This window comes from Sandarakinorhabdus sp., assembly GCF_051860625.1.
GTDB lineage: Bacteria > Pseudomonadota > Alphaproteobacteria > Sphingomonadales > Sphingomonadaceae > Sandarakinorhabdus.
Genome location: NZ_JBHYDQ010000001.1, coordinates 222354 through 333796, shown reverse-complemented (window position 1 = coordinate 333796; position 111443 = coordinate 222354). Strand labels below are relative to the sequence as shown.

The window sequence follows — 111443 nt, the reverse complement described above, 5'->3', positions numbered from 1 at the left end:
CGCCCTTCGCCACTGTGGCGGCAAAGGGATAGAGATTGATCACCGCCAGATCGATGGCACCAATGCCATGCGCCTGCATCGCCGCGAGATGCGCCGGATCATCGCGCAGCGCCAGCAGCCCGCCGTGGACGCGTGGGTGCAGCGTCTTCACGCGGCCGTCCATCATTTCGGGGCTGCCGGTCACCTCCGCCACATCCAGCACCTGGTGGCCCAGCGCGCGCAGCGCCGTGGCGGTGCCGCCGGTGGACACCAATTCCACGCCGCGCGCCGTCAAGGCAGCCGCAAGCGGCGCCAGCCCGGCCTTGTCGGACACGGAAAGCAGGGCACGGCGGATGGGGACGAGATCAGTCATGGCGGCAGCCGGTAACGATTCGCGCGTCGCTTGTCAGCTATTTCCCGGCGCGCTTGAAATTCCAGTGCAGATCGGCCGCCAATTTGCTGGTGCGGCCGGATATCACCAGTTGCTGCGTGCGGTGCACGGCGCCGTCGGCGTCCACCCAGATCGACGCTTCGATACCCAGCGCCGCTGTGCCATCCTCGCGTCGCGCCTTGAACGCCCAGATGCGGCCCGCCGGCGTTTTCAGCAGCGCGCCCATGCCATCGGCGGTGGGTGTCGCCGACACGCCCGGCCCCAGATGGAAACGCAGATCGAAATCCCGGTCGCCCCGCCGCCGCAGCAGGCGCGCTGGCCCGGCCTCGATCAGATCCTCGCCGGCCAGTTCGGCGCCATCCACCGTCAGCAGCAAGCGCCGCCGCACGATCATGCCGAAGCGCCGGGCATAGCCATCATGGCTGGCATCCAGATATTGGCCACCTTCGGCCGTGCGCAGCGCCAGCGTCACTTCGTCCACGCCGGCGCCCAGCGTGCCATCCTCGCGGATACGCGTGCTGTTGGTGTCGGCGATCACCAGCGTCGAATGGGCGGCCGTGGTGCACAGGCCCGATACCAATGCCGGGGCCAGTGGCGGTGCGGTGGCCCGGCCCAGGCCGTTCGCGCCGCCGCAATTGGTGATCAACCGCTCGGCGCCATCGCTCATTTCAAAGGCCAGCGTGCCGGCATGGCCGTGATTGGACAGGCGCGCGGCTGGCGGCGGCCCGGCATCAACCACTACCACCGATCGCCCGGCCGACAGCCGGTAATAGCCGCTCCAGCGCCCGCCGCGCCTGAGTTCAGTGCCGGTGGCGGTGCGCCGCGCCATCCGGTCCAGCGCGTCGCCGCCGATCACTGCGCCGCCATGCCAGGCGCCGATCTCGCCGTCGCCCAGCATCAGCCCGCGCAGCGCCGGCACCAGCCGTGCCAGCGTGTCGGCAAAGATCGGCGGCGCGCGGTTGCCCACCGCTTCGGGGGCGGCGGCGGTGAACAGCAGGAGATCGGCCAGTGCCAGCGCGTCAACGGGCGTGCGGCTGGCGATACCGCCATCGGGCAACACCAGCGCCGGCAGCAATGCCTGCAGGCCGGACAGTGCCAGTTCGGCGCGCAACTGCCCACCGGGGATCAACGTGCCAGCCGCATAGAGCCCGCACAGGGCCTGTGCCCGGCCCAGCCCTTCCGGCAGGCGTCGCGCCGCACGATCGAGATGCCGCGCCCAGGTTGCAATCGCCGACAGCAACGACGACCGATAGACCTGGTTGGACGACGACAGGATCAGCGGTGCATGGCCCAGCGCCAGCAGCAGCCGCGTGCCGGTCAGATCGGCGCGCCAGGCGGTGGCATCGAATTCGGCAAATTCATTCAGCCAGCGCTGCACCAGCGCCTCGGCGGCCTGCGCGGCAAGCTTCTGGTCGGGCATGATCGCCAGATCGCGCAGCCATTGCCAGCCGTGCGCCCAATCCCGCCACGCCGCCGGTGGGCCTGGCGCGGCAAAGCTGAGATCACGGATCATCGCGGTGTGGCCGGCGTGGATCAGCCGCCCGGCCAATATACGCTCGCCAATCTGCGGGTCACCCGGTACCGGATCGACCGGCACACCCAGCAATTTCAACGGGAAACGCCCGCGCAACCGCAGCCGGTGCAGTGGTGTCGCATAAAGCCGGCTGGCCACCTCGGCCGCCATCCGCTCGGTCAGCGACAGCCCGCGTTCTCCGCCGGTACGGCGCAGACTGCCGTCCTCGTCTTCCTGTGGCGGGGGAGGCACCGGGGCCTTGGCCATCAGGCGCCGCAACCTTTCAGCGCCGCGATATTGGCGGCGTAATGCGCTGCGCCGCCCTTGAAGCTGGCGGTGCCGGCGACCAGCACATCGGCGCCGGCGGCAATCACCGTGGCGGCATTGGCGGCGTCCACCCCGCCATCGACTTCCAGATGGATCGCACGCCCGCTGTCATCGATCATCCGGCGCAGGCGCTCGATCTTCTTGAGCTGGCTGGTGATGAAGCTCTGGCCGCCAAAACCGGGATTGACGCTCATCACCAGGATCAGATCGATATCGCCGAGCACATCCTCCACCAGGCTCACCGGGCTGGCCGGGTTCAGCGACACGCCGGCCAATTTGCCCAGCGACTTGATGCGCTGCACGGTGCGATGCAGATGCGGGCCGGCCTCGGGGTGAACGGTCAATATATCGGCGCCAGCCTCGGCAAAGGCCTCCAGATAAGGGTCGGCCGGGCTGATCATCAGATGCACGTCGAACGGCAGGGCCGAGTGCGGGCGCAGCGCCTTCACCACCATCGGGCCTATGGTCAAGTTGGGCACGAAATGCCCATCCATCACATCGACATGAATCCAGTCCGCGCCGGCGGCACTGATCGCGCGCACCTCCTCGCCCAGCCGCGCGAAATCTGCCGACAGGATCGACGGCGCAATGCGAACAGGGGAAGCGGTTTCAGCCATATCCAATCGTTAGCAGGGCCGGCGCAGGCGCGGTAGGGGGCGGACCCGCTGGCGGTGCGCCAGGCTGTGGATGGTTCGGGCTTAACTGCGCGCCTTGAGCAACCGCGTCACGGTTTCATCAAACTCGCGCTTGGCTTCGGCATGCAGCGCCCCCGTCGCGGGCCCGGCCCAGCCGACATGCACTTCCTTCACCAGCCCGTCGCGGCCGATGAAGATCGTCGTCGGCCACACCTTCACCGGCGCCAGCGCACCGAGCACCTTCTTGGTGTCCTCGGCATTGGGCTGGCCGGCATAGACCATCGGGTACGGCAATTTGTAGCGGCTGCGGAAGCTGGTGATCTGGCGCATCGCGCGGGCCTGATCGCCGCCATATTCGAATTGCATGCCGATCATTTCCAGGCCCTCCTTCTGCCGGCGCGCGGCATAGGGGCCAAGATATTGGGCTTCGTCATGGCAATTGGGGCACCAGGCGCCGCCGATCGAGATCACCACCACCTTCCCCTTGTAGCGGGCATCGTTCAGGCTGATCATCTGGCCTTCTGGCGTCGGCAGTTTGAAACTCAGCCGCTCCCCGCCGGGCTTTTCCACCGCCACCGCATTCATCGTGGCGCCGCGCTCCAGCTGGGCGCTCCAGGGATTGCCGGTCGGCCGGCTGGTCGCCGCGAACGAAGCGCCGGTCAACGTGCTGCCCTGCAACGTGCCGGCCCACAGGCTGGTGAAACTGCCGTCAAAGGTGGAAAGCTTGAGCTGATTCCCGTTCAACTCGCCCGACAGATAGCGCATGTCACCCGAAGGCAGTTGCACCGTGCCCGACACCTGCGCGCCGGTCTGTTTCAGGATCAGCAATCCCTTGGCCTTGTTGTCGCCCGCCGTCAGGTTCCAGCGGCCGGTCACATTGCCGGCCGGCTTGACCGCCGTGGGTGTGAACCGCCAGGCGCCGCGTTCGGCGCGCGCGGCCAGATTGACGGTGCCCGTCGCTCGCAACACGGTGGCGCTGCCAGCCAGTTTGCCATTGCCGGCGGCCTTCAGCTCCAGCCGGCTGTTGTAACTGGGGAATATCAGCGTGATGGCATCGCCGGTCACTTGCACCTGCTCAACCTTCAACCGCTCCGGCGGGTTGACGATCCACGCCTGCGGCCCGGTCTTGCCCTCGCGCACATCGAGCGTGAACGGCAGCGGCCCGCCGGGGTGAGCATCGAAGCTGACCCGCCATTGGCCATAAAGCCCGTCAGCAAGCGCGGGGGAGGCAAGCAGGCCAGCAATCACGCCGGCGGCGAACAGGGTGCGAGCTTTGGTCATCATCTTCCCCCTCTGGCCCCATCGCCGCCGCTGTGACAATCGCGGCGTTTCTTGGGGGTATCAAAGCCTGGCTTCAGCGTTCCGTCGCCGCCTGCCTTGCAGCATCAGCGGCCTGCAGCACCGACCACGCGGCCTGCACGGCCCGAAACCGTTCGGCCGCATCGGCGCCCGCACCCGCAACATCGGGGTGGCTGGACTTGGCCGCGGCCCGCCACGCCGATTTGATGGCTTCCATATCGGCATCGCTGTCCAGCCCCAGCAGCTTGAGCGCATCCAGTTCGGCGCGGCTGCGGCTGCCATCGCCTTCATTGCCCCATTCCCAGTGGCTGGCGCGGCGATAACGGCGTTCCCCGGATTCGGCCTTGGCGCGCGCTTCGGCTTCTTCGGCGGACAGACCACGGAAATAATCCCAGCCGGCATTATATTCGGCGGCATGTTCCTGGCAGAACCACCAGCGCTCCGGGCTGTTCGGTGCCTTGGGGGCTGGCCGGTCGCCGGGATTGCTGCAGCCGTCGCGATCGCACAGGCGCACGTTGGTGGCGGCGCGTTCGCTGCCATAATCCCGCCAACGCGGGAAACCCCAATCATCGTTGCGCCGCTGGCGTGCCACGTCGGCTGATCCTCCTGTTGAAACGGTTCTACGCCATTGCCCGGCTGCATGCGAGTCTGGACGGGCGCTGCAGTTGCGGGCATGGCCAATGCCAGATGCTACAGCTTCTGGCCACGCGGCGCTTTGGCCCTCTGTTCACCGTCCAGATGCTGGGCGCCTTCAACGACAATCTGTTTCGCACCGCGCTGATCTTCATTGTCGCCTATGATCTTGCCGCCGCCGATCCGGCGCGTGCCGCCATGTTGGCGTCGGCTGCGGCCGGCCTGTTCATCCTGCCTTATTTCCTGTTTTCGGGCACGGCCGGATCGATCGCCGACCGGCGCGACAAGGCCGATATTGCCCGATTGGTGAAGTTGCTGGAAATCGCCTTCATGGCGCTGGGTTGGGCGGCGCTGGCAATCGGATCGCTGGAATTGGCCTTGGCGGTGGTGTTCCTGATGGGCTGCCATTCCACGCTGTTCGGCCCGGTGAAATATGCGATCCTGCCGCAGCATCTGCGCAGCCATGAACTGGTCGCCGGCACGGGCCTGGTTGAAGCGGCGACGTTCGTGGCCATCCTGCTCGGCCAGATTGCCGGTGGACTGCTGGCGAGCGCCGCGGTCGGCCCGGTGGCGCTGACACTGGCTGTCGTGGGCTGGCTGGCGGCGCGCGCCATTCCGCCGGCGCCACCGGAAGGCACAGGCCCGATCGTCTGGAACCCCTATCTCAGCGCCCGCGCCGCGCTGGCCGGTGCCTTTGCCAATGCCGCGTTGTGGCGGGCGACGCTGGCGATATCCTGGTTCTGGGCACTGGGCGCCATCTACACCAGCCAGTTCGTCCCGCTGGCGCGGAACAACATGGGCGGCACCGAACCCGTGGCGACGCTGTTTCTTGCCGCCTTTTCGGTCGGCATCGCGGCGGGATCGATCCTGGTCAGCCGTCTGCTCAGGGGTCGCATTTCCACCCGCCTGTGCATCCCGGCCGGGCTGGTGATGGCGCTGGCCGGCGTCGATCTGTGGTTTGCGGTCGCCGCCATCGACACGGTGCCAAAGGATGTAGCGGCGTTTTTCGCGCTGGCTGCCGGCTGGCGCGTGCTTGCGGATCTGCTGGTGATGGCGGTGGCCGGCGGGGTATTTTCGGTCCCGCTTTATGCCGTGCTGCAAACCGCCGGCGCTGCCGGCAGCCGGGCGAGCAGCATCGCTGCCAACAATATCCTGAACAGCCTGTTCCAGGTGGCGGCCGTGCTGGGCGCCGGTGCCGCGGTCGGCGCCGGGCTGGGCGTGCCGCTGGTGCTGATGCTGGCCGGCATCACCGTGCTGCCGTTGTTGCCGGCGCTGTATCAGCTGGATCGGACATAGCCGCGATCCACTGTCGGATCAGCGCGATGCCTTCATCATGCGCAATGCTGCGCCCGAACTGTGGCATCATCACGCCCGGTTCGGATGATTGCATGCGGTGCAGCAGGATCGATTGATCGGGCCGGCCGGGCACCACCGAAAACTCGCGCCCGCCCGATCCGCGCCCGGCTGCAACCGGGCGTTTCCAGATGCCGAGATGTGCCGGCGTCGTCTCGTCGGGATTGAGATACAACCCGGAGTTGGACGCAAAGCCGGCGCGATCATGGCAGTGGCCGCAATTCACCGCCAGATAGGCACGCGCCCGCAACGCAAGGGGTTCGGACGCATCATCCCAGCGCGCCAGCTTCGGCAGGCCGGCCGCCGGCAAGCCCGCCAGCCGGCCCGTCCCGGCCCAGGTCACCAACTGGTTGGGGCCATCACCATGCAGCCCGCCGTTCAGATTGCCCGCCGTCGGCCCGATTGGCGTGATCGCCGCGCCCGCCTGGTGGCATTGCTTGCACTGATTCTGGTTGGGTACGGCGTAATCGATGGTCTGTGGCTGTCCGGCGGCGTTGATGATGATGACGGGGATACGCTTGCCGGCACGTTTCAGCACGGCTTCGCTGCCCTCCTGCACATAGCTCAGTGCCACCCACCCGGCCGGGCGATGGATCAGCAGCCGCGTCTCCACGGTGCGCAGATCCTGCGTGGGTGCGCGCGCATCGGCGGCAAAGGCAAAGCGTTTGATCAGCACCGTGCCCACCGGAAACACCAATGCGCCGCTGGCGCGATAGTCGGCCCTGGCGCCCGCCGGCATCCACACATACCGGAACTTTTCCGCGCCATCCGAAAACAGCGGCGTGTTCAACGTGTAGGGCTGCACGCCCGCCGCCGGCTGACCACTGGCATCGAACAGGCCATAGTCGGCCAGCGTCGCTGCATCCTGAGTCAACAGCAGATCGGCCTGCACCACGGGTGCCGGCGCAGCCCCCAGCAACAGCAACGCAGCTGCGATCCGCCTCATCGGCTGCGCGCCTCCAGTTCGGCCGGCAGCACGATCGCTGGCCGCGTGCTTGTTGCCGCCACAATCGGCAGCGGCGCCGGCTGCGCCTGGGTGGCTGGTGTGCCTTGCAGGCCCAGGCCCAGCGTGATGCCCGGGGCGTCGCTGCTGATGCCGCCTTGCGCTGTGCGCTCGCCGCCACCGCCCGGCACCATATAGCGGGTCACGCCATCCCACATCACCGGCGGCACTGTACCGCCCAGCGCGGCGGCAATTTCCTTGCCGCCCTTGAACGCCGGCGCGCTGCCATTGCCGCTGAACCGGTTGCCGGTCACGAACACGCCGCGCGGCAACGGGTTATACGCCTTGTCGGTGAACGCCTGCGTGTAGGCGACAATCATCACGCCATTGCCCTGGTTGTCGCTGATCTCGTTGCCGGTCACCATCACGCGATCATTGGCCATCACCATGATGCCGGTGCCCGGCGGCACCCCCGCCACGATATTGCCCGGCGCTGCAAAATTCGCATGATTGTTGGCGATCACCTTGTTGTTCATCAGCCGCACGTTGCGCCCACCCTGCTGCGGCAGATCGGGCAGATCGAACACCAGGATGCCGCCGGCATTGTTGGTGGCGACATTGTCCTTCACATCGGCGTCGTAGCTGTTCTCGATCTCGATGCCGGCCACATTCATTTCGGCGCGGCTGTTGCGCACGATGATGTTGATCGATTGGCCGACATAAATCCCGGCGTCCGATGCGCCCTTCACCACCGCGCGGTCGATCAGCACATTCTTGCTGCTCACCGGATACAGGCCATAGGCGCCATTGGTGGATTTGGGTCCGCCAGTCCATTCCACCCGCAGATTGACCAGAGCAATGCCATCGCTGCCTTTGGATTTCACACCATTGCCGGCCGCATTCTCGATGCCCAGATCACGCACCACCACATTGTCGGAGGTGATCAGCAGGCCCTCGCCCTCACCCTTCTGCGTCGTGAAGTCCAAAATCGTCGCGCCGGGCCCGTCGCCCTTCACCGTCACGCCATCGACATCCAGCGAAAGCCCGCCCGACAGCGCATAGCGGCCCGCCGCGATATGCACGGTGTCGCCCGCTGCCGCCTCGATCAGTGCGGTCTGCAATTTTTCATGCGCGTCGCCGCCCGGCCCGACATGGATGGTCTTGGCGCCAGCAGCAGAGGCCAGCAAGGCCGCAAGGACAAGAGCAGTGCGCATTGGTCATGATCCTAAGTCGCCAGAGAGTATCCAGTGTCTGCGCGAAAACGTCGCGGCTCAAGCCCCCAAAAACGCGCTGCCCGTAAACGCGCACTTGGTCTGGTTAACGCGCATTCATCGCCATTGCCGATCGGCTTTGATAGTTTGGGGAATATGCATGCCCTCATTCCCGCTTTGCAGATTCGCGGCCTGACCAAGGCCTTTGGTGGCCACACGGCCGTCGATGGCCTCGATCTCACCGTGCCGGCCGGGCAAATCTATGCGCTGCTGGGCCATAATGGCGCCGGCAAGACGACGACGCTGCGCATGGTCACCGGTCTTGCAAGGCCTGATGCCGGTGAGATCAGCCTGTTCGGCATCGATGTGCTGGCCGAGCCGATTGCCGCCAAGCAGATCACCGCCTGGCTGCCCGACGAGCCCCTGTTGTACGACAAGCTGACTCCGGCCGAATATCTCGCCTTCATCGCCGGCCTGTGGCGGGTGCCGCCAGACGATGCCCAACCGCGCGCCGCGGCGCTGCTCCGGCAACTCGGCCTGTGGGACAAGCGCGACATCCGCTGCGAAGGCTTTTCGCGCGGCATGAAGCAGAAGCTGGCGCTGGCCGGCGCGTTGATTCATGAACCGCGCCTGCTCATCCTCGATGAACCGCTCACCGGGCTCGATGCTGCTGCGGCGCGCCTGGTCAAGGATCTGCTGCTCGATCGTGTCGCCGGCGGTGCCACCGTCATCATGACCACGCACATCCTGGAAGTTGCCGAGCGCATGGCGCAGCGCATCGGCATCATCCGCGCCGGGCGGCTGGTCGCCGAAGGCTCGATGGCCGAACTGGCCGTGGGGCGCGCGGCGGGCACCACGTTGGAAGACGTGTTTCTGGAGCTTGCCGCGGCATGAAGGCGCTCGTCGCGCCGGCCAGTCTCCCCTGGCTGATCTGGAACGACATCCGCATCAAGGCGCGCGGACGCGAAGGCCGCTGGGGCCGCATCATCGCCATTGGCGTGCTGGCGCTGCTGCCCGTGCTGGGCGGCATCGCGGCGGCCTGGCATGTGCGCGCCGCGCCGATGATTCCCGAACCGGCGCTCGGCAAATTGTCGGCCGCCATGGCCGGCTTGCTGTTGGTGATGATCAGCTCGGCCTTCGCGCATGTGCTGCGCATGGGCCGGGACCGCGGCGAACTGGAACTGCTGCTCAGCGCACCGATCCCGGCCGCACGCGTGATCGCCGCGCGCATTTCCGGGGTTCAGGCGGTGGTGGCGCTGCCGTTCCTGCTGCTCACCTTGCCGTTTTTCCTCGCTTCGGCGTTGTTCGGTCACGGTGCCTGGCTGGCCGGGCCGTTCGTGGTTGCCGCCGTTGCCGTCACGGCCACCGCCATCGCCCTGTTGCTCGCCACCGGGCTGGAACGCTTGTTCGGGGTGGCGCGGGCGCGGGTGGCGGCGCAACTGGCGGGCGTGCTGCTGGCCGGCGGCGTGTTCGCGCTGGGGCAGACTCCGAATTTCGCGCCGGTCTGGTTCGAAGCCCGGATGCGCGCGCTCGATGCTGCGCCAGCATCGCCGCTCGATTGGCCGGCACGTGCCTTGCTGGGTGATCCGCTGCCATTGCTGGCCGTGCTGGCGCTGGCTGCTGGTGCGGCCATGGTGTCCGCCCGCTTCGCCGCCGCCCGCATCGAGGCTGCGCCGGCCGGCCCGGCGGTGGAGAAACCTACACGCGCAGCTTACTTTGGCGGCAGTCCGTTCACCGTGATGTTCGGCAAGGAAATGAAGCTGTTGGGGCGTGATCCCGAACTGATTTCGCAGATCGGCCAGCAACTGGTGTTCATGGTGCCGGTGCTGGCGCTGATCTTCACCGATGGCAATATCACGCCGCAGCGCATGGCCGCGGCCGGCGTGTTCCTAGGCGGTGCGCTGGCCTCTTCGCTGGCCTGGCTGGTGATTTCGGCCGAAGACGCGCCCGATCTGATCGCCGCCGCACCGGTGCCGGCGGGGCAGGTGCTGCGCGCCAAGCTGGCTGCCGCGCTGTCGCCGCCGATGCTTCTCGTGCTGGCGCTGGCCTGTGCCGTCTCTACACGCGACGGCCTGGCGGCGTGGCTGATGCTGCCGATGGCCGCGCTGGCTGGCGTGTCGGCGGCCGCGATGCAACTCTGGACGCGCGCGCCGGCCAAGCGCAGCGCCTTTCGCCAGCGCTACAAATCCTCACTGCTGACGGCGCTCGGCGAATTTCTGCTGTTGGGCTGCTTTGCGGGAACCACCCGGCTGCTGCTGGTACCGAGCTGGTGGGCGTTGGCGCCGCTGGGTGTCGCGGCGCTGCTCATGGGCGGCGTCTGGCTGTTCAGGCCCCGTCCTCAGCCTTAACGCCCGCAGCTTTGATTGCGGCAGACTTCAACCCCGCCGCCGCCCGCGCTCTCGCCTCGATCGCTGCCCAGTCCGTCTCGCCGCGCCCTGCCAGCCAACTGCCGCCCACGCACGCCACCGCCGCTTCCGCCAGCCAGTCCGGCGCCGTCGCCGCGGTGATGCCGCCGGTCGGGCAGAAGCGCACATGGCCGAATACCGCCGCCAGCGCGCGCAGCACCGGCAGGCCACCCATCGGCACCGCCGGGAAGAATTTCAGCCGCGTAAAGCCCATGTCCAGCGCGCGCATCACGTCACCGGCGTTGGCAATGCCCGGCAGGAAGGGCAGGCCGGCGGCATGGGCCGCATCGCCCAGCGTGGTGGTCAGCCCCGGCGCGACGATGAAGCGGGCGCCGGCGGATTTTGCGGCATCCAACTGGCTGCGATTGAGCACGGTGCCGGCGCCGACGATCGCGCCGGGCACCTTCGTCATCTCGGCAATCACGTCCAGCGCCGCCGGCGTGCGCAGCGTTACCTCCAGCACGGGCAACCCGCCGGCCACCAAGGCCTCGGCAAGCGGCCTGGCATGGGCGACATCATCGACCACCAGCACCGGGATCACCGGTGCCTTGTTCATCAGCGCATCGAGTTCGGTCATGGTTGGCTCCGGGCAGATGCACGCGCAAACGCGGCCGCAGCGCCGAACAGGCCGGGCTGCGGATGGGTGATCAACTTCACTGGCAGGCTGCGCATCTGCGCCTCAAAGCGACCCTTGGCGACAAAACGCGCGGCAAAGCCGGATTCGGGCAGATGGTCCGCCAGCCGCGCGCCAAGCCCGCCAGCGATCACCACCGCGCCCGCGCCGTGCGCCAGCGCGATATTGCCGGCAAAGCTGCCGAGCGCGCTGCAGAAACATGCCAGCGCGGCGCTTGCCCATGCATCCTGCCCGCCCAGCGCAGATTGCCACAGCGCGGCATCGGCCATCGGCGGCGCCTCGCCTGCCAACGCCGCATAGATGTCGGCAAGGCCAGGCCCGGACACCACACGCTCCGTGGATACCCGGCCAAACCGGTTGCGGAAATGCGCGAGGATCGCATCATCTGTGGCATCGACCGGCGCAAAATCACCGTGGCTGGCTTCGCTCGGCAACACGTCGGCACGGTCTGGCAAAAGCATCGCCACGCCCAGCCCGGTGCCGGGGCCGATCACCGAAATCACCCCCGTCGCGGGCAGCGGCACATCCGGCCCGCACAGGTGGCGGAATTGGCCCGGCCCGCAGCTTGCCACCGCATGTGCCACCGCCTCGAAATCATTGATCAGCACATGGCGATCAAGGCCCAGGGTGGCGTTCAGTTCGGATGCGCGGATCACCCAGGGATTGTTGGTCAGCTTCAACGTGTCACCGCTTACGGGGCAGGCGACGGCAATGGCAGCGGCGCGCGGCAGTGGCCGGGCCAGCGCGGCGCCAAACGCCGCCCAGGCCTCGGCCAGGCTGGCATGGTCGGCGCAGCGCAGCACGACGGGTTCGTCCAGCACGACCTGCCCATCTTCGATCCGCGCCAGTGCAAAGCGCGCGTGCGTACCGCCGATATCGGCAGCGATTAGCTCAGTCATGCCACGACACGCCATCGCGCTCGGTCAACGCAATCGCCGCCGATGGCCCCCAGGTGCCGGCGGCATAAGGCCTGGCCGCCATGCCGGTGCTCGCCCAGCCGGCGCGGATCGCGTCGATCCATTGCCACTGCGCCTCCACCTCGTCGCGGCGCACAAACAATGTTTGCCGGCCCTCCACCAGATCGAGCAGCAACCGTTCATAGGCGATGCGGCGGCGCACATCGGCAAAGGCGCCGGGCAGACCAATATCCAGCGGCACCGCCCGCAGTTTCAGCCCGTCGCGGTCCAGCCCCGGCAATTTCGCCATCATCATCAGGCCGACATTCTCGTCCGGTTGGATGGAGATGATCAACTTGTTGGCCTGCATCGCGGCGCCGCCGAACATCGAATGCGGCACAGGGCGGAACTGCACGATGATCTCGCTGACGCGTTCCGGCATGCGCTTGCCGGTGCGCAGATAGAATGGCACGCCCTTCCAGCGCCAATTGTCGACATGCGCCTTCAGCGCCACGAACGTCTCGGTGTCGGATGCGCGGCCCAGTTCCTCCAGATAGCCGGGCATCGGTTGGCCATGGATGGCCCCGGCCGCATATTGCCCGCGCACACTGTGCGTCGCCACGTCCGCCGCCGTGATCGGCCTGAGTGACCGCAGCACCTTGACCTTTTCGTCGCGCACATCGGTGGGATCCAGCCTGGCCGGCGGCTCCATGGCGACCAGCGCCAGCAATTGCAGCATGTGATTCTGCACCATGTCGCGCAGCGCCCCCATGCCGTCATAATAGTCGCCGCGCTTCTCCAGCCCGACGGTTTCGCCGACGCTGATCTGCACCGAAGAAATGCCGGTGGCATTCCACAGCGGCTCGAACAGGATGTTGCCAAAGCGCAGCGCCAGCAGATTCTGCACGGTTTCCTTGCCGAGATAATGGTCGATGCGGAAAATCCGGTGCTCCGGATAGGCGCTGGCCACCGCATCATTGATCGCGCAGCTGCTGGCGAGATCATGGCCGAGCGGCTTTTCCAGCGCCAGCCGCGCGCCTTCGGTGGCAAGGCCCGCACCCGAAAGCCCCGCAATCGTCGGCCCGAACAGGCTGGGCGCCGTCGACAGGAAAATCGCCAGCCGCGCCGGATCGCCGACCTCGGCCGCCAGTGCCGAAAAGCCTGCGGGCTGGGTGGCATCGAGCGAAACATAGGTCAGCCGGTCCAGAAACGCCGCCACCGCGGCGGCCGGGCGGCGATCCGCCTCGATGGCGGATTCCAGCGCCGCGGCGGCCATCGCGCGAAATTCCGCCACATCCAGCGCCGACCGCGCCGTGCCGATGATGCGCAGATCGGGATGCAGCAAGCCGTCATGGGCCAGGCCAAACAGCGACGGGATCAGCATCCGCCGCGACAGATCGCCGGTCGCACCGAACAGCAGCAGGGAAGTGGCAATCGCGCTCATGCCGAACCTTTCAACCCGAAAGCCGCGGCCGGGGCAAGCCGCGTTCAGGCGGCCCGCGGCTGGGCCAGTGGCACCAATGGCCGCCGGGCCAGCCAGGCAAAGCGCCCCCACAGCAGCACCGCCGACAAGGTGCTGGCAATCACGATCGCCCAGATCAGCCCATCCACGCCGCCGCCCTGCCGCACGCCCAGCCACCAGGCCAACGGCATCATCACCACGACATAGGAAAACAAATGGGTCGCGGTCGGCGCCACGATGTCCGATCGCGCCCGCAGCGATTGCGCCGCCACCACCTGCAGGCCATCGGCCACGAAAAACAGGCTCGAAAGGATCATGGCGCTGGCAATGCCGGCGATCACCACCGCATCACGGCTGTACGCGGCGGCAATTCCTTCGGGAAACAGCCACACGCCCACCGAAACCGCCAGCAGCACTGCCGTGGTGAACGCAAAGCCCTGGCCAGCCGATTGCAGCATCCCCACCTGATCCCGCGCGCCATAGGCCCGGCCCACCAGCACGCTGGTCGCCACGCTCAGCCCCAGCGGCACCATGAACACCACGGCCGCGACATTGATCACTACCGCCCACACCGCCACGGCCGTGATGCTGATCCAGCCAGCAAAGATCGCCATCGCCGAAAACGCCAGGCTTTCGATGAAATAGCTTGCCGCCGCGCCATAGCCGACCCGGCGCATTGCCTGCGCCGCGTGGGGCGCACGCGGCGCCGGGGTCAACACACCCAGTTCGCGCGCCCGCCGCCACGACAGGATGATCCACGCCAGCAGCACGAGCAGGAACAGCCGGCTGGCAAAGGTCGCCCAGCCGCTGGCCACCGCGCCATCCACACCCAGGAAATTGCCGCCCGGCACCAGCCACAGATTGACGATCAGATTGACCACGTTTGCCGCCCACATCGCCAGCATGCCCGGCACGGCGCGGCCATGCGCCTCCAGCCAGAACAGGCCGGCGTCCGCCACGATGATCGGGATCAGCGACACCGCCTGCACCTGCAGCACCGGTGTCGCGCCGTCGGCCAGCCCCGCCGACAGCCCAAAGGCGTGCAGCATGGGCCCGCCGGTCACCGCCAGAAACAGCGCCGCCGCCAGCGCGATCCAGCCGGCATAGACCAACCCGCGCCGCAATATCGCGCCGGTATCGGCTTCGCGGCCTTCGCCGATCGCTTGGCTGGTCATCACCTGCACGCCCGACAGCAGACCCAGCCCCGTCGTCAGCACCACGCCGGTCACTGCCCAGGCCAGCGCGTGATAGCCGAGCTCGGCCGACGAATATCGGCCGACCACCACCGTATCGACCAGCCCCATCGCCATGATGCCCAGACGCGACGCCACGACCGGCGTCGCCAGCCTCAGCAGCGCGCGCGCGCCGCTGCCCTCACGAAGATCGTCGCTGGCGGGGGTCGCCGGCATGCTGGTGTTGTCCTGATCGCCAAAAGCCCGCCGCCAATACAGGGGCCGGCGCAGCGGCGCAAACTACCGTTTGTCGGCCTCGGGCTTGGGCGTCGGCAGCAGCGTCAGCCGGCACCCGCGGGTTTTCATGATCCCCTTGATATAGCTGCGCCGCAACTGCCCGGCCAACCGCGCCGCCGCCACCTTGCGGGCCACCTTGTTGGCGCCGGTCAACTGGCGGATGATGCCCTGGCCTGGCACCAGACTGCCGGTGATGCCCTCGGCACTGTCCATCAGAAACACCACCGGGTCACCGCCCTTGCGATTCTTCAGCGACGGATCATCGACATCCGGGCCGACCAGCGACGTCATGCGGTTCACTTCGCCATTCAGCCCCTTGCAGGTCTTCAGCCCGACCATGTCATAGGGATCGGCCATGATCGCCTCCAGCTCGGCCTCCAGCTTGGGCTTCATGATGTTGAGATCGCGCAGCGGGCGTGTCGCAGCGCGCTCCAGCCGATCCTCGTTGTCGCCCTTGTCGGGATTGACCACCGATTCGGCGCCGGTGGGCGGCGGAGCGGGCTGGCTCTGGGCCGAGGCCTGACTCGCCAACGCAAACACCAGAACCGGGGAAATAATGTAAATCATCATTCGCCAAGCGTGCGCCTTCGCCCGTGCCAGTGCAAGCCCGCTCTGGTCCGTTCAGCCTTTCCCCATCAGCCGCAGCACTTCGGCGCGGCTGCGTTCGTCCTCGCGGAACACGCCCATCATCCGGCTGGTGGTCATGATCACGCCCGGCGTCATCACGCCGCGCGCCGACATGCAGGCGTGTGTCGCCTCGATCACCACGGCGACGCCCACCGGATCGAGATGCTGCTGGATGCAATCGGCCACCTCGGCGGTCAGCCGCTCCTGTACCTGCAGGCGCCGGGCATAGCCGTGCAGCACCCGCGCCAGTTTCGAAATGCCCACCACCCGGCTGCGCGGCAGATAGGCGATGTGGGCCTTGCCGATGATCGGCGCCATATGATGTTCGCAGTGCGACTGGAACGGGATGTCGCGCAGGATGACGATTTCGTCATAGCCGCCGACTTCGGCAAAGGTCCGCGACAGGTGGGACCCCGGATCTTCGGCATAGCCCTTGGTATATTCGCGCCAGGCCCGCGTCACCCGCGCCGGCGTATCGAGCAGGCCTTCGCGATCGGGATCATCGCCCGTCCAGCGAATCAGCGTGCGGATGGCGGCATGGGCTTCTTCGGCGGGGATCGTGACAAAGCTGTTGGGCGCCGGCGAATCGAGCGGTGCTTCATCATCATGGATGGCGTTGGACATGGACATTTCTTCTCCAGCTTGACGCGCCAGCCTCGCCCGCTGCGGCCTTTTGGGGGATCAACTTGCCAACCCACGGCAAGGGCTGCGTCGCCTAATGGCTTGGTGGCATTGGCGGCAGCCGGCCCATTGTCGCAGCGACAGCCCGCACAATGCAACCCCTGCGCGACCCCTGCCGAAAACGCCTTGTGCGGCGCTGGGGCAGCGGGGCCAAGACACCATCGCGCCTCGGCCCCGGCCGTTGTTCACATATGCACTATCGTTCGGCTGTCACCATCGGTGTCGCGCTGGTGTCAGCCGGCCTGCCGCGCCCGCGATGCGCGCTTGCGCTCGTTGGGGTCGAGGTGGATCTTGCGCAGGCGGATATGGTTGGGCGTCACCTCCACCAGCTCATCCTCGTCAATATAGGCGATGGCCTGTTCCAGCGTCAGCTTCTTGGGCGGGCTGAGCACGATGGCATCATCCTTGCCGCTGGCGCGGAAGTTGGTCAGCGCCTTGGATTTCAGCGGGTTGACCTCCAGATCGTCATCGCGGGCATTCTCGCCGATCACCATGCCCTGATAGACGGATTCGCCCGGCGCGATCATCAACGTACCGCGTGGCTGCAGATAGCCCAGCGCATAGGCCACGGCATCGCCGGATTCGGTGGAGATCAGCACGCCATTGGCGCGGCCGCTGATCGGGCCCTTGTGCGGGCCATATTTCTCGAACAGCCGGTTCATGATGCCGGTGCCGCGCGTGTCGGACAGGAATTCGCCGTGATAGCCGATCAGGCCGCGTGACGGCGCCGAAAAAGTGAGGCGGGTCTTGCCGCCCCCTGATGGGCGCATGTCGGTCATCTCGGCCTTGCGGCCGTTCATCTTCTCGACGACGGTGCCGGAATATTGCTCATCCACGTCGATCACGACGGTTTCATAGGGCTCGGTGCGCTTGCCATTCTCGTCCACGCCGAAAATCACCCGCGGGCGGCTGATCGACAGTTCGAAGCCTTCGCGGCGCATGGTTTCAATCAGCACGCCCAATTGCAATTCGCCGCGCCCCGCCACTTCGAACGCGTCCTTGGAAGCGCTTTCGGTGATCTTGATGGCGACATTGCCTTCGGCTTCGCGATTGAGCCGGTCGGCGATCATGCGGCTCGTCACCTTGCTGCCGTCGCGGCCGGCATAAGGCGAATCATTGACGCTGAAGGTCATCGACAGGGTCGGCGGATCGATCGGCTGGGCATGCAGCGGCTCGGACACGCTGACATCGGCGATGGTGTCGGCCACGGTAGCCTTGGTCAGGCCGGCCAGCGCGATGATGTCGCCGGCCTTGGCCTCTTCCACCGGCACGCGCTCCAGGCCCTGGAAGGCGAAGATCTTCGACGCACGGCCGGCTTCGACGATCGTGCCGTTCGGGTTCAGCGCATGGATCGGTGTGTTGACCTTGAGCGTGCCGGAAATCACCCGGCCGGTGAGGATACGGCCCACAAACGAATCGCGATCTAGCAGCGACACCAGCATCTTGAATTCGCCATCCGGATCGCCGGCTGGCGGCGGCACATGATCGACGATCTTCTGGAACAGCGGCTTCAGATCGCCCGAGCGCACATGTTCATCCAGGCCGGCATAGCCGTTGCGGCCCGAGGCATAGAGGGTGGGGAAATCGAGCTGCTCGTCGCTGGCTTCCAGCGTGACGAACAGATCGAACACTTCGTTCAGCACTTCGTCAGCGCGCGCATCGGGGCGGTCGATCTTGTTGACCACCACGATCGGTTTCAGGCCCAGCGCCAGCGCCTTGCCGCACACGAACTTGGTCTGCGGCATCGGGCCTTCGGCAGCATCGACCAGCAGGATCACGCCATCGACCATCGACAGGATACGCTCCACCTCGCCGCCGAAATCGGCGTGACCGGGGGTGTCGACGATGTTGATATGATAGGTTTCGCCCGACGGGCTGGGCCATTCGATGCTGGTGCACTTGGCCAGGATGGTGATCCCGCGTTCCTTCTCCAGATCATTCGAATCCATCGCGCGTTCGGCCACACGCTGATTGTCCCGGAACGTGCCCGATTGGCGGAACAACTGGTCGACCAGGGTGGTCTTGCCATGGTCGACGTGCGCGATGATCGCGATGTTGCGGATGGACATGCGGGGGGTTCCGAGGGGCAGCAGGACAGGAAAGGCCAAGTCGGACGGTGCCGACAAGACAGGCGCGCCATAGGGCACAGGCGGGCTTTCGGCAAGTCGTGAGCGCACCCTGACTGCTGCGCTGCAGTATCCAGCGAGCGTGATGGCCTGCTTGTGCCCCCAGCTGCGGTTGACTCGCAGGTGAATGGTGGGCCAAGACGATGACAGCGCGGGAGGGTCGCCCGGATGTCGGATTCCGATAAGATTATCAGCATTTCGCCAGTTGGAGCGGCGGATACGGTGCCGACCCAGGATGGTCCGGCGTCGCCGCTGTCCGTTGGCGCCCTGCTGGCGGAAACCCGCGCTGCCACTGGCAAGGATCTGGCCGATATCGCCCGCGAAACCCGCGTGCCGCTGCGCCACCTGATGGCCATCGAAGCCGATGACCATGGGCGACTGCCGGCGCTGCCCTATGCGATCGGCTTCGTCAAAAGCTATGCCCGCGCGGTGGGGCTGGATGCGGAAAACGTGACCGCGCAATTTCGCGCCGAAACCAGCATCATGCCGCATGTGCCGACCGCGCTGAACACGGAGCCGCTGGCCGAAGCCAGGTTGCCGTCGCCCGGGCTGGCCTGGGGCAGCGTGGCGCTGCTGGTGGTGCTGATCGGGGCGCTCGGCGCCTATGGGGCCGGCATGTTCGATCCGGCGCCGACGGCAGAGACGGAGTCGCAATTGGCCGAGGCGCCGCCAGTGGCCAGCCCGACTGATCCAGCCGCCAGCCCAGCCACTGATCCAACCGCCTCACCACCACCAGCCGCAGTCGCCGATCCGGGGGAGCAGCCCGACATCTCTGCGCCAGCAGCGCCGGCGGTGGCCGTGCCCGGCGCGCGCATTCCGAGCACCGGGCCTGTCGTGCTGGTCGCGCAGGAAGATGTCTGGGTGAAAATATATGATCGCGCCACCGGCCGCCGCGCCTTCATGGGCGTGCTCAGCGCCGGGCAGCGGTTCGAGGTGCCAGCCGATGGTCCGCCGCTCACCCTGCGCGCCGGCCGCGCTGGCGTGGTGCAGGTGCAGGTGGCCGGCGTCGTGCTGCCGCCGCTGGGCGGTTCGGTCGCCACCATCGACAATGTGGTTCTCACCGCGCCCGCCCTCGCCGAACGCTTCGCGCCTGCGCCCCCGCAGCAACCGCCTGTTCAGCAATCGGCAAGCCCGGCTGCGGCACAGGCTGCGACTGTGGCGCGCAGGAGCCCGGCACCTGCACCGGCCGCGCAAGATGCGCCGATTGGAGATTGACGTGGTTCGCCTGTTGCCCCTCACCTTGTTGGTTGCGTTCGCCCTGCCAGTGCCGTTGGCGGCGCAGGCCGTGGATGTCGGCAAGCTCGATCGCCGTGTCGGAAAGCTGGAATCGGAAATGCGCGCCGTGCAGCGCAAGGTGTTTCCCGGCGGCGACCCCCGCTTTTTCGAACCGGAAATTCCCAATCAGGCCGCCGCGCCGCCGCCGCCGCCGACCGCGCCGGCCACCACGCCGATCACCGATCTGACCGCGCGCGTCGACGCGCTGGAAGGCAGTGTGCGCGGCCTGACCGGCCAGATCGAAGCGATGGAATATAAATTGCGTCAGCTGGAGGACGGCCAGCGCCGGATGAAGGGCGATGTCGAATTCCGGTTGAACGCGCTGGAAAACCCCGGCGGCGCTGCGCCCGATAGTGGCGCCACCACCTTGCTCGATGGCGCCGCAGGATCGACCGCCGGGCCGTCTGTACCGGCGGCCGCGGTCCCGGCCGCTCCGCCGCCGCCTGCCAAGGCCGCGACCGCCGATGCCGCGTGGGCGCTGGCCTATGCCAAGGTCACGGCGCGCGATTGGCCGGGCGTTGAAACCCAGATGACCAAATTCATCGCCGACTGGCCGAAATCGACGCGGATTGCGCAAGCCAAATACTGGATCGGCCGCAGCCACGCAGCGCGCAACCAGCATCCCCAGGCGGCGCAGGCATTTCTGGACGTCTATCAATCCACCCCGCGGGCAGCAGCAGCACCGGATGCGTTGCTCGGGCTGGCTGGCGCGCTGAATACCATGGCGAAAACCGAAAACGCCTGCCAGGTGCTCGGCGAACTGCAATCGGTCTATGGCGCGAAGCTGACCGAAAGCCAGAAGGCCGATGCCGGCCGGCTGCGCACGAAAGCCAAGTGCACTGCGTGAGCGGGCCAAATGTGCGGCCTGATCTGCACGCCCTGATCGCTGCGGCGCTGGGGCGGCCAGTCGCTGCGTCCGATCGGATCGCCGTGGCGGTATCGGGCGGGCCGGACAGCCTGGCGCTGCTGGAATTGGCGCAGGGTGCGTTTGCAGGCCGGGTAACTGCGATCACCGTCGATCACGGCCTGCGCGAAACAGCGGCGGCAGAGGCGGCCGACGTGGCGGCGCAATGTACAGCGCGTGGGATTGCCCACGTCACGCTGCGCCGCGCTGGCCCGGCGCTGGCCCGCAATGTCCAGGCCCAGGCGCGCGCTGCCCGTTATGCGTTGCTGGCGGATTGGTGCGCGGCCAACACCCACGGCCTGCTGCTGACCGCGCACCACGCCGATGATCAGGCTGAAACCCTGCTGATGCGCCTGAACCGCGCTAGTGGCAGCGACGGCCTTGCCGGCATTCGCGCCGCGCGGCGTCTGACCGACGATGTCTGGCTGGTGCGGCCGTTGCTGGGGCTGCGCAAGGCGGAATTGTTCGGCCTTGCCGCGGCGGCCGGCTGGCAGGCCATCGACGACCCCAGCAACAGCGACCCCCGCCACGATCGCAGCCGTATGCGGGTGGTGCTGGCGGCCAGCGGCCTCGATGTGCCGGCACTGGCGCGGGCGGCTGCGCACCTGGCCGATGATGCCGCCGCGCTGGGCTGGGCCGCCGATCTGGCCTGGCAGGGGCGGGTGACAGCGGATGGCGACGCGCTGCTGCTCGACACGCGCGGCCTGCCGGCGGCGCTGGTGCAGCGCCTGCTGGCCCGTGCCGTGGCCGAACTGGGCACGGCGCCGCCACGCGGCAGCGATGTGGCGCGGCTGTCGGCGCGACTCAATGCCGGCAAGACCGGCACGCTGGCCGGGGTGCAGGCGCGGCCGGGGCCCGTCTGGCGATTGGTGGCCGCAACCGGCCATAAACGCTCCAATATCGGCCACCAATTGCCACAGTGCGGGCCAAAAGACCCATGAATCGGCTACAAGATAGAGGCAGAATGGCACAGCCTGATTGCAACACCGCCAATCCGGCTTATCTTGTTATCAGGAAGCCGCGCCTGCTCCAGGCGCGTTGCCATGTGTGTGCAGGATGAAGCGTTGATGTCCGAAGGTCCCAACAAGCGCCCCCCCAGCCCCTGGATGAAGAATCTCGGCCTTTGGGTCGTGATCCTGCTCGGCCTGGCCGTGGTGGTCAACCTGATGCAGGGGCCCAGCACGTCGCGCGCCGGCGACGCCGTGGCCTATTCGGATTTCCTGGCACGGGTTGACGACGGTGCTGTGAAATCCGTGGAAATTCGCGGTGACGAGATCATCGGCCGCACCAGCAGCGACGAACAGTTCCGCACCTTCAACCCCGGCGATACCCAGTTGATCGAACGGCTGCGCACCAAGGGCGTGCGCTTCGATGCGCGCCCGGAAGAGAGCCGCTCGGTGCTGGTGCAGTTGTTTTTCAACATGTTGCCGTTCATCCTGATGATCGGCATCTGGATCTTCGTGATGCGCCAGATGCAGAACGGCGCTGGCCGCGGTGCGATGGGCTTCGGCAAGAGCCGCGCCAAGCTGCTGGTCCAAAAGGAAGGTCGCGTGACCTTCGATGATGTCGCCGGCATCGACGAAGCTCGCGAAGAGCTGCAGGAAATCGTTGACTTCCTGAAGGTCCCCACCCGCTTCAGCCGCCTGGGCGGCAAGATTCCGAAGGGCGCGCTGCTCGTTGGCCCGCCCGGCACCGGCAAGACGCTGCTCGCACGCGCCATCGCTGGTGAAGCCAATGTGCCATTCTTCTCGATCTCCGGCTCCGATTTCGTCGAAATGTTCGTCGGTGTCGGCGCCAGCCGCGTGCGCGACATGTTCGAACAGGGCAAGAAGTCCGCGCCGTGCATCATTTTCATCGATGAAATCGACGCGGTCGGCCGTAGCCGCGGTGCCGGCCTCGGCGGCGGCAACGATGAACGCGAACAGACGCTGAACCAGTTGCTGGTCGAAATGGACGGTTTTGATGCCAATGAAGGCATCATCATCATCGCCGCCACCAACCGTCCGGACGTTCTGGACCCGGCCCTGCTGCGCCCCGGCCGTTTCGATCGCCAGGTTGTTGTCGGCCGTCCCGATATCGATGGCCGTGAGAAGATCCTGGCCGTGCACATGAAGAAGGTGCCGCTGGCGCCCGACGTCAACGCCCGCACCATCGCGCGCGGCACGCCGGGCTTTGCCGGTGCCGACCTGGCCAACCTGGTCAACGAAGCTGCGCTGTTGGCGGCCCGCCGCGGCAAGCGCCTGGTATCCATGCGCGAATTCGAAGACGCCAAGGACAAGGTGCTGATGGGCGTCGAGCGCAAGACGCTGGCGATGACCGAAGACGAGAAGAAGATGACCGCCTATCATGAAGCCGGCCACGCGCTCGTTTCGCTGCACGAGGAAGCGTCTGATCCGATCCACAAGGCCACCATCATCCCGCGCGGCCGCGCGCTGGGCATGGTGATGCGTCTGCCGGAACGCGATCAGTACAGCTATCACCGGGACAAGATGTACGCCAACCTGGCCGTTGCCATGGGCGGCCGCGTCGCCGAGGAAGTCATCTTCGGCTATGACAAGGTCAGCTCGGGCGCCTCGTCGGACATCAGCTATGCCACTGATCTGGCACGCTCGATGGCGACGCAGTGGGGCATGTCCGACAAGCTCGGCCCGTTGAAATACACCGAAAATCAGGAAGAAGTGTTCCTGGGTCACAGTGTGTCGAAGGCGCAGAACATGTCGGAAGAAACCGCGCAGTTGATCGATAACGAAGTGCGGGCGATCGTGACGACCGGTTACGATCGCGCCAAGCAGGTGTTGACCGACCATATCGACCAGCTCCACGCCATCGCCGGCGCGCTGCTGGAATATGAAACGCTGACCGGTGACGAGATCAAGAAGGTGATGGAAGGCGGCTCGATCGATCGTGGTTCCGCCACCACCACCCCAGTGGCCCGCCCGGCCGCAGGCGCGTCGGCGATCCCCAAGGCCGGCCGTCGCGGCACTGGCCTGGGTGAGGCACCCGCCGGCGCATGAAGCGATTGATAATGCTGGCCGGGGCGCTGCTCGCAGCGTTCCCGGCCGCATCCCAGTCCGAAAAAAATTCAAAGCCCACCGTAATTCAGCCAATGATCAGTTGGTTTGAAATCCCGGTCACTGATCTGGCACGTGCCCGCCGGTTTTACGAAGCGGTGTTTGCCATTGCGATGTCAGTCGAACGGGTCGACGGCTATGACATGGCGTTTTTCCCAGGCGATGGCACACCGGGCGGCGCACTGGTGCAGGGCGATGTCTATGTACCGGGAAAATCGGGCCCAATCCTATATTTCCGGGTGGTTGATATCGACGTCGTGATGGCGCGTGCCGTTCAGTCCGGCGGTCGCAGCCTTTATGCGAAGAAAGACATCGGTGCGAACGGTTGGGTCGCCGAATTTGAAGACAGCGAAGGTAACCGAATTGCGCTCAGCCAACCGCGCTGAATCGGATCAATCCTCGGCATCCTGGCCTGGCTCGCGGCCCAACGCCGGCTGCGTGAAGGCATAGACGGCGAGGCACGCCAGCCCGACCGCGCCCAGCCAATAGGGCAATGTCGCGCCCAACTGGTACAGCCCGATGCCGATGGCCGGCGCAAAGATGAAGCAGCTACCGTTGATCGAGGTGACCGCACCGGCCACGCCGCCCTGCTCGGCGCGGGATACGGCCAGACTGGCGCCGGCGGTAAAGCCGGGCCGGGCAAGACCATAGCCCAGGCTCATCAGGGCAAAGGCGATGACGAGGGCGTGGAAGCTGCCGGCCAATGCGATGCCCGCCGTGCCCAGCCCAGCAATAACTGTGCCCCAGCGCATCAGCGACGGCGGCGTGAGGCGCAGTTGCGGGATCAGCGCCCATTGCGCCAGCAACGACGCAAAGGCCCCGGCCATGAAGATGATGGCGATCTGCTGCTGCGCCTGCAGGGCATTGCCGCCGTTGCTGTCGATCACCAGAAAACCCAGCGCCTGGCCGGTGGCAGCCTGGAAGGATCCGGACCCGAAGCCGAAGATCATGAAGGGCAGGATGCGGCTGTCCTTCACGCTCAACCGCTTTGGCCGGCCAGCGGCGGCCGCGTTGACGCTGGCGCCGGTGGTGCTGCCCGCCACGCTCGGTTCCGATGAGGGCGCGCCGCTGCCGGACTGCGGCTGTCCGGGCCGGTGCGTGGGATCATCGTCCGGCAGCACCCGCGCCACGGCGACCATCACGAACAGGGCAAAGGCGGCAAAGGCAAACATCGGTCCGGACAGGCCGAACGGCGCCAGAATGAACAGTGGCGCAATGGCCGGGCCGATGATGGTGCCGAGCCCGAAGGCAGAGGACAGGCTGGACAGCGCGGCGGTGCGATCCTGTTCGCTGGTGCGGCCGGCAACATAGGCCTGCGCCGCCGGATTGGAGGCCGAGCCCAATATGCCGAACAGGCTGCGCAGGGAGGCGAACAGGATGAAGGTGGCCAGCGGTGCGATCCAGCCGTTCAATCCAGCAAGAATCGCGATCCCGCAGCCAGCCATCGACACCAGAAAGCCCAAAGTGCCGAGCAGCATCAGCCGCCGCCGCCCGCGCACGTCGGACTGGCGCGCCCAATATGGGGCGCTGAACGTCCACAGCAGGGCCGAGAAGGAGAAGATCACCGCCACCGCCATGTCCGGGATGTGGATCACGCGGGCGATGGCGGGCAGCACGGTCTGCAGCGCGGTATTGCCGGCCGCGACGGTCAGCAGCACTGCGAACAGCACGGCGAACTCGCGGCGCGGCAGGGCGCCGGTAATCCGGCCGGACAGGGGCTTTGGCGTTTGCACATCCCGCTAATGGGCTGGCTGGCAACGCTTGCCAAGCTGGCGGATGCCCCGCACCATGTAACCACTGGCGAAAGGAAGGGGCATGGGCAAGGTTCTGGTCACCGGGGCGTCTGGTTATATCGCCGGCTTCATCATCAAGGCGCTGGTGCAGGACGGCTGGCAGGTACGCGGCACGATTCGCAACCTGGCCCGCGCCGATGCGGTGCGCGCCACGCTCGGCCTGCCCGATCTGGATCTGGTGGCCTGCGATCTGATGCGCGACGATGGCTGGGCTGATGCCGTCGCTGGCTGCGACTATGTCCAGCATATCGCCTCACCGATTCCCGCTGGCGAACCGAAGAATCCCGACGATCTGATCATCCCGGCCCGCGAAGGTGCGCTGCGCGCGCTGCGTTTTGCCCATGCCGCCGGCGTGAAGCGGGTGGTGATGACCAGCAGCATGGCGGCAATCGCCTATGGCCATGGCCAGGATCGGGCGCCGTTTACCGAGGCCGATTGGTCAAACATCAACAGCCTGGATGCCTATGCCTATATCAAATCCAAGACACTGGCCGAACGCGCCGCGCGCGACTGGATGGCGGCCAACGGGGCGCCAATGGAATATGTGTCGATCAATCCCGCAGCCGTTCTGGGCCCGGTGCTCGGCGCGGATTTTTCCACCAGCCTGGAGGTGGTGAAGAAATTGCTCGATGGCGCACTGCCCGGCCTGCCGCGACTCGGCTTCGGCGTCGTTGATGTCCGCGATGTTGCCGATCTGCATGTCCGCGCGATGACCGAGCCCGGACTGGATGGGGAGCGGTTTATCGCGCAAGGCCGGTTCATGTGGATGCGCGAGGTTGCGCAAGTGCTGCAGGCCGGGCTTGGCGCGCAGGCGCGGCGGGTGCCGAGCCGCGGTCTGCCGGATTGGCTGCTGAAATTGCTGGCAAATTTCGATGCAACCGTGAAGATGGTGGTGCCGGAACTGGGCCGGCGCCGCGAGGCCAGCGCCGCCCATGCCCTGCAGCGCCTGGGCTGGAAAACCCGCGACGAAAAGACCACGATCCTCGATTGCGCCAACAGCCTGATCGAAAAGCGGCTGGTGAAGGCCTGACCGGTCAGGCCTTGCCACCCCCAGCGATCCAGCGGTCGATCTTGGCCTCCAGCACCGCCAGCGGCAGCGCGCCGGTCATCAGCACCTGCGCGTGGAAGCCCTTGATGTCGAACTTCGGCCCCAGCGCCGCTTGCGCCTTGGCGCGCAGGCGGCTGATGGTCAGCTGGCCGATCTTGTAGGCCAGCGCCTGGCTGGGGATGGCGATATAGCGTTCCACTTCGATGGTGGCATCGGTGCGGCTCATGCTGCTGTTGGCCAACATATATTCGATGGCCTGGTCGCGGCCCCAGTTCTTGGAATGCAGGCCGGTATCGACCACCAGCCGCATCGCGCGCAGCATTTCATCATTGTACCGACCCATCAACTGATAGGGATCGCTGAACATGCCGAGCTCCGGGCCGAGGCTTTCGGCATAGAGCGCCCAGCCTTCGACATAGGCGGTGTTGCCGCCAAAGCGCTGGAAGGCCGGCAATTTCTCGTTCTCCTGCGCCAGGCTGATCTGGAAATGGTGTCCGGGCACCGCTTCGTGCAGGAACAAGGTTTCCACGCCAGAGGTGCTGCGCGACGGCAGATCATAGGCGTTGTAATAGAACACGCCGGGGCGGCTGCCATCCGGTGTGCCGCCCTGATAGCTGCCGGCGGCGTCGGTTTTCTCGCGGTGCGGCGGTACCGGCCGGATTTCCAGGCCGGTTTTTGGCAGGGTTGCGAACAAACTGCCGACCACCTTGTCGATGCGCGTGCCGGTGGCGCGGAACGCATCGCCCATCGCCTGCGCCGTGGCGAACTTGAAACGCGGATCGGTGCGCAGATGATCGAAAAAGGCCTTGCGATCGCCCTTGAAGCCGACGCGTGTCTGCACCTCGTCCATGCCGCCCAGAATGCGGGCCACTTCGGACAGGCCGATATTGTGGATTTCATCCGGCGTCAGATTGGTGGTGGTCGTGCTGGCCACCTGATAGCGATAAAGCTCTGCCCCGCCCGGCATGGCCGCGAGGCCGACCCCGTCGCGTGCGACCGGCAGATAGTCATTGGCCAGGAAATCGCGCACCCGCAGCAGCGCTGGGTTGACCCGTTCCCCGATCATCCTGGCATAGGCAGCCTTCAGGCGGGCCTGATCGGCGGCGTCGATGCCGTCGGGGAATGTCTGCACCGGCTTCATCATGATCGAGGCATCGGTGCCGCCGGCGGTCAGGGTATTGAGTTGATCGATGACATTGCGCACCACCAGCTTCGGCTGCACCACACCGGTCGCCATGCCCTGGCGGAAGCGCAGGATCGACAGATCGAGCAACAGCGCAAACTGATCACTGCGTTTCAAGGCGTCTTCATAATCCTTCACCGTCTTGAACGGCGCGACGCTTTCCCCTGATTGCAGTTCGGCCAGGAAATTGTGGAAGCCAAAGAAATGATCGATCGGGCGCGGCAGGGTGGCGGCCAGCAGCTCTGGCGAATAGCCCGCCAGATCGGTTTCGCGTTGCCACTTGAACGTGTCGTAACTGACCTGCTCGTCGGGCGTCAGGGAGGCGCGGTCGATGCTGGCCAGCGCCTTCAGTTCGGCCTCGGCCGCGCGCTTTTCGGCCATCCAGGCGGCGTCGGTGATCAGTTCGCCCAACTCGTCGGCGCGCGACGTGTCGCCGCGAAACAATGCATTCAAAGGATTGCGCTTCAGATTGTCGGCATCGCTGGTCGCAAACAGCGCTGCCAGCCGGGTGGACGGCGATTCGGCAGTTTCTGCCGGCTGGGCAGTGGCTGCCGAAAGCAAGGGCAGCGGCGCCAACAGGCTGGCGGCAAGCAGGAATGTGGCAATGGCGCGCATCAAGGAGGCTCCCGGTTCGATAGCGTGTTGCTGTAATAAGACGCTTGGTGGAGTCAATCGCTTTGCCGCCTGTGGAACGGCAATTTCGTCAGGACGGCTGCTCGCCCAGCCGACGCAACTCAATCTTGGGGCAGCGGTCCATCACCACCGCCAGGCCGGCCGCTTCGGCATGCGCGGCGGCCGCGGTGTCGACCACGCCCAACTGGGTCCACACGGCCTTGGCGCCAACCGCAATGGCTTCATCGACCACGTCGGCCACAAATTCGCTGCGGCGGAACACATCGACAAGGTCGATCGGCACGCTGACATCGGCGAGGCTGGCCACCACAGCCTGGCCGTGGATGGTCTGCCCGGCCAACAGCGGGTTGACCGGGATGACGGTGTAACCGGCCGCCAGCAGCACGCCCATCACCTCATGCGCAGCGCGTTCCGGGCGATCGCTGGCGCCCACCAGCGCGATGGTGCGCGTGGTCTCCAGCAGGCGGGCGATGTCGGCATCGTTGGTCAATGGCATGGCCTATAACCCGACAGTGGCGATCACGCCGGCGGCGATCTCGTCGAAGATGGCCGCGGTGTCGCCGCGGATCGGCTGGCCTGCGTCGGCGGCCTCGCGCACGTTCATCTGCAACGGGATGCGGCCCATAAAGGGCACGCCCATGGTGGCGGCTTCCGCCTCGGCGCCGCCATGTCCGAACGGGTCGGAGACATGGCCACAGGCCGGGCAGGCATAGCCGGCCATATTCTCCACCACACCAAGCACCCGCACGCCGACATCATTGAACATCGCAACGGCACGCCGGGCATCGATCAGTGCCAGATCCTGCGGGGTGGATACGATCACGGCGCCATCGGGCTTGAGTTTCTGCGCCAGCGTGAGTTGCACATCACCGGTGCCGGGCGGCAGATCGATCACCAGCACATCGAGCGCGCCCCAGTCACATTGCTCCACCATCTGCACCAGCGCGGATGAGGCCATCGGCCCGCGCCAGACGATGGCCTTGTTCGGGTCGGTCATCATGCCCATCGACAGCGCCTTGATGCCGTGGCGGCTTTCGGGCTGCAGCCGGTCATTTTCCACTCGCGCGCGGCCGGTGATGCCCAGCAATGTCGGCACCGAAGGGCCATGAATATCGGCATCGAGCAACCCCGCGGCCTGCCCGGCCCGCGCCAGCGCAAACGCAAGATTGGCCGCGACCGTGGATTTGCCGACGCCGCCCTTGCCGCTGGCCACGGCCACCAGCTTGCGGATGCCAGGCACGGTTGATGCGGCGGGACGGGCGGCGCTGGCGGGCGCGGATGTGCGGTCTGCGGTCAGGATGATGCGCGCCGCCGTGACCCCCGGCACCCGCTTGACGGCGGCTTCGACGGCGGCCTGCAAGCGTTCGGCCGTCGTGCGGTCCAGCCCGTCAACGGCGAGCACCAGCCCGGCCTGACCATCATCCTTGACGACAATCCCGGCCGCCCGGCCCGACGAAACGACATCACCGCCGCCGGGGCCGCCAGCGGGATCAGCGACTGCGGCAAGGGCGGTCGCCACCTGATTTTTCAAGGACATGCGCCTATACTTTCCCTATATCCTGCCGTGCGTTGCTACCGCCACGGTCAACAAACGCTGCTGCGGTGCCGCATGCCCTCGCAATCGCCGTTCGGGCTTCGTATATAGTGGGTTCTTGAAAAGTGATAAGGTCTGGAACAGCGTCCCATGCCCTGGCAGAATAATTCCGATAACAGCGGCAACGGGCCGTGGGGTGAAGGCAAGGAAACGCCGCCCGGCGCCCCGCAGAAACCCCCTGAACGTGGTCCACAGAACCGCCCGGCCAACCCATGGGGCGAAGGCCCGGTGCGCCGCCCGATGGGCAGCAAGGGCCCGAACCGCGGCGGTGATTTCGACGATCTGATCCGCCGCAGCCAGGAACGGCTGCGCACCCAGTTCGGCGGTGGCCCGGGCGGCGGCGGCATGGATGTCGGTGATGGCCGCTGGCTGATGTGGGCTGGCGGCGGCATTCTCGCGGCCTGGCTGCTGCTCACCAGCTTTTATCGGGTGGATGCCCAGGAACGTGCCGTCGTGCAGCGGTTCGGTGCCTATGTCGAAACCACGGGCCCGGGCATGCATCTGAAGCTGCCGTGGCCGATCGATGCCGTTGAGCGCCGCAAGGTCGAGCAGATCAACACCATCGATATTTCATCGAGCGAAGGTGCCAGCGAAAATCTGATGCTCACCGGCGATCAGAACATCATCAACCTCGCCTACACGGTGCGCTGGAAGATCAGGGATCCGGAAAACTATCTGTATGAACTGGCCGATCCGGAAAAGACCGTGCGGGAAGTCGCCGAAAGCGCCATGCGCGCCGAAGTGTCCAGCGCGACGCTGAACGATGCCCTGGGTCCGCAGCGGGCACAGATCGCCGAACAGGTGCGCGAACGCATGCAGGAACTGCTCGACAGCTATCGGTCCGGCGTTGATGTGCGCGGTGTCGATATCAAGCAGGCCGATCCGCCCGCCGCGATCGACAGCGCGTTCAAGGATGTGTCGGCCGCCCAGCAGGATGCGCAGCAATATCTCAACCGGGCGCGCACCTATGCCCAGGCGCTGGTTGCCCGTGCCCAGGGTGATGCAGCGGCGTTTGATGCCGTCTATGCGCAATATCGGCTGGCGCCAGAAGTGACGCGCAAGCGCATGTATCTGGAAACCATGGAAAAGGTGCTGGCCAAGGTCGACAAGACCGTGATCGATGCACCGGGCATCACGCCTTATCTGCCCCTGCCCGAAGTGCGCCGCCGTGCGGCACCGGCCGCACCGCCGGTCGAACCCACGCCCCAGAGCTGAGGACGCGATGATGACAATGTTGATGCGAAATCCTGCTCTGCTGGCGGCTATGGGCTTTGCCCTGATCGTGCTGGCGATGAGCAGCCTGTACACCGTCCCTGAAACAAAACAGGCGGTGGTGTTGCGGCTGGGCAAGCCGGCCCGGATCGTCAATGCCTATGATCCCAAGGCGGGCCTGGGCGAAACCGGCGCCGGTTTGACGCTGAAGGTCCCGTTCATCGAGGATGTGAAGTTCATCGACAAGCGGATCATGGATCTCGATATGGATGCGCAGACCGTGTTGTCGACCGACCAGTTGCGGCTGGTCGTCGATGCCTTCGCGCGCTTTCGTATCGTTGACCCGCTGCGCATGGTGCAGACGGTTGGCAGCGAGCAGAATGCGGCGGATGCCCTGAAGCGGATTTTGGCCTCCAAATTGCGCAACGAGCTCGGCAAGCAGCCATTCGCGGCGCTGCTCAGCCCGGAACGCGGCCAGTTGATGGATGAGATTCAACTCACCGTGAACCGCCAAGCCGCGCAGTATGGGGCGGAGATCATCGATGTCCGCATCAAGCGGGCCGATCTGCCATCGGGCCCACCGCTGGAAGCCGCCTATGCCCGCATGGCTTCGGCGCGTCAGCAAGAAGCTGCGACCATTCGCGCGCAGGGCAACAAGCAGGCGCAACTGGTGCAGGCCGAAGCAGATGCATCGGCAGCCCGCATCTACGCGGACAGTTTCGGCAAGGACCCCGAATTTTACGCGTTTTATCGCGCCATGCAGGCCTATCGCACCACCTTCGATGATGGCACCGGCACTATCGTGCTCGGCCCCAACAACGAATTCCTGCGTGAATTCGAAGGACGCCGTACCAACCGGTAATCGTTGTTCATGAACGGTTAGGCGTGTTGTTCGCATAACGCGGCGGTACTTCAGATACCCGCCCGATCAGCAGAAAGAGCCAAATGTCGTCAAAGTCGTTCCGTCATCTCGTTCCGCTCGCCGTTTTGGCCACCGGCATCACGGCGATCGCCGTCGCACAGGCGCCAGCCACCGCCCCGGCCCAAAATGCCGCGGCGCCGGCGGCGGCCGCCCTGCCGCCTGGCGGCGCACCGAGCAGCTTTGCCGATCTGACGTCACGCCTGACACCCACCGTGGTCAACGTGTCGACCACGCAGAAAGTGGAAATTGGTCGCATGCGCCGCATGCCCGGCCAGCCTGGCGGCAATCCGCTGGAAGAATTCTTCCGTCGCTTTCAGGAACAGCAGGATGGCGGTGAGCCGGTCACGCGCGAAGCGACCAGCCTGGGTTCGGGTTTCATCATTGCGGCCGATGGCTATGTCGTCACCAACAACCATGTGATTTCCGCCGGCCAGGGCCGTGACCAGCCGGTGGAATCGATCACCGTGACCTTGGCGGATCGCCGCGAGTACAAGGCCCGCGTGGTCGGTCGCGATCCGCTCACCGATCTCGCCGTGCTGAAGATCGAGGCGACCGGACTGCCGTTCGTGCAGTTCGGCAACAGCGAGCAGATCCGGGTTGGTGACTGGGCGATTGCCATCGGCAATCCGTTCGGCCTTGGCGGCACCGTGACCGCCGGCATCGTATCGGCGCTGCACCGCGATATCGGTTCGGGCCAATATGACCGCTATATCCAGACCGACGCGTCGATCAACCAGGGCAACAGCGGCGGGCCATTGTTCGATCTGGCCGGCAATGTGATCGGCATCAACACGGCCATTTTCTCCCCGACAGGTGGCAACGTCGGCCTTGGCTTTGCGATTCCAGCAGAATTGGCCAAGCCGGTGGTCGATCAGTTGAAGGCCAGTGGCGCCGTCAAGCGCGGTTACATGGGCGTGGCCATTCAGCGCCTGACATCCGATATTGCCGCCGGCTTGGGCCTGCCCAAGGACACGGGCGAGATTGTTGCCAATGTCGAGCCAAATGGCCCGGCGGCGCGTGCCGGCATTCGGCAGGGCGACGTGATCATCACGGTTGGTGGTCGCGCGGTCAATTACGAGAACAGCCTTTCGTATCTGGTCGCGACCACACCGATCAACACCACGGTGCCGATCGAACTGATCCGTGACGGCAAGCGCGTGCGGGTGATGGCGACCATCGTCCAGCGCCCGGCAGAAAACATCGTGCAGGCCCGTGCCGGTCTGCCGACGGAAGACGAGGACACGCCGACCACCGATGACAAGGCGCCCGGCATTGAATCGGCGCGCGCCAGCCTCGGAATCACGCTGCAGCCGCTGACGACGCAGTTGCGTCAGCAGTTGCGGCTGGACGACAAGGTGCAAGGGGTGGTGATTGCCGGCATCAGCCCATCATCAGATGCCGCAGCCAAGGGCCTGCAACGCGGTGACATCATCGTGAAGATTGGCCAGAAGCCGGTCGCCAGCCCTGCCGAAGCGGCTGCGGCCGTGGAGGCCGAACGCAAGGCCGGCAAGGACACGGTGTTGATGCTGGTGCAGCGTGGCAATACGCCGCCCACCTACCGCGGCGTCAAGCTGATGCCCGAAAAATCGGCCAAATAACCTGAATTGGCGAATCGGGAAGGGGGCGGGCGGCCGCTCCCTTCCTGATGGTTACAGCGGGCGTTCGAACACGCGATAAGTGCGCGTCACGTGGCTGTCGATGGCATCGGCGATGGAGCGCATCGGGCCATTGTCGTCCAATATCCAGCCGATCTCGCCTTCTTCGGCGCCAAAGTCCGCTATGGCGCTGCGGCGGATATATTCGATCATCTGGAATGCCATCAGGCTGGCCACGCGCTGGCCCTGCAAGGATTTGCGAATGCCCATCAAGGGTACGCGCATCCGCTTAACCTGCGGCTTGCGCAAGCGCCAGAGCAGCTTGGCCCAACCGAACGGGAACAGATCGCCATTCAGGTCGCGGGTCAGTTCGTTGATGTCGGGCAGGGTGATCATGAAGCCGACCGCTTCGCCGTCATATTCGGCGATGCGCACCAGATTGTTGAAGATGATCGGCTTCAGCTTCTTGCCGACATAGGCGATTTCCAGCGGTGTCAGCGGCACGAAGCCCCAATTGTCCGCCCAGGCATCGTTGAGAATGTCGAGGATCAGCGCCGCTTCGGCATCGAATCTCGTCTTGTCGACCGGGCGGGTTACCAGCTTGGCGTTGCGTTCCGAAAAGGCGACGATGCGCTGCACCATCTCCGGAAACGGCTGGCGGATCGGCAGCGACCAGCAGTGCAGATCCTTGATGCCCTGATAACCTCGCGCTGCGATCAGCCGTTCATAATAGGGCAGGTGATGGCCCATCATCACGGTCGGCGGCGTGTCAAAGCCCTGCACGAGCAGGCCCGGTTCATCCCAGATCGACAGGCTGAACGGGCCCTGCGCCCGTGTCATGCCGCGTCCCCGCAGCCAGGTTTCTGCGGTATCGAGCAACGCATCGGCCACGGCCTGGTCGTCGATACATTCGAACATGCCCCAATGTCCGGTGCCGGCGCCCATATGCTGAAGCACCAGTTGATCGACCTGTGCGGAAATGCGGCCCACCACTTGGCCACCCTGCACCGCCATCCAGAACGCGGCCTCGGCATGTTCGAACCAGGGATTGGACTTGAGCCCACCAATCAAGCCGAGCATTTCGGATTTGAGCGGTGGGACCCAGTGCGGGTCATTGGCGTAGAGCCGCCACGGCAGGACGACAAAGGCCTTGCGGTCTGCGGCGGTCTCGACACGCTTGATGGTCAGGGGACTGGACATATGTTCACGTTAGGCACGATTTGCGGCAAATTGGCGGCGCCCCTTACCGGCGTCATTCCTCGGTGCGGATCAGCACGGCTTCCCCGATCAGCAGGAACAGCATGAACGGCGCCCAGGCGGCCATGATCGGCGGCACCGTGCCGAAATTGCCCATCGCCAGCATGAAATTGTCGGCCACGAAAAACGCGAACCCCAGGGCCATGCCGACAACGGCCCGCACGAACAACTTGCCGGATCGCGCCAGGCCAAAGGCCGCCACCGCCCCGAGCAGGGGCATCAGCACCGCCGACAGGGGCCCCGAAATCTTGTGCCAGGCCGCCGCCTCCAGCACGTCGGTCGGCTTGCCGGCGGCGCGCTGTTCGCCAATCTGCGGCCACAAATCCCACAGCGCGATGAAGTTGGGGTTGATCTTCACGGTGGTGAACTGGCGCGGCACCACATCGGTTGCGAAGTCAAGCTGCGGCCGCGTTTCGAGGCCGCCACTGTCGACATCGAACAATCGCACATCACCAAGCCGCCAACCGCCGGAGATCGGCACGGCATTGGCCGCCATCACCACCTGCACGAGGCGGTTGTCGCGTCGGTCATAGATGGTGACGTTGGTCAATCGGGTGGCATCACCGCTGCCCACCACTTGTTCGGCATGAAACAGGTCATCGCCGCCGCGCACCCAGCTTTGTCCGGGCTTGGCGGCCGCGACAGGCAATTTGCGGAATTCATTGTCTTGCCAGGCTCTCAGCGTGGCGCTGGCTCTGGTGCCGATGCGTTCGTTCCAGACAAAATTGGCAGCGGCCACGCCCAACGCGGCCACCATCAACGGCGCCAGGATATGATGTGCGGACATGCCAGCCGCCTTGAAGATCACCACTTCGCTGTTCTGGTTGAGCGTGGCGAGCGTCACCAGCGTGGCGAGCAGCACCGAGAACGGCAGGAACAGCTGAATGATCTGCGGCGCGCGCAGCGAGACATAGAGCCACAGGTCTGCCTCGGTATTGCCGGGCGCGGCCAGCACCTTGCCGCTTTCCGACAACAGATCGAGCGCCTGCAGGATGACCGTCAGGCCGATGATGAACGCCGCCACGCGCACCAGAAACATGCGCGCCGTGTACCAGGCGATGGTGCGGGATGGGAAAATTGCCATGCTGTGCTGCCTCAACCCGCCGACAACACATCGTCGGACCAGCGCTGGCGCCGGACAAGCTTGCCGGCCAGACCAGAGATGAAGCCTGTGATCTTGCCGAACCAGCGATCAAGCGCGCCGATGGGCTGGCCGCCCGGTTTCCCCAGCACATGATAGAGCCAAAGCGCACCGCCCATGAACAGCGCGAAGGGCACCCACTGCGCCAACATCGGATCGACACGGCCCAACTGGCCCATGCGCTCCCCATATTCGGTGAACTTGTGGAAAGTGACGAGCGCGATGATCGACAGGAACACGCCCAGGGCCGATGTCGATCGCTTGGGCGGCACCGCCATCGCCAGCGCCAGGAAGGGCAGCACGAACATCACCACACATTGCACCAGGCGGCGGTGGAAGGTGGCGCTGGCACCGCGACGTTCGGCCTCGGTGTCGGCATACAGCATCGTGCGCAGCAATTCGGGCAAGACCGCCTCCAGATTGCCTTCGCCGCGCTGGCGGAAGGCCGCCATTTCCGGCAGGCGGATCGGCAGGTCGTGCTGCACAAAGCCAAGCACCCGCGGCGTCGAGCCCGGCGTCGGACTGTGCACCAGCGTGCCATCGGTCAGGCGCAGCAGGATATATTCGGGATCATCGGTCGCCAGGAAGGTGCCGCGCGCCGCCGTGGCCGCAATCGTCTGCCCGACCTTGCCATCGGCATCGCGCGCCACGGCCCGCACGAACAACCCGCGCAGATCGGCCCCGCCGCCACGCGATTCCTCCACACGCAGCGTCAGGCCGCCACCCAGATCGGCAAACTCACCCACCTTGATCGAGGCGCCAAGCGCGCCCGAGCGCAGTTCAAAGCGCAGATTTTCATAAGCATAGCGCGTAACCGGTTGCAGCCAGCCGACGATGCCGAAATTGACCACGGCAAACACGATGGCAAACAGGAACGGCACCCGCAGCAAGCGGCCATAGGACACACCCACCGCCAGCAGGGAATCCAGTTCCGACGACATCGCCAGCCGCCGGAACGCCAGCAGGATGCCCAGCATCACCCCGATCGGAATGCCCAGCGACAGATATTCCGGCAGCAGATTGCCCAGCATGCGCCAGACCACCGACACCGGGCCGCCTTCGTTGATGACGAAATCAAACAATCGCAGCATGCGATCGAGCACAAGCAACATCGCGGCCACAACCAGCGTGCCAATCAATGGCACGAGGATGAGGCCGAACAAATACCGGTCAATCCGCTTGATCACGCCGAAACAAATATCCTTGCCGGACGCAAGGCAGGCGACCGGATGCCCGACTTATAGCCGCGCCCTATCCGTCGGTCATGGAAAAACGCGAAGGTACCGGGTCAGGCGGGCACGGCCAGCGGCAGGCCGCAGATTTCAGCCGCCTGATCAAAGCGGGCGAGCACCGCATCGATCTGATCGTCGCGATGCAGCGCGCAGATCGAGCAGCGCAGCAGATACACGCCGGCGGGGGTGGCGGGCGGTCGGCTCATGTTCACATAAACACCGAGCTCAATCAGCGCCGACCACATGCGGGCCGTGGTTTCCTGATCGGGCATCAGCACCGAAACAATGGCGCTTTCCGGGGTGGCCGTGGCGAGGCGGAAACCGCGCTCGGTCAGGCCGCCATGCAGGCGGCGCGTGGCCTCCCACAGCCGCGCCCGCTTGTCGTGGGCGGTCATCAGCTTGCGGATGGAGGTGGCAGCGCAGGCCACAACGGCCGGCGGCAAGGACGCCGTGAAGGTATAGGGGCGGCACACCAGGCGCAGGATTTCGAACTTGGGATGGTTCGACACGCAGAAGCCACCGACGGTGCCCACCGATTTGGAGAAGGTGCCAACCACGAAATCGACATCGTCGGCGACGCCGGCTTCTTCATAGACGCCGCGGCCATGCTCGCCGAAAAAGCCCATGCCATGGGCCTCGTCGACCAGCACCATGCAGCCATGCGCCTTGGCGATGGCGACCAGCTCCTGCAACGGCGCGATGTCACCCAGCATCGAATAGACGCCTTCCAACACGACCAGCTTCCCGCAATCGGGCGGCAGGCGGTTCAGGCGCTTTTCGAGATCGGCGGCGTCATTGTGGCGGAACCGCACGATATCGGCGTTCGACATCTTGCAGCCATCATAGATGCTGGCGTGGCTGTCGGCATCCAGGATGATGAAATCACCCTTGCCGGCCAGCGTGGAGACCATGCCGAGATTGGCCTGATAGCCGGTGGAAAACACCATGGCATGATCCATGCCATAGAAGTCCCTGAGGGCGTCCTCGCATTCCTTGTGCGTCTGATAGGTGCCATTCAGCACGCGGCTGCCGGTGGTGCCGGCGCCGAAATCCCGGATCGCGGCCTGTCCGGCAGCGATCACGTCGGGATCGAAGGTCATGCCCATGTAATTATAGGTGCCGAGCAGGATGGTGTGCCGGCCCTTGATGATGGCTTCGGTGGGCGACAGCACTTTTTCCATCACGATGCCGAACGGATCGCGGATGCCGCTGGACAGCAGGCCGGCATGCTCGGCGATGAGCGGATCATATTTCGCCAGAAGGTCAACCGTCATCGCCTCAGCCATTCTTGACGACCAGCCCGTGCACCGCATCGGCCACCTGGCCGATGGTTTCCAGATCGGGCAGCATGTTCAGCGGGATCATGATGTCCCACTCATCCTCCATGCTGGCCACCAGATCCATCACGGTCAGGCTGTCCATCTCCATGTCGCCGGCGAAACTGGTGGTTTCGCCCAAAGCAATCTTCTTGGCATTCAGCGGCTCGATCAGTTCGAGAATGCGAGCGTAAACGCTGGCGCGGTCAGTCATGGTGGCTCCCGGTCGTCGCGCGGTGCAGTGGCCGCGATGTCACACGCCCTTGCCCACACATCATGGCCAAATTGCGGAGCAGCGTCGATGCTGTATCATGGGCACATGCCCGATCTCGCCGACGTGACCGATGCCAGCCAGGACAGCGCCCCGCCGCGCGTGGCGGGCGAAGCCCACCCCAATGCGATCCACATGATCCGCACCATGCAGGCCCATCATGTCACCCTGTCGGCCATGGCCGATCAGAAGGCCAACATCATCATCGGCGTCAATTCGGTGATCTTTGCGCTGGTGGTGAAAGAAGCCGCCACCAATCCGGCACTGATGCTGTTGGCCGCGTCGTCGGGGCTGGCGGCGGTGTTGTGCATGCTGGCCGTGGTGCCCGTGGTGGGCGGCGCGGGAAAAGGGCCAGCGCCGCCGCCCAATCTGCTGTTCTTCGCCGGCTTCAGCCGAATGAGCGAGGCGGATTGGATGGCCTGGCTGGACGACACCACCGCAGCAGACCACAGCATCCAGTTGGCGATGGCCCGCGATGTCTACCAGCTCGGCCAGGTGCTGGCCCGCAAGAAGTATAAATATCTCGGCTGGGGCTATCGGGTGTTCATCGGCGGCTTGATCGGCACATTCGTGCTGTTCGTGCTGCAGACATTGCTGAAGCTCTGACGCACTTTGTTACAGGCAAGCCGCAGTGTCGATCGTGACACCGCTGGTCAAACGTTACAGCCAGTGCAATGATTCCGTCACAATGCGGGGAGTATTGAGACACATGGACGATTCAGAACCGCCGCCGCATGGTCACTCGATCTATCTGCTCCGCACCATGCAGCAGCAACATATGACCCTTTCGGCCATGGCTGATCAGAAGGCGAACATGTTGCTTGGCGTTGCCTCGGTCATGCTGGCGCTGGTGGTGCGCAACGGCACTCTGGTCAATCTGCAGCCGCCGCTGCTGATCCTCACGCTCACGGCGTTTCTGGCGGCCCTGTGCTGCATGCTGGCGGTCGTGCCGGCCTTCGGCCGATCCCCCACCCGCGTCGAGCTGCCCGGCTTCCAACCCAACATGCTGTTCTTTGGCGTCTTCGCAGAACTGCCCGAGAAAGAGTTTCAAACGAGGATGCGCACCATCATGGGATCGGATGAAGCGATTTACCAGGCCATGCTGCGCGACGTGCATCAGCAGGGGCTGGTGCTGAAAACCAAGAAATATCGCTTTCTCGGCTACGCCTATCGGATTTTCATCATTGGCACGGCGCTGACCCTCGTGGCCCTGCTGCTCCAGTTTGCGATGAGCTAAAGCAGCTTGCGGGCGCGCGCTTCGGCTATGGTCGCCGCCAGCCCACTTGCAGCGCCAATTTGCGGCGCCCAATCGTCTGCCAACAGCGCATTGCCGCCGCGGGCGACCCAGTCCGGATGCGCGAGATAGCGGGCGCGGTCACAGCTGAGCTTGGGGAGTTTGCCCTGCAAGCGCGCTGCGGCGGTTGCCACCCGCGCTGCTGCGGCCAGCACGCCGGGCGCAATCGGCACTGTGTATACCCGCCGTCCCAAGGCGGCAGCGATCAGCCTATTATAGGCCGCATGCGTGTAGCCGCCGGCATCGCCCATGCCGTCATCCAGCTCCAGGATCTGGTGCGACGGCCCGCCTGTCGCCAGCACCAGCAGCGCGCGCGCCAGATCATCGACATGGATGAGGCTGATGCGTCCGCCGCGCCCGCCCGGTGCCATGCCCAGACCCCAGGCGGCAGCGCGAAACACTTCGAGCATCTCGGTGTCGCCCGGCCCGTAAACGCCCGGCGGCCGCACCAGCACCCAATCCAGTCCGCTTGCCATCACCAGCGCATCGCCCTGCGCTTTCGAAGCACCATAGTGAGACAGCGCCGGTTCGCGTGCAGCGACACTGGAGACATGGACAAAGCGCCTGACGCCAGCGGCCTCGGCTGCGGCCAACATGTTGGCGGTGCCGGTCACGTTGCCGGCCAGAAAGCCGGCTTCATCCGCAGCATTCACCACGCCGGCGATGTGGATGATTGCCGCTGCGCCCCTGCACAGGTCAGCCAGCGCGGGCGCGTTGTGGAGATGGCCCACCACCCATTCGACATCGGCCTGCGGTGGTTGTGGCCGGCGGGTCAATGCCCGCACCGGCCTGCCGGCCAGCGCCAGCACGCGTTTGCCGACGAAGCCGGTGGCGCCGGTGATGGCAATCATCGCCCCGTCGCTGCCCGCCGGCGCGGCGGCCTGGGTCAAGCTGCAACCTCGAACGGCTGAATCTCGCCCGACAGATATTGCAGCCGCGCCTTGGAACGCGACAATTTGCCGGACGATGTGCGCGGCAGCGTGCGCGGTGGCACCAGTTCGACCACGCAGCTCATGCCGGTGATGGCCTTCACCTTGGTCCGGATCGCGTCGCGCAGCTTCAGGCGCTCGTCATTGTCGCTGGTGCGGCACTGCACCAGCACGGCCGGGGCTTCCTCGCCAGACGGGGTGGTGATCGAAAAGGCGGCGATGTCGCCGGCCTTGAAGCCGGGCAGTTGCTCGATCGCCCATTCGATATCCTGCGGCCAGTGATTCTTGCCATTGATGATGATCATGTCCTTGGCGCGCCCGACGATATAGAGCGAGCCGTCCTTCATATAGGCCATGTCGCCGGTATCGAGCCAACCGTCGGCCGACAGGGCCGCCGCAGTGGCTTCGGGATCGCGGAAATAGCCGGCCATGACGCCCAGACCGCGCACGAACACGCGGCCGATCTTGCGGTCCGGCAGGATCTGGCCGAATTCGTTGCGCACTTCGATGGTCAGGCCGGGCACCGCCTTGCCGCAGTTGACGATCGCGCGGTAGCGGGTGGGCAGGCGGTGATCGACGCGCGGTTCGGCGCTGGCGCCCGACAAGGTGCGCTCGTCGATCAGGTCGCACTGGATGCCTTCACCCACCGGCATGATGGTGACCGCCAATGTGGCTTCGGCCAGGCCATAGCTGGGCAGGAAGGCACTGGCGCGGAAACCGGCCGGGGCAAAGATATCGACAAAGGCCTGCATGACTTCCGGGCGGATCATGTCCGCGCCATTGCCGGCCACGCGCCAGCGCGACAGGTCATAACGCTCGGCAACCGGGATGGAGGGCGAAATGCGCCGCGCGCAAATATCGTAGCCGAAGGTGGGCGAGTAGCTCAGCGTGTTGTCGGGATTGCGGCTGATCAGCGTCAGCCACGACAACGGGCGGCGCGCGAAATCCTCGGTGGCGAGATAATCCACGGAAATCTGGTTGGCCATCGGCGCCAGCATGCAGCCGACCAGCCCCATGTCGTGATACCAGGGCAGCCAACTGACCACCCGGTCGCCTTCGCCGGCATGGGTGCAATGGGCATGGCCGGCCAGATTGGCCAGCAGCGCCTCGTGGGTGACGGCGACGCCGTGCGGGAAGCGCGTGGAACCGCTGCTGTATTGCAGATAGGCGATGTCGCCCGGGTTCGCGACCGGCAGCGGTGCATCGGGTGCATCGGCGGCAAACCAATCGTCCCAATCATGGGCGGCGCACAGGCCGGTGGCGGCATCGGCCACGATCGGATGCAGGCCGGGCGGCGACAGCAGCATCAACGGGTCACAACTGGTCAGTTGGACTCGGATCTGGTCCACATAGGCTTCCCGCCCACCAAAGCTGGTCGGCAGTGGCAGCGGGACCGGCAGCGCGCCGGCATAAATGGCGCCGAAAAACGCCGCGGCAAAGCCGGCACCGGTTTCGGCAATCATTGCGATGCGATCACCGGGCTGCACGCCTTCGGCAATGAACTGCCGCGCGTGGCGACGGGCATCGACGGCGAGATCGCGATAACGATAGGCGCGCACCAGATCGGCACGCGCATCGTGGAAATTGAAGCCCTTGTCCCCTTGCGCGGCATAATCCAGCGCCGCGCCAAGCGTGGCAAAGCGATTGGACCGCATCATCGGCAAGGCATCGCGTGTCGGGGTGGGTATCAGCGCTGGCTGGTCTGGCGCAGAGCCGGGCGGGGTTTCAGCCATCTTCATCTCCCTTGCGCAGCTCCAAGCCCGACCCGGCTGGCCACGCGTTCACATTTCTTCAAACTCGCATTCGCATGCCGGGGCGTTCAAATTCCGGCCTGAAAGTGGCAGGAACGTGGCATGAGCGAAGATCAGGGCGACAAGCCACCGGCAAGGCCACCCCGGCGAGTGCCTCCGCCGCTGAATGAAACCAGCCTGCGCGACCTGGCGCTTGGCTATGCGGCGCGCTTCGCGACCACGCAGGCGAAGCTGGCACACTATCTGGCGCACAAGCTGCAGGAACGCGGCTGGGCAGGTGAGCAGCCGGCTGACCCCCACGAGCTGATCGATCGGCTGGCCGCGCTTGGCTATGTGGATGATGCGGCGTTTGCGGCCATGAAAGGCCGCTCGATGGCGGCGCGTGGCCTGGGCGCCCGGCGCGTGTCGGATGCCTTGTCGGCGGCTGGTGTGGCGGCGGTCGATCGTGGTGCGCCGCCCGATGCAGCGCAGGCGTTGGTGACGGCGGTCGCCTTTGCGCGGCGCAAACGATTGGGGCCCTTTGCCCGCACGATCACGGCTGATCCAAAGCTCCGGCAAAAGGCGTTGGCCGCCATGCTGCGTGCGGGCCACAGCCTGGATGTGGCGCGGCGCGTGCTGGCAGCCGAATCAGGCGAAGCGGCCGAAGCGCTGTGCCATGCCGATCTTGAAGATTGAGGCGGCAAGCTTCAGCGGAGGCGTTGCTGGCTGCCTTTCGACCAACTGATCACCAGACCCAACGCCTGGCCCATGATCTCACCGGTCAGGGCGAACTGGCGGGGCCGCGGATCGCCGCGGTCTTCCAGCGCCAGATGCAGGCGTGGCTGCGCAGCCACGACGGCGGCCATCACCAGCAACACCATGCCCAGCCGCGATGTCCACCGGCTCGCCATCGTCCCTCTCCCCGCAGATGCATCTGGGCGCAGCCATCAAGGCGTTGCGGCCACATCCGTCCAAGCATGTGGCCGCGTTTCCCCATCTTGTTTCGATCAGTCTGACCCGAGCATTAACGCGGCAACCCCTCCTCAAAAAAATCCTGTTAGGAATGATTTGCATTATTGATTGCTCGCAGCGCCGCTGCTACGGCGATTGCGAATGAGTTGCAGTAAGGGATTTTTTGTGGGCACTCCGATCCGTAGGACCGACATGTCGATTGCGTTCTCGCCGCGAATGAGGCGGCTTGCCGTTCTGAGCGTCGCATTGGCCACCACGCCGGCGTTGGCGTCCGCACCCAACACGATGGCAGCCACTGCGGTGGCAGCGGCTGCTGAATCCGCCGCAGAATCAGCTGCCGAATCGGCGGCAGAATTGGCCGAAGCCGTCGTGCCCGATACTGAGATCATCGTTGTCGGCGATGCGATTCGGGCCAGGCGCATTGCCGGATCGACGGCGCTGGTGGACGAAACCGATCTCCGGCGCAGCCGGGTGTTCACGGCCAATGATGCCCTGCGCCAGGTTGCCGGCCTGTTCCCGCGGGACGAGGAAGGCGCTGGTGCGCGTCCCAACATCGGTATTCGCGGCCTCAATCCGGTGCGCTCGACCAAGGTGCTGCTTTTGGAAGATGGCGTTCCGCTCGGCTATGCGCCCTACGGTGACAATGCCGCTTATTACCATCCACCGATCGAGCGCTTCAATCGGCTGGAAGTGCTGAAAGGTGCGGCGCAGGTGCGCTTCGGCCCTCAAACGATCGGTGGTGTCATCAACTACATCACGCCGGATGCTCCGGAAAACTTCACGGCGCGCGGCATGATAAGCGCCGGCAATCGCGACACATTGAACATCGATGGTTTGATCGGCGGACGGGCATTGGGCGGCGGTCTGCTCCTGCACGTCAACCACAAGCAGACCGACGGCAACCGTGACAATCAGGCTTTGCGCTTTACCGATGTCTTCGTGAAAGGCAGTTGGGAACTGGGCGCCGATCACGGCATCACCCTGAAGCTGTCGCGCTTTCGGGAAGACAGCCAGGTCACCTATTCCGGTTTGACGCGCGCCGAGTTTGCGGCTGATCCGCGCGGCAACGTGTTCGTGAACGATGATTTCCAGATCGAACGCTGGAACGCCACGCTGGCGCACCGGTGGACGCTTTCAGACGCTGTCACCCTGAAGACGACGGCCTATTATCATTATTTCACCCGCGATTGGTGGCGCCAGTCATCCAACAGCGGTCAACGACCGAACGACGCCAGCGATCCGACCTGTGGCGGCATGGCCAATCTGCTTACCACCTGCGGCAATGAAGGCCGCCTGCGCGATTATGATACCTGGGGGGTGGAAAGCCGGTTGACCGTTTCGCACGATGCACTGGGTTTCGGCGGCGAGACCGAGATCGGCGTCCGCTACCATCAGGAACGTCAGCGGCGCCAGCAGGTCAACGGCGATACGCCCACCGCCCGCACGGCCGGGAACAGCGTGAATGCCGGGCTGCGGGAGAATAACGAGCGCGATGCCGATGCCTTCTCGGCCTTCATCCAATCGCGGTTGGAATTCGGCGCGTTGGCGATCATTCCGGGCGTGCGCGGCGAGTTCATCAATTTCGAGCGTCGCAATCTTCCGATCGACATCCTTGTCGGTGGCCGCCCATCCGGCAACGTTACGGCGCCGACGAGCGGTCGCCAGAACCTCGACAAGGTGCTGCCAGGCATTGGTGCCACCTGGGATATCGCCAAGGAGGTGACACTCTATGGCGGCGTGCACCGCGGTTTTGCGCCGCCGCGCGTCGAGGACATCATCACGGGCGCCGGCGGTTCCGTCGATCTGGATGCCGAACTCAGCTGGAATTGGGAAGCGGGCATCCGCGGCGACATCGTCAAGGGCCTGCGCGGCGATGCAACCTTCTTCGTGATGGACTTTGACAACCAGATCGTTGCGCAGTCGGTGGCGGGTGGTATCGGCGCCACGCTGACGTCGGCCGGACGCACGCTGCACCGCGGCGGCGAAGTTTCGTTGGTCATGTCGTCGCGCGATGCCGGCTGGACATCGCCTGAAACAGACATATTCGCGCGTCTCGCTGCCACCTGGGTGGCAACGGCCCGGTACAGCAGCACGCGGATTGCCACGGCGCCCTGCTTTGATGGCGCCGCGCCCGGCACGCTGGTCCAGACCAGCGCTGGGCCGGTCGCGTGCGGTGTCGGCCGCAATGTCCAGGGCAATCGCCTGCCCTACAGCCCCGAATGGCTGATGACCGCCGCCGTCGGCATCGAGCACAAGGGCTTCACCGGCCAGGTCGAAGTGGTCGGCCAGTCATCGATGTTTGCCGATGACATCAATCTCATTCCGGTGACGCCAGACGGTCAGCGTGGCCGCATCGGTGGCTGGGCCCAGGTCAACATGGCGGTGTCATACGGGCCGCCGAAGGGCAATTGGGAAGTGTTCGTTTCGGGTCGCAACCTGTTCGACCGGCTGTTCATCATCGATCGCGCCCGCGGTGTTCTGCCCGGCCAGCCCTTCATGTTTCAGGGCGGGGTGACCTTCCGCTATTGATCGGCGCACGGCGAACGAAAAAGGGGGGCGGTGCCGGTTGGCGCCGCCCCCCCTTTCATTTTCCTGACGGCTCAGGCTTCTTCGATCGGCGCCGGCAGTGCCTTTGGTGCCTTCTTGGTCTTCAGCTTCTTGACCGCCGAAACGATCTCGAAGGCCAGTTCATTGTCCTTCAGGTGCACGCGCACTTCGCCGCCACCCACCAGCTTGCCGAACAGCAGTTCCTCGGCCAGCGGCTGCTTGATCTTCTCCTGAATCAGCCGGCCCATCGGGCGCGCGCCATACAGGCGATCATAGCCGCGCTCGATCAGCCAGGCCTTGGCTTCGTCGGTCAGGCTGATGTGCACATCGCGATCGGCCAACTGCATTTCCAGTTGCAGCACGAACTTGTCGATCACCAGGGCCACCACCGACGGCGGCAGATAGGCGAACGGCACGATGGCATCCAGGCGGTTGCGGAATTCCGGGCTGAACAATTTCTTGATCGCTTCCTCGTCCTCACCTTCGCGGTTGCTGGAACCGAACCCGATGCCTTCGCGCGCCATGTCGGCGGCACCGGCGTTGGTGGTCATGATCAGGATGATGTTGCGGAAATCGACCGTCTTGCCGTGGTGATCGGTCAATTTGCCGTTGTCCATCACCTGCAGCAGGATGTTGAACAGGTCCGGATGGGCCTTTTCGATTTCATCGAGCAGCAGCACCGAATGCGGCTGCTGATCGACTGCATCGGTGAGCAGACCGCCCTGATCGAAACCGACATAGCCCGGAGGCGCCCCGATAAGCCGGCTGACCGAGTGCCGCTCCATATATTCCGACATGTCGAAGCGGGTGAGCGGGATGCCCATGATTTCGGCCAATTGCTTGGCCACTTCCGTCTTGCCGACGCCGGTGGGGCCACTGAACAAATAGCTGCCGATCGGCTTGTTGGGTTCGCGCAGGCCAGCCCGCGACAGCTTGATGGCACTGGCCAGCTTGTCGATGGCGGCATCCTGACCGAACACCACCCGCTTCAGATCGGCTTCCAGCGTGGCGAGCTGCGCCTTGTCATCGCTCGAAACACTTTTGGGCGGAATGCGCGCCATGGTGGCGATCACCGCCTCGACTTCCTTGACGCCGATCACCTTGCGGCGCCGATGTTCGGGCAGCAGCATCTGTGACGCGCCGGTCTCGTCGATCACGTCGATCGCCTTGTCGGGCAGCTTGCGGTCGTTGATGTAACGCGCCGATAGCTCGACCGCCGCCTTGATGGCATCGGGCGTGTATTTCAGCTTGTGGTGATCCTCATAGCTCGACCGCAGGCCCATCAGGATCTTGATGCTGTCCTCCACGCTCGGCTCGTTCACATCGATCTTCTGGAACCGGCGCAGCAGGGCGCGGTCCTTCTCGAAATGATTGCGGAACTCCTTGTAGGTGGTCGAACCGATACAGCGAATCGCGCCCGAAGACAGCGCCGGCTTCAGCAGGTTGGAGGCATCCATGGCGCCGCCGCTGGTGGCACCGGCCCCGATTACCGTGTGGATTTCATCGATGAACAGCACCGCGTGCGGCAGCTTTTCCAGCTCGTTGACGACATTCTTCAACCGCTCTTCGAAATCACCACGGTAGCGCGTGCCGGCCAGCAGCGCGCCCATATCGAGGCTGTAAATTACTGCTGGCTTCAACACGTCGGGCACCTGGCCTTCGACGATCTTGCGCGCCAGGCCTTCGGCAATCGCGGTTTTCCCGACGCCGGGATCACCCACATAGAGCGGGTTGTTCTTGGAACGCCGGCACAGGATCTGGATGGTGCGATCCACCTCGGGCCCGCGGCCGATCAACGGATCGACCTTGCCCAGCTTGGCCTTCTCGTTGAGGTTGACGGTGAACTGCTTCAGGGCACTTTCATTGCCCTTCTTCTCGGCCTTTTCGGCCTTGGCCGGCTTTTCTTCCGGCTCCTCACGGTCGCTGCCGCCGCCCGCGCCGCCATTCGAACCGCGCGGCGGCTTCGTTTCGGACTGGCCGGATTTGGCGATGCCATGGCTGATGAAGCTCACCGCATCCAGACGGGTCATGTCCTGCTGCTGCAGGAAGAACACCGCATGGCTTTCGCGTTCGGAAAACAGCGCGACCAGCACATTGGCGCCGGTCACTTCCTCGCGGCCGCTGGACTGCACATGCAGGATGGCGCGCTGCACCACCCGCTGGAACCCGGCGGTGGGCGATGGATCGACACTGGAATCGGCCTTCAGCGCCGACAATTCGGTGTCGAGATAACGGATCAACTGGCTCTGCAGCTCTTCCAGCTCGACATTGCAGGCCTTCATCACCTGGGCGGCATGATTGTCGGTGGTCAGCGCCAGCAGCAGATGTTCCAGCGTGGCATATTCGTGCGTGCGCCGGGCGGCTTCGGCCAGGGCGTTGTGCAGGGTCTTTTCGAGTTCGCGCGTGAACGACGGCATCAAATTCTCCGGGGCGCGGCCTTCATGGGGTCGAAGACGCGCCGTTTGCCGGCCGGGCCTGTTGCGCGGCCTTGTTGGAATGTCTGCCTCGCATGGCCAAACATCAAGGGGCAAACGGCCTATCCCGGCATTATTGTGTGTGGCATCAGCGCACAGCCAAGGCCGAACAACGCCGGGCGCAATTGCGGCTGGCCAACCGGCACCGGCTTGCGCCATCCTCGGCCAAGCCTTCACCAGTGGGGGAGTGATCGTGCGACATCTGCTTCTGATTGCCGTCATGCTCGCCGCCATCCCGGCGGCGGCGCGCGACAATCCGGTCGGGTATCTGCCAGAGCAACAGGTCAAAGCCCTGTTGCGACAGATCCCGGAGCCGCCAGAGCCGGGCAGCGCGGCAGACAAGGCCGATCGCCAACGCTACCGCGAATCGGCCAGCGGTATCGGCAATGCCGCATGGCAGCGCGCGACGGGCCAGCTTACGGTGAATGCCACCAGCTATCGCCGGCAGATGTCCTGTGCGCTGGGGGTGACTGTGGGGCCAAAGGGAACGCCGGCCGCAGCCGCCGTGCTGGCGCGTGCTGCTGTCGATGCCAAGCTGATTGGCGGATTGGCCAAGGATTATTTTCAGCGGTCTCGCCCGTTCACGATCGAAGGCGGCCGCACCTGCGATCCGAACAGTGCAAAGAACAAGGGCGTGCAACTGGGCTACGCCTACCCGTCGGGCCATGCCACGACGGGGCTGTTGTGGGGGCTCATTCTGGCGGACATGCTGCCCCAGCGCCGTGCTGCCGCGGTGGCGTTTGGCAAGGAAACCGGTGATCTGCGGGTGGCATGCCGTGTGCACTGGCAATCCGACGTCGTCGCCGGGCAGCAACTTGCCGGCACGCTGTACAAGTTGATTGCAGCCAGGCCCGCCTATCAGGCTGATCTTGCCAAGGCGCGGGCTGAACTTACCACATCACCGCCGCTAGCAGGCTGTTGACCATGCCGATGCAATTGGTCAGGACCGCAGGGACGCGCCATCATCACGCCGCCAGCCATACAGGATTTCCGATGCGCTTTTTCCTTGCTGCCGCTCTGCTTGCTGCCACCCCCGCCGCCGCGCAGCCGGCACCGCCATCCATGATGGACCGCATGCAGTCTGCCGCCGCGCAGCCGACGGCCGGCTATGTCGCCGACAAGCCCGAGTTGACCATGCTGCGTCTGCTGCCGCCCCCGCCCGAAAGCGGCAGCAGCGATGACAAGGCCGACCGCTTTCTGTATCGCGAATCGCGGCGCGGCATTGGCGGCCCGCAATGGCAGGCGGCGATCAGCCAGTTGAGTGTGACCAGCCCGAGCTTCGTGAAGGCGATCAGTTGTGCGCTGGGGGCCGAACTGGGGCCGCAAACGCCGGCCACGCTCACCCTGCTGCGCCGGGCCGGTACCGATCTGGCGCGCGGGGTGAACGCCGCCAAGGATTATTACAAGCGCCCCCGCCCGTTCGCCACGGATCGCGGAAAGGCCTGCGATCCTGATGCGGCGGTCGATGGCGGCAAGCCGCTGGGTTTTGCCTATCCGTCCGGCCATTCCGCCGTCGGCTGGCTGTGGGGGCTGATCCTGTCGGACGCACGACCTGCACGCAGCGCCGAGCTGCTAAAATTCGGCAAGGCCACCGGCGATCTGCGCGTGGCCTGCCGAGTGCATTGGGCATCGGATGTCACCGGCGGCCGTCTGCTGGCGACGGCACTCTATCAACGCATTTCCGACACCGAAGACTATAAGGCCGATCTGGCCAAGGCCCGCACCGAACTCAGCCTGGTGCCGGTGCCGGAAGGCTGCGGGACCCGCTGACCTGCGCCCACCCCAACCTCCTGCAAACAAAAGGTTGGGGTGGGCCAAGCCTTACGCTGGCACCGCCTGGTTGAACGGCGTGTCCTTGTCCGGCCGCATGTCGCCGGGCAGGCCCAGCACGCGTTCGGCGATGATATTGCGCAGGATTTCGTCGGTGCCGCCGGCAATGCGCAGGCCGGCCGAACCGATGTAGCTGCCCTGCAGCTTGGCCAGTTCCGGATCGGCATCATCACCGGCCACGAAGCCATCGCCGCCGGCCATGTCCAGCGCGAAGCTGGCCAGATCCTGCATGGTCTTGGCCACCACCACCTTGGAAATCGATTGTTCCGGCCCCGGCACCTGCCCCTTTGACAATGCAGACAGCGCCCGCATCTGGGTCAGCTTGATGCCCTGATCGTTGATATAGGTCTGGGCGATCTTCTGGCGCACATCGCTGGCGGCAATCGCCGGATTGCCATCGGGGGCATCGACGCCCTTGGCCAGCTTGATCAGCGTTTCATAGCCCGGCGCGTAACGTGGCTTGCCGCCCACCGCGAGGCGCTCGTGCATCAGCGTGGTCAGCGCCACCTTCCAGCCGTCGCCCACGGCGCCCAGCCGGTGCGAGTCCTTCACGCGCACGCCATCGAAGAACACTTCGTTGAAATCGCTGCCGCCCGACATCTGCTTGATGCCCTTCACGGTCACGCCCGGCGCCTTCATGTCCACGATGAACATGGTCAGGCCCTTGTGCTTGGGCTTCGATGGATCGGTGCGGGTCACCACGATGCCGAAATCGGATGCGTGGGCAAAGCTGGTCCACACTTTCTGGCCATCGATCACCCATTCATCACCATCCTGCACCGCCTTGGTGCGAATGCCGGCCAGATCGGAGCCGGCCGCCGGTTCGGAGAACAACTGGCACCAGACTTCTTCACCGAGCAGCGCCTTGGGCACATAGCGCTGGATCGCTTCGGGCTGGCCGTGGGTGAACACGGTCGGGATGCACATGCCAAGGCCAATGGAATACAGGCCCGATGGCACGTGGAAGCGGCTTTCTTCCTGGCTGTAGATGATGGAATGCATCGGCGTCAGGCCCTGGCCGCCGAACATGGTGGGCCAGGTGATGCCGGTGTAGCCGGCGGCATGCTTCTTGGCCTGCCAGGCTTTTGACCGGGCGATGAACTCCGGCAGTTTCCAGCTTTCGGCCGGCGGTTCGCGATATTCGGCGGCGTTGTCCTCCAGCCAGGCGCGCACCTTGGCGCGATATTCGGCTTCGTGGCTGTTGTCGTTGAAATCCATGGTCACTCTCCCAACCCTAACTGTCCCATTCAACCGCTCATGCCGAGCCTGTCGAGGGCACCAAATGTCACGCCGCCCCCGTGACGCTGCACCGTCACGCTGCCGCCCGGTTGCGTTGCTCCAGCGCGCGCACCAGCCGTTCCGCCCACCAGCCGCGCGGGCCCAGCGCCGAAACCAGCGTGCGGTTGCGCCGGTAATAAAATTGGCAATCGCTTTCCCAGGTGAAGCCGATGCCGCCGTGCAACTGCACATTTTCCTCGGCACAGAACGCCAGCGCATCCAGGCTGGCCACCCGCGCGGCGGCTGCCGCCTGCCGCAGTTCGGCGCCATTGGTGCCGATCATCGCCAGCCCGTGCAGCGCATGGGCGCGCGCCAGTTCCAGCTTGATATACATGTCGGCGCACTTGTGCTTCACCGATTGATAACGGCCGATCTTCTGGCCAAAGGCCACGCGCGTCTTGGCATAATCCACGCTCATCGCCATGGCGGCGGCCGCCGTGCCGATGGCTTCATAGGCCAGGATCACCGCGGCGCGATCCAGCCAATCCTGATACGCACCGGCATCGCCCAGCGCCTGTGCCGGCGTGTTGTTCAGGGTCAGCGTGCCATGGCGGCGCACCAGATCGAGCGTTTCCACCGGCGCCGTTGCCACATCCTGCAGATCGACCAGATACAGCGACGGGCCATCTTCGCCCGCCGCGACAACGATGGCGAGATGCGCGTTGGCCAGATCGGGCACCGGCTGCTTCACGCCGGTCAGGCCATTGCTGCCCGCCGTCGTCTTGACCGTGGCGGGGTTCACCGCACCCGGCTCGCTCCAGGCAACGGTGGCGATGGTTTCGCCACTGGCGATGCCGGGCAGCCAGCGCGCCTGCTGTTCTTCGCTCCCGGCCAGCACCAGCGCTTCGGTGGCCAGCAAGGTGGCGACCAGCGGGATGTGCGCCAGCGTGGCCCCGGCCGCTTCGGCGAGTTGCGCGGTTTCCTCGATGCTCAGGCCCAGGCCGCCATGGGCTTCGGGCACGCGCGCCGCCGTCCAGCCCAGTTCGGCGATTTCGGCCCACAGCGCGGCATCCATGGCCGGCGCATCGGCCGCCATCGCCTTGCGCGCCGGGCCGGTGCCGGCCTTTTCAGCAAACAATTTCCGGGCCTGATCGCCAAGCGCCTTGGCTTCATCGGAAAAATCGAAATTCATGTGGAACTCCCGCAAACTGGATCGGCGGCAGATTACGCGCACGTCAGGCCGAGGCAACCTGTCGCTTTTGATTTGCGGTCAGACCTTGCAGCCCGCCAGATGTTCATAGTGCGGCCGGCATTCATCGCGCACGCGCGCCGCATCGCCCGCCAGAACCGGCAATGGGCCTTCGATCCCGTCAAAACCGGTGGAGGCCAGCACCCGCCCATACCAGTGCGGCGCCCACACCCCATCGCTGGCGTGCGGGCCGGCCGGCCAGCGCAGCATCGCGGCATCGAACGCGATGCCCAACGCCGCGCACAGCCGGGCCAGCGTGCCGGCGGGATCGGCCAGCACATCGGCCGAATCGACAACCGGCGGGGCGTGGCCCAGGCGATCGGCTTCGCGATCGAACCATTCCCGCTGCTGCGCAAAGCCCAGCCCCTGTGCCGTCATGGTCTCGCGCTTGGCGGCATAGCTGGCGATCACCCGTTCCGGCGCGCGGATCAGGAAGGCGTGCCGGAATTCGGGCCGAAAATCAGCAAGATCGCCCAGCGCCACCGGCCCGACCATGTGGTGCACCATATGTTTCTGATACCAGATCGGGCGATCACACGGCCCGGAAAGCGCCGCGGTCACGCTGTGCCAGTCGCAATCCATGGCGGCGATCACGTCTTCGGCCATCGGGTGATCATCCCCGGTCTGCTTCAGATAGGCGCCATAATAGGGTTCGTCGCTCACCACCGTGTCGGCGCGGCTGCCGAAACTGCGCATCATCGCGGTGGAAAGATTGCGTGGGCCAGACCACATGGCAATACGAAGGGGTTGGGCGATCCGCAACGTCACGGCCGCCCCCGCGCTGCCACATCCGCCTCGATCAGCGCGCGATACAGGCCCTGCAAGCGTTCAACCATCGGCCCGCGTGCGTCCGTCAGATGCCGGCCATCGATGCTGGTCACTGGCACCACGCCAGCGAACGTGCCGGTCACGAACGCCTCGCTGGCCGAATAGACATCGGTCAGCGAGAAATTGCGCTGATACACCGGGATGCCATGGTCTTCGCACAGCGCGATCACATTGCCGCGGGTGATGCCGGCCAGGCAATAATCGCCGGAGGACGTCCACACTTCTTCAACGCCATGCCGATTGCGTTTGACGATGAAGAAATGCGTGGAATTGCAGGTGGCGACAAAGCCGTGCGGGTCCAGCATCAGCGCTTCGTCAGCGCCGGCCTGGGTGGCCTGGATGCAGGCGGTGATGCAGTTCAGCTTGCTGTGGCTGTTCAGCTTCGGGTCCTGCACATCCGGATAGCCGCGCCGCACATGCACGGTGGCCAGGCGGATGCCGCGCTCGACGGTGGTCGGCAGCGGGTCCTTGTGTTCCGCGATGATCACGATGGTGGCCGGCGATACCACCACACGCGGATCCTGATAGGGGGTGGACCGCAGCCCGCGAGTCACCATCAGGCGGATATGGCAGGCGGTCATGCCATTGGCATCGATGGTGGCGTAGATGCGCTGTTCCAGTTCGGCCCGATCGATGCCGATATCCATGAAGATCGCCTTGGCGCCTTCCCACAGCCGATCGAGATGCTGATCCAGGAACGCGATGCGCCCCGCATGCACGCGCAGGCCTTCCCACACGCCGTCGCCCAGCATGAAGCCGCTGTCGAACACGCTCACCATCGCCTCGGCCCGGCGCAGCAACTGGCCGTTGACGTTGATCAATATGGTTTCATTGCGCGGATCGGGGATGAAATCGTGAGTACCCTGCGCCATAGTGCCTCCGCCTGTGTGACGACCGAGACATGTCCTGTCATCACGACCATGGCAAGCCGTGCCGCGAACAGGAGCCGCCATGACAAGGATGATCGTGCTGGCCTTGCTGCTGGCAAGCCCGGCTGCCGCCAGCGACTCCGCAGCCGTGCTGAACGTCGCGCTGGACAACGATCAATATACACCCCGGCCGACGGACCGTTATTATACCAATGGCTTGCGCGCCTCCGTCCGCGGCCGGGCCGGCAGCAGGCCGTTCTGGGGTGGGCTGGGCCTCGATCGCGTGCCGATCTGGGCAGAGGGCGCCGTGCTTGCCCCGGAAACCGGGGTCAGCCAGTTGATGTTCACGCCGGCCCGTTATGACCAGCCGCGCCCCGATGCTGGTGATCGGCCCTATGCCGGCCTGGCTGCGCTGACGATGGGCTATACCGGTATCGCGCCGACGCCGGCGCGCGGTGCCCAGCGGATCGACCAACTGACCCTGACCGTGGGCATCATCGGCCCGGCCGCACTGGCCGGCGAAGCCCAACGGCTGGCCCACCGTATCGGGGGATTCACCCGGCCGCAGGGCTGGGAGACCCAGCTTGGCACCGAGCCCGCGATCAATCTGGCATGGCGGCGCGGTTGGCGCTTTGCGGGCCGACGGTTCGACATCACCCCGCATGCCGGCGCCGCGCTGGGAAATATTCACATCCATGCCCACACCGGCGCGACGGTGCGGCTGGGCGCCGGGTTGGACGCGGATGTCGTGCCGGGCGGCATCGATGGTTTGCAAACCGGCGTGGCGGGCCTGCCGGAATCGCGCCGGCTGACCGTGCATCTGATCGCCGGCCTTGATGGCCGCGCGGTGGCGCATAATCTGTTCATCGATGGCAACAGCTTCACCGCCGGGCGCGGCGCGGCGCGCGAAGCTCTGGTCGGCGAAGCGCGCGCCGGCATCGTGGCGCGTTGGCGCAATGCGCAGATTTCCTACCTGCATCACTGGCGGAGCAAGGAATTTGCCGGCCAGATCGCTCCGCATCGTTACGGCAGCCTGGCGCTGGCCATCCGCATGTGATTATTTGCGAAACAACGCATCTGCGGCATTGCGGAATTCGGCGGCGCCAACCCGCTTGGCCCGGCTGCGCACCAGTTCCGCCTCCAGCGCCGCGATACGCCCGTCCAGTTCGGCGATGGACAGGCGGTCGAGGTCCTCGCGCGCCAGATCGGCGAGCAGATCGGCTTTGCGCTTCGGCAGGTCGGCTTCATCGAACATGGGCACCAGGCTGACGTGGGATGGCAGTGCCTGTCAACCGCCCGGTATTGCAACAAGGCTTGCTCGCCCGCCCCAGTCCCTGCCAATAGATGCGCCATGATCATCCCCGCCACCATGACCGCCATCGATCCCGCAGCGCCCGGCGGGCCGGAGGTGCTGGTGCCGGTATCCCGCCCGGTGCCGCAGCCGGGGCCGGGCGATGTGCTGGTGAAGGTGGCGGCGGCCGGGGTGAATCGCCCCGATGTGCTGCAACGGCTGGGCCTGTATCCGATGCCGCCGGGCACGCCGACCATCATGGGGCTGGAGATTGCCGGCACCGTGGTGGCAGTGGGTGAAGATGTCACCCGCTGGCGCGTTGGCGATGCGGTGTGTGCGCTGGTGGCGGGTGGCGGCTATGCCGAATATTGCGTCGCGCCGGCCGGGCAATGCCTGGCGGTGCCGGCCGGCATGCGCATGACAGACGCCGCCGGCCTGCCGGAAACCTGGTTCACCGTATGGTCCAACGTGATGGATCGCGGCCATGCCCGGCCCGGTGAGACCATCCTGATCCACGGCGGCACCAGCGGCATCGGCATCACCGCGCTGCAACTGGCACAGGAAATCGGGCTGAACGCGATCACCACCTGCGGCAGTGATGAAAAATGTGCGGCCGCGAGGCTGCACGGCGCTGGCCATGCCATCAATTACCGCACCCAGGATTTCGCTGCCGAAACATTGGCCTTCACCGGCAGTCGCGGCGTGGACATCGTGCTCGATATGGTTGGCGGCGATTATGTGCCGAAAAATCTGGCCTGCCTCGCCGACGATGGCCGCCATGTCTCCATCGCATTCCAGCGCGGGCCAACGGCGGAGGTCAACCTGGGGCTGGTGATGCGCAAGCGCCTGATCCTGACCGGCTCCATGCTGCGCCCGCGCCCGATCGCCTTCAAGACAGCCATCGCCGAAACGCTGGAAGGCACGATCTGGCCAGCCTTCGAAGCCGGGCGCTTGCAGCCGGTGACCGATATGGTGTTCCCGCTCGCGCAGGCCGCCGCGGCCCATGCACGGATGGAGGCCGGCGATCATGTCGGCAAGATCATCCTCGCTGTCGATGCCTGAATCAGGACGAAATTGGGCGAAGTTTCCACGGCTTGCCGGCGCAAATTTTGCAGACCGTTTGGGTGCCGGAGTGGCCGCCGTGGCGGGAATCGCTTTGGCAGCCGTCGCATCCACGGTGGTGCCTTTGGCGGTTGATACGGCCCCGATGCTGGTCGCGCCGATCGGCGCCTCGGCCGTGCTGGTGTTTGCGGTGCCGGCCAGTCCATTGGCGCAGCCATGGTCGGTGCTGGGCGGCAACATAGTTTCGGCGGTGGTGGGCATGATGGCGGCAGCGTTGGTGCCGGTACCGGCGCTGGCGGCGGGCGTTGCCGTGGGCGGCGCCATCATTGTCATGAGCGTGCTGCGCTGCCTGCATCCCCCCGGCGGCGCGATGGCGCTCACGGTGGTGCTGGGCACGCCCTTGCTGGATGCCGCCGGGCTGTGGTTTCCGTTGTTGCCCGTGGGCCTGAATTCGCTGGCGCTGGTGCTGGCGGCCTGGGCCTGGCACCGCATTTCGGGCCACAGCTACCCGCACCGGCCAGCGCCGGCGGTGGCGCCGCTGTTCCACCGTGAAGACATGGACAAGGCGCTCGCCGACATGGGCGAGGCGTTCGACGTGGCGCCCGACGATCTCGATGCGTTGCTGCAGCGCGCCGAAGCCCATGCCCGCGCGCGCAAGCGTTGATCAACGGCCCTGAGTCGCTTGCCAGACCGCGACGGCGGCAACGGCGGCCGTATCGGCGCGCAGGATGCGCGGCCCCAGGCTGACCGGCACCGCTTGTGGGCAAGCGCGGATGGCGGCGCGTTCCGATGGCGTGAAACCGCCTTCCGGGCCGATCAGGATTGCCGCCGGCGCCGGCGCGCTGGCCGCAGCCAAAGGCGCGCCGCCGGTTTCATCGGCAAAGATCAACGCGCGTTCCGCTGGCCAGTCGCGCAGCAGGCGGTCAAGCGATACGGGTGCGGCGATATCCGGCACACCAGTGCGGCCGCATTGTTCGGCCGCCTCGATCATGTGGGCCTGCAACCGCTCCAGATTCACCTTGTCGACCACCGTGCGCTGCGTCGTCACCAGCACCAGCCGCGCGACGCCCAGTTCGCAGGCCTTTTCCGCCAGCCAGTCGATGCGGCCTTTCTTCAAAGGGGCAGCGACCAGCCATAGATCGGCGGCAACCTCCTGCGGCAATGTCTGCCGATCGAGCTGCAGCGACAGCGATCGCTTGGCCACGTCAGTCACTGCGGCCGCCCATTCGCCATCACGGCCGTTGAACAGCCGCACCATGTCCCCCGGCTGGCGGCGCATCACGCTGCCCAGATAATGCGCCTGGCCGCCCGCCAGCGTCACCATCCCGCCGGCCGTCAGCGGCTCCGCCACATAAAGGCGCGGTGTGGTTGACAAGCTGGGCGCATCTCCGTTCATGGCACCGTGGTTACGCCGCCTGCCTCTGCCAACGCAACGCCCGATGCCGTGAAGGGCTGGATCGACTGGCTGCCGCCGCGCGCGCAGCTTTATGCCCGGCTGGCGCGGCTCGATCGGCCGGCGGGCACCTGGCTGCTGTTCTGGCCGTGCCTTGCCGGCCTGGCGCTGTCCGGCGGGATCGCACAAGCCCCTCAATTGATTGCCTGGTTCGGTATCGGCAGCATCGCCATGCGCGGTGCCGGCTGCGTGTGGAACGATATCGTCGATCGCGATCTCGATGCCCAGGTGGAACGCACCCGGGATCGACCGGTGGCGTCGGGGCGCATCAGCGTCAAGGCGGCGCTGGCGTTCGCGGTGGCCTTGTCCCTGATTGGCTTGGTTGTTTTGCTGCAACTGCGGCCCTTGGCGCAGGCGGTGGCGCTGGTCAGCCTGATCCCGGTCGCGGCCTATCCGTTCATGAAGCGCATCACCTGGTGGCCGCAGGCCTGGCTGGGCCTTACCTTCAACTGGGGCGCGCTGGTTGGCTGGGTGGCGGTGGCCGAACCTTCTGTTGCCATGGGGCTGTTGTGGGCTGGCGGCATCGCCTGGACGCTGGGCTATGATACGATCTACGCCCTGCAGGATCTGGAGGATGACGCGCTGGCCGGCATCAAGAGCTCGGCGCGCCGGCTCGGCAGCGCCACGCGGGCCGGGGTGGCGATCTTCTACGCGATTTGCGTGATCCTGTGGGGCGCCGCGCTGGTCATGGTGTCCGGCCAGTGGTTCGCGGTGGCCGCACTTGCGCCATTGGTGGCCCATCTCGGGTGGCAGGTGGCCAGGCTTGGCCATATCGATCCCGGCATCGCGTTGGGATTGTTCCGCAGCAACCGCGCGGCCGGCGCCTTGTGGGTCGCGGCGTGTGCGGCGGTCGGGCTCGCCTGAATTTTCTGGGGGATGAGCTACGGGGCTGGACCGGGTTGGACCCAGCCCCGCGCTTGTCTGCAGGCTGCCGGCTGGCCTACCCGGCGCCAGCACCTGACACAGCCTCCTCTCGCACAACAGCCACATTGCCGCACGTGAATAGGCCGTGACAGTCCCGCGACCACTGCCTATCTCAGGGGGATGCTCAATCCCGATGATGCCCTGAACCGTCTCGATGCCGCCCTGGCGGCGGCGCGCACTGCTGGCGCCGATGCGGCCGATGCCATGTATGTCGGCGATGGCGCCACCTCGGTTTCCGTCCGACTCGGCAAGCTGGAGGATATCGGCCGTGCCGAAGGCGAGGAAGTCGGCATCCGGGTGTTCGTCGGCCGCCGTTCGGCCAGCGTCTCCTCCTCCGATCTCACCATCGCTGCCCTGCGCGAAGCGGCCGAGCGGGCCGTCGCCATGGCGCGCCTGGCGCCCGAAGACCCTTATGCCGGGCTTGCGCCCGAGGAACTGCTCGCCCGCGGCGCGCTGCCCGATCTCGATATCCATGATGGCACCGAAATCAGCGCCGCCGAACTGAAGGACCGCGCCCTCGCCGCCGAGGATGCGGCGCGCGCGGTGGCCGGCGTCACCAACAGCGAAGGCGGTGGTGCCTCGGCTGGCCTGGTGGTTACCGCACTTGCCACCTCCACCGGCTTTCGCGGCGGCAAGCGCTCGACCAGCCACGGCCTGTCCGCCTCCGTGCTCGCCGGCACCGGCAGCGACATGCAGCGCGACTATGCCTGGCACAGCGCGCGCTATCTGGCGGATCTGGAATCCGCAGAAGAAATCGGCCGCCGCGCCGGCGAACGCGCGGTGAAGCGCCTGCACCCGATCAAGCTGGCGTCTGCCGCCATGCCGGTGGTGTTCGATCCGCGCGTGTCGGCGTCGCTGCTCGGGCATCTGGTTGGCGCCATCACCGGCAGCGCGATTGCGCGCGGCACCAGTTTCCTGAAGGACAAGCTCGGCCAGGCCATCTTGCCCTCAACCCTCAGCATCATCGATGATCCGCTGCGTCCGCGCGGCCTGCGCAGCCGGGCGTTCGATGGCGAAGGCCTGCCCGCGCAGCGCACCGCAATCATTGATCATGGCGTGCTGCACAATTGGCTGATGGATTCGGCTTCCGCCCGCCAGCTGGGCCTGGCGCCGACCGGCCACGCCAGCCGCGGCACGTCGGGGCCGCCCGGCGCCGGCCCCAGCAACATGCATCTGGAAGGCGGCACCGCCACCCCGGCTGAACTGATCGCCGACATCAAGCGCGGCGTGTATGTCACCGAGCTGATCGGCATGGGTGTGAATGGCCTGACCGGCGATTACAGCCGCGGTGCCAGCGGCTTCCTCATCGAAAATGGCGAGATCACCCAGCCGGTGGCGGAAATCACCATCGCCGGCAATCTGGTGGCGATGTTTGCCAATCTGGCCGCCGCCAATGATCTGCACTTCCGCCACGCCAGCAACGCGCCGACGCTGCGGGTGGACGGCATGACCGTGGCCGGAAGTTGATCTGCGCACGTCATGACTGACCGCTCGGCGGATGTGGCGCTCGCCGCCGAGATTGCGGGCAATGCCGGCCGCATCGCGATGGCACAGTTCGGCGCCAGCCCGGCGCGGTGGAACAAGGCCGACGGCAGCCCGGTGTGCGATGTCGATCTGGCGGTGAACGAATATCTGCGCGGCAGCATCGCGACGGCGCGGCCCGGCGACGGCTGGCTGTCGGAAGAAACCATCGACGAAGATCGGCGCCTGGCCAAGCGGCGGGTGTGGGTGGTCGATCCCATCGATGGCACCCGCGATTATCTGCGCGGCCGCACCGGCTGGGCGGTGTCGGTGGCGCTGGTGGAAGATGGCGTGGTCACGGTCGCCGTGCTCGCTGCGCCGGCACAAAAACGCCTCTATGCCGCCAGTCGCGGCGCCGGCGCGACCCTGAACGGGCGGCGGTTGCGGGTATCGGGCCTGCCCAGCTTGGCCGGCGTGCGCCTGCCGATCGACGCGGCGAATTTGTCGGCGAGTTATTGGCCCAGCCCCTGGCCCGGCAGCATCGTCGCCAAGCCGAACAGCCTGGCGCTGCGCATGGCAATGCTGGCCGCCGACGAAGCCGATGCCTGGCTGGAAGGCCGCAGCATCGCCGAATGGGACGTGGCGGCGAGCTCGCTGATCCTGTCCGAAGCCGGCGGCGTGCTGACCGACCGCCATGGCGCGCCGCTGGCCTTCAACCGGCCCTCGCCGCTGATCCACGGCATTGCGGCAGCAACGCCGGCGATCCATGGCGAGGTGCTGGGGCGGCTGGAGCATGCGTTGCGGGTGTTTGCGGCGCGGCGGAAGGGTGGGGCTTGAGAACGAAATGAATGTTTTCGATTTACTTCGTCACTTATGAACCACGTTTAAGGCTATTATCCAAAAATATGTTAACGAAAATATTTTTATACGGTGCTAGAGTTGGTGCTATAGCCGTTCAACCGCACTGCAATAGAGAATCAAGTATAGCGAGATTTTCAAAACTAATCACTTTAACTAATTTGAGAGAGATTGCGCGATTGAAGGGTTGTTCATCAATATCTGGCGTATTTCATCATATGGATTATCTATAGAAAAAGCAGTTGATAACAAACAAATATTGCTGAGAGACTGTTGGGCCATTTCCACGTCCTCCAAAAGATCTTTGTCCTTAAATACATATATTCTTTTGGTATCTAATCTTGGAAATGGCGGAAGCTCCATTTTCATTGGACCTTGTATGGCTGAAATCAAAGATGGCCTCATTTTTTCGGAACGCTCGCGTAATGCAACGTTGTATTGCATTAAATTTATCGGATGTATTAGCAGCAAAGCATCTACCAATTGCGGAGATATTCCCCAAACATGATGCGCAAATTCGTTTCGTCTTAACCTCGAGGCTTTCGAAACCTTCAACACGGCATTTAATAGATCAAAGTCGTTCGGTGATAGTGCTTGACGCGCTGCGCCAAGTAGGGCTGCCCGCTTCGATTCGCCGCTCGACAGCGATGCGTACATAGCAGCGCCGACTGCAAAATCTGCTTTAAGGAAGCTTGAAAGCATTTGAGCCAGATTGCTGTCAATGGACGACCATAAACTGATTACGCGCATAACGAGAATCGCAAGCTGTGGGCGCTCCACGAAAACAGACGGGCCGGTTAAAATGTCCGCATTTTTTCGGACTGAGGATAAAGGCTGAGGCGGCACGGATCTATAGGAAGCTAAAGATTATAAAAAGTCAACTCCACATTATGCATAAAATGATTACATAATGATTGTTGGCCAGTACGGCATTCGCAGTTTTTAATTACATGGTAAGAGGTTAATGACAGTGATGAGAGTGGAGAACGACCAAAGTTCCCTAGCTAAAAATATATTTTGGAGCCATGTAATTTTTCTGTCAAGAGTTTCTATGACTTCTTGCAGGATGGCATAAATTTGCTGGGTGTGTGCAGCCTTGCACTGCGCGCGCTGCGCAGCTTATTGTGGGAGGCCCTGGGGAGGGACCATGATGCTGTTGAAACGCCGGACACTCGCTGCCTTTGCGGCGCCCTGCTTGCCGCTGACCGGCGTGGGGTTGCCGTTGGTGGTGTATTTGCCGCCTTATTATGCCGGCACGCTGGGGCTGGATCTGGCGATGGTGGGCATCTTGTTCTCCGCGGTGCGCTGGATCGATCTGCCGATCGATGTGGCGTTCGGGCATTGGATCGATCGCACCGAAACGCGCTTTGGCCGCTTCAAGCCGTGGTTGTTTGGCGGTGCCTTTGCGATGGCGCTGGGGCTGGCCATGGTGTTTTTTGCCAGCCCCGGGATCACGCCGCTGCTGGCCTTTGCCGGGTTGCTGCTGCTCTACACCGGATTTTCCGCAGCGCAGGTGGCGCACACCAGTTGGGGGCAGGCGCTTTCGACCGATTATCATGAACGCAGCCGCATCTTCGGCTGGTGGCAGGCCGGCAACATGCTGGCGTTGATCAGCCTGCTGGCCGTGCCGCCGCTCGCCAATGCGCTGGCGCCGCGCTTCGGCTGGGAGCCGTCCGCGTCGCTGGGCGTGCATGCCATGGGCTGGGTGCTGCTGCTGCTGGTGGTGCCTACATTCGCGGCGATCATGCTGGGCGTGCCGGAAAAGAAATCCGTGCACCAGCATCCCCATGGCTGGGCCGATATCGTGAAGGCATTGAAACGCCCGCTGCTGCGCCGGCTGCTGCTGATCGATCTGTTCGCGTCGCTGCCGCCGGGCTTTGGCGGCGCGTTGCTGATCTTCTTTTTCGAGGCGGCGCGCGGGTTCAGCGTGACGGAGGCGCGGCTGCTGCTGTTGTTCTATTTCTCGGCCGGGCTGATCGGCGCGCCGTTGTGGGGCTGGGTGGCGCGGCGCACGTCGAAACATATGGCGGTGGCCTGGGCGATTGGCAGCTATGCAGTGCTGCATGCCTGCCTGGTGTTGGCGCCCAGCCAGAATTTCTGGCTGGCGGGTGCCGGCATGTTGCTGGCCGGGCTGCCGGCGGTGGCGCCGGCCTTCCTGGTGCGCGCGATGCTGGCCGATGTGACCGATGCCGAAACGCTGGCCACCGGCAGCAGCCAGGCCGGGCTATATTATGCGGTGCTGGTGGGCGTGCAGAAGCTTGGGTATGCGATCCCCGTCGGATTGGCGTATATCGTGCTCGATATGGTTGGCTTCGATGCCAAATTGGGGTCGGCGAACACGGCCGACGCCATCGATGGCCTGGTGCTGCTGTTCCTGGTGCCGCCGATCGTGACGGCGCTGACGGCGGCCTGGCTGGCGCGCGGCTGGACAATCGGCAAGGATGAGCAGGCGCGCATCATCGCCGAACTGGCTGCCGGGGCGGCCAAACGGACGTGAGTCGGCGCCACTTGACGCTGCGGCGCGGCGCGCTCATGCCTTTGCATCGGGGACCATAGCAGGGGACAAGATCATGCGGCTTTACGACAGTATCGGCCCGAATCCGCGCGTGGTGCGGATGGCAGCAGCGGAAAAGGGCATCTCGCTGGATGCGGTGACCGTGGACATCATGGCCGGCGCCAACCGCCAGAGCGATTATGTGGCGCGCAACCCCAGCGGCAATACGCCGGCGCTGGAACTGGACGATGGCAGCATCGTGGCCGAAATCACCGCGATTGCCGAGTATCTGGAGGAAGTGCAGCCGAGCCCGCCGATCATCGGCACGACGGCCACGGAGCGCGCACAGACGCGGATGTGGGTGCGGCGCATCGATCTGGGCTATGTTGAACCGATGGCCAATGGGTTTCGGGCCACTGAGGGCCGGCGGATGTTCGCGCCGCGGATGAAGCTGGTGTCGGAAGCTGGCGGTGCGGAGTTGAAGGCCATTGCAGCCGACAAGCTGCGCTGGCTGGATGCGCTGATGAGCGGCGATTTCGTGTGCGGGGATCGCTTCACGCTGGCCGATATATTGCTGTTCTGCTTCGTGGAATTCGGCGATCAGGTCGGGCAGCCGATGCCGGATGGCCTGGTGTGGTTGCCGGCGTGGCGGCAACGGATTGCAGGGCGCCCGTCTGCGGCGGCCTGATGGCAGGCGCGATGGCCCGGGTGCACCCGGCGCTGTTGTTTGCGCGGGCTTTTCTGGCCAATCCGCATAGCGTGGGCGCGGCGGCGCCTGGTTGGCGTTAACGTTCCCGCAATATTGTCTTTAAGAACGAAATGACATTAAGTGGCACCTTAGGATACGGGAAGGGCCATGGCGTTCAACACCCAGGATGATCAGCAAGCGGAGCTGGCGCGGTTGCGCCGCGAACTGCTGAGCTTTGTGGTGGCGGAACTGACGCAAGTGCAGCCCGACGGCCAGGCCCATCCGCTCACCGGCAAGATCGCCGCCGCCATCGCCAGCGAAGCCAACAGCGCCACCCAGGCCGAACTGCGCCAATCCGCAGAACGGCTGGCCGGCGCGGTGATCGATGCGCTGGAGCCGCATCTGGCGGCGCGGATTCCGGCCATTGTGGCGCCGGCGATCACCGCCGCGCTGGCAGCGCACGAGGCCAAGGCAGCGCGGCGCGTGCCGGACTGGATGTTGTGGGCGGTGCTGGCGATCAACCTGACGGCGATCGCCTTGACCGGCCTGTTGCTGGCGCCATGATCCCGCCCTTGGCGAGCCTGACGGCGCTGGTGCTGGGGCCGGCCGTGCCCGACGCGCCGTGGCAAATGCTCACCGCCAGCCCGGCGCCGGTGCTGACCATCGCGCAGGCGCGGCGGCTGGACGAGATACTGGCATCATTGGCGCATTGGGCGGACAGCGGCGAAGCGCCGATCATGGCGCTGCTGCCGCTGGGCGATGGGGCGGCGCTGTTGCTGCGCGCGGCCGGGGGCGGTGCGATCGGGCCGGGCGCGCTGCCGCAGGCGCATGGCGTGATCATCCCGGCCGACATGCTGGCCACCATCGATGGCCGTGCCGAACGACTGTTGCCGGTGCTGCCGGCGCCCGATGGCAGCCGCAATTTCGGTCGCAGCCCGCTGCTGATTCCGCCGGTGCTGCCGCCGTTGCCGCTGCGACAAGGCTGGGAGGATATCGGCCTGGCCTGGCGCAACCGCATCGTGATCGTGCCGGAAATGGCCGATGTGCTGCCGACGCTCGCCACGGTGCTGTCGGGCACTGGCCCGCCCGAACAGGCGGCGCGCATCACCGGCTGGGCGACGACCGCGCTGCTGCCGCCGGCCGGCGAATTCGATCCCTGGGATGAATGCCAGTTGCTGGTGATCGGCCCCGGCCGGCGCATGCCGCACGGGATGCCCTATCTGCCGGCGCGGTTCAACATGCTGGGCGAACCGGAACCGGTGATCACCCCGCCGGCGGCGTGGCGGGTGTGGGCAGCGTTTCGCGAGGCGACTGGCACCGCCGCGATGCTGCCCTGGCATCCCGACATGACCATCGAGCCGGTGCCGGCGCTGCTGGCGCGGCTGGCCGATCATGCCGATGCGGACCGCAGCCACCGCACCCCGCTGGTGCGCGCCCTGCTCGCCGGGCGCGGCCGGCAGGGTGCCGATCTGAAGGTGGCGGGGATCAATCTGCTCGCCGGCTGGCTGGAGCAGGATGGCGCGGCGGACCTGGCCGACGATGATTGCGAAGGCCTTGGCCGCGCGACGCTGCTGGCGGCGCTGGCCAGCCTGGACGCGCCGGGCCAGGCCCTTGCCAGGATGACCGCGCCGCGCGTGCTGTGGCTGATCGACGGGCTGGCGGATCACCCCGGCGTGACGGGGCCGCTGGGCAGCGCTGCAGCAGTGTGGCTGGCAAGCCATGCGCCCGATCATGCCGCCCTGCCGGCGATCATCACGGCGCGGCTGCAAGGGCCGCCAGGGCTGGATGTGGCGCGGCTGGCAACGGTGCCGGTGCTGGCGGCGCTGGGCCGCGGCAACGCAGCGCTGGCGCTGCAGGTGACGGCGGCGGGACTGCGGCAACCGACGGCGAACATGGCGGCACTGGCCACGACATTAGCGGCGTTGCGGTTGGGGGCGGAGCGGTAAGGTTAGATTGAATCGACCCGGCTCCCTCCCTTCAAGGGAGGGCGACTCGGCGCCAGCCGAGCGGGGTGGGTGATCCTGCCTGTGGCCACATATTGCACCCACCCCGGGCCTCGCCTGCGGCTCGTCTCTCGCCCTCCCTTGAAGGGAGGGAGCAAGCTTTACAGCTCGATCAGCGTGTCAGGCAGTTCGTTCACATTGTCGGGGCCGGGCGGCAGGTGGCGGGACAGGACGGCGCCGGCGCGGGTGATGGCGGCGACCATGCCGTCGGCGGCGCGGCCGGATTTGATGCCGTCGATCAGCGCCGCGATGGTGTCGGCCCATTCGTCGGCGCACACCAGTGCGAACACGCCTTCATCGGCAATCACTTCGGCGACATGTTCGGGTTCATCGACATAGAGCAGCAGCCCGGTGCGCCCCTGTGTGGCGGTCAGGCCGCGGGCGCGGAACTGGATCATGGCGGCGTGGTGCACGCGGTCGCGGCGCAGCGGTGCCGGCGTCAGGATGCGATCGAGCCGCAACAACGCAACCAGCGCCAGCGCGGCGACGAACACGCCAGCCTGCACCGCCACATAAGCCTCGATGGCGTGGCGTTCGCGCGTGGCGGCATCCAGCACATCCCAATCCGGGATCAGCGCCGATGGCGTCCAGCCGGCCAGCACCGCGCCGAACGGCAGCACGAACGCCGCCAGCACGGCGGTAGCCAGGATTGTGGCGGTGTAGCGGTGCGGGCGGGTGTTGACGATCGCCACGATCTCGCCGGATGTGGTGGCTTCGGCATCGGTTATGGCGCGGGCGATGCGGGCGCGATCGGCATCGTTGAACAGCATCACCAGCCTCCTGATGCGCCGCCGCCGCCGAAGCTGCCGCCGCCGCCCGAAAAGCCGCCACCACCGCCGCCACCACCGCCGAACCCGCCGCCACCCCAACTGCCGCCGATACCTGGCCCCCACACGGTAACCGGGCCGCGCCTGCGGCCTCGCTTGCCGGGCCGCGATGCCAGGAACATCCAGACGATGATGATGATCAACCACACCAGCGCGCCCAGGCCAGGGCTATCATCGCCATTGCCTTGGGTTTGCGCGGCGTTGGCGGCAGCCAGTGCCTGTTGATCGGGCGGCAATTGCAGCAACTGGATCAATTCATCGGCGCCGGCCACGATGCCGCCGGCCATGTCCCCGGCCTTGAAGCGGGGCACGATCGTGCGGCGGATGATCTGGCTGGACATCGCATCGGTCAGCGTGCCTTCCAGGCCATAGCCGACCTCGATGCGCAACTTGCGCTGCGCTGGCGCCACCAGCAGAATCGCGCCGGTGTTGCGGTCCTTCTGGCCGATGCCCCAGGCCCGGCCGAGCTGATAGCCATATTCGTCGATCTCATAGCCTTGAAGATCGGGCACCGTTGCCACCACCAACTGGGTGCCGGTGCTGTCCTCCAGCGTCTTCAACCGGGATTCCAGCGCAGCGGCGACATCGGCCGGCAACACACCGGCCGCATCGGTGACGCGGCCGGTGAGCGGCGGAAAGCCGGGGCCAGCCGCCGTCTGGGCAAAGGCCGGCGCCGCAATTTGCAGCACGGCCAGCACGACAACAAGCAGGATGGCGATCAGGCCCATCCGCCGCATCTGGCGGTCATGCTCCATCATGAAATCTCCCCGGCACGCCGGGTCAGAAATTCACGGCCGGCGCGGTTTCGGCATTCACAGTAGTGGCCTTGAACGGCGCGATTGGCTCGGCGCCATAAATCACCTTGGCGGCGATCAGGCTGGGGAAGGTGCGGATTTCGGTATTATAAAGCTGCACGGCGCCGTTGTAATCGCGGCGGGCCACGGCGATGCGGTTTTCGGTGCCTTCGAGCTGGCTCTGCAGCTGCAGGAAATTCTCGTTGGATTTCAGTTCCGGATATTTTTCCACCGTCACGAGCAGGCGGCCGAGCGACTGGCCGAGCGCGCCCTGCGCCTGCTCGAACGCGGCCAGCTGCGCCGGATCGGAAAGCTTGGTCGGGTCAACCGTCACCTGGGTGGCGCTGGCGCGGGCGCGGGTCACGCTTTCCAGCACGTCCTGTTCCTGTGCGGCAAAGCCCTTCACGGTGGCGACCAGATTGGGAATCAGATCGGCGCGGCGCTGATACTGGTTTTCCACATCGGCCCAGCGTGCCTTCACCGCCTCTTCCTGGGCGGGAATGCTGTTCACGCCGCAGCCGGACAACAGCAGGGCGGAGCCGGCCATCACGGCCAAGGCAGCAGGACGTCGGATGCTGGAAAGGCTCACATATGTCTCCGTCGTTACGCCGGCTTGCGCTGGGCGGCCGGTATCGCCAAAGTATGATACGCCTGTCTGAAGATAGTGCGTTGTTGGATTTTTCAAGAGGGGGGCAGCGCCGTGCTGCAGGAATTCAAGGCCTTCATCGCCCGTGGCAACGTGCTTGATCTGGCGGTGGCGGTGATCATCGGCGCCGCGTTCGGCACCATCGTCACCAGCTTCACCGAAGATCTGGTGATGCCGATCATCGGCCTCGTCACCGGTGGCATCGATTTTGCCGGGCTGTTCGTGGTGCTGGGGACCATCCCGGCCGATTATACCGGCAGCCCGGCCGATTATGAAGCCTTGAAGAAGGCCGGTGTTGCGCTGTTTGGCTATGGCAAGTTCCTCACGGCGCTGCTGAATTTCCTGATTGTCGCCTGGGTGATCTTCCTGATGGTGAAGGCCGCCAACCGGATGACCGCCAAACCGCCGGTGCCCGAAGTGCCCGCAGCGCCGCCACCGCCGACACCATCAGAAGCGTTGCTGATGGAAATCCGCGACGAATTGCGCAAGGGCCGCGCTTGATTACCAGCTTGGCCGCCTGGCTGGACGCAGTGCCGCTGGCCGCGGTCCCAGCGGTGCTGGTGACGGTGTTTTTCATCGCAGCCGAAGTGGGCTTTCGTATTCACCGGCGCTTTGGCGGCAGCGGATCGGCGGCGGATGAAAGCCAGGTGCTGTCTACCGCGCTGCTGGTGCTCGCGCTGCTGCTCGGTTTCACCTTCTCGATGGCGCTGAACCGTTATGATGAGCGCCGGCAACTGGTCGTGCAGGAGGCGAACGACATCGGAACGGCCTGGCTGCGCGCCGGGCTGGTCCCGGCGCCGCACGGCCCGGTGCTGCAACGGGCACTCGGTGATTATGCGCAGGTGCGCCAGACCAGCCCGCTGCCCGGCGAGACCGCAAAGCTCGCCACCGCGGCGCGGCTGCGTGATCAGGTGTGGCGCAGGGCAGCGCTGGCGCAGGCCGATCTGGACGGCGCCCGTGCCGCCAGCCTGATCGCGGCGGTGAACAGCGTGCTCGATACCGGTACCGCGCGCGAAAAGGCCGTGGCAGCGCGGGTGCCCGGTGAGGTGATGATGTTGCTGGTGATCTTTGCCAGTGTCGCCTGCTTCCTGCTCGGCTATGTGCTGGCCGCGCATGGCCATCGCCACCGGCTGGCGTCTGGTGTGCTGTTCGTGCTGATGGCGCTGACCATCATGCTGATTCTCGATCTCGATCGGCCAGCCGACGGCGCCATCCTGGTCGACCAATCGGCAATGCGGGAACTGGCGACCGATCTTGCCAGTGCAGCATTGCTTGCGCACAGATAAGGGCATGAAGCCGATCATTCCCCTCGCCTTGCTGGCGCTGGCCCTGCTGCCTGGCTGCCGGGCACAGCGTGACCAGTTGAAACAGGCCATGTCGGGCCAGCCGCCGGTGATCGCCGGCAGTCTGGAGGGCGACTGGGTGCTCGCGGATCTGAATGGCGGCGGCGCGCCGACCCCGGCGATCACGCTGCGGTTTGATGGCGGCGATCACGGCACCAGCCAGGTGACGGGCAACAGCGGCTGCAACCGCTTCACGGGGGACTGGCAGCAGGAGGGCCGCACGCTGAAGCTTGGACCCGTCGCATCGACCCAGATGGGCTGTGCCGCATCGGTGATGGCGGTGGAGCAGCGCTTTGTGGCGGCGCTGGTGGATGTCAGGCAACTGGTGTTCACCGAAGCTGGCGAGGCGCTGCTGGCAACGCCGGACGGCCGGCGGCTACGGCTGCGGCGACCGCCGCAATAGGGTCAGGCCGCCTGGCGCTCCAGCGACAGGTCGGCCAGCGTGGTATGATCCAGGATATTGGCGGTCTGTTCGCGCACCACCAGCATCACCTTGCGGATCACGCAGGTCTGTTCCTCGAAACAATCGACGCAGCGCTGATAGGCCGATAGCGACACGCACGGCACCAGGGCCAGCGGGCCTTCGATCTGGCGGATGATCTCGCCGAAACTGATCTGCCCGGCCGGGCGCGCCAGGCGATAGCCGCCCATCTTGCCGCGATAGCTGTTGACGAGGCCGCCATTCTTCAGATCGAGCAAAATGGCTTCGAGAAATTTGCGCGGCAATTTCTGATCGGCGGCAATCGCCGAAATCGGCACCGGCGCCACCCCGCCGGACCGGGCGATGAAGATGAGCGCGCGTAACGCATAACGAGATCTTTGGGTAAGCATGGCAACGGTTTATCCTATGCACCGACAAGGGATTGCTGCCAACCCGCTAAGGCCGTGCCAGGCGAAATAGCTGAGCGCAATGTGTGCCGATAGATGGGAAAATATACCAATAGTTCGCATCGATGAACATGCGTGTCATTATTGAGTAATACAGTTGGCGCACCAAGCCATTGATATTACGAAAAACATGATTTTTGGTGGCAGTTGGCACGGGGGTTGCAATGCATGGGACATCGGCAGCCGGATGGTCTGGCAAGCCGAACAACGAAGGAAGGTCCCCCATCATGTTCGCTTCAACCCGGAATTTCTCGCGCAATCTCGCCGGCCTGGCTGGCACGCTGCTGTTCGCTGGCCTGTGTGTCGGCGCCGCCACCGCCCCGGCCGCGGCCTCCCAGCTCAAGTCGCCGATCGCGTATGGCGTCAATGCCGAAGGCGACCGCACGGCGCGGGTGTTTCATTCCGATCTGAATCTTGGTTCCAAGGCCGGCCAGGCCCAGTTGGAAACCCGCCTGCGCATCGCGGCGCGCACCGTTTGCAGCAATGGCCAGCAGGATCCGTTCGCCACGGCCGCGGCCAATCGCTGCTATCACGAGACGCTGCGGGCCACCCGCAACGCCACCATGGCAGCGGTTGCGTCGGGCAAGCAGGCCGGCTGATCCGAACGACGGCGGGTGGTGGCCGGGGCCGCCCCCACCCGCTGAACCGGCCCGCAGGCAGCGCCAGTTCCCCCATCGGCGCGCCGCCGGCGCCAAGGCCCCTAAGGTTTCCCAGCTCCGGTGCGTTCTCCCGCCCCCTCGAACGCACCCGGATGGTGTCGCCCGGCAGGTTATCCCTCCTTGCCGGGCGGCACTTTATTTTTGAACGCAGCGCGTCATGATGCATCGATGCGCTTGCTCCTCACAATTTCCGTCCTCTTGTTTGCGACGCCAGCTCTGGCCGAACGCGCCCGCGCGCTGGGCCTTGCGCCGGGGCCGTTGCCGACGGGGCCGCTGAACGCCATTACCGATGTGCCCGGCGTGGCGGTCGGGCAGGTGACGATCGACAGGGGTGATACAATCCGCACCGGCGTGACCGCGATCCTGCCGCATGGGGGCAATATCTTTGCCGGCAAGGTGCCGGCGGGGATTTTCGTCGCCAACGGCTTCGGCAAGCTGATGGGCCTGAGCCAGGTGCGCGAACTGGGCGAGATCGAGACGCCGATCCTGCTGACCAACACGCTGAATGTGCCGGAAGCCGCCGCCGCGATCATCGAACACACGCTGGCCCAGCCGGGCAACGAAGCCGTGCGATCGGTGAATGCGGTGGTGGGGGAAACCAACGATGGCGGGCTGAACGATATTCGCGCCCGCGCCGTGACCATAACCGATGCGCGCCGGGCGATTGCAGCGGCGACGGCCGGCCCCGTGCAGGAAGGTGCGGTGGGCGCCGGGCGCGGCACGATCGCGTTCGGGTACAAGGGCGGCATCGGCACGTCGTCCCGCGTCACGCCGCAGGGCTTCACGGTGGGCGTGCTGGTGCAGAGCAATTATGGCGGCCGGCTGATCTTAAGCGGTGTGCCGATCCCGCCGCCACCTGCTGCAAGACCACCCAGCGCCGATGGTTCGATCATGATCGTGGTCGCCACCGATGCACCGCTGTCGGACCGCAACCTGGAGCGGCTGGCGGCGCGGGCGATGGTGGGCCTGGCCCGCACCGGATCCGCATTCTCGAACGGATCAGGCGATTACGCCATCGCCTTTTCGGTGCACGAAGCCGTGCGCCGCACCCCCGAACGCCGCGCCGCAACCGCCGCGGCGCCAGATGTGGGCAATGACAATATTTCGCCACTGTTCGTCGCGGTGGCCGACGCCACCGAGGAAGCCATTGCCAACAGCCTGCTGATGGCGCAGCCGGTCAGCAGCCGCGATCCGGCAACGGGACACTGGCGCAGCGTGCCGGCGGTGGACGCCGATGTGGCGAAGCGGCTGCTGGCGCGCTAACCCTCACGCAACCGCAAGCAGCAGCGGGTCGCCCGTGGCTTCGGGTTGCAGCGACACCAGCAGTTGCGGTGCCTGGCCTTGCTCGGCGAGCGCGCTGCGCAAGGCGATGAACAGCAGCAGGCTGCGGCGGGCGACTCTCTGTTTGAAGATCTCATCGATCGGCCCACCCACCGACATGAAGGGTTCCAGCAACCGAACGAAGCTGGCGGTGCGCGCGCGCGCCATGTCCCGCCGTTCCGGCAGCGTCAATCCCGGCAGGTTCAGGGCATCGCCCACGCCGGCCAGCGCAAACAGCGCGTTGGGCCAGCCTGCGGCCGTCACCAACAACCGCCCGGCCGCGGCGGCATTGCTGCGTTCGCTGTTGAAGTCGCTGGGGAAGAAATCTTCGCCGCCATGTGGGAAGCGTTTTTGCGTGGTAAGCCACTTGTCGAAATCGCGCGGGGTGGCCAGGCGTTGGCTTGTGATGAAGGCCAGCCAACTGTGCGATATCGCCGGCGCATCCTGGCGTGCGTCCCCGCTTTCGTCATGGACAAAGCGGAGCACACGCGTGACGGCGCGCAGGCGGCGCTCGTTGAACCCGACCGCCTGCACCGCTTCGACCATGTGGTGGAAGATTACGCTGCGCATCGCGCCGGTCGGGCCGCACGCCTTCCCGATGGCCAGCAACTGCGCCACCTGCGCGCCGTCCAGCTTAAGACTGGCGCTGATGGCGCCATTGATCGCCGCATTGCTGCCGTTGCCGAAGCTGGCGGACAGGGCGATAGCCTCGGCGGACGCTAACGCGACCCCAAGTGGCTTCAAACCGGCGATGAAGTCCTCGGCCTCGTTCCGGCGCAGCTTGCCATCGCGATATTCGGCGGTGAGGGCGATGCTGCTGCCAGCCGTGTCGATCTGGCTGGCGCCGATCTGGCCGGCCAGCGCTAGCGTATGGCCGAATGCCACCGCCTTGCGCTGCCCGAACAGGGAGCCGGCGATATCGGCTTCGGCCTCGCTGAGCAGTTGCACATTGCCATTGCCGTCCACGACAATCTCGGCGTCGAACAGGCTCTTCGCGGACACCGCTGCGCCAAAGCCGAACATCACCAGGCCGAAATCCAGGCTGTTTTCACCGCCGGCCCGCAATGCGATGCGGCTGTCGCCGGCATCCAGCAAAAAGCCCGGCATGCCGGTTTCGAACAGGCGAACGAGCGTCTGCCAGTTGCCGGCCATCAGATCGCGATAAAGCCGGGCGGTCGTGTCATCGACGCGGGTGAAGCGGCCGGACACCGAGAGGCGGCTTTCCTGCCAATCCCGCGCGGCCAACTTCAGATCGAGGCTGATGCGGGTACGCAGCGGATTTTCGAGCTTGGTGACGATCCTGGCGGCGAGGGCGTCGATACGACCCGCCAGCTTGCGCAGGCCGGCAAAGGCCTTGTCGGCCCTGCTTGCGCCGCCAGACAAGGCCTCTCCGGCCGCCGTCAGCGCATTCTCCAATGCCGTCAGCGCCGGATCGGCAAGGCCGTTCACCGCCGCTTCGGCCTTGGTGCGCAGCGCGTTCACCAATTTGGTCAGCTCGGCTTTGGCCTTTGCCTTGACGCCTTGCTTGTTCAGCAGCGCTTGCAGCGGGGCCGGCGCCAATGCCAAGGCTGCATCGACCAGCTTGCTGGCCGTATCATTGCCGAGCACGGCGCCGCGATCCAGCAGACCAGCCAATTGATCCGCCAGCCAAGCTTCCACCGCAGCCGGATCCTGCCGATTGATCGCGGCATCCAGATCGGCCGCCAGTGCCGTGGCCGCAGCGCCAGTGCCCAATATGCCGGCCGCGGCGCCTTGCAACTCGGTCGCCAGCAGCGTCTTCAGCGCGGTGCCCGGTAACAAATAGGGCTTGATCGCGGCCAGCTCGGCCTGCAGCAGCCCCAATTTGTCGGCAAGCGTGGTGCGCACGGCGGCGGTCAGGCCGGCCAGATCAATCTCCACACCAAAGCCGATCCCGTTGGCAATTTCCCGCCGGTGCCGCCGTGAAATCTTGAGCTGGATATCATGCGGCATGCCCGCGCTGCGTGGCCGCACCTTGCGCAGGCTGAGTTCATAGCCGCTTTCCACGCTCACACTGGCCGAAAAGCTGGCGCCGGCCTTCAACTGCACCCCTTGCGCAATCTGCTGGTCCACACCCAGTGTCAGGCTGACAGACAGTTTCGCACGGCCATTGGGGCGAGCCTGCACCCCCACCAGATCGCCAGTTTCAAAGGCTTCGGCGACATCCTGCAGATCGAACGGATTGGGCAACTGCGCCAGGCGTTCGGCATAGAGCTGCGCCAGGCTCTTGCCGCGCTGGGCATCGGCGGGGTCGTGAAACCAGCCCAGTGCCACGGCTGCATCGGCCGTCGTGCTGGCGGCAGCCTTGCCGGCAGAAAACGGCAACGCCACCCCGGCGGCCGCCTTCAGCGTGGCTTCGGCCCAGGTTTTCAGCAGAAACTCGCCGGGTGCGTCGGCATATTCCCACGCCGTCTCTGATCTGTCGGCTGACAGGGTGAGCGCCAGTGTGCCGCCGAGCGAAAGATTGCCGCCAGGCAGCGGTGTCTGGCCAGCCTGGTTGAGGATCGACCAGTGCAGCGGCTGCGGTTCGACAGCGCCACTGGCATAATCCGCCAGTGTTTCCAGCAGGAAGCCGCCGGCCGGGCTTTCCACCAGCGTCAACAGCCGATTGGCGTGGCCGGCCAGCACGGCCAGTTCATTGCCAAGGCCAGCGTGCGCGAACGCCGCCACGATTCCCGGATCACCGGGCGCCGCCAGCACCAACGCCAGCGCGCTGCGCCGCCCGGCGCCGGATGCCAACCCGGCATTCTGCAAGTCGCCCCGCAGTTCATCCAGCTTTTCGACAAACCGCGCCAGGGCGGCAAAAATCGGGTGTTCGCCGCTCAGGTCGAGCAGCCTGCCAGTCAATTCCGTTGTCATGATGGCCCCCTGTCACGTCCAGCGAGACGTGCGATCATTGAAAAAGAACACAAAACTGTCGAAATTTAATGGCCCCAGCTTCGCCCACCACGGACCATGCAATCGCCCGCGACGGACATTCTGGCGCCCGGCCTGCGACTGCAGCGGCAGGAATCTGCCGTTCACTTCGCCGGCATTGTGGCCCTGGCCTTCCGGCACCACCACCGTGATGTGGCCGGATCGGTTGCGCTGCGTGCGCCGTGCGCAGATCACCGCAACGGCGCCGGTATTGGCTGCCGCTTGCAAGGCTTCGACACTGGCGGTGCGCTGCCAGCCAAAGCCGGCGCCGAAATCGATCAGCCAATCGTGCAGGCCGTTGGCGTTTTCTTCGCGCACGCTCCCGCCCAGTGCTGCTGGAACCTGTTGCCCGGATTTCAGCGCCTCGATGGCGGCCGGCATCCACCAGACGCGCGGCAGATAGACGCCGGCTGCATAACAATAATCATGGGCATAAATGTTGCAGAACGTATCGGTCTGCGTGGGTTTCCAGCGGCGGTGCGCCGGGTCCTCCACGCGTGCCCAATCGATGAAGGCCCAGAGTGCATCTGGCTGCTGGCCATCGCTGGCCCGGCGGCGCGGCATGCCGGCTTCGCCAAGCGGGCGCGGCCCGGCCAGGCTGTGGCGCGTCTGGTCGACGCGGCCTTCGTCGAAGTGCGCGGGCGGCAGGCCCGATTGTTGCGGGGGCAGCGGCACCCTGCCGGCATCGACCGGCAGGGGTTCCAGCACATCTTCCGCCATGAAACCGGCAAAGCCGACACCAGAGAGGATGGTCTGCACATGCCGCCATCGCCCCTGCTTCGCGCCGATTTCGGTAACGACATGGTGGTTCGGCAGCACTGCTTCGACAACGCTGGTCTTGCCCGGCGCGCGTCGCAGATTGGCGGCTGCAGTGGCAACCCGCAATTGGATCATGATGACGTACCCCCCGGTGGAGACCGACTCGATGACCCTGCTGCGAAACTATCAGTTCAACCTTGGTACGCCCATAGCAGTAACGAATAATTCACACATCCAGATTCGCCACGTTCAGGGCATTTTCCTGAATGAACGCCCGGCGTTCTTCCACCACGTCGCCCATCAGCTTGGCGAAGATATCGTCGGCTTCGGCGGCTTCATCGACGTCCACGCGCAGCAGCGTGCGGGCGGCGGGATCGAGCGTGGTTTCCCAGAGCTGTTCGGCATTCATTTCGCCCAGCCCCTTGTAACGCTGCACCGAAAGCCCCTTGCGCCCGGCATCGAGCACGCCGGCGAGCAGATCGGACGGGCGGGTGACGCGCATGGTGCCAAGCATGGCCGGCGCCGCATAGGCGCTGGCTTCCTGGCTGACCAGCGCGTGCAGGCGCGGCGCTTCGGGGGCGGACAGGAAGGCGCCGTCGATCACGTGATAATCGGTCACACCGCGCCACGCCCGCTCGACCTGGTAGCCGCCATCGACGGACAGTCGCGCCGTCCAGATACCGCCTTCGGTTTCGGCAGCGTTCAGCCAGGTCGCCGTGGCGGCAGCCGCCGGTTCGCTGGCGCCGGCGAGGGCGCCGTTCAGCGCGAGGGCCTCCACGACATGCGCCGGGTAACGGCGCGGCACATACTCCATCAGGGCACGCATGCGCCGCGCGTGATCCACCAGCGACGCCAGATCGGCGCCCGTGCGCGGACCATCGGCGGTCATCAGCGCCAGATTGCCGGTGCCGGCCTCGACCAGATATTCCTCCATCGCCGGATTGTCTTTCAGGTACACCTCCGACCGGCCGCGGGCGACCTTGTAGAGCGGCGGCTGCGCAATGAAGAGATGGCCGGCGTCGATCAACGTCGGCATGTGGCGGAAGAAGAAGGTGAGCAGCAAGGTACGGATATGGGCGCCGTCGACATCGGCGTCGGTCATGATGATGATCTTGTGATAGCGCAGCTTTTCGAGGTTGAACTCGCTGCCGATGCTGGTGCCGAGCGCCTGGATCAGCGTGCCGATTTCGCGTGAACCCAGCATGCGATCGAGCCGGGCGCGCTCCACGTTCAATATCTTGCCGCGCAGTGGCAGGATCGCCTGATATTGGCGGTTGCGGCCCTGCTTGGCGCTGCCGCCGGCGCTGTCGCCTTCCACCAGGAACAGTTCCGATTTGGCCGGATCGCGCTCTTGGCAGTCGGCGAGCTTGCCGGGCAGCGAGGCGATATCGAGCGCGCCCTTGCGCCGGGTCAGGTCGCGCGCTTTCTTGGCGGCTTCGCGGGCGGCGGCGGCGTCGATGATCTTGGCCACAATCGTCTTGGCGTGGGCGGGATGTTCCTGCAGCCACACGTCCAGCCGGTCGGCCATCAGGCTTTCCAGCGGTTGGCGCACTTCGGAGCTGACCAATTTGTCCTTGGTCTGGCTCGAAAATTTCGGATCGGGCAGCTTCACCGACACGATGGCGGTCAGGCCCTCGCGCATGTCATCGCCGGTGAGCGATACCTTCTCCTTCTTCAGCAGCCCGGATTTTTCCGCATATTGATTGAGGGTGCGGGTCAGCGCGGCGCGGAACGCGGCGAGGTGGGTGCCGCCATCGCGCTGCGGGATGTTGTTGGTGAAGCACAGCACCTGTTCGTAATAGCTGTCGTTCCATTCCAGCGCGACTTCGATGCCGATGTCCTGGGCCTGACCGGTGATGGCGATCGGTTCGGGGATCAGCGCGGTCTTGGACTTGTCGAGATACTGGACAAAGGCCGCGATGCCGCCCTCGTAATAAAGCTCGACCACCTTGCCCTCGGCATGGCGGGCATCGGTGAGGATCAGCCGCACGCCGCTGTTCAGGAAGGCCAGTTCGCGAAACCGATGCTCCAGCCGGGCGAAATCGAAATCGATGGCGCGGAAGGTGGCGATGCTCGGGAAGAAGGTCACGCGGGTGCCGCGCTGGCCATTGGAGGGCCCGCGCACCACCAGCGGCGCTTCGGCTTCGCCATGGGCAAAGCGCATCCAATGCTCCTCGCCGTCGCGCCAGATCGTCAATTCCAGCCATTCCGACAGCGCGTTGACCACCGACACGCCAACCCCGTGCAGGCCGCCGGACACCTTGTAGGCATTGTCGTCGCTGTTGTTGAATTTCCCGCCCGCATGCAGTTGCGTCATGATCACTTCGGCGGCCGACACGCCTTCTTCGGCATGGATGCCGGTGGGGATACCGCGGCCGTTGTCGGACACGCTGACGCTGCCGTCGGGGTTCAGGCTGATGTCAATGCGGTCGCAATAGCCCGCCAGCGCTTCATCGATGGCATTGTCGGACACTTCGAACACCATGTGGTGCAGGCCGGAACCATCGTCGGTGTCGCCGATATACATGCCGGGCCGCTTGCGCACCGCGTCCAGGCCGCGCAGCACCTTGATGCTGTCGGCGCCATAATCTTCGCTGTTGTGGGCTTTGAGGTTATCGGACAAGGCTTTGCCTGTTCGCTGGAGGTCAATCTCAATGGCTATAAAGACTTGGCCCGGCCGGCGCGAGGAAAGATTTGACCTTGCTCCAGCAGCAGATGGGTGGCCGCGTCGGCGCCGGCAAACACATCGGCATCGGTGCCCGTCGCCCAGGCCTGCACGCCCATAGCGGTGAGGCGGGCAAACAGCGCTTCGCGGCGCTCGGCATCAAGATGCGCGGCGATTTCATCCAGCAGCAGGATCGGCGGCCGTCCGTGGCGCGCCGCAACCAGCGCGGCATGGGCGAGCACGATGGCCACCAGCAGCGCCTTCTGTTCGCCGGTGGAGCAGTTCGCCGCCGGCATCGCCTTGGCGGCATGGGTGACGATCAGATCGGCGCGGTGCGGGCCTTCCAGCGCGCGGCCGGCGGCGGCATCGCGGGCGCGGCCGCTGCACAGGCGGCCGGCCAGATCCCCAGAAATTGTGGGGCCATCATCGCCAGAAAGGCTGATCAGCGGGCGGGCGAACGGGCCATCCTCGCCGGCAGCGGCCTGAGCGGCCAATGCGGTCACCACATCGGCGCGGGCGGCGGCGATGGCGGCGCCGTGTTCGGCCATGTCGGCCTCCAGCCCGGCCAGCCAGACCGGATCGGCGGCCGGCTGCGCAGTCAGCAGCCGGCTGCGCTCGCGCATGGCGGCTTCGTAACGGGATACGCGCGCGCCATGGCCGGGGTGCAGCGCCAGCACCAGCCGATCCAGAAACCGCCGCCGCGCGCCGGCACTGTCGGAAAACAACCGGTCCATGGCCGGGGTCAGCCACACCAGCGCCAGCCATTCGCCCAAGGCCGCCGCGCTGGCGCTGGCGCCGTTGATGCGCACCAGCCGGCGATCCGGGGCCTGGGCCTGTGTGCCGGTGCCCATCTGCACGTCACCCGCAGCGGTCGCCAGCGTCGCCGCCACGCTCCAGCCGCCCGGCCCGCCGTGGCGCGCGGCGTCGGACAGGGCGGCGCCGCGCAGGCCGCGGCCGGGCACGAGTTGCGAAATGGCCTCCAGGATGTTGGTTTTCCCCGCACCATTCTCGCCGGTGATCACCACCAGGCCGGGCGCCGCATCAAGGCTGGCGGCGGCGTGGTTGCGAAAATCGGTGAGCGTCAGGCGGGTGATCGCCGCGATCACAGCATCAGCAGCCGATGCTGGCCGCGATCGAAGCGGTGATAGGGGATGGGCCGCGCCGGATCGACCAGCCGCTGCGCCACATCATCCAGAATGGCGCGGGTGATGCTGGGCAGATCGAGCTGCGCCGCCGCTTCCCAATCGAACCAGGCGATTTCATCCAGTTCACCGCAGCCACCGGTGGGATCGAGGCTGACGATGTGCTCGGCATCCACCGTGAAGAAGCGCGCATCGAACCGGCGCGGGCGCACCGGCGGGGTGATGGCGCGGCCAACGAACTGCAATGGTGCCAGTTGCGGCAGATGGCCCGTGGCAAGGAAATCGCGCCATTCCGGCGACCTTGTGCGCGCCTGGCCGGGAGCGCCCAGCACTAGCCCGGTTTCCTCGAACAATTCGCGCACCGCTGCGGTGGCGAGCGCGCGGGCGCGTGCAGGCGGTGCGGTGCGGCACAGGCTGCCGGCGGTGGCGTCGTTCAATTCATTGGCGGCGGCGATGCGGTAGTCGCTGGGGTGCAGCCGCCCGCCGGGGAACACCCATTTCTGCGCCATGAAGACATGGCCCTGCGCGCGCCGACCCATCAGCACGCGCGGCGTGGGCCCGTCGCGGCGAATCACCAGCAGGGTGGCGGCATCCTTGGGCCGCAGCGAGCGACCGGACAGGATGGGGACATTATCTTCATCGACCTTCATGGCATTGACCGTAGCGTATCGGCGGCGCGGGCGTCACCCCTCCGTCGCCTTCGGCGCCACCTCCCCTTGAAGGGGAGGAGCTTATTGATCCTCCCCGTCAAGGGGAGGTGGCGAGCGCAGCGAGCCGGAGGGGTGGCCGCCATGCCCGAACTCGGCCCCTTAAACCAATGTCCCCAACGACGCCGTCGTGTAATCGGTCAGCTCGCCGAACCGATTGTCCCGCACCTTGTGCGCCCAATCCGGATCGACGATCAGCGCGCGGCCAACGGCGACCAGATCGAATTCGTCACGCTCCATCCGCGCGATCAGGCCATCGAGGCTGGCGGGCTGCGAGGATTCACCGCCCATGCCGGCCACGAATTCGCCAGTCAGGCCGACACTGCCGACGCTGATCGTCGCCTTGCCGGTCAATTTCTTGGCCCAGCCCGCGAAATTCAGACCTTCGGCGCCGTCGATGTCGGGAAATTCCGGCTCCCAGAAACGGCGCTGCGAGCAGTGGAAGGCGTCCGCGCCGGCATCGGCCAGCGGCGCCAGCCAGGCGAGCAGTTCATCGGGCGTCGGCGCCAGGCGATAACCGAAATCCTGTTGCTTCCACTGGCTCAGCCGGATGATGACCGGGAAATCCGGCCCGACGGCGGCGCGCACGGCCTTCAGCATTTCGGCCGCAAAGCGCGCGCGTTCGGGCAAAGCGGCCCCGCCCCAGGCGCCATCGCGCTGGTTGGTCACATCCCAGAAGAACTGATCGATCAGATAGCCATGGGCGCCATGCAGCTCGACCGCGTCAAAGCCCAGCCGCTTGGCGTCACCCGCCGCACGGGCGAAGGCGGCGATGGCATCGGCGACATCTTCGTCGCTCATGGCGTTGCCGTTGTTCTTGCCAGCCATGTAGACACCCGACGGGCTTTCGGCGGTCTCGTTCTTGGGGTTGCGGCGGTTGGGCAGCGCGCCGACATGCCAGAGTTGCGGCGCGATAAGCCCCTGTTCGCCGTGCACGGCCTTCACCACCTCGGCCCAGCCATCCAGCGCTTCGCCAAAGAAATGCGGCACATTGGGATCGTTGGCGGCACCCGTGCGCTCCACGGCGGTGCCTTCGGTGATGATCAGGCCAACCCCGCCGGCTGCGCGCTTGCGATAATATTCGGCGACATTCTCACGCGGGATACCGCCGGGCGAGAAGCTGCGCGTCATCGGCGCCATGGCGATGCGGTTGGGCAGCGCGAGGCCGTTGAGATGGAAAGGGCGGAAAAGGGTTTCGGTGCTCATGCGCCGTTGGTTAGCCGGGGCGGGGGCCCGGCGCTACCTCATCTTTTCTTTATCGGGGCGTTGCCGAAGTATCGCGCTTGTCTGCCAGCGGGTGGCACTTCAGTTGCCGCGATCCGCAAGCGGATGGCGGGTGTTGACCAGTTCCACCAGCGCAGCAGCGGCGACATGCGTGTAGATCTGCGTGGTGGCGATATCGGCGTGACCCAACAGGGTCTGCACGATGCGCAGGTCCGCGCCGCCTTCCAGCAGATGGGTGGCAAAGGCGTGGCGCAGCACGTGCGGGGAAATGCGGGTGGCGGGAATGTCGGCCTCTCCCGCCAATTCGCGGATCAACTGCCACAGCCGCAGCCGCGTGAGATGCGCGTCGGCACTGCCGCGCCGGCCAGACGGGAACAGGAAACGACTGGTGGCGGGCACATGCGCGGCCCAGGCCAGCACGGCGGCTTCGGCACGGCGGCTGATCGGCACCAGCCGTTCCTTGTTGCCCTTGCCGGTCACCACCATATGGCCGCGCCCGGCCCGCACGCTGCTGCGCGGCAGCGCCACCAGCTCGGTGGCGCGCAGGCCGGAGCCATAAAGCAGTTCGACCAGCGCGCTCAGCCGCAACGTGCGCGGATCGTCGGGCTGCGCCGCCAGCCGCTCGGCCAGCGCTGCGAACAGCCGCTCGACATCGCCGGCGCCCAGTGTTTTCGGCAGCGGCCGGGCGGCGCTGGGCAGCGCCAGATCGCGGCCCGGATCATCGCTGCGGATGCCCTCGGCGGCCAGAAAGGCCAGGAACTGCCGCACTGCCGAACCCTTGCGCGCCGCGCTGGCACGGGCCAGTGGCGCCCAGTGCCGAGCCAGCACGGCCAGCGCGGCGGCATCGGCGGCGGCCAGCCGGCCACCCAGCCATTCGCTGGCCTGATCCAGATCGCGGCCATAGGCCAGCAGCGTGTTCTGCGCTGCGCCACGTTCGCTGGCCATCGCATCGAGGAACAGCGCGATGGCGCGGCGATCTGCAATCGGCTCGCTCAAATGGCCAGGTCCCCTCCGGCGCGGGTCACGGCTTCGGCGGCGAACTGGCGGGCTTCGGTGCGGCGGCCGCTGGCCACCAGCGCAGCCACGATGGCTTCGACATGTGCGGGCGGCACATCGATCCATTTGCCCTGCAAGCCGGTGGCCGCCAGCAGCGCGACTTCGCCGGCAGCACCGCGATGGCCGGCGCTGGTGATGGCGGCGCGCCAGCGGCCGGCGGCCGGCGTGATCAGTTCGCGGCGCAAGCTGTCCCAATCGCTGCCGCGGGCGACGCCCAGCCCGGTGAGCGCCGCCAGCAGCACGCCGGCGCTGTGCGGGGTGGCATCAGTGCGGCGGCGCCAATCCTTGAACATATCCACCGATGCCGACACGCCGGCGCCGGCCGCAAGCAAGGCCCAGGCGCGGGCGCGCACATCGGCACTGGCGTCGCTGGCGATCGGCCACCAGCGCGCAGCGGCGCGACCGTTGCCGGCAGCCAGCAGCGCGGCAATGATCGCAGGGGACTCCTCGGCCAGCGCCGCCACCGGGCGCAAGGCGGCCGCGGCCGTGGCGGTTTCGATCAGCGCGCCATAGGGATCCTCGCCCGGCGCCCCGCTGGCGCGGATCGCGGCCATGGCAGCGGCACGGGCCGCCGGCGTGCCGGCGGTGAAGGCATCGCGCAGATTGGCGGCACGGCTGCCGGCAGCAAAGCCGCCGCTGGCATCGGCCGGCGACAGCGCCGCCACGCCGCTCGCCAATTCCGCGCTGGACATATTGCCCTGCATGGCCGCCACGCGCAGCAGCCCCAGCCGGCTTTCGGCGCTGAGCGCCGGGTTGCGCACCACCCAGCCCACATAGGCCGGGCCGAGCGCGGCCAGGCGATCGGCCGGCACCGGCACGCCGGCGGCGGTGGCGACGCCATAACGATAGACGGTCAGGCCTTCGACCTCTTCCCAATTCACCCCGTCGGCCCGGCCCCGTCGCCCGGCCCCGCCAGCCAGCACGGCGACGCGCTGCGCCAGTCGCACATCGAAGGCCGCCACGCGCCGCCGTTGATTGCGCAACGTATCGATGATGTTGGCCGATGTCAGATCATCGCCCTCCATCGCGGCGCACATGCCATAGGCCAGATCCCACAGCGGCCCCGGCGTCAGCGCGCGCCCCGTGGCGGCGATCGGGCACAGGCCGGCAAGATCGGCCGCGGCCAGCGACACTTGCGCGGCCATCGCATAGGTGGCGGGCGTATAGCGATCGACGGGCAGCACATCGATCAGCCGGCGGGCGCCGTCAATTTCGCCCTGGCGCAACAACAGCCCGGCGCGGGCCGCCACCCAATCGCCATCGCCGATGCCGGCCGGGCCAGGCACGCGCGCCAGCATGGCCCGGCGCAGGGTGATCGCCGCCCAGCGCGAGGCAATCGGCCTGGTGATGCGCGTGGCCAGCGTGGCCAGGAATTTCCCGTTGCTGCCGGCAAAGCTGGCGTTGGCGAATCCCCCAGGCGTGCTGGCCGGAAACAGGCCGATCGGCGCGCCCGGCGGCAGGGAAGCACGCGCGGCATAAGGGTCTGGGGGGCCGAGGCTTTCTGGCGGCGGCGCTGTTTCGCTGGCGGCGGGCGCGTCGGGCAGCAGCGGCGGCAGATCGGAATCGGCCTCGGCCGGTGCCGGCGTGCCAGGCGCTGGCGGGGCGACGCCGGGCAGCAGCGGTGCGGGCGTATTGGCGGGCGCTGGCGCCGGCGTGTCGAAACCGGGCGGCAGCAGCGATTTGGGGCGTTCCTGCCCCTGGCTGCCGGCCGGCGCCGCCAGCAATGCCGCGGCAATCAACAAGTGGCGCCGGGCCCGGTTTGCCTTGGTTGCACCGCAGTTTGCTGTCGCCATGGCCGCGTGTATAGCGATGCGCACGATGGACTGCGACCCGAAAATCCCCTCGCATGTCGCTGCGCAAGGCGCAGCCGCAGCGGCGGCGCGTCTTGCGGCGGCGGCGCAGCAGCCGATCACGCTGGTCGGCCTGATGGGTGCCGGCAAATCCAGCATCGGCCGGCGGTTGTCGTTGCGGCTGAACCTGCCGTTTGCCGATGCCGATACCGAGATCGAGGCTGCGTCGGGCCTGTCCATCCCGGAGATTTTCGAACGGTTCGGCGAAGCCCATTTCCGCGATGGCGAACGCCGGGTGATCGCACGGCTGATCGACGGCAGCCCCAAGGTGATCGCAACGGGCGGCGGCGCCTTCATGAACGAGGAGACGCGTGGCCTGATCCTGGCGCGCACCCGGGCGGTGTGGCTGAACGCCGATGTGGCGACACTGGTGGACCGGGTGCGGCGGCGCGGCAACCGGCCGCTGCTCGCGGGGCGCGATCCGGGGGTGGTGCTCACGGAGCTGGCGGCAATTCGCAACCCGGTCTATGCGCTGGCGCCGATCCAGGTGGTCAGCCGGCCCGGGCCGCACCACGATACGGTGGAGGCGATCATCACCGCGCTGGCCGCCGCCAATATCGGGGACGCTGCATGATCGTTCAGGTTGCGCTGGGGGCGCGTGCCTATCCCATTCACATCCAGGCCGGGCTGCTCGGCAATGCCGCGCCGGTGCTGGGGCCGTTCGTGCGCGGCAATCGCCTGGTGGTGGTGACCGACAGTCAGGTCGCGGCCCTGTATCTGGATCGCCTGTCGGCCGGGCTGTCGGGCGTGCTGATCGAACCGATCATCCTGCCGCCCGGCGAAGCCACCAAGGACTGGGTGCATCTGCAACTGGTCGTCGAGCGGCTGCTGACGCTGGGGGTGGAGCGCAGCGATGCAGTGGTGGCGCTGGGTGGCGGCGTGATCGGCGATCTGACGGGCTTTGCCTGTTCGATCCTGCGCCGCGGCTGCCGCTTCGTGCAGGTGCCGACCACCCTGCTGGCGCAAGTCGACAGCAGCGTCGGCGGCAAGACGGCGATCAATGCGGCGGCCGGCAAGAATCTGGTCGGCGCCTTTCACCAGCCAGCCGCCGTGCTGATCGATCCGCAGGTGCTGGCGACGCTGCCGGCGCGGGAATTGCGCGCCGGCTATGCCGAGGTGGTGAAATATGGCCTGATCAACGATGCAGACTTCTTCGCCTGGTGTGAAGCCAACGGCGCAGCGGTGCTGGCCGGCGACACCGCGGCACAAACATACGCGATCGCACACGGCTGCAAGGCTAAGGCCGCCGTGGTGGCCGCCGATGAACGCGAGACCGACGATATCCGGGCGCTGCTCAATCTGGGCCACACCTTCGGCCATGCATTCGAAGCCGCGGCGGGCTTTTCGGACCGGTTGCTGCATGGCGAGGCGGTGGCGCTGGGCATGGCACTGGCGCATCGTTTTTCGGCGCACCGGGGCCTGTGTTCGGCCGAAGATGCAGCACGGGTCGATGCGCATCTCGCCGCAAGTGGCTTCGAGATTCACCCGGCGGTGCTGGGCCTTGCGACCAATGCGGCCGACCTGATCCACCACATGCGGCAGGACAAGAAGATGAGCGGTGGGACATTGCCGTTCATCCTGTCGCGCCGGCTGGGGGAAAGTTTTGTGGCGCGCGATGTGCCGCTGGGCGCGGTGGAGGCGTTTCTGGCGGACGAACTGGCTGACGTGAAACGTCCCTAAACAAGTCCGGCTTATGGCCGTTACTGCCCTTGGGCAGTTGCGGGGTCGTCATGCGTATCGGTGAATTGTTGGTGGCCGCCGGGCTGGTGAGCGATGCGGATATCGCACGCGCCATCGACCGGCAATATGATGAAGGCGGCCGCCTCGGCCCCAATCTCGTCGCCGTGGGCGCCATCACCGAAGCGGAACTGGCGCAATTTTGCGACGGCGTGCCGGTTGAGCCAGCCACCCTGCAGGAAACCGGCATCCCCGAGAATTTCCTGATCGATCTGATGCTGAAACTGCTGTTCATCGGCCCGGCCGAAACCGTGGCCGATCTGGCCGGCGTGATGCGTCTGTCCCCGCGGTTGATCACCGATCTGCTGGAGGGGGCGGTGCGCGGGCAACTGGTGGCGGCACTGGGCGGCAGCGGCCTGATGCTGCGCCACGAATTGACGGGCGCCGGCAAGGCGCGGGCGCGCGAAGCGCTGGAGCGATCCGGCTATCTCGGCCCGGCGCCGGTGCCGCTGGAGGTTTATGCCCATTGGCTGGAACGCCAGAAGGTGACCAACGAAGTCATCGACGTGCCGCGCATGCGCGGGGCGTTCGAGGGGCTGGAGGTCGCCGATGCCCTGGTCGACAAGCTCGGCCCGGCGATCACCTCGGGCCGCGCCGTGCTGATGTATGGCCCGCCCGGCAACGGCAAGACATCGGTGGCGCAGCGGCTGGAACGCGTGTTCCGCCACATCATCCACATCCCGCATGCGGTGCTGGTCGAAGGCCAGGTGATGACCGTCTATGATCCCGATGTGCATGCGCCGGTCGACAAGGATGCCGCCACCCGCCCGCGCCTGGTTGCCACCTCCTTGTACCGCGACGAAGCCGATGGCCGGTTCGTCGCCTGCCGCCGCCCGTTCATCATCACCGGCGGTGAACTGACCATGGAAATGCTCGATCTGAAGCATGAGGTCGGCGGCAATTTCTATGTGGCGCCGCTGCACATGAAGGCGGCCGGCGGCTGCCTGCTGATCGACGATTTCGGCCGCCAGATGGTCTCCCCCACCGCCCTGCTCAACCGCTGGATCGTGCCGCTGGAAAACAAGGTCGATTATCTCAAGCTTGCCACCGGCAAGAGTTTTCGGGTGCCGTTCCAGACGGTGGTGATCTTCTCCACCAACCTGTCACCGGCCGATCTGATGGATCCGGCCTTCCTGCGCCGTATCCCCTACAAGATGGAGATCGGCCCGCCATCGCCGCCGGCCTGGCGCCGCATCTTCAAGGGCGTCGCCAACAGCCACGGCGTGCCGGCCGAAGAGCATGAGATCATGGCGATCGAGCGCGAACTGACGGTGGCGCAGGGCCTCGACCTTGCCGCCTATCAGCCGCGCTTTCTGATCGAACAGGTCATTGCGTCGGCCCGCTTCAAGGGGGTGGCGCCAGCGCTCAGCCCGGAACTGGTCGGGCTGGCCCTGAGCAATCTCACCGTCGGCCGCGCCAGTGGCGGCGAGACGGGAACGCTGGCGCGGGTGGCGTAAGGCGGCGGCAAACCAGATCCTGCGCCTCACGACGACGCCCGCAGCGGCATAAGCTCAGCCGTGAAAGCGCACGATCATGCTCTGGCTGGCGGTGGCCATCAATGTGCCATCCTGGGCAAACAGATGCACACGGCCATGGGCGAAACCGGCATGAACGGCATGGATGCGCATGTCCGCCAGCACCCATTCGGTCGGCACGATGGTCATGAAACGGATGGTGTTGTCCAGGCTGTTGCCGCCGGCATGGGCGCCCAGCGCATTGCCGACGCCCGACGGCAGGAAATCCGCCATCACTGCCAGCGCCAGCCGATCGATGGGCGTGGCCGGGTCGCTGGGTCGCACCCACAGCCGGCCAACGCCATCCGCCGAGGGCGGCGCGGTGCCCCGCTCGGCGCCGAAATGACCATGGGCGACACGGCGGTCGAAATGGCTGTTCAGATCATCGGGATCGCGCGTCCAGCGGATGGTCATTTCCGGGCAATCCTGCGGTGGCGGCACCGCCGGCATCTGTGCCCACTGCTGGTGCTGATGGTCCGGCCGGCTGCCCAGCGCGGCATTGACCGTGATGATTTCCTGCGCGCCGGCCCCCTGATTTCTTGTACGCGTGATGACGCGGGCCTGGCTGGTCTGCTTGCCGGCGACCGGCACGATCACCTCAAGATCAAGGTCGGTACCGGGCCGCGCGTAGGACAGATATTGCGCCGCCGCCCACACGGTCGGGCGGCCGGTATGCGCCTCCACCGCGGCCAGCGCGCTGGCCAGGCCCATGCCGCCAAACATGAACATCGTGTCGGGCGGGCCGACACACAGGGGCTTGGTAACGGTAAGGCGATAATGGCCGGGCGCAGCGCCCGTGGTCAGGGGGATCATGCCGCCTCGATAAAGGCGCGGATGCGCGCCGTGAAGGCCGGATCGGCGTGGGTGGCAATCGGCGCTGGCGCCTGGCCCGCGTTGCCCAGCAAGGCCGAGGCGCGCGCCTGCAGATCATCGGCATCAGCCGCGACATGCAGGCCGGGGCGGATGCCGACATGGCGGGCGGTGGCGAGCTGGTGATCGGTGTTATGCTCGCCCAGCGCCTGCAGCCGTGGCAGCATCAGGATCGGCTTGCCGGCCTGGATCGCGGTGATGATCGATCCCATGCCGCAATGCGCCACGAACAAGGCGCAGTCCGCCACCTGCGCCCGATAGTCAGCCAGCGGCAGGGTGCGCACCCATTTGGCGTGGCGCGGTTCATGGCTGCCCTTGCCGATCTGGATCAGCACCGGCACTGCAGGGTTGGCGGCGGCCCACGCATCCATCGCGGCCACCAGCCGATCGAACGGCATCATCGACCCGACCGACACGAAGATACCGCTCACAACACGCTGCCCCAATGATCGACTGTTGCATCGGCGAGGTGCGGCCACTGGGTGATCACCTGGTTGCACACCCGGCCGGCCTGGCCACCGCTGCCGGACAGGACTTCGCTGTTGGCGATGCTGTCCACCCACAGGCTGCGCACCCCGAACGGCCGTGCCAGCGCCGCCGCGATCAGGCCGGGCAGCGCGCCAGTGGTGATGATCACCTGCGGGCGCACCTTCATCAGGATGCGGGCGATATCCAGCGTGGCGATCGGGATGCGCCACCAATCGGCCCGCGACACATCGCGGAAGGTGAAGAACGGCGCATCACCGGCCAGAACGCGTGTATCGGGATCAACGGTGGCAATCGACACGCGATGGCCTGCCCAGGCCGGCGCCAGGCGCATCAACTGCACGAAATGCCCGCCCCCCGATGCGATTGCCAACACCCGCCGCTGCATTGCCTGTTCCCCTGATTCGGCCGTGGCTCAAGGCTGGGGGATTAGGCGCTGCACTGCACAAAATCCACCCGTCAGGCGTCAAACATCTGCATCGCTTCCATGGCCAGCGTATAGCTCGCCTTGCGATCATCATGGCCGTGCAGGATGTTGACCAGCATCAGCTCGTCGGCCTGGTATTCGCGCACCACCTCGGCAAGACCGGCACGAACGGTTGCAGGGCTGCCGGCCACCACCCGCCGGCTGGCAAAGCCGCGCGCCACCTCCGGCCGGTCGGCGAGCCAGGCAACTGCCACATCCGGATCGGGCACGGCGATGGATTTGCCCATCATCATGTGGGCGAACATCATCCGCGCCGGCGCGGCCAGCCGCTGGGCGGCGGCATCGGTTTGCGCACAGATGGTCCACACTGCCACCATCACCCGTGGCACATCGCCGGGATGACGGGCCACAAAGCGGTCGCGATATTCCGCCGCCAGCGCGCCCTGCCGCGGCGCGATGAAATCGGCGATGCAATAGGGCAGGCCCATGTCGGCCGCAAAGGCGACACTGTCGGCCGACGAGCCCAGCACCCACGGCTCCGGCGCATGCGGCTGGCCGGGCAGGGTGGCGGCATAGGGGGCAAACGGGTGATCGTCGGGCAGGCTGCCCTCCAGATAACCGATCAGCTCGGCCAGCTGCTGCGGGAAATTGTTGGGCGCATAGTGGCGCCGGTCCTGCTGCAGCGCGATGGCGGTGCGTTGGTCGCTGCCCGGCGCCCGGCCCAGGCCCAGATCGATGCGGCCGGGATGGAGGCCGGCGAGCAGGCTGAACTGTTCGGCAACCTTCAGCGGCGAATAATGCGGCAGCATCACGCCGCCCGAACCGACGCGGATGCGGCTGGTGGCACTGGCGACGGCGCCGATCAATATTTCCGGCGCCGCGCCGGCCAGCGCATGGCTGGCATGATGTTCGGCCAGCCAGTGGCGGTGATAGCCCAGCGCTTCGCAGTGTCGCGCCAGATCGATGCTGTTGGCCAGCGCCTGCGCCGGCGTCATGCCTTGCGCAATCGGCGTCTGGTCGAGCACGGAAAGATTTATCATCGCCACGGGCTCCGCTTCGGGATGGTGCGCCCCGGCAGCGCTGCCAATATGGCGCGGCGTTCGTCATCGCTGGCAATCGACCAGCGGGTGATTTCGTCCACGCTGCGCCGACAGCCTTCACACCAGCCGCTGCGCCGGTCGATGCGGCAGACGTTGGTGCACGGGCTGGCGACAGTCCGCGATTCGGTGGGGCGGGCCTCGGTCATGTCCGCAGCTTTCGCGCGGCCTTGAGCAGGTGGTAAAGCAGCAGCCCGGTCGGCCCGGCCAGGAAGGTCAGCGCCAGGCAGGGCAGCAGCAGCCAATGCGGTAATGCATCATCCTCGGCCTCCCAACTGCCCACCCACAGATCGAACACCAGATAATGCACCCAGCCCGCCAGCAGCGCGGCCGGGGACGACAGCAGCAGGCGCACGCCGTCCAGCGTGTCGAAACCGGCGCCGGCCGGCGGGCCTTCGCCGGCCAACCCCGCCACCAGCAACGAGACATACAGGCCGGACAACAGCACCGCGATGATCCGCGCGATCGCCACGCAGCGCGCCCGGGCCAGCGGCGCCAGCGCAAGCGCCAGCCAGCCCGGCAACACGGCCGCGCTGGCGATCTGGAACAGGCTGTCCGGTGTCATGGTGCCTGACAGTGGCGGGGTGGCCCCACCTGGTCAAGCATGGCCGCCTGCCACGCCTCACTTGCGCTCCCAAACATCCCCCGCCAGCAGCGCCGGCTTGGCGAGCGCGGTATCCACGCGCTCATCGCCCAGCAGCCAGCGGCGCCACCACAGGCTGGTGACGGCGGCAATACGGTCCTGCATGCCGGTTTCAACCGGATTGCGGCCATTGTCGCCGGCAAAGACCATGTGTCCGGCGTCGGCGAGGATCAGCAGGGCCTTGCGGCCGTCCGCTGGTCCACCGATGTAGGGCGCGCTGCGCTCGGCGATCTCGCGCGCGGCGATTTCGGGTGGGGCGTTGGCGGGAATGCCGTCGCGGGTGCCGGTGACAACCAGCATGGGCCGGCCGATGCCGCCAAAGGCGCGGGCGGCAGCGGCCGGATCGGCGGGGCCGGTGGTGCTCATCGCGATGAAGGCGCGGAAGCGGCGATCGAGCGCCGGGGTCTCGCCATTGGCGTCGCGCTGCCCGGCGATGGCCTGCACCACCCAACCGCCCATGCTGTGGCCGGCCAGGCCCAGCCGCTGCGGATCGATATGCCGCAAATCGCAGGCTCCTTCGCGGCGGCGCCGGCTCAGTTCATCAACGACAAAGCCGATATCGCCGATCCGCGCCAGCACCTGCGCCGGGGTGTAGCCGGCGCGCACGCGGGCGTTGCGCTCCGCGGGCGTGCCGACCTTGGCATAAACGGCGGCATCGCTGCCCGGATGCTGCACGCGCACCACGGCGACACCGGCGGCGGTCCAAGCGCTGACATAACGGTTGGCGTTACCTACCCCGCCGCCCAGCCCCGGCGTCCACAGCACCGCCGGCAAATTGGTGCCGCGATCCGGCAGCGTGATGCGCACCGGCACATCGCGGCCGCGCAGATTGTCGCGCCACAGTCCTTCGCAACTCAGCGCATGGGCCGGCGCCGCCGCGACAAGCGCAAGCAGCAGCAGCAGGGGGGCCGAACGCACAAGCATCCGGCCACCATAGCCATGGATCAGACCAGCGTCATCTGCCGCTTGCCGTGCTTTACCACCGCAGCCTGGCCGGTGCCGGTGGCGGTGGAAACCGTCTTGATGGTTTCCATGAACACGAAATCGCAGCGGGTTTCGGCCGGCGTGAACGACAGGGTGAGATAGCCGCGGCGGGCGGTGTCGCACCAGGTGAGGCCCGGCGAGCTTTGCATCAGGCCGGCGCGGATCACTGCCGGATCGGCCTTCAGCGCCTGCTCATAGCCGGGCGAGGTGACCGACTGCACGCCGAATTCGGCCGCCACCGGCTTGCCGTCCAGGCTGTGGTTGAACGCCCAGGCATTGTGGCTGTCGCCGGCAATGACGATCGGGTCGGCGCCGGCATCGGCCATCGCCTTCAGGAAGCGGCGGCGCGCCTGCGGGTAGCCGCTCCACATGTCCTGCGCGCCGGGGATGCCGGCCTGCGCGGCGGCCAGCCCGGCCTTCACATAACCGACAGCGCGGGCATCGGCATCGGGGCCAAGCCATTCCACCGCCTGTTTCGGCGTGAACAGATCGCCCATCACCACCTGCTGCGCCACCAGTTGCCAACGCTGCCCGCTTTTCACGCTGGCGGCGATTTCCTGGGCGAACCAGGCTTCCTGCTCGCTGCCCAGCAGGGTGCGGGTGGGCGATTGCCATTCGCCGCCGGCAAAGGCCTTGATGCCATCCATGCCGCCGCGCAGCGCCGCGCCCAGATCGAGCTGCTGGTCACGGCCCGACATGCGGGTATCCAGCGTCAGGATCGACACAAGATTGCCGAAATCATAGCGATTCCAATAGGTGTCCGGCGTCATCAGCCATTCGCGGTGCGCCTTCACCGCGGCATCACGGCGCAGGAAGAAATCGCCTTCATCGCTCTGGTGGTTTTCGGCGCCGGCCTTCCAGGTGTCGTTGGCGAATTCATGATCATCCCAGATGGCGATCATCGGGAAACGGGCGTGGATGGCCTGCAGGCCCGGATCGGCGCGATAGCTGGCATAGCGCTGGCGATAATCATCGATCATGGTGATTTCGTTGGTCGGCAAGATCTCGCGGCCCGGCATCACGGTTTCGGGATAGGTGCCTTGCCGATATTCATAGATATAATCGCCCAGATGGATGACAGCATCGATGTCATCGCGGGCCGCGGCATGGGCATAGGCATTGAAATGCCCGAACGGCCGGTTGGAGCACGACAATACCGCCAGTTTCAACTGGTCGATCTTGCCGGTGGGCAGCGTCTTGGTGCGGCCCACGATCGATTGCGTGCCGTCGGGCGCGGTGAAGCGATACCACAGCCAGCGGCCTTCCGGCAGACCGGCAAGGCGCACCTGCGCGGTGCCCCAGGTTTCCGCGCCGGCCACGGCTTCGGCCCGTGCGATGATGCGGCGCATGGCTTCATCTTCGGCGACTTCGACCTTGAGGGTGGTCGCAACCCCGGTGACACTGGCATAGCGCGTCCAAACCGTGACGGCACCGGCGCCGGGGTGGCCAGACGCCACGCCATGGGTGAAACCGCTGCCCGGCCACAGGCGAGCCAGCGCCGGGCGCACCGGCAGGATCAGGCCGGCGGCGGTTGCGGTCAGGAAGGCGCGACGATCAATGGCAGGACGCATGGCAGATTCCCCTTTAAAGCCCTGCCGCCAATAAACCGGTTATTGTGACAATTTCGAGGATATGCGTGCCATGGCGAAAATGCGCCGCAAGGCCGATCTGCCCACCAAGGACTGCGCGGCGTGCGCCCGGCCGTTCGCCTGGCGCAAGAAATGGGCCAAGGATTGGGACAATGTGAGATATTGCTCCGACGCGTGCCGGTCCGGCGCCTATTTGCGTGCCAAGGCAAATGGTGCAGGATAGTGCAAAATATCTGGGAGGAATCACGATGGCCACACAATTGAAGCCGCAGAGTGTGCAGGATCAGGTCTCGGCGGAGGAATGGGCGCTGCGAGTCGATCTCGCCGCTGCCTATCGCCTGGTTGCGCATCACGGCTGGGATGATCTGATCTTCACGCACCTGAGCGTGCGGATTCCGGGGCCGGAGCATCATTTCCTGATCAACCCCTATAATCTGATGTTCGAAGAGATCACTGCGTCGAGCCTCGTCAAGATCGACGTGCACGGCAATCCGGTGATGGAAACGCCGTACATGACCAACCCTGCCGGATTCACCATCCACAGCGCCATCCACATGGCGCGCGAGGATGCCCATGCCGTGATCCATCTGCACACGCCGCACGGCCAGGCGGTATCGGCCCACAGCGAAGGCCTGATGCCGCTGACGCAGACCGCGATGCTGATCCGCGACGAAGTGACCTACCATCATTACGAAGGCGTCGCGACCGATCTGGAGGAGCGCGAACGGCTGGTGCAGGATCTGGGCCCGACCAAGACGGCGATGATCCTGCGCAACCATGGCACGCTGACCGTGGGCGAGACGGTGGGCGAGGCGTTCATCAAGATGTATTTCCTGGAGCGCGCCTGCGAAGCGCAATGCCTGGCGCTGGCCGGCGGCCAGGATCTGATCAACCACCCGCCACAGGGCACGCCGGAAAAGGCCGCCGGGCAGGGCAAGAACGGGCTGAAAATGGTCGGCAACCTGCTGGCGTGGCCGGCGCTGCTGCGCAAGCTTGACCGGATGGACCCGAGCTTCCGGGATTGAGGCGTCTTCGCCCCTCCCGGGTGCGGGAGGGGCCGGGGATGGGCTTAATCCTCGAACCGCTTCAGCGCGTCGCCGGCAAAGGCGATCACCGCCAGCCACAGCCAGCCGAACAACATGGCGGTGCCGCAGGCCGGGGCCAGCGCGGCCACCCAGCGTGGGGCGCCCATGGCCAGCAGGTTCAGATCCATCGCGAAGATGAAGCTGCCGATGCTCACTGCCCAGGCGCCGCTGTGCACCAGCGGCGAATTGCGCCAGCCGAGCAGGCCGAACACCGCGGCGACATGCGGCAACTGGAACATCACGCCGGTCATGATCCAGTCGCGGGCCTGGGGATCCTTGATGCCGTGCGCGGCAAAGGTGCCGAACGCCAGCGCGATCACCGCATTCAGGCAAGCAAAGGCCGGCAGATAACGGGGGCGGGCGCGGGGGGCAGGGGCTGGCGGAGCGCTGGTCATAGCCCCGACCATTGACTGCCGCCGCCCAAAAGAAAAGCCCCCGCGCCAATCGATGCGGGGGGCTTCATTGCATGTTGGTACGGATCAGGCCGCGACGGCGCGAACTTGTTTCAGGCCGCGATAGCGCGGTGGCGGCGCAGGCTCGCGCCCACCAGGCCGAAGCCGGCGATCAGCATTGCCCAGCTCGACGGCTCCGGAATCGCGCCGATGGTGAGGATGGCCCGGCCGCCAAAGCTGTCATTGGAAAACATGTAGAAACCGTAGGTATCACCCGCCTGCACATCAAAACTATAGGTGCCGAAATTATAGCTGTATTGCAGCATGTCATCTTGGGAAAGCTGAACGAAATCATTGTTGATGAAGTAACCAGCGCGGTCGAAATTGCTGCCGTCAATATCCCGGGTCAGGTAACGGAACTGGCCAGACAGAGTGAAATTGGTCGTTGCCACCGCGGAATAGGTCGTCAGGACGTCGAATTGGAAATTATTGCTGCTGAACAGATCGAAACGAACCGACGAGAGTTCGATCACGAAGCCATCGCCCTCATTGGTGTTGGCCAGGGTGAAGCCGGTAATGGCGGCGGCAGGCGCAGCCGACAACAGCGTGGCAGCGGTCACAAGCAAAAGCAAAGACTTCATGATGACATTGTTCCCCAAAGCGCGCCTGTGGCACACCATTGTGGAGCAATCCCTGTGCCAGAATGGTTAATCTTGCATGGCACACGTTATTTCAACGACTTGCCCAGCCTATCGCGAATCGCGGCGCATTCGTGGTCGCAAGCTTGTAAGGCTTGCCTTACAGAAACCCTCAATTGCTGTGGCGCAGCATTTCGCGGGCGGTGATCATCCGCATGATCTGGTTGGTGCCCTCCAAAATCTGGTGGACACGCAGATCGCGGAACAGGCGCTCCATCGGGAAATCCATCAGATAGCCATAGCCGCCGAACAACTGCAGGCCGCGATCGACAATGGCCATGCCGGCATCGGTGGAAAACCGCTTGGCCATGGCGGCAAACATCGTCTTGTCGGGCGCGCCTTCGCTCACCTTCACTGCGGCCTGATACAGCAGGGCGCGCGCCGCTGCCAATTCGGTCGCCATATCGGCCAGGGTGAACTGCGTCGCCTGGAAATCCGCAATCGCCTTGCCGAACTGCTGGCGCTGGCGGGTATAGGCGATGGCTTCATCCAGCGCGCGCTGTGCGCCGCCCAGGCTGCATGCGCCGATATTCAGCCGGCCGCCATCCAGCCCCGCCATGGCGATGGCAAAGCCCTGGCCCTCGGCGCCAACCAGATTTTCCGCCGGCACCCGCACGCCATCGAAATTCACCTGCGCCGTAGGTTGCGATCGCCAGCCCAGCTTGCGTTCCGGCGCGCCAAAGCTCACGCCCGGCATGTCCTTTTCAATGACCAGGCAGGAAATGCCTTTCGGTCCGTCCTGCCCGGTGCGCACCATGGTGACATAAAGATCATTCACCCCGCCGCCGGAAATGAACGCCTTCGATCCGCTGACGATATAATCATCACCATCCCGCACCGCGCGGGTTTTCAGCGCGGCGGCATCCGATCCCGATCCCGGCTCGGTCAGGCAATAGCTGGCGATGCTGTCCATCGTCACCAGCGCCGGCAGATATTTCGCCTGCAATTCGGGGCTGCCATAGGCATCGATCATCCAGGCGGCCATGTTGTGGATCGAAATGAACGCCGATGTGCTGGGGCAGCCGTGCGCCATCGCCTCCATGATCAGCGCGGCTTCCAATCGGCCCAGCCCAATGCCGCCACCCGCTTCGGAGACATAGATGGCGCCAAAGCCCAGCCCGGCGGCCGCCTGCACCACGTCCTTGGGATAATGATGCTCCGCATCCCAGCGCGCGGCATGGGGCGTGATGGCTTCGGCGGTGAAGCGGCGCGCCACCTCCTGAATCGCCTTCTGGTCGTCGGTCAGATCGAATTGGCTCATGCGCTTGCTCTACAGGCCAGCGCGCGGCCTGAAAAGCCGAGCGGGGCTGGAAACGCCGCGGCAGATCGTGCAACAGGCGCGCAATGACTATTGTTCCGTCCGATATCGTCGACCAGTTGGTCGATATTCACCTGCAATCCACCGCAGCGCTGCGTTCGGCGCTGAAACATTATATCGACGACAATCTGGTGCCCGACGGCAGCAGCCGGGTACGCGGCGATTGGGCCTATCCGGAACTGCGGCTGGAATTTTCCGGTGTCCGCCGGGCATCGCGCCCCATACGCGCCTTTGCGCGGCTCAACCGCCCCGGTTCCTATGCCACCACCATCACCCGCCCGGCGATGTATCGCGCCTATCTGGAGGAGCAGCTCGGCCTGCTGATGGCGGATTATGATGTGACCGTCACCGTTGGCCGGTCGGAGGTGGAGATTCCCTATCCCTATGTGCTGGATGGCGCCGCCGATCTCAATCTGGAAGGCGTGGCGGCGGCCGAGTTGGCCCGGCATTTCCCCACCACCGAATTGCAGCAGATCGGCGATGAACTGGCCGATGGCCTGTGGGAGGATTTTCGCGTCGAGCAGCGCCCGCTGGCGCTGTTCGATGGCCCGCGTACCGATTTTTCGCTGGCCCGGCTGAAACACTACACCGGCACTGCGCCGGAGGATTTTCAGCATTATATCCTGCTCACCAACTATCACCGCTATGTCGATGAATTCGTACGCTGGGCCTGCCGCAATCTGGGGGACCATTACACGCGGCTGGCCTGCCCCGGTGGGCTGGATATCACCGCCGACAATCCCGATCCCGACAGGGCCGCGGCGGATTTCGCCTGGCGCAAGAACCAGATGCCAGCCTGGCACCTTACGGGTCCAAACCGCACCGGCATCAGCCTGGTCAACATCGGTGTCGGCCCGGCCAATGCCAAGACGATCTGCGATCACCTCGCCGTGCTGCGCCCCGAAGCCTGGCTGATGATCGGCCATTGCGGCGGCCTGCGCCCCAGCCAGGCCATCGGCGATTATGTGCTCGCCCACGCCTATCTGCGCGACGATCATGTGCTGGATGATGTGCTGCCGCCCGAGATTCCGATCCCGGCACTGTCCGAAGTGCAAAAGGCCCTGCAACTCGCCACCGAAAAAGTCACCGGCAAGCGCGGCGACGATCTGAAACCCCGGCTGCGCACCGGCACCGTGGTCACCACCGACGATCGCAACTGGGAACTGCGCTATTCACGTTCTTCGCTGCGCTTCAACCAGTCGCGCGCAGTGGCGATCGACATGGAATCCGCCACCATCGCCGCCCAGGGCTATCGCTTCCGGGTGCCCTACGGCACCTTGCTGTGCGTATCCGACAAGCCACTGCACGGCGAGATCAAGCTGCCCGGCCAGGCCAATCGCTTTTATGAAGGCGCGATTTCCGAACATCTGCAGATCGGCATCGAAGCCATGATGATCCTGCGCGACGAAGGCCCGGCGCTGCACAGCCGCAAACTGCGCGCGTTCGACGAGCCGCCGTTCCGGTGAAAACGCTTTCTGGACATCGTCATTAAATTATAATTTCAGTCCGATTGACTATGCGGTTTCTCCAAGTCAATTATTTGACATTCCGCTTGCAGCGAGAGCTTGGAGAAATTGGCCATGAAAGCAATTTACACTTTATTGTGCGCTGCGGCTGCTTTTCTCCCTCACGCTTCGTCCAATGCGGCAACACTAACGACATTGGCACGATTTGATCTTGCGACGACGGGGGGCGCTCCATTTAGTGGTTTGGTGAGAGATTCGGATGGCACATTCTACGGCACGACCAACATCGGTGGGTCGACCAATAATGGAACCATCTTCAGTATCAGGGAGGGCGGCCCGCTCAATCTTGTTGTGAATTTCGACATTACAAATGGAGCGAACCCAAGGGCGTTGACGTTTGGCTCGAACGGCGTGTTGTACGGAACAACAATTTCGGGTGGCGCGTTTAACAGCGGGACAGTTTTCCGTCTCACCACCAATGTGCAACTGACGACCCAACTGACCACCCTCGTCAATTTTGACGGAGAAAACGGCGCGGGACCGGTCGGTGGCTTAACTTTTGACGAATCCGGTACATTATATGGCACGACATCAGGCGGAGGCCCCGGCGGTTGGGGAACTGTATTCAGCCTCACCAGCGGCGGCGCGTTTTCAAATCTGGCGAGCTTTGATCTGGAGGGTAATGGCGGAACACCAAATGGGAGGTTAACTAGAGGTCCAAATGGACAACTTTACGGCGCAACAAGCTCCGGAGGGGAGTTTGGTTGGGGGACACTGTTCAGCGTAAGCGACACCGGTACATTAACCACGCTAGCAAATTTCGACGGAAGCAATGGGCGGTACGGTATCGGTGGATTTGTGTTTGATTCATCGGGCGTCCTATATGGCACTACGCAGAGTGGGGGCGCCGGTTATGGAAATATATTCAAATTTTCCCACGACGGGAATTTAACCAGCTTGTTCGATTTCGACGGAAACAATGGTCATAATCCATGGGGCGGATTGATTGCTGATGCTGCCGGTGCTCTTTATGGAACAACGATAATTGGCGGCCACTTCAATAGTGGAACGATATTTCGAATTTCGCAAGACGGCGATTTTTCAACCTTGCATCATTTTAATTCACAGGACGGTGAACGGCCCTATGGCAGTTTGACCGCGGATGAACTGGGAAATCTGTATGGAACAACGTCGAGTGACGGCGTGATAGGCTTTGGGACGGTGTTCAAACTGTCAGGGACTGGCTTCGCAATCACGGCACCGGGAGCCAACCCGGCACCGGGAGCAGTGCCGGAACCGGCAAGTTGGGCGATGCTGATCGTCGGCTTCGGTGTGGTGGGAGCTGCGGCGCGGCGCCGGCGGCAGGTGGTCCGCATTAGAGGCTGACCCCTACCTCCGCCAGCAACGCTGCCCGCGCTGTCTTCACCTGCGCCCACAAATCCGGGTTCGCCATGTCGGCCGGCGCGATGCATTCTGGCCACCAGCGTTCCACCAGCCGCTCCAGCCGGTCGGCCTTGGCGTCATCCAGCAGAAACCGCGCATCCACCTGGCCCGGATCGGCCACCACCCGCAGGCGCAGGCAGGCCGGGCCGCCGCCGTTCTGCATGGATTCGCGCACATCAACGAAATGCGCCGCGCTGATCGGGCCGTTGCCTGCCACCACGGTCGCCAGATACGCCTTCACGCTCGGCGTTTCCTCGGCCTCCGTCGGCAGCACCAGCGCCATGCTGCCATCGGGCAGGGTGAGCAACTGGCTGTTGAACAGATAGGAGCTGATCGCGTCGGCCAGGCTGACCGCGCTGGCCGGCACTTCGATATAATGCGCGTCCGGCATCAGGCGGGCGAGATCGGCCTTCAACGCAGCGGCATCGGCAAACGCCTGTTCATGGGCAAACAGCACATGGCCATTAGCCACCGCGACGACATCATTGTGGAACGCACCGGCATCAATGGCATATTGGCTTTGCGCCGCAAAGATGGTGCGGTCCGGCGCCAAGCCATGACGCCGCGCGATGGCTTCGCTGGCCTTGCGGTGCTGGCGGGCGGGAAAGCGGCCGCCTTCCTCGCCATACACGAAGATTTCGACGCCCGGCGCGTCATGGGCGCTGCACAGGCGCATGTGATTGGCGGCGCCTTCATCGCCGAACGCGGCCGGCAGCGCGGCGTGTACGGCGAAGGCCGGATCGGCAAAGGCCAAGCTGAGTTGCGCATGGGTTTGGCCGTGCTCGATGCTGCGGTGCGCCATGCGTGACAGATTGGCGGCGCTGATGTGGCAGCGGCCATCCGCGGTGTCGGCGGCGGGCGAGACGGTGGCGGCATTGGCGGTCCACATCGAACTGGCCGAACAGGCGATGGCGAACAGACGCGGATCGGCGGCCGCGGCGCGGGCGATCACGGCCTCGTCGCTGCCGGCAAAGCCCATGGCACGCAGGAAATGCGCATCGGGCCGATCCAGCGGCAGCAGAAAGCCTTGGCATAGCCCCAGCCCCATCACGAAGCGCATCTTGGCCAGGCCCTGCAACGCCGCAGCGCGCGGGAGCGATGTCGCCCCAGCATGGCGCGCGCTGGCCAGATTGCCCAGGCTGAGCGCGGCATAATTATGGCTGGGGCCGATCAGGCCGTCGAAATTAATTTCGCGGATCATGGCATCAGGCCTGTGGTGATGGCGCCGGCTGGGGTATCGCTGGCCAGCGTCGCCACCGGAAAGGCGCAATAATCGGCGGCGTAATAGGCGCTGGGCCGATGGTTGCCGCTGTGGCCCACCCCGCCGAACGGCGCTGCCGACGAAGCCCCATTGGTCGGCCGATTCCAGTTGACGATGCCGGCCCGGCTGCGCGCCCAGAAATCATCGAACAGCGCCGTGTCCCCACCGATCAACCCGGCGGCAAGGCCGAAGCGCGTCGCGTTGGCGGCGGCAATCGCAGCATCCCAATCGGGCACGCGGATGATCTGCAGGATCGGCCCGAACAGTTCGTCGTCGGACGGGGTGCCGCCGGTGACATCGATCACGGCTGGCGACAGGAATGGCCGGTCCGGCTGCGGGCGATTGAGCGGACGCAGCACCTTGCCGCCGCCGCCAACCAGCGCATCCCAACCGCGCTGCAAGCCGTCTGCGGCGGCATTGGCAATCACCGGCCCCATGAACGGTTGCGGTTCATCGAACGGCACGCCGACGATCAGGCGGTCGGCAAGGCCCAGCACTGCCGCAAGCAATCGCTCATCGCCATCCCGCACGATCAACCGGCGGGCGTTGGTGCAGCGTTGCCCGGCGGAGAGGAACGCCGATTGCGCCACCAGCGCGGCGGCGGCGTCGATGTCGCTCACGTCCCATGCCACCAACGGATTATTGCCGCCCATCTCCAGCGCAAGGATGCGCTGCGGTGTGTCGGCAAACTGCCGGGCCAGCGCCGCGCCGACATGCGCGGACCCGGTGAACAACAGGCCATCGATATCGGCACCGGCCAGGTCGCGGCCGACATCACCGCCGCCATGGACGAAATTCAGCACCCCCGCCGGCAGCCCGGCCTGCGCCCACAGCCGCCCCATGAAATCCGCCACTGCCGGCGTCTGCTCGGATGGCTTGAACACCAACGTGTTCCCGGCCAGCAGCGCCGGCACGATATGGCCGTTGGGCAGATGAGCGGGGAAATTATACGGCCCCAGCACCGCCAGCACCCCATGCGGCTTGTGGCGCAGCGCCTGGCGCACGCCCGCAGCTTCACCGGCGCGTTCCCCGGCACGCTCGGCCTGGGCGGTGATCGAAATTTCCACCTTGCCGGCCACGCTGGCGACTTCGGTGCGGGTTTCCCACAACGGCTTGCCGGTCTCGCGCGCGATCAGGCGCGCAAAACCGTCGGCCTCTGCCTCCACCGCCGCCTTGAACGCCCGCACGATGGCGATGCGATCCGCCAACGCCGTGCGCGCCCAGCCCGGTGCCGCCGCACGCGCCGCCGCAACCGCCTGCGCCACGCCGCCGGTCGCGCCGGTCCAGATCACATCCCCCGTGCAGGGATCGGTGGAAATCAGCTCAGATGGGCGCATGACGGATCCTGGTGCCGGCGGCGATGCCCAGCGCATGTGCAGTGGCGGCCGCCAGCGTCCCGCCTGCCCCCACCGGCGCCACAAACGCCTGAAAGTCCCGCAACTGCCCGCTCGCCACCAGGTTGTCCGGCGCGTCCACACCATAGGCCAGCAGCGCCACAGAATCTTCGCGGGCAGTGCGGATGGTCTTCAGATCGTCGGTGCGCGCCGCCACGGTGGGGCCGCCATCGAAAATATCGACATAATTATCATATACAAAGCCTTCGGCGGCCAGCATCGCCAGCGCGGCGCCGCCACTGCCATGCGGCTGGCCGATGGCGGCGCGCGCGGCTTCGGGCAGCAGAGCGGTATAGATCGGGTGGCGTGGCATCAGATCGGCAATGAACTGGTTGCCGTTGATGGCATTGAACTGGTCGGCCTCCGGAAACGACAGCCCGAAAAATTGCCGCCCCAGCGCATCCCAGAACGGCGAATTGCCCTCCGCGTCCATCACCCCGCGCAGCTCGGCAATCACCCGGTCACCAAAGCGCGCACGGTGCTGGGCGATGAACAGATAGCGCGCGCGCGCCAGCAGCCGCCCCATGCCGCCGCGGCGCATGTCCGGATGCAGGAACAGCCCGCCCACTTCCGATGCGCCATCGAAATCGCTGGTCAAAGACAGGAACTGGATGCGGAAGGTGCGGGCCAGCTCACGGCTGGTCTGGGTGAGCGTGCACAATTTATAACTGTAGAAGGGCCAGGCCGTGCCGATCTTGCTGAACAGCATGGCAGTGCCGCCGATCCGGCCAGTGGGCACTTCCTCCAGCAGCAACAGATAAAGCTCATCGTGCGGCGCGTCTTCGCTGCGCGCGAAACTGGCGTCGGACCAGGCGATACGGCGGGCCAGCGAGGCTTCGTCGGCCGGCAGATTGGTGAAACCGCCACCGGTCAATTCGGCCAGCGCCACAATGGCCGGCAGATCGTCACTGCGCGCCGGACGCACCCGCCACAGGCTCATCGCTGCCACCCGTGTTGCGCGACGCGCATCAGGATCAATGCCGACAGCTTGGCGCGCTCCTCCAGCGAATCGGCGCACAGAAATTCGTCTGCACTGTGGATGGCGCCGCCGCGCGGCCCCAGCGTATCGACCACGGCCAGGCCCGTCGCGGCCAGATTATTGCCATCGCACACCCCGCCGGTGTCGCGCCACGAAATGCCCAGCCCCAGCGCCGCGCCGCAACTCTGCACCAGTTCGAACAGGCGCAACTGGTTGGCATCCAGCGGCTTGGGCGGGCGCGCAAAGCGGCCATGCACATGGATCAACACCTCATGCGCCACCGCCACTTCGGCGACGGCGGCGTTGATGCCGGCCTCGGCCCGCAATTGCGCAGCGCCCGATCGCGGCCGCATGTTCCAGCGCAGCACGGCCATATCCGGCACGATATTGTTCGGCCCGCCGCCATCGATGCGTGCCGGATTCACCGACAGATCATCCCCCGAAACCGCCGTCAGCCGCAGCGCCAGATCGGCCGCGGCAACAATCGCGTTGCGGCCGTCCTGCGGGTTGCGCCCGGCATGCGCCGCGCGGCCATGAATGCTGGCGGAAAAATTGCCCGATCCCGCCCGCGCCCCGGCCAGCGTGCCGTCGGGCAATGCCGGTTCATAAGTCAGGCCCAGATGGCAGCGCCGCGCCGCCGCAACCAGCAAGGGCGCGGAACCGGGCGAGGAGACTTCCTCGTCGCTGTTCAGCACGATTTCCCAACCCAATTGATCGGCGAACGGGCTGGCCTCCAACGCCGTCAGCGCCGCCTTCAGCACGGCGATGCCGCCCTTCATGTCGGCGGTGCCGGGGCCGTTCAGCGTGTCCCCATCCAGCCAGCGGCAGGCCTGAAACGGATGATCGGCGCCGAACACCGTGTCCATATGCCCGGTCAGCAGCACGCGCACCGGGGCGTCGGCGCGCTTGACGATATGCAGATTGTCGCCGTGCGCCATGGCGACTTCGCGGCCGTCGGCATCGATGCGACTGGCCGGCGCGGCCGCCACGCGGGCGATTTCGCCGCCCAGTGGCGCGAAAGCCTCAGCCAGCACATCGGCCATGCACGCCAGCCCGGCCAGATTCTGGCTGCCGGAATTGATTGCAGCCCATGCCTCGATCTCGGCCAGCAAGGCGGCCCGCTGGCCGTCGATACGGGCAAGCACGGCGGTTTCGGCCGCAGTCAGGGGCAGCATGGCGCTGGACATCGGCGCAGAGTGGCGTGTGATCCACCAAACTGCAAGAATAATTTGTTATCGAAAGCACAAGAGCGGGCAGCAAAACCGGGGAACACTGCCACCTTGACCGGGAGCATGCTTGCTGGGCATGACGGCCCCATGACAATTGCGCGGGTGTCGAGGGGACGCCAGCGCTGACAGACGACTTGAGGGGATTCTCGTTGAGCACCACTGTCGGTAACAAATGGCGGGTCAAATCGCTGGATGCGATTCTGGCCACCGCCAAGCGCAAGGCCCTCACCCGCTCGCTGGGGGCGTTTCAGCTCACCATGCTGGGCATTGGCGGCATCATCGGCACCGGCATTTTCGTGCTCACCGCCGAAGCCGCGCAGCTGGCCGGGCCGGGCATGTTGATCAGCTTCGTGATTTCGGCGCTGGTCTGCGGGCTGGCGGCGCTGTGCTACGCCGAACTCGCCGCGATGGTGCCGGTGTCGGGCAGCGCCTACACCTACAGCTATGCCACCTTCGGCGAAATCCTGGCCTGGATCGTCGGCTGGGCACTGGTGCTGGAATATGCGGTCGCGGCCTCCGCGGTGGCGGTAGGCTGGTCAGGCTATATGGTTGGCGTCATTCAGAATTTTGCCGGCATTTCCTTGCCGGCGGCGCTGGTGAACGGGCCTTATGCCGGTGGCATCATCAATCTGCCGGCCGTGATCATCGCGCTGGCCGTCACCTGGCTGCTGGTGATCGGCACCAAGGAAAGCGCCCAGGTCAATGCCGTGCTGGTCGCCGTGAAGGTCGCAGCGCTGGCGGCGTTCGTGGCGTTGGCGGTGCCGGCGGCGCAGTCCGACAATTTCGTGCCGTTCCTGCCGCTCGGCACCACCGGCGCGATTTCGGCTGCCGCCATCATCTTCTTTGCCTTTGTCGGCTTTGATGCGGTGTCCACCGCGGCCGAGGAAACCAAGGATCCGCAAAAGAATATCCCGATCGGCCTCGTCGGCAGCCTGGTGATCTGCACCGTGTTCTACATGCTGGTCGGCGCCGGCGTCATCGGCTCCTATGGCGCGCAGCCGGTGCCCGGCCCGAACGGCGAAGCCCTGTATCCGGGCAGCATCGAACTGGCCCGGCAATGCGCCACCTATGCCGAAGACGTGCTGCCGGTGGCCTGTTCGAAAGAAGCCCTGGCGCATGTGCTGCGCATGATCGGCTATCCAGGCATCGGCAATGTGCTTGGCCTCGCGGCCGGCTTCGCGCTGCCGTCGGTGGTGTTGATGATGATGTTCGCACAGACCCGCGTGTTCTTCGTGATGAGCCGTGATGGCCTGTTGCCGGCTGCGCTGTCGAAGGTACACCCGAAATACAAGACGCCGCACGTGGTGACGATCATCACCGGCGTGGGCGTGGCGGTATCGGCAGCCTTCTTCCCGGTTGGGCAGCTGGCGGCGGTGTCGAACGGCGGCACGCTGTGCGCCTTCTTCTTCGTGGCGCTGGCCATCATGGCCCTGCGCCGCAGCGATCCGAACCGTCAGCGCGTGTTCCGCACCCCGGCGGTGTGGGTGGTCGCGCCCTTGGCGGCGGCCGGCTGCCTGCTGCTGTTCGCCTTCCTGTCGGTGGAGGCGCAGTTGGTGTTCTTCGGCTGGGGCGCGATCGGCATGGTCTTCTATTTCCTCTATGGCCGCAGCCGGTCCAACATGGCGCACGGCCGGATGGAAATCGGCGAACTGGATGATGATGTGCCGCCGCAGGGCGTGGCGCCGTTGCCGGGCATCAACACGCCGGGTGGGAAAGACGCTTAAGGCGCAGCGCGGCGCGCAAATAGCGCAGCTATTTGCCGACTCGCGCAAGCACGGACAGCGAGCGAAAAAGGCGGCCCCAACAGGCCGCCTTTTTTGACTCGTCTGACGGCGCGGCTCTGCCGCGCGCTTTCTTTCTTCTTTTCTTCAAGCCCACATGGACTCGGCAGCTCCGCTGCCGGCCGTGTCCCCGATCCAGACGCGCGCTCGCGCCCCGCGGACCCTTCGACAGGCTCAGAGCGAGCCTGTCTTCAGACGTTTCCCAGCTTCCCCGCCACCAATTTGGCCAGATCCGCCTCCGCCCGCGCCCCGAAATGCGAAATCACCTCGGCCGCCGCGATGCAGCCCATGCGCGCGCAATCCGGCAGCGGCCGGCCCGCCACCAGCCCGGCCAGAAATCCCCCGGCAAACAGATCGCCAGCGCCGGTGGTATCCACCACCCGCGCCACCTTCTCGCCGGGCACCTGTGTGTGCTGCCCGCCGCCGATCACCACCGCGCCCTTTTCGCTGCGCGTCACCACCGTGATGCAGGCCTGGGTCGCCAACTGCGCCATCGCCGCATCCAGATCGTCGGTCTCGTACAGCGACTTCACCTCATTCTCGTTGCCGAACATGATATCGACATGTTGGCTCAGCAAATCGCGGAAATCGGCGCGATGGCCGGTCACGCAAAACACGTCCGAAAGCGTGAAGGCCACCTTGTTGCCCGCCTCGCGCGCCACCTTGATCGCCGCCTGCATGGCGGCACGCGGCGCCGCCGGGTCCCACAAATAGCCTTCCAGATAAAGAATGCCGGCATCGGCCACCATCGCCGCATCCAGATCGGTCGCATCCAGTTCCTGGCAGGCGCCCAGATAGGTGTTCATTGTGCGCTCGCCATCGGGCGTCACCAGGATCAGGCAGCGGCCCGTCGGCCGCCCCCCCGTGGCCGGCGCAGTGGCGAAATGCACACCGGCGGCGCGAATATCATGGGTGAAGAATTCGCCGAGTTGATCATCGGCAACCCGGCCGACAAATGCCGTGCGCGCCCCCATCCCGGCGGCGCCCGCCACCGTGTTTGCCGCCGATCCGCCGCTGATCTGCCGGCCCGGCGCCATCGCGGCATACAAGGCCTCCGCCTCCACCGCATCGATCAGCCGCATCGATCCGTGCGGGATGCTGCGGCTGGTCAGGAAATCCGGCGTCTCGCTGCTGATCACGTCAACAATGGCATTGCCCATGGCAAGAATATCGAAACGGCGGTTGCTGGTCATACGTAGCTCCGGACATTGTGTGGTGGTCGCATAGCCGCTTGCTCCCAAGCTGCACAGACCCTAGCGAGTCCTGGTGCCCGCCGCCTTCATCCTCGCCTTTGCGCAACTATGGGATGCCCCCATCCGCCGCGTGCTGTTGCGTGCGCTGCTGCTCACGCTCCTGCTATTCGGCGCGCTGGCCTGGGCGATCTTCACCGGGGTAGACATGGTGCCCACCACCGGCTGGCCCGATTGGCTGCAGCGTTTCTGGCGGGCCGGCGCCGGGGAGGCGACAGCGTTCATCCTGTCGATGCTGCTCACCTGGCTGGGCTTCACCAGCATCGCCACCGCGGTGATGGCGATGTGGCAGGACGAACTCATTATCGCCGTCGAGCAGCGTTATTACCCAAAGGAGCAGGGCCACGCGCTGGGCCTGGGGGTGGAGCTGGCCATGGGCGGCCGCGCCGCGATGCGGGTGGCGTTGATCAACCTGGCGCTGCTGCCCGCCTATGTCGTGCTGCTGGTGACGGCGGTCGGCCCGCTGTTCCTGTTCATCATCGCCAACGGCTGGGCACTGGGCCGCGAATATCTGGAGGCCGTCGCCGCTCGCCACGTGCCCTTGGGCGAATCCCGCGCCTGGCCGGATCGACACAAATGGGACTCTTGGGGCATCGGGCTGGCGACGGCGCTGCTGTTCGCGGTGCCAGTGCTAAATCTGGTCGCGCCAGCCGTGGGGGCAATGATGGCGACACATTTGTTTCACAGAGAGCGAGAAGCGGAGCAACAGGGCGAGCGGCCTAAAGACGTCCGCCAATCCTCACTCAGGCCCAACTAGCAACTCAAGACCAAACTCACGTGATGTGGGCTGTAAAGGCTACATTCGTTCGTAAAATGGCGACCAGCGAGCTCCTTTGCGCAACAAACTTTTAGACATTGCTGGAATAGATTTGGTGAAAACAGGAAGGACGACTAATGGCAATGACGGAGTTAGACAGAGATTTCATTATGCTTTCCTTTGCACTGACAGAATGTCGGAGGGCGCTCGACAATCTTGAAGAAGTCGATCAACTCGCGAGTGTGAGGGTGCGGCCGCAGCCCGGCGTGGAGGTCCGCGAAAACCTCCGCATCTTCGACCGCATCCGTTTAGGTCTTCAAATGGCTGCTAACGTGTCTCGCTTGTTCTGGCCGCCGCGAAACAGCGCGCGGGGTGCTCATTTACGGTCGCTTACTGGGTTGCCGACGACCCATGGGCTAAGTGACCGTACGCTCCGCAATCACATCGAGCATCTCGATGAGCGCCTTGACCAATGGACGGCAACTTCGCCACGGCCATTCCTCTCAATCGAACACGTCCTTCATGCCGATTATCCTGACATCGGCCAAAAAAGAGACGAAGTCATCGGTGCGACGGCAATTGTTTACGATGCCAAAAGTCAGTCGGTTCAGTTGTTTGGTGATATGTTTCATTTACCTAAGCTGCGTGGTGACATCGAAGACGTGCTCCAGAAAACTAGCCAAGCGATGAGTGCAATTGTGTAAAGTTGGGGGCAGGCTTCTGTTACTCAATAAGTCTGGTGTATGTGAGCACGAAAACGGAAGTGGGTGCAGGGCCTCAGGCCCTGCCCGCCGGAGGCCCTTGTTCTTCTCAAATCCCAAGAATCACGCCGCCACCGCCAGACGCACGCCCAGCGCCTTCAGCACGCGCAGCAATGTGTCCAGCGTGGGATTGCCGGTGTCGCTGAAGGCGCGGTAGAGGGCCTCACGGCTGATGCCGGTCTGGCGGGCGAGTTCCGCCATGCCGCGGGAGCGGGCGATTGTGTTGATGGCGCGCAGCAGTTCTTCGGGGGTGCCGTCTTCCA

The 111443-nt window shown here is 65.7% G+C and carries 105 protein-coding genes and 2 pseudogenes (2 of these 107 cut by a window edge); 44 read left to right on the top strand and 63 right to left on the bottom strand.

The window, feature by feature from the left end; all coding sequences use genetic code 11:
• The 5 genes from purH to ACTIEZ_RS01580 all read right to left on the bottom strand — a co-directional run.
• Positions 1 to 352, bottom strand: partial view of a bifunctional phosphoribosylaminoimidazolecarboxamide formyltransferase/IMP cyclohydrolase gene (gene purH, locus ACTIEZ_RS01600; RefSeq protein ID WP_439544890.1) — the 5' end (the start) only. Its footprint begins 1235 nt before the window's first position; 352 of the gene's 1587 nt are visible here — the first part of the coding sequence; the start codon lies at positions 350 to 352; its stop codon lies off the left edge, out of view.
• Positions 353 to 389: 37 nt separating this feature from the next.
• Positions 390 to 2150, bottom strand: a complete 1761-nt coding sequence (locus ACTIEZ_RS01595; RefSeq protein WP_439544889.1) for a heparinase II/III family protein — start codon at positions 2148 to 2150, stop codon at positions 390 to 392.
• Positions 2150 to 2827 carry a ribulose-phosphate 3-epimerase gene (rpe, locus tag ACTIEZ_RS01590; RefSeq protein WP_439544888.1) on the bottom strand — a complete coding sequence of 226 codons (678 nt, stop codon included), beginning with the start codon at positions 2825 to 2827 and terminating at the stop codon, positions 2150 to 2152. Before rpe ends, ACTIEZ_RS01595 begins: the two co-directional genes overlap by 1 nt.
• 81 nt (positions 2828 to 2908) lie before the next feature.
• The gene (locus ACTIEZ_RS01585) at positions 2909 to 4129 is read right to left on the bottom strand and encodes a peroxiredoxin family protein (protein WP_439544887.1); all 1221 of its coding nucleotides are present in this window, start codon (positions 4127 to 4129) and stop codon (positions 2909 to 2911) included.
• Between the two features lie 70 nt (positions 4130 to 4199).
• Positions 4200 to 4736, bottom strand: coding sequence for a J domain-containing protein (locus ACTIEZ_RS01580; RefSeq protein ID WP_439544886.1), 537 nt, complete (start codon positions 4734 to 4736; stop codon positions 4200 to 4202).
• Positions 4737 to 4831: 95 nt separating this feature from the next.
• Here ACTIEZ_RS01580 and ACTIEZ_RS01575 point away from each other — a divergent pair, with 95 nt between their 5' ends.
• Entirely contained in the window at positions 4832 to 6073 is a 1242-nt protein-coding gene (locus tag ACTIEZ_RS01575) for an MFS transporter (RefSeq protein ID WP_439544885.1), read from the top strand.
• Here ACTIEZ_RS01575 and ACTIEZ_RS01570 read toward each other — a convergent pair.
• Both ACTIEZ_RS01570 and ACTIEZ_RS01565 read right to left on the bottom strand, forming a co-directional pair.
• Positions 6024 to 7076: an SO2930 family diheme c-type cytochrome gene (locus tag ACTIEZ_RS01570; protein ID WP_439544884.1), complete on the bottom strand. Its 1053-nt coding sequence runs from the start codon at positions 7074 to 7076 to the stop codon at positions 6024 to 6026. The two genes, ACTIEZ_RS01575 and ACTIEZ_RS01570, sit on opposite strands and share 50 nt — an antisense overlap.
• Entirely contained in the window at positions 7073 to 8287 is a 1215-nt protein-coding gene (locus tag ACTIEZ_RS01565; RefSeq protein ID WP_439544883.1) for a parallel beta-helix domain-containing protein, read from the bottom strand. Before ACTIEZ_RS01565 ends, ACTIEZ_RS01570 begins: the two co-directional genes overlap by 4 nt.
• Before the next feature lie 153 nt (positions 8288 to 8440).
• Here ACTIEZ_RS01565 and ACTIEZ_RS01560 point away from each other — a divergent pair, with 153 nt between their 5' ends.
• Complete coding sequence (locus tag ACTIEZ_RS01560; RefSeq protein ID WP_439544882.1) at positions 8441 to 9178, top strand: ABC transporter ATP-binding protein; 738 nt, start codon at positions 8441 to 8443, stop codon at positions 9176 to 9178.
• Positions 9175 to 10632: a hypothetical protein gene (locus tag ACTIEZ_RS01555; RefSeq protein ID WP_439544881.1), complete on the top strand. Its 1458-nt coding sequence runs from the start codon at positions 9175 to 9177 to the stop codon at positions 10630 to 10632. Before ACTIEZ_RS01560 ends, ACTIEZ_RS01555 begins: the two co-directional genes overlap by 4 nt.
• Here ACTIEZ_RS01555 and eda read toward each other — a convergent pair.
• From eda to typA, 7 genes are all read right to left on the bottom strand, one after another.
• The gene (eda, locus tag ACTIEZ_RS01550) at positions 10610 to 11266 is read right to left on the bottom strand and encodes a bifunctional 4-hydroxy-2-oxoglutarate aldolase/2-dehydro-3-deoxy-phosphogluconate aldolase (RefSeq protein WP_439544880.1); all 657 of its coding nucleotides are present in this window, start codon (positions 11264 to 11266) and stop codon (positions 10610 to 10612) included. The genes ACTIEZ_RS01555 and eda overlap by 23 nt on opposite strands.
• On the bottom strand, positions 11263 to 12222 hold the full coding sequence (gene glk, locus ACTIEZ_RS01545) for a glucokinase (RefSeq protein ID WP_439544879.1): 960 nt from the start codon (positions 12220 to 12222) through the stop codon (positions 11263 to 11265). The genes eda and glk overlap by 4 nt, the downstream gene beginning before the upstream one ends.
• Positions 12215 to 13663 (bottom strand): glucose-6-phosphate dehydrogenase, encoded by a 1449-nt coding sequence (zwf, locus tag ACTIEZ_RS01540; RefSeq protein ID WP_439544878.1) that lies wholly within the window; start codon positions 13661 to 13663, stop codon positions 12215 to 12217. Before zwf ends, glk begins: the two co-directional genes overlap by 8 nt.
• Before the next feature lie 44 nt (positions 13664 to 13707).
• A complete protein-coding gene (locus ACTIEZ_RS01535) occupies positions 13708 to 15090 on the bottom strand; it encodes an MATE family efflux transporter (RefSeq protein ID WP_439544877.1) in 1383 nt (460 codons plus the stop codon).
• A gap of 63 nt (positions 15091 to 15153) precedes the next feature.
• Positions 15154 to 15720, bottom strand: a complete 567-nt coding sequence (locus ACTIEZ_RS01530) for a hypothetical protein (protein ID WP_439544876.1) — start codon at positions 15718 to 15720, stop codon at positions 15154 to 15156.
• 51 nt (positions 15721 to 15771) lie between these two features.
• Positions 15772 to 16407 carry a GTP cyclohydrolase I FolE gene (folE, locus tag ACTIEZ_RS01525; protein ID WP_439544875.1) on the bottom strand — a complete coding sequence of 212 codons (636 nt, stop codon included), beginning with the start codon at positions 16405 to 16407 and terminating at the stop codon, positions 15772 to 15774.
• A gap of 284 nt (positions 16408 to 16691) precedes the next feature.
• The gene (gene typA, locus ACTIEZ_RS01520; RefSeq protein WP_439544874.1) at positions 16692 to 18527 is read right to left on the bottom strand and encodes a translational GTPase TypA; all 1836 of its coding nucleotides are present in this window, start codon (positions 18525 to 18527) and stop codon (positions 16692 to 16694) included.
• Positions 18528 to 18752: 225 nt separating this feature from the next.
• Between typA and ACTIEZ_RS01515 the strand changes: the two genes are divergently transcribed.
• The 5 genes from ACTIEZ_RS01515 (at position 18753) to ACTIEZ_RS01495 (ending at position 24220) form a co-directional block, all read left to right on the top strand.
• A complete protein-coding gene (locus tag ACTIEZ_RS01515) occupies positions 18753 to 19799 on the top strand; it encodes a helix-turn-helix domain-containing protein (protein WP_439544873.1) in 1047 nt (348 codons plus the stop codon).
• Between the two features lies 1 nt (position 19800).
• Positions 19801 to 20706: a YbgF trimerization domain-containing protein gene (locus ACTIEZ_RS01510; protein ID WP_439544872.1), complete on the top strand. Its 906-nt coding sequence runs from the start codon at positions 19801 to 19803 to the stop codon at positions 20704 to 20706.
• Positions 20703 to 21704: a tRNA lysidine(34) synthetase TilS gene (gene tilS, locus ACTIEZ_RS01505; RefSeq protein WP_439544871.1), complete on the top strand. Its 1002-nt coding sequence runs from the start codon at positions 20703 to 20705 to the stop codon at positions 21702 to 21704. The genes ACTIEZ_RS01510 and tilS overlap by 4 nt, the downstream gene beginning before the upstream one ends.
• Positions 21705 to 21830: 126 nt before the next feature.
• Complete coding sequence (ftsH, locus tag ACTIEZ_RS01500; protein ID WP_439544870.1) at positions 21831 to 23777, top strand: ATP-dependent zinc metalloprotease FtsH; 1947 nt, start codon at positions 21831 to 21833, stop codon at positions 23775 to 23777.
• An 11-nt stretch (positions 23778 to 23788) separates the two neighbouring features.
• Positions 23789 to 24220, top strand: coding sequence for a VOC family protein (locus tag ACTIEZ_RS01495; RefSeq protein WP_439545079.1), 432 nt, complete (start codon positions 23789 to 23791; stop codon positions 24218 to 24220).
• A 6-nt stretch (positions 24221 to 24226) separates the two neighbouring features.
• On the opposite strand, the gene ACTIEZ_RS01490 is transcribed toward ACTIEZ_RS01495, so the two are convergent.
• Positions 24227 to 25567, bottom strand: coding sequence for an MFS transporter (locus ACTIEZ_RS01490; protein ID WP_439544869.1), 1341 nt, complete (start codon positions 25565 to 25567; stop codon positions 24227 to 24229).
• An 82-nt stretch (positions 25568 to 25649) separates the two neighbouring features.
• Here ACTIEZ_RS01490 and ACTIEZ_RS01485 point away from each other — a divergent pair, with 82 nt between their 5' ends.
• Positions 25650 to 26657 carry an SDR family oxidoreductase gene (locus ACTIEZ_RS01485; protein ID WP_439544868.1) on the top strand — a complete coding sequence of 336 codons (1008 nt, stop codon included), beginning with the start codon at positions 25650 to 25652 and terminating at the stop codon, positions 26655 to 26657.
• 4 nt (positions 26658 to 26661) lie between these two features.
• On the opposite strand, the gene ACTIEZ_RS01480 is transcribed toward ACTIEZ_RS01485, so the two are convergent.
• The 3 genes from ACTIEZ_RS01480 to ACTIEZ_RS01470 form a co-directional block, all read right to left on the bottom strand.
• Positions 26662 to 28473 (bottom strand): DUF885 domain-containing protein, encoded by a 1812-nt coding sequence (locus ACTIEZ_RS01480; RefSeq protein ID WP_439544867.1) that lies wholly within the window; start codon positions 28471 to 28473, stop codon positions 26662 to 26664.
• A gap of 88 nt (positions 28474 to 28561) precedes the next feature.
• Positions 28562 to 28987 carry a CoA-binding protein gene (locus ACTIEZ_RS01475; RefSeq protein WP_439544866.1) on the bottom strand — a complete coding sequence of 142 codons (426 nt, stop codon included), beginning with the start codon at positions 28985 to 28987 and terminating at the stop codon, positions 28562 to 28564.
• Positions 28988 to 28990: 3 nt separating this feature from the next.
• Positions 28991 to 30028: an Mrp/NBP35 family ATP-binding protein gene (locus ACTIEZ_RS01470; protein ID WP_439544865.1), complete on the bottom strand. Its 1038-nt coding sequence runs from the start codon at positions 30026 to 30028 to the stop codon at positions 28991 to 28993.
• 147 nt (positions 30029 to 30175) lie between these two features.
• Between ACTIEZ_RS01470 and hflK the strand changes: the two genes are divergently transcribed.
• The 3 genes from hflK to ACTIEZ_RS01455 all read left to right on the top strand — a co-directional run bounded on the left by hflK (position 30176) and on the right by ACTIEZ_RS01455 (position 33817).
• A complete protein-coding gene (gene hflK / locus ACTIEZ_RS01465) occupies positions 30176 to 31300 on the top strand; it encodes an FtsH protease activity modulator HflK (protein WP_439544864.1) in 1125 nt (374 codons plus the stop codon).
• A gap of 10 nt (positions 31301 to 31310) precedes the next feature.
• Positions 31311 to 32159, top strand: a complete 849-nt coding sequence (gene hflC, locus ACTIEZ_RS01460) for a protease modulator HflC (RefSeq protein ID WP_439544863.1) — start codon at positions 31311 to 31313, stop codon at positions 32157 to 32159.
• 83 nt (positions 32160 to 32242) lie between these two features.
• A complete protein-coding gene (locus ACTIEZ_RS01455) occupies positions 32243 to 33817 on the top strand; it encodes a Do family serine endopeptidase (RefSeq protein ID WP_439544862.1) in 1575 nt (524 codons plus the stop codon).
• 51 nt (positions 33818 to 33868) lie between these two features.
• Here the strand turns inward: ACTIEZ_RS01455 and ACTIEZ_RS01450 are convergent, their stop codons facing one another.
• The 5 genes from ACTIEZ_RS01450 to ACTIEZ_RS01430 all read right to left on the bottom strand — a co-directional run bounded on the left by ACTIEZ_RS01450 (position 33869) and on the right by ACTIEZ_RS01430 (position 38974).
• Complete coding sequence (locus tag ACTIEZ_RS01450; RefSeq protein WP_439544861.1) at positions 33869 to 35014, bottom strand: N-acetyltransferase; 1146 nt, start codon at positions 35012 to 35014, stop codon at positions 33869 to 33871.
• Positions 35015 to 35066: 52 nt separating this feature from the next.
• Positions 35067 to 36155, bottom strand: a complete 1089-nt coding sequence (lptG, locus tag ACTIEZ_RS01445) for an LPS export ABC transporter permease LptG (RefSeq protein ID WP_439544860.1) — start codon at positions 36153 to 36155, stop codon at positions 35067 to 35069.
• Between the two features lie 11 nt (positions 36156 to 36166).
• Positions 36167 to 37399 (bottom strand): LptF/LptG family permease, encoded by a 1233-nt coding sequence (locus tag ACTIEZ_RS01440; RefSeq protein WP_439544859.1) that lies wholly within the window; start codon positions 37397 to 37399, stop codon positions 36167 to 36169.
• Between the two features lie 101 nt (positions 37400 to 37500).
• A complete protein-coding gene (gene spt / locus ACTIEZ_RS01435) occupies positions 37501 to 38718 on the bottom strand; it encodes a serine palmitoyltransferase (RefSeq protein WP_439544858.1) in 1218 nt (405 codons plus the stop codon).
• 4 nt (positions 38719 to 38722) lie between these two features.
• Positions 38723 to 38974: an acyl carrier protein gene (locus ACTIEZ_RS01430; protein ID WP_439544857.1), complete on the bottom strand. Its 252-nt coding sequence runs from the start codon at positions 38972 to 38974 to the stop codon at positions 38723 to 38725.
• Positions 38975 to 39061: 87 nt separating this feature from the next.
• Between ACTIEZ_RS01430 and ACTIEZ_RS01425 the strand changes: the two genes are divergently transcribed.
• A complete protein-coding gene (locus ACTIEZ_RS01425; RefSeq protein WP_439544856.1) occupies positions 39062 to 39637 on the top strand; it encodes a Pycsar system effector family protein in 576 nt (191 codons plus the stop codon).
• A gap of 103 nt (positions 39638 to 39740) precedes the next feature.
• Positions 39741 to 40268 carry a Pycsar system effector family protein gene (locus ACTIEZ_RS01420; RefSeq protein WP_439544855.1) on the top strand — a complete coding sequence of 176 codons (528 nt, stop codon included), beginning with the start codon at positions 39741 to 39743 and terminating at the stop codon, positions 40266 to 40268.
• Here the strand turns inward: ACTIEZ_RS01420 and ACTIEZ_RS01415 are convergent.
• Both ACTIEZ_RS01415 and ACTIEZ_RS01410 read right to left on the bottom strand, forming a co-directional pair.
• Positions 40265 to 41215, bottom strand: coding sequence for an NAD-dependent epimerase/dehydratase family protein (locus ACTIEZ_RS01415; protein WP_439544854.1), 951 nt, complete (start codon positions 41213 to 41215; stop codon positions 40265 to 40267). The genes ACTIEZ_RS01420 and ACTIEZ_RS01415 overlap by 4 nt on opposite strands.
• Positions 41212 to 42993 (bottom strand): fatty acyl-AMP ligase, encoded by a 1782-nt coding sequence (locus tag ACTIEZ_RS01410; RefSeq protein WP_439544853.1) that lies wholly within the window; start codon positions 42991 to 42993, stop codon positions 41212 to 41214. The genes ACTIEZ_RS01415 and ACTIEZ_RS01410 overlap by 4 nt, the downstream gene beginning before the upstream one ends.
• Positions 42994 to 43107: 114 nt before the next feature.
• On the opposite strand from ACTIEZ_RS01410, the gene ACTIEZ_RS01405 reads away from it, so the two are divergent.
• Positions 43108 to 43680 (top strand): regulatory protein RecX, encoded by a 573-nt coding sequence (locus ACTIEZ_RS01405; protein ID WP_439544852.1) that lies wholly within the window; start codon positions 43108 to 43110, stop codon positions 43678 to 43680.
• Between the two features lie 11 nt (positions 43681 to 43691).
• Here the strand turns inward: ACTIEZ_RS01405 and ACTIEZ_RS01400 are convergent, their stop codons facing one another.
• The gene (locus ACTIEZ_RS01400) at positions 43692 to 43895 is read right to left on the bottom strand and encodes a hypothetical protein (RefSeq protein WP_439544851.1); all 204 of its coding nucleotides are present in this window, start codon (positions 43893 to 43895) and stop codon (positions 43692 to 43694) included.
• 277 nt (positions 43896 to 44172) lie between these two features.
• Here ACTIEZ_RS01400 and ACTIEZ_RS01395 point away from each other — a divergent pair, with 277 nt between their 5' ends.
• A complete protein-coding gene (locus ACTIEZ_RS01395; protein WP_439544850.1) occupies positions 44173 to 46485 on the top strand; it encodes a TonB-dependent receptor family protein in 2313 nt (770 codons plus the stop codon).
• Between the two features lie 71 nt (positions 46486 to 46556).
• On the opposite strand, the gene clpA is transcribed toward ACTIEZ_RS01395, so the two are convergent.
• Entirely contained in the window at positions 46557 to 48920 is a 2364-nt protein-coding gene (gene clpA, locus ACTIEZ_RS01390; RefSeq protein WP_439544849.1) for an ATP-dependent Clp protease ATP-binding subunit ClpA, read from the bottom strand.
• Positions 48921 to 49170: 250 nt separating this feature from the next.
• On the opposite strand from clpA, the gene ACTIEZ_RS01385 reads away from it, so the two are divergent.
• Both ACTIEZ_RS01385 and ACTIEZ_RS01380 read left to right on the top strand, forming a co-directional pair.
• Entirely contained in the window at positions 49171 to 49899 is a 729-nt protein-coding gene (locus ACTIEZ_RS01385) for a phosphatase PAP2 family protein (protein ID WP_439544848.1), read from the top strand.
• A gap of 71 nt (positions 49900 to 49970) precedes the next feature.
• Positions 49971 to 50747 carry an acid phosphatase gene (locus ACTIEZ_RS01380; RefSeq protein ID WP_439544847.1) on the top strand — a complete coding sequence of 259 codons (777 nt, stop codon included), beginning with the start codon at positions 49971 to 49973 and terminating at the stop codon, positions 50745 to 50747.
• A gap of 51 nt (positions 50748 to 50798) precedes the next feature.
• Here the strand turns inward: ACTIEZ_RS01380 and ACTIEZ_RS01375 are convergent, their stop codons facing one another.
• The 4 genes from ACTIEZ_RS01375 to ACTIEZ_RS01360 form a co-directional block, all read right to left on the bottom strand.
• Entirely contained in the window at positions 50799 to 52025 is a 1227-nt protein-coding gene (locus ACTIEZ_RS01375) for an acyl-CoA dehydrogenase family protein (RefSeq protein ID WP_439544846.1), read from the bottom strand.
• A 94-nt stretch (positions 52026 to 52119) separates the two neighbouring features.
• Positions 52120 to 53217, bottom strand: a complete 1098-nt coding sequence (locus tag ACTIEZ_RS01370) for an acyl-CoA dehydrogenase family protein (RefSeq protein ID WP_439544845.1) — start codon at positions 53215 to 53217, stop codon at positions 52120 to 52122.
• Between the two features lie 78 nt (positions 53218 to 53295).
• Complete coding sequence (locus ACTIEZ_RS01365; RefSeq protein WP_439544844.1) at positions 53296 to 54006, bottom strand: HAD family hydrolase; 711 nt, start codon at positions 54004 to 54006, stop codon at positions 53296 to 53298.
• 32 nt (positions 54007 to 54038) lie between these two features.
• Positions 54039 to 54974 (bottom strand): aminotransferase class IV, encoded by a 936-nt coding sequence (locus tag ACTIEZ_RS01360; RefSeq protein WP_439544843.1) that lies wholly within the window; start codon positions 54972 to 54974, stop codon positions 54039 to 54041.
• A gap of 79 nt (positions 54975 to 55053) precedes the next feature.
• Between ACTIEZ_RS01360 and ACTIEZ_RS01355 the strand changes: the two genes are divergently transcribed.
• Positions 55054 to 56028, top strand: coding sequence for a lipid A deacylase LpxR family protein (locus ACTIEZ_RS01355; RefSeq protein WP_439544842.1), 975 nt, complete (start codon positions 55054 to 55056; stop codon positions 56026 to 56028).
• On the opposite strand, the gene ACTIEZ_RS01350 is transcribed toward ACTIEZ_RS01355, so the two are convergent.
• On the bottom strand, positions 56029 to 56226 hold the full coding sequence (locus tag ACTIEZ_RS01350) for a DUF1192 family protein (RefSeq protein WP_439544841.1): 198 nt from the start codon (positions 56224 to 56226) through the stop codon (positions 56029 to 56031). It abuts the gene before it with no gap.
• Between the two features lie 96 nt (positions 56227 to 56322).
• On the opposite strand from ACTIEZ_RS01350, the gene ACTIEZ_RS01345 reads away from it, so the two are divergent.
• Positions 56323 to 57324 carry an NAD(P)H-quinone oxidoreductase gene (locus tag ACTIEZ_RS01345; protein ID WP_439544840.1) on the top strand — a complete coding sequence of 334 codons (1002 nt, stop codon included), beginning with the start codon at positions 56323 to 56325 and terminating at the stop codon, positions 57322 to 57324.
• Complete coding sequence (locus ACTIEZ_RS01340; protein WP_439544839.1) at positions 57290 to 57988, top strand: HPP family protein; 699 nt, start codon at positions 57290 to 57292, stop codon at positions 57986 to 57988. The genes ACTIEZ_RS01345 and ACTIEZ_RS01340 overlap by 35 nt, the downstream gene beginning before the upstream one ends.
• Here ACTIEZ_RS01340 and ACTIEZ_RS01335 read toward each other — a convergent pair whose 3' ends face one another.
• On the bottom strand, positions 57989 to 58720 hold the full coding sequence (locus ACTIEZ_RS01335; RefSeq protein ID WP_439544838.1) for a 16S rRNA (uracil(1498)-N(3))-methyltransferase: 732 nt from the start codon (positions 58718 to 58720) through the stop codon (positions 57989 to 57991). It lies immediately after the preceding gene.
• Between the two features lie 6 nt (positions 58721 to 58726).
• On the opposite strand from ACTIEZ_RS01335, the gene ubiA reads away from it, so the two are divergent.
• The 3 genes from ubiA to ACTIEZ_RS01320 all read left to right on the top strand — a co-directional run bounded on the left by ubiA (position 58727) and on the right by ACTIEZ_RS01320 (position 61999).
• Positions 58727 to 59641, top strand: coding sequence for a 4-hydroxybenzoate octaprenyltransferase (gene ubiA / locus ACTIEZ_RS01330; protein ID WP_439544837.1), 915 nt, complete (start codon positions 58727 to 58729; stop codon positions 59639 to 59641).
• 180 nt (positions 59642 to 59821) lie between these two features.
• Entirely contained in the window at positions 59822 to 61168 is a 1347-nt protein-coding gene (locus ACTIEZ_RS01325; protein WP_439544836.1) for a TldD/PmbA family protein, read from the top strand.
• A 12-nt stretch (positions 61169 to 61180) separates the two neighbouring features.
• A complete protein-coding gene (locus tag ACTIEZ_RS01320) occupies positions 61181 to 61999 on the top strand; it encodes an inositol monophosphatase family protein (protein ID WP_439544835.1) in 819 nt (272 codons plus the stop codon).
• A 177-nt stretch (positions 62000 to 62176) separates the two neighbouring features.
• Here the strand turns inward: ACTIEZ_RS01320 and ACTIEZ_RS01315 are convergent, their stop codons facing one another.
• Positions 62177 to 62866: a hypothetical protein gene (locus ACTIEZ_RS01315; RefSeq protein WP_439544834.1), complete on the bottom strand. Its 690-nt coding sequence runs from the start codon at positions 62864 to 62866 to the stop codon at positions 62177 to 62179.
• A gap of 301 nt (positions 62867 to 63167) precedes the next feature.
• Between ACTIEZ_RS01315 and ACTIEZ_RS01310 the strand changes: the two genes are divergently transcribed.
• The 4 genes from ACTIEZ_RS01310 to ACTIEZ_RS01295 all read left to right on the top strand — a co-directional run bounded on the left by ACTIEZ_RS01310 (position 63168) and on the right by ACTIEZ_RS01295 (position 67148).
• On the top strand, positions 63168 to 64517 hold the full coding sequence (locus ACTIEZ_RS01310) for an MFS transporter (RefSeq protein WP_439544833.1): 1350 nt from the start codon (positions 63168 to 63170) through the stop codon (positions 64515 to 64517).
• Between the two features lie 73 nt (positions 64518 to 64590).
• A complete protein-coding gene (locus ACTIEZ_RS01305; protein WP_439544832.1) occupies positions 64591 to 65202 on the top strand; it encodes a glutathione S-transferase family protein in 612 nt (203 codons plus the stop codon).
• 168 nt (positions 65203 to 65370) lie between these two features.
• Positions 65371 to 65766, top strand: coding sequence for a hypothetical protein (locus tag ACTIEZ_RS01300; RefSeq protein ID WP_439544831.1), 396 nt, complete (start codon positions 65371 to 65373; stop codon positions 65764 to 65766).
• Positions 65763 to 67148: a hypothetical protein gene (locus ACTIEZ_RS01295; RefSeq protein ID WP_439544830.1), complete on the top strand. Its 1386-nt coding sequence runs from the start codon at positions 65763 to 65765 to the stop codon at positions 67146 to 67148. The genes ACTIEZ_RS01300 and ACTIEZ_RS01295 overlap by 4 nt, the downstream gene beginning before the upstream one ends.
• A 158-nt stretch (positions 67149 to 67306) precedes the next feature.
• Here the strand turns inward: ACTIEZ_RS01295 and ACTIEZ_RS01290 are convergent, their stop codons facing one another.
• Genes ACTIEZ_RS01290 through ACTIEZ_RS01280 form a run of 3 tightly spaced genes read right to left on the bottom strand, consistent with a single transcriptional unit; the run spans position 67307 to position 69373 of the window.
• Complete coding sequence (locus ACTIEZ_RS01290) at positions 67307 to 67975, bottom strand: TPM domain-containing protein (protein ID WP_439544829.1); 669 nt, start codon at positions 67973 to 67975, stop codon at positions 67307 to 67309.
• Complete coding sequence (locus ACTIEZ_RS01285; RefSeq protein WP_439544828.1) at positions 67975 to 68790, bottom strand: TPM domain-containing protein; 816 nt, start codon at positions 68788 to 68790, stop codon at positions 67975 to 67977. The genes ACTIEZ_RS01290 and ACTIEZ_RS01285 overlap by 1 nt, the downstream gene beginning before the upstream one ends.
• Before the next feature lie 22 nt (positions 68791 to 68812).
• Positions 68813 to 69373 carry a LemA family protein gene (locus ACTIEZ_RS01280; RefSeq protein ID WP_439544827.1) on the bottom strand — a complete coding sequence of 187 codons (561 nt, stop codon included), beginning with the start codon at positions 69371 to 69373 and terminating at the stop codon, positions 68813 to 68815.
• 153 nt (positions 69374 to 69526) lie between these two features.
• On the opposite strand from ACTIEZ_RS01280, the gene mscL reads away from it, so the two are divergent.
• Genes mscL through ACTIEZ_RS01265 form a run of 3 tightly spaced genes read left to right on the top strand, consistent with a single transcriptional unit; the run spans position 69527 to position 71218 of the window.
• Positions 69527 to 69973 (top strand): large conductance mechanosensitive channel protein MscL, encoded by a 447-nt coding sequence (mscL, locus tag ACTIEZ_RS01275; RefSeq protein WP_439544826.1) that lies wholly within the window; start codon positions 69527 to 69529, stop codon positions 69971 to 69973.
• Complete coding sequence (locus ACTIEZ_RS01270; protein WP_439544825.1) at positions 69970 to 70758, top strand: hypothetical protein; 789 nt, start codon at positions 69970 to 69972, stop codon at positions 70756 to 70758. The genes mscL and ACTIEZ_RS01270 overlap by 4 nt, the downstream gene beginning before the upstream one ends.
• A gap of 4 nt (positions 70759 to 70762) precedes the next feature.
• Positions 70763 to 71218 carry an META domain-containing protein gene (locus ACTIEZ_RS01265; protein ID WP_439544824.1) on the top strand — a complete coding sequence of 152 codons (456 nt, stop codon included), beginning with the start codon at positions 70763 to 70765 and terminating at the stop codon, positions 71216 to 71218.
• Between the two features lie 2 nt (positions 71219 to 71220).
• Here the strand turns inward: ACTIEZ_RS01265 and ACTIEZ_RS01260 are convergent, their stop codons facing one another.
• On the bottom strand, positions 71221 to 71646 hold the full coding sequence (locus ACTIEZ_RS01260; protein WP_439544823.1) for an RrF2 family transcriptional regulator: 426 nt from the start codon (positions 71644 to 71646) through the stop codon (positions 71221 to 71223).
• A 284-nt stretch (positions 71647 to 71930) separates the two neighbouring features.
• On the opposite strand from ACTIEZ_RS01260, the gene ACTIEZ_RS01255 reads away from it, so the two are divergent.
• Positions 71931 to 72302 carry a UrcA family protein gene (locus ACTIEZ_RS01255; protein WP_439544822.1) on the top strand — a complete coding sequence of 124 codons (372 nt, stop codon included), beginning with the start codon at positions 71931 to 71933 and terminating at the stop codon, positions 72300 to 72302.
• 228 nt (positions 72303 to 72530) lie between these two features.
• Positions 72531 to 73625, top strand: a complete 1095-nt coding sequence (locus tag ACTIEZ_RS01250; protein ID WP_439544821.1) for a P1 family peptidase — start codon at positions 72531 to 72533, stop codon at positions 73623 to 73625.
• Positions 73626 to 73628: 3 nt separating this feature from the next.
• Here ACTIEZ_RS01250 and ACTIEZ_RS01245 read toward each other — a convergent pair whose 3' ends face one another.
• The 8 genes from ACTIEZ_RS01245 to ACTIEZ_RS01210 all read right to left on the bottom strand — a co-directional run bounded on the left by ACTIEZ_RS01245 (position 73629) and on the right by ACTIEZ_RS01210 (position 85911).
• On the bottom strand, positions 73629 to 76559 hold the full coding sequence (locus ACTIEZ_RS01245) for a hypothetical protein (RefSeq protein WP_439544820.1): 2931 nt from the start codon (positions 76557 to 76559) through the stop codon (positions 73629 to 73631).
• Positions 76560 to 76571: 12 nt separating this feature from the next.
• The gene (locus ACTIEZ_RS01240; RefSeq protein ID WP_439544819.1) at positions 76572 to 77510 is read right to left on the bottom strand and encodes a hypothetical protein; all 939 of its coding nucleotides are present in this window, start codon (positions 77508 to 77510) and stop codon (positions 76572 to 76574) included.
• 91 nt (positions 77511 to 77601) lie between these two features.
• Positions 77602 to 79998 (bottom strand): DNA topoisomerase (ATP-hydrolyzing) subunit B, encoded by a 2397-nt coding sequence (gene gyrB, locus ACTIEZ_RS01235; RefSeq protein ID WP_439544818.1) that lies wholly within the window; start codon positions 79996 to 79998, stop codon positions 77602 to 77604.
• 35 nt (positions 79999 to 80033) lie between these two features.
• A complete protein-coding gene (gene recF / locus ACTIEZ_RS01230; protein WP_439545078.1) occupies positions 80034 to 81143 on the bottom strand; it encodes a DNA replication/repair protein RecF in 1110 nt (369 codons plus the stop codon).
• The gene (locus ACTIEZ_RS01225) at positions 81143 to 81832 is read right to left on the bottom strand and encodes an NUDIX hydrolase (RefSeq protein WP_439544817.1); all 690 of its coding nucleotides are present in this window, start codon (positions 81830 to 81832) and stop codon (positions 81143 to 81145) included. Before ACTIEZ_RS01225 ends, recF begins: the two co-directional genes overlap by 1 nt.
• Positions 81833 to 81991: 159 nt before the next feature.
• Positions 81992 to 83095 carry an NADH:flavin oxidoreductase gene (locus tag ACTIEZ_RS01220; protein ID WP_439544816.1) on the bottom strand — a complete coding sequence of 368 codons (1104 nt, stop codon included), beginning with the start codon at positions 83093 to 83095 and terminating at the stop codon, positions 81992 to 81994.
• 99 nt (positions 83096 to 83194) lie between these two features.
• Positions 83195 to 84109, bottom strand: coding sequence for a tyrosine recombinase (locus ACTIEZ_RS01215; RefSeq protein WP_439544815.1), 915 nt, complete (start codon positions 84107 to 84109; stop codon positions 83195 to 83197).
• Positions 84106 to 85911 carry a hypothetical protein gene (locus ACTIEZ_RS01210; RefSeq protein ID WP_439544814.1) on the bottom strand — a complete coding sequence of 602 codons (1806 nt, stop codon included), beginning with the start codon at positions 85909 to 85911 and terminating at the stop codon, positions 84106 to 84108. Before ACTIEZ_RS01210 ends, ACTIEZ_RS01215 begins: the two co-directional genes overlap by 4 nt.
• 76 nt (positions 85912 to 85987) lie before the next feature.
• Here ACTIEZ_RS01210 and ACTIEZ_RS01205 point away from each other — a divergent pair, with 76 nt between their 5' ends.
• From ACTIEZ_RS01205 to ACTIEZ_RS01195, 3 genes are read left to right on the top strand one after another with little or no spacing between them, the layout of a single operon-like run.
• Positions 85988 to 86593, top strand: coding sequence for a shikimate kinase (locus ACTIEZ_RS01205; protein ID WP_439545077.1), 606 nt, complete (start codon positions 85988 to 85990; stop codon positions 86591 to 86593).
• Complete coding sequence (aroB, locus tag ACTIEZ_RS01200) at positions 86590 to 87699, top strand: 3-dehydroquinate synthase (RefSeq protein WP_439544813.1); 1110 nt, start codon at positions 86590 to 86592, stop codon at positions 87697 to 87699. The genes ACTIEZ_RS01205 and aroB overlap by 4 nt, the downstream gene beginning before the upstream one ends.
• A 50-nt stretch (positions 87700 to 87749) precedes the next feature.
• A complete protein-coding gene (locus ACTIEZ_RS01195) occupies positions 87750 to 89213 on the top strand; it encodes a hypothetical protein (protein WP_439544812.1) in 1464 nt (487 codons plus the stop codon).
• Between the two features lie 54 nt (positions 89214 to 89267).
• Here the strand turns inward: ACTIEZ_RS01195 and ACTIEZ_RS01190 are convergent, their stop codons facing one another.
• The 8 genes from ACTIEZ_RS01190 to ACTIEZ_RS01155 form a co-directional block, all read right to left on the bottom strand.
• Positions 89268 to 90083, bottom strand: coding sequence for an acyl-CoA thioesterase (locus tag ACTIEZ_RS01190; protein ID WP_439544811.1), 816 nt, complete (start codon positions 90081 to 90083; stop codon positions 89268 to 89270).
• Entirely contained in the window at positions 90080 to 90571 is a 492-nt protein-coding gene (locus ACTIEZ_RS01185; protein ID WP_439544810.1) for a glycosyltransferase, read from the bottom strand. The genes ACTIEZ_RS01190 and ACTIEZ_RS01185 overlap by 4 nt, the downstream gene beginning before the upstream one ends.
• On the bottom strand, positions 90568 to 91014 hold the full coding sequence (locus ACTIEZ_RS01180) for a UDP-N-acetylglucosamine--LPS N-acetylglucosamine transferase (RefSeq protein ID WP_439544809.1): 447 nt from the start codon (positions 91012 to 91014) through the stop codon (positions 90568 to 90570). The genes ACTIEZ_RS01185 and ACTIEZ_RS01180 overlap by 4 nt, the downstream gene beginning before the upstream one ends.
• 71 nt (positions 91015 to 91085) lie before the next feature.
• Positions 91086 to 92093 carry an LLM class flavin-dependent oxidoreductase gene (locus tag ACTIEZ_RS01175; protein ID WP_439544808.1) on the bottom strand — a complete coding sequence of 336 codons (1008 nt, stop codon included), beginning with the start codon at positions 92091 to 92093 and terminating at the stop codon, positions 91086 to 91088.
• A complete protein-coding gene (locus ACTIEZ_RS01170) occupies positions 92090 to 92299 on the bottom strand; it encodes a DUF1289 domain-containing protein (protein ID WP_439544807.1) in 210 nt (69 codons plus the stop codon). Before ACTIEZ_RS01170 ends, ACTIEZ_RS01175 begins: the two co-directional genes overlap by 4 nt.
• Positions 92296 to 92715 (bottom strand): abscisic acid-deficient protein Aba4 family protein, encoded by a 420-nt coding sequence (locus ACTIEZ_RS01165; protein ID WP_439544806.1) that lies wholly within the window; start codon positions 92713 to 92715, stop codon positions 92296 to 92298. The genes ACTIEZ_RS01170 and ACTIEZ_RS01165 overlap by 4 nt, the downstream gene beginning before the upstream one ends.
• A gap of 57 nt (positions 92716 to 92772) precedes the next feature.
• Positions 92773 to 93717 carry an alpha/beta hydrolase family protein gene (locus ACTIEZ_RS01160; protein ID WP_439544805.1) on the bottom strand — a complete coding sequence of 315 codons (945 nt, stop codon included), beginning with the start codon at positions 93715 to 93717 and terminating at the stop codon, positions 92773 to 92775.
• A gap of 20 nt (positions 93718 to 93737) precedes the next feature.
• The gene (locus tag ACTIEZ_RS01155) at positions 93738 to 95348 is read right to left on the bottom strand and encodes an alkaline phosphatase D family protein (protein ID WP_439544804.1); all 1611 of its coding nucleotides are present in this window, start codon (positions 95346 to 95348) and stop codon (positions 93738 to 93740) included.
• 70 nt (positions 95349 to 95418) lie between these two features.
• Here ACTIEZ_RS01155 and ACTIEZ_RS01150 point away from each other — a divergent pair, with 70 nt between their 5' ends.
• Both ACTIEZ_RS01150 and ACTIEZ_RS01145 read left to right on the top strand, forming a co-directional pair.
• Positions 95419 to 95589 (top strand): DUF2256 domain-containing protein, encoded by a 171-nt coding sequence (locus ACTIEZ_RS01150; RefSeq protein ID WP_439544803.1) that lies wholly within the window; start codon positions 95419 to 95421, stop codon positions 95587 to 95589.
• 25 nt (positions 95590 to 95614) lie between these two features.
• On the top strand, positions 95615 to 96391 hold the full coding sequence (locus tag ACTIEZ_RS01145) for a class II aldolase/adducin family protein (RefSeq protein WP_439544802.1): 777 nt from the start codon (positions 95615 to 95617) through the stop codon (positions 96389 to 96391).
• A gap of 44 nt (positions 96392 to 96435) precedes the next feature.
• On the opposite strand, the gene ACTIEZ_RS01140 is transcribed toward ACTIEZ_RS01145, so the two are convergent.
• The 3 genes from ACTIEZ_RS01140 to ACTIEZ_RS01130 all read right to left on the bottom strand — a co-directional run bounded on the left by ACTIEZ_RS01140 (position 96436) and on the right by ACTIEZ_RS01130 (position 98802).
• Positions 96436 to 96846: a DUF423 domain-containing protein gene (locus tag ACTIEZ_RS01140; RefSeq protein WP_439544801.1), complete on the bottom strand. Its 411-nt coding sequence runs from the start codon at positions 96844 to 96846 to the stop codon at positions 96436 to 96438.
• A gap of 110 nt (positions 96847 to 96956) precedes the next feature.
• Positions 96957 to 97484, bottom strand: coding sequence for a PEPxxWA-CTERM sorting domain-containing protein (locus tag ACTIEZ_RS01135; protein ID WP_439544800.1), 528 nt, complete (start codon positions 97482 to 97484; stop codon positions 96957 to 96959).
• A gap of 169 nt (positions 97485 to 97653) precedes the next feature.
• Positions 97654 to 98802 (bottom strand): acyl-CoA dehydrogenase family protein, encoded by a 1149-nt coding sequence (locus ACTIEZ_RS01130; protein ID WP_439544799.1) that lies wholly within the window; start codon positions 98800 to 98802, stop codon positions 97654 to 97656.
• An 83-nt stretch (positions 98803 to 98885) separates the two neighbouring features.
• Between ACTIEZ_RS01130 and ACTIEZ_RS01125 the strand changes: the two genes are divergently transcribed.
• The 3 genes and pseudogenes from ACTIEZ_RS01125 to ACTIEZ_RS01115 all read left to right on the top strand — a co-directional run.
• On the top strand, positions 98886 to 100325 hold the full coding sequence (locus ACTIEZ_RS01125) for an AMP nucleosidase (protein ID WP_439544798.1): 1440 nt from the start codon (positions 98886 to 98888) through the stop codon (positions 100323 to 100325).
• Positions 100326 to 100439: 114 nt separating this feature from the next.
• Positions 100440 to 101564, top strand: a pseudogene (locus tag ACTIEZ_RS01120) (choice-of-anchor tandem repeat GloVer-containing protein); the annotation flags it as partial.
• 36 nt (positions 101565 to 101600) lie between these two features.
• Positions 101601 to 101711 (top strand): annotated as a pseudogene (locus ACTIEZ_RS01115) (PEPxxWA-CTERM sorting domain-containing protein); the annotation flags it as partial.
• Here the strand turns inward: ACTIEZ_RS01115 and ACTIEZ_RS01110 are convergent.
• Genes ACTIEZ_RS01110 through ACTIEZ_RS01095 form a run of 4 tightly spaced genes read right to left on the bottom strand, consistent with a single transcriptional unit; the run spans position 101701 to position 106577 of the window.
• On the bottom strand, positions 101701 to 102969 hold the full coding sequence (locus ACTIEZ_RS01110) for an N-succinylarginine dihydrolase (RefSeq protein WP_439544797.1): 1269 nt from the start codon (positions 102967 to 102969) through the stop codon (positions 101701 to 101703). The pseudogene ACTIEZ_RS01115 and the gene ACTIEZ_RS01110 sit on opposite strands and share 11 nt — an antisense overlap.
• Positions 102966 to 104366: a succinylglutamate-semialdehyde dehydrogenase gene (astD, locus tag ACTIEZ_RS01105; protein WP_439544796.1), complete on the bottom strand. Its 1401-nt coding sequence runs from the start codon at positions 104364 to 104366 to the stop codon at positions 102966 to 102968. The genes ACTIEZ_RS01110 and astD overlap by 4 nt, the downstream gene beginning before the upstream one ends.
• Positions 104353 to 105363 carry an arginine N-succinyltransferase gene (locus ACTIEZ_RS01100; protein ID WP_439544795.1) on the bottom strand — a complete coding sequence of 337 codons (1011 nt, stop codon included), beginning with the start codon at positions 105361 to 105363 and terminating at the stop codon, positions 104353 to 104355. The genes astD and ACTIEZ_RS01100 overlap by 14 nt, the downstream gene beginning before the upstream one ends.
• Positions 105360 to 106577, bottom strand: coding sequence for a hydrolase (locus ACTIEZ_RS01095; protein WP_439545076.1), 1218 nt, complete (start codon positions 106575 to 106577; stop codon positions 105360 to 105362). The genes ACTIEZ_RS01100 and ACTIEZ_RS01095 overlap by 4 nt, the downstream gene beginning before the upstream one ends.
• Positions 106578 to 106780: 203 nt before the next feature.
• On the opposite strand from ACTIEZ_RS01095, the gene ACTIEZ_RS01090 reads away from it, so the two are divergent.
• Positions 106781 to 108355, top strand: a complete 1575-nt coding sequence (locus tag ACTIEZ_RS01090) for an amino acid permease (RefSeq protein ID WP_439544794.1) — start codon at positions 106781 to 106783, stop codon at positions 108353 to 108355.
• 248 nt (positions 108356 to 108603) lie between these two features.
• Here the strand turns inward: ACTIEZ_RS01090 and ACTIEZ_RS01085 are convergent, their stop codons facing one another.
• Positions 108604 to 109605: an adenosine kinase gene (locus tag ACTIEZ_RS01085; protein ID WP_439544793.1), complete on the bottom strand. Its 1002-nt coding sequence runs from the start codon at positions 109603 to 109605 to the stop codon at positions 108604 to 108606.
• Between the two features lie 73 nt (positions 109606 to 109678).
• Here ACTIEZ_RS01085 and ACTIEZ_RS01080 point away from each other — a divergent pair, with 73 nt between their 5' ends.
• Both ACTIEZ_RS01080 and ACTIEZ_RS01075 read left to right on the top strand, forming a co-directional pair.
• Positions 109679 to 110419, top strand: a complete 741-nt coding sequence (locus ACTIEZ_RS01080) for an EI24 domain-containing protein (protein ID WP_439544792.1) — start codon at positions 109679 to 109681, stop codon at positions 110417 to 110419.
• 137 nt (positions 110420 to 110556) lie between these two features.
• Positions 110557 to 111123: a hypothetical protein gene (locus ACTIEZ_RS01075; RefSeq protein ID WP_439544791.1), complete on the top strand. Its 567-nt coding sequence runs from the start codon at positions 110557 to 110559 to the stop codon at positions 111121 to 111123.
• A gap of 120 nt (positions 111124 to 111243) precedes the next feature.
• Here ACTIEZ_RS01075 and ACTIEZ_RS01070 read toward each other — a convergent pair whose 3' ends face one another.
• Positions 111244 to 111443, bottom strand: partial view of an addiction module antidote protein gene (locus tag ACTIEZ_RS01070; RefSeq protein WP_439544790.1) — the 3' portion only. It continues 82 nt past the right edge of the window; only the last 200 of its 282 coding nucleotides appear in the window; its start codon lies beyond the right edge, outside the window; its stop codon occupies positions 111244 to 111246.

Bases quoted from the DNA above. Each gene is read 5' to 3' on its own strand.
- typA (WP_439544874.1), bottom strand. From the start codon at position 18,527: ATGTCCATCCGCAACATCGCGATCATCGCGCACGTCGACCATGGCAAG.
- zwf (WP_439544878.1), bottom strand. From the start codon at position 13,663: ATGAGCGCGATTGCCACTTCCCTGCTGCTGTTCGGTGCGACCGGCGAT.
- ACTIEZ_RS01350 (WP_439544841.1), bottom strand. From the start codon at position 56,226: ATGTTCGATGAAGCCGACCTGCCGAAGCGCAAAGCCGATCTGCTCGCC.
- ACTIEZ_RS01560 (WP_439544882.1), top strand. From the start codon at position 8,441: ATGCATGCCCTCATTCCCGCTTTGCAGATTCGCGGCCTGACCAAGGCC.
- ACTIEZ_RS01125 (WP_439544798.1), top strand. From the start codon at position 98,886: ATGACTATTGTTCCGTCCGATATCGTCGACCAGTTGGTCGATATTCAC.
- ACTIEZ_RS01300 (WP_439544831.1), top strand. From the start codon at position 65,371: ATGGCGTTCAACACCCAGGATGATCAGCAAGCGGAGCTGGCGCGGTTG.
- ACTIEZ_RS01365 (WP_439544844.1), bottom strand. From the start codon at position 54,006: ATGTGGTCTGGCCCACGCAATCTTTCCACCGCGATGATGCGCAGTTTC.
- hflK (WP_439544864.1), top strand. From the start codon at position 30,176: ATGCCCTGGCAGAATAATTCCGATAACAGCGGCAACGGGCCGTGGGGT.
- folE (WP_439544875.1), bottom strand. From the start codon at position 16,407: ATGTCCATGTCCAACGCCATCCATGATGATGAAGCACCGCTCGATTCG.
- ACTIEZ_RS01425 (WP_439544856.1), top strand. From the start codon at position 39,062: ATGCTGTATCATGGGCACATGCCCGATCTCGCCGACGTGACCGATGCC.
- ACTIEZ_RS01480 (WP_439544867.1), bottom strand. From the start codon at position 28,473: ATGCGCGCCATTGCCACATTCCTGCTTGCCGCCAGCCTGTTGGCGCCG.
- ACTIEZ_RS01135 (WP_439544800.1), bottom strand. From the start codon at position 97,484: ATGAAGTCTTTGCTTTTGCTTGTGACCGCTGCCACGCTGTTGTCGGCT.
- ACTIEZ_RS01335 (WP_439544838.1), bottom strand. From the start codon at position 58,720: ATGAACGGAGATGCGCCCAGCTTGTCAACCACACCGCGCCTTTATGTG.
- ACTIEZ_RS01370 (WP_439544845.1), bottom strand. From the start codon at position 53,217: ATGAATTTCGATTTTTCCGATGAAGCCAAGGCGCTTGGCGATCAGGCC.
- ACTIEZ_RS01405 (WP_439544852.1), top strand. From the start codon at position 43,108: ATGAGCGAAGATCAGGGCGACAAGCCACCGGCAAGGCCACCCCGGCGA.
- ACTIEZ_RS01285 (WP_439544828.1), bottom strand. From the start codon at position 68,790: ATGATGGAGCATGACCGCCAGATGCGGCGGATGGGCCTGATCGCCATC.
- ftsH (WP_439544870.1), top strand. From the start codon at position 21,831: ATGTCCGAAGGTCCCAACAAGCGCCCCCCCAGCCCCTGGATGAAGAAT.
- ACTIEZ_RS01170 (WP_439544807.1), bottom strand. From the start codon at position 92,299: ATGACCGAGGCCCGCCCCACCGAATCGCGGACTGTCGCCAGCCCGTGC.
- ACTIEZ_RS01145 (WP_439544802.1), top strand. From the start codon at position 95,615: ATGGCCACACAATTGAAGCCGCAGAGTGTGCAGGATCAGGTCTCGGCG.
- ACTIEZ_RS01295 (WP_439544830.1), top strand. From the start codon at position 65,763: ATGATCCCGCCCTTGGCGAGCCTGACGGCGCTGGTGCTGGGGCCGGCC.
- glk (WP_439544879.1), bottom strand. From the start codon at position 12,222: ATGACTGAGCTAATCGCTGCCGATATCGGCGGTACGCACGCGCGCTTT.
- ACTIEZ_RS01255 (WP_439544822.1), top strand. From the start codon at position 71,931: ATGTTCGCTTCAACCCGGAATTTCTCGCGCAATCTCGCCGGCCTGGCT.
- ACTIEZ_RS01555 (WP_439544881.1), top strand. From the start codon at position 9,175: ATGAAGGCGCTCGTCGCGCCGGCCAGTCTCCCCTGGCTGATCTGGAAC.
- ACTIEZ_RS01595 (WP_439544889.1), bottom strand. From the start codon at position 2,150: ATGGCCAAGGCCCCGGTGCCTCCCCCGCCACAGGAAGACGAGGACGGC.
- aroB (WP_439544813.1), top strand. From the start codon at position 86,590: ATGATCGTTCAGGTTGCGCTGGGGGCGCGTGCCTATCCCATTCACATC.
- ACTIEZ_RS01535 (WP_439544877.1), bottom strand. From the start codon at position 15,090: ATGCCGGCGACCCCCGCCAGCGACGATCTTCGTGAGGGCAGCGGCGCG.
- hflC (WP_439544863.1), top strand. From the start codon at position 31,311: ATGACAATGTTGATGCGAAATCCTGCTCTGCTGGCGGCTATGGGCTTT.
- ACTIEZ_RS01225 (WP_439544817.1), bottom strand. From the start codon at position 81,832: ATGAAGGTCGATGAAGATAATGTCCCCATCCTGTCCGGTCGCTCGCTG.
- ACTIEZ_RS01360 (WP_439544843.1), bottom strand. From the start codon at position 54,974: ATGGCGCAGGGTACTCACGATTTCATCCCCGATCCGCGCAATGAAACC.
- ACTIEZ_RS01320 (WP_439544835.1), top strand. From the start codon at position 61,181: ATGACTGACCGCTCGGCGGATGTGGCGCTCGCCGCCGAGATTGCGGGC.
- ACTIEZ_RS01100 (WP_439544795.1), bottom strand. From the start codon at position 105,363: ATGAGCCTGTGGCGGGTGCGTCCGGCGCGCAGTGACGATCTGCCGGCC.
- ACTIEZ_RS01155 (WP_439544804.1), bottom strand. From the start codon at position 95,348: ATGCGTCCTGCCATTGATCGTCGCGCCTTCCTGACCGCAACCGCCGCC.
- ACTIEZ_RS01085 (WP_439544793.1), bottom strand. From the start codon at position 109,605: ATGACCAGCAACCGCCGTTTCGATATTCTTGCCATGGGCAATGCCATT.
- ACTIEZ_RS01195 (WP_439544812.1), top strand. From the start codon at position 87,750: ATGCGTATCGGTGAATTGTTGGTGGCCGCCGGGCTGGTGAGCGATGCG.
- ACTIEZ_RS01575 (WP_439544885.1), top strand. From the start codon at position 4,832: ATGCTACAGCTTCTGGCCACGCGGCGCTTTGGCCCTCTGTTCACCGTC.
- ACTIEZ_RS01260 (WP_439544823.1), bottom strand. From the start codon at position 71,646: ATGCTTACCCAAAGATCTCGTTATGCGTTACGCGCGCTCATCTTCATC.
- ACTIEZ_RS01175 (WP_439544808.1), bottom strand. From the start codon at position 92,093: ATGATAAATCTTTCCGTGCTCGACCAGACGCCGATTGCGCAAGGCATG.
- astD (WP_439544796.1), bottom strand. From the start codon at position 104,366: ATGCGCCCATCTGAGCTGATTTCCACCGATCCCTGCACGGGGGATGTG.
- ACTIEZ_RS01380 (WP_439544847.1), top strand. From the start codon at position 49,971: ATGCGCTTTTTCCTTGCTGCCGCTCTGCTTGCTGCCACCCCCGCCGCC.
- ACTIEZ_RS01495 (WP_439545079.1), top strand. From the start codon at position 23,789: ATGCTGGCCGGGGCGCTGCTCGCAGCGTTCCCGGCCGCATCCCAGTCC.
- ACTIEZ_RS01450 (WP_439544861.1), bottom strand. From the start codon at position 35,014: ATGTCCAGTCCCCTGACCATCAAGCGTGTCGAGACCGCCGCAGACCGC.
- ACTIEZ_RS01485 (WP_439544868.1), top strand. From the start codon at position 25,650: ATGGGCAAGGTTCTGGTCACCGGGGCGTCTGGTTATATCGCCGGCTTC.
- ACTIEZ_RS01205 (WP_439545077.1), top strand. From the start codon at position 85,988: ATGGACTGCGACCCGAAAATCCCCTCGCATGTCGCTGCGCAAGGCGCA.
- ACTIEZ_RS01305 (WP_439544832.1), top strand. From the start codon at position 64,591: ATGCGGCTTTACGACAGTATCGGCCCGAATCCGCGCGTGGTGCGGATG.
- ACTIEZ_RS01565 (WP_439544883.1), bottom strand. From the start codon at position 8,287: ATGCGCACTGCTCTTGTCCTTGCGGCCTTGCTGGCCTCTGCTGCTGGC.
- ACTIEZ_RS01400 (WP_439544851.1), bottom strand. From the start codon at position 43,895: ATGGCGAGCCGGTGGACATCGCGGCTGGGCATGGTGTTGCTGGTGATG.
- ACTIEZ_RS01160 (WP_439544805.1), bottom strand. From the start codon at position 93,717: ATGCTTGTGCGTTCGGCCCCCCTGCTGCTGCTGCTTGCGCTTGTCGCG.
- ACTIEZ_RS01265 (WP_439544824.1), top strand. From the start codon at position 70,763: ATGAAGCCGATCATTCCCCTCGCCTTGCTGGCGCTGGCCCTGCTGCCT.
- ACTIEZ_RS01585 (WP_439544887.1), bottom strand. From the start codon at position 4,129: ATGATGACCAAAGCTCGCACCCTGTTCGCCGCCGGCGTGATTGCTGGC.
- ACTIEZ_RS01530 (WP_439544876.1), bottom strand. From the start codon at position 15,720: ATGATGATTTACATTATTTCCCCGGTTCTGGTGTTTGCGTTGGCGAGT.
- ACTIEZ_RS01110 (WP_439544797.1), bottom strand. From the start codon at position 102,969: ATGATCCGCGAAATTAATTTCGACGGCCTGATCGGCCCCAGCCATAAT.
- ACTIEZ_RS01355 (WP_439544842.1), top strand. From the start codon at position 55,054: ATGACAAGGATGATCGTGCTGGCCTTGCTGCTGGCAAGCCCGGCTGCC.
- ACTIEZ_RS01280 (WP_439544827.1), bottom strand. From the start codon at position 69,373: ATGGCCGGCTCCGCCCTGCTGTTGTCCGGCTGCGGCGTGAACAGCATT.
- ACTIEZ_RS01290 (WP_439544829.1), bottom strand. From the start codon at position 67,975: ATGCTGTTCAACGATGCCGATCGCGCCCGCATCGCCCGCGCCATAACC.
- ACTIEZ_RS01375 (WP_439544846.1), bottom strand. From the start codon at position 52,025: ATGGATTTCAACGACAACAGCCACGAAGCCGAATATCGCGCCAAGGTG.
- ACTIEZ_RS01420 (WP_439544855.1), top strand. From the start codon at position 39,741: ATGGACGATTCAGAACCGCCGCCGCATGGTCACTCGATCTATCTGCTC.
- lptG (WP_439544860.1), bottom strand. From the start codon at position 36,155: ATGGCAATTTTCCCATCCCGCACCATCGCCTGGTACACGGCGCGCATG.
- ACTIEZ_RS01570 (WP_439544884.1), bottom strand. From the start codon at position 7,076: ATGAGGCGGATCGCAGCTGCGTTGCTGTTGCTGGGGGCTGCGCCGGCA.
- ACTIEZ_RS01190 (WP_439544811.1), bottom strand. From the start codon at position 90,083: ATGATCCCCCTGACCACGGGCGCTGCGCCCGGCCATTATCGCCTTACC.
- ACTIEZ_RS01180 (WP_439544809.1), bottom strand. From the start codon at position 91,014: ATGCAGCGGCGGGTGTTGGCAATCGCATCGGGGGGCGGGCATTTCGTG.
- ACTIEZ_RS01325 (WP_439544836.1), top strand. From the start codon at position 59,822: ATGCTCAATCCCGATGATGCCCTGAACCGTCTCGATGCCGCCCTGGCG.
- ACTIEZ_RS01410 (WP_439544853.1), bottom strand. From the start codon at position 42,993: ATGAAGATGGCTGAAACCCCGCCCGGCTCTGCGCCAGACCAGCCAGCG.
- ACTIEZ_RS01245 (WP_439544820.1), bottom strand. From the start codon at position 76,559: ATGACAACGGAATTGACTGGCAGGCTGCTCGACCTGAGCGGCGAACAC.
- ACTIEZ_RS01515 (WP_439544873.1), top strand. From the start codon at position 18,753: ATGTCGGATTCCGATAAGATTATCAGCATTTCGCCAGTTGGAGCGGCG.
- ACTIEZ_RS01345 (WP_439544840.1), top strand. From the start codon at position 56,323: ATGATCATCCCCGCCACCATGACCGCCATCGATCCCGCAGCGCCCGGC.
- ACTIEZ_RS01475 (WP_439544866.1), bottom strand. From the start codon at position 28,987: ATGCCATTGACCAACGATGCCGACATCGCCCGCCTGCTGGAGACCACG.
- spt (WP_439544858.1), bottom strand. From the start codon at position 38,718: ATGACGGTTGACCTTCTGGCGAAATATGATCCGCTCATCGCCGAGCAT.
- ACTIEZ_RS01220 (WP_439544816.1), bottom strand. From the start codon at position 83,095: ATGAGCACCGAAACCCTTTTCCGCCCTTTCCATCTCAACGGCCTCGCG.
- ACTIEZ_RS01140 (WP_439544801.1), bottom strand. From the start codon at position 96,846: ATGACCAGCGCTCCGCCAGCCCCTGCCCCCCGCGCCCGCCCCCGTTAT.
- rpe (WP_439544888.1), bottom strand. From the start codon at position 2,827: ATGGCTGAAACCGCTTCCCCTGTTCGCATTGCGCCGTCGATCCTGTCG.
- ACTIEZ_RS01150 (WP_439544803.1), top strand. From the start codon at position 95,419: ATGGCGAAAATGCGCCGCAAGGCCGATCTGCCCACCAAGGACTGCGCG.
- ACTIEZ_RS01075 (WP_439544791.1), top strand. From the start codon at position 110,557: ATGGCAATGACGGAGTTAGACAGAGATTTCATTATGCTTTCCTTTGCA.
- ACTIEZ_RS01130 (WP_439544799.1), bottom strand. From the start codon at position 98,802: ATGAGCCAATTCGATCTGACCGACGACCAGAAGGCGATTCAGGAGGTG.
- ACTIEZ_RS01395 (WP_439544850.1), top strand. From the start codon at position 44,173: ATGAGGCGGCTTGCCGTTCTGAGCGTCGCATTGGCCACCACGCCGGCG.
- ACTIEZ_RS01455 (WP_439544862.1), top strand. From the start codon at position 32,243: ATGTCGTCAAAGTCGTTCCGTCATCTCGTTCCGCTCGCCGTTTTGGCC.
- ACTIEZ_RS01310 (WP_439544833.1), top strand. From the start codon at position 63,168: ATGATGCTGTTGAAACGCCGGACACTCGCTGCCTTTGCGGCGCCCTGC.
- ACTIEZ_RS01250 (WP_439544821.1), top strand. From the start codon at position 72,531: ATGCGCTTGCTCCTCACAATTTCCGTCCTCTTGTTTGCGACGCCAGCT.
- ACTIEZ_RS01430 (WP_439544857.1), bottom strand. From the start codon at position 38,974: ATGACTGACCGCGCCAGCGTTTACGCTCGCATTCTCGAACTGATCGAG.
- ACTIEZ_RS01240 (WP_439544819.1), bottom strand. From the start codon at position 77,510: ATGATCCAATTGCGGGTTGCCACTGCAGCCGCCAATCTGCGACGCGCG.
- ACTIEZ_RS01340 (WP_439544839.1), top strand. From the start codon at position 57,290: ATGTCGGCAAGATCATCCTCGCTGTCGATGCCTGAATCAGGACGAAAT.
- ACTIEZ_RS01095 (WP_439545076.1), bottom strand. From the start codon at position 106,577: ATGCTGCCCCTGACTGCGGCCGAAACCGCCGTGCTTGCCCGTATCGAC.
- clpA (WP_439544849.1), bottom strand. From the start codon at position 48,920: ATGCCGTCGTTCACGCGCGAACTCGAAAAGACCCTGCACAACGCCCTG.
- ACTIEZ_RS01165 (WP_439544806.1), bottom strand. From the start codon at position 92,715: ATGACACCGGACAGCCTGTTCCAGATCGCCAGCGCGGCCGTGTTGCCG.
- eda (WP_439544880.1), bottom strand. From the start codon at position 11,266: ATGACCGAACTCGATGCGCTGATGAACAAGGCACCGGTGATCCCGGTG.
- ACTIEZ_RS01470 (WP_439544865.1), bottom strand. From the start codon at position 30,028: ATGTCCTTGAAAAATCAGGTGGCGACCGCCCTTGCCGCAGTCGCTGAT.